Source organism: Streptomyces sp. M41 (genome assembly GCF_043673425.1).
Classification (GTDB): Bacteria; Actinomycetota; Actinomycetes; order Streptomycetales; family Streptomycetaceae; genus Streptomyces.
The window spans coordinates 1-105,980 of sequence record NZ_JBIMKE010000028.1; the positions used below are offsets into that span (position 1 = coordinate 1).

Genomic DNA, 105,980 nt, shown 5'->3' on the forward strand with positions numbered 1-105,980 from the left:
CCCAGCAGATGCTGGAGACGGGGTATCAACATATCTGGCGTTGACTTTTGGCACGCTGTTGAGTTCTCAAGGAACGGACGCTTCCTTTGTACTCACCCTCTCGGGCTTTCCTCCGGGCGCTTCCCTTCGGTCTTGCGTTTCCGACTCTATCAGATCTTTCCGATCCGATTTCCTCGGTGCTTTCCAGGTTCCCGCTCTCGCGTTTCCCTTTCCGGCGGTTCCGACTTTATCAGATCCTTTCGGGCCTGACTCCCAGTCAGCGGGGCTTGTCTTCCCGGCCGTTGGGCCGTTCCGACGAGTGAGACTTTAGCGGATTCCTTGCTCCCGACCTAATCGGGGGCTGCGTCCATTCGAACGCGGATTCCTCATTACGCGAATACGCATGCCAATGAGACGACGGCAGACAGATCGACTGTCGTCGAATAGAGGTTGGTACCTGCGGAATGGCTGTCCGGGGACGACCGGAGTCGGCGCTCACGTCGGACAACTCGGAGAACACTACGGATGGGCTCCGGGCGTGTCAACTTCACGGCGCGCGACACCCTGGGGGCGTAGTCTGGGTCGCATGACGACGCGTACGTGCACCCAGCTGTGGTGGGCCGCCTGACGGCGGCCGTACGCACGTATGCACTCAACGGCCGCCGCCTCGGCGGCCGTTTTCGTATCTCCCTCCAGAGCTCCTGAGGGCGGCCGGCCGAGGCGGCGGCATCGACCGGGAGAGGGAGAAGAGATGACTCGGGTCTTCAGTGGGGTCAAGCCCACGGGGCATCTGACGCTGGGTAACTACCTGGGGGCCATGCAGCGGTGGGCTGCCGCGGATCAGCACCAGGCCGACGCGTTGTTCTGTGTCGTCGATCTGCACGCGCTGACCGTCGACCACGATCCGGCACGGGTGCGCAGGCTCAGTCGGCAGGCGGCGACGTTGCTGCTGGCCTCGGGGCTGGATCCGGAGCTGTGCACCGTTTTCGTCCAGAGCCATGTGGATGAGCATGCGCGGCTGTCGTATGTGCTGGAGTGCGTGGCCACGGACGGTGAGATGCGGCGGATGATCCAGTACAAGGAGAAGGCGGCGCGGGAGCGGGTGCGGGGCGGGAGCGTGCGGCTGTCGCTGCTGACGTATCCGGTGCTGATGGCGGCGGACATCCTGGCGTACGGAGCCGATCAGGTGCCGGTCGGGGAGGACCAGAGGCAGCATGTGGAGCTCGCCAGGGATCTGGCGGTGCGGTTCAACCAGCGCTACGGGCATGCGTTCGTGGTGCCTCGGGCCACTGCGCCGCAGGTCGCGGCCCGGGTCATGAATCTGCAGGATCCGGCGTCGAAGATGGGCAAGAGTGATGACTCCGGGCCCGGGATCGTCTATCTGCTCGATGAGCCGGACGTGGTGCGGAAGAAGGTCATGCGGGCCGTGACCGACAGCGGGCGGGAGGTCGTGTACGACCGGGACGCCCGGCCGGGGCTGGCGAACCTGCTGGAGATCCTCGCGGCGTGCACGGGCGGGAACCCGTCGGAGCTGAGCGGTGCGTACACGTCGTACGGCGCCTTGAAGAAGGACACCGCCGAGGCCGTGGTCGAGCTGCTCAGGCCCGTGCAGGACCGGCACAGGGAGCTGTGTGCGGATCCTGGCTATGTGGAGGGGGTGCTGCGGGATGGTGCGCGGAAGGCTCGGGCGATGGCCCGGCCGACCGTGGATGCCGCGTACCGGGCGATCGGGTTGCTGCCGGCGGGTGCCGGTGCGGAGGTTCCGGTGACCGTTTAGGGCGCCTGGTCGCGGGTGTGCCGGGCCGCCCCCCCTGGGCGGGGGCGGCCGGGTGTCAGCTGTTGTTGCCGGAGGCCAGCTGGCGGCTGCGGTCGCGGGCGGCTTCGAGGGCGGCGATGAGGGCTGCTCGTACGCCGTGGTTCTCGAGTTCGCGGATGGCGTTGATGGTGGTGCCGGCGGGGGATGTCACGTTCTCGCGGAGCTTGACGGGGTGTTCGCCGCTGTCCCTGAGCATCGTCGCGGCGCCGATCGCGGACTGGACGATGAGGTCGTGGGCCTTGTCGCGGGGCAGGCCGAGCAGGATGCCGGCGTCCGTCATGGCTTCGACCAGGTAGAAGAAGTACGCCGGGCCGGAGCCGGAGAGGGCGGTGCAGGCGTCCTGCTGGGACTCGGGGACGCGGAGCGTCTTGCCGACGGAGCCGAAGATCTCCTCGGCGTGGGTGAGGTCGGCTTCGCTCGCGTGGCTGCCCGCGGAGATGACGGACATCGCCTCGTCGACGAGGGCGGGGGTATTGGTCATGACCCGGACGACCGGGGTACCGGCGGCGAGCCGGGCCTCGAAGAAGGCGGTGGGGATGCCGGCGGCTCCGCTGATGACCAGGCGGTCGGTGGGGACGTGCGGGGCGAGTTCGTCGAGGAGGGTGCCCATGTCCTGCGGCTTGACCGTGAGGATCAGCGTGTCGGCGGTCTTGGCCGCTTCCGCGTTGGTGACCGGGGTGACTCCGTAGCGGGTGCGGAGTTCCTCGGCTCGTTCCGCGCGGCGGGCCGTCACCAGCAGGTCGGCCGGGGCCCAGCCGCCGCGGATCATTCCGCTGAGCAGGGCTTCGCCGATCTTGCCGGTGCCGAGGACTGCGACTTTCTGCGTCATGGCTGGGGGCCCTCCGGGGGTTGCGTCGTCCGGGTTCATCCTCGCACCGGGGGCGCCTTCCGAGGTGGCGTGTCCGGTGGGCGGGACGAAAAGGGCATCGGGGCGGTCAGGTCGTCCTGCGTCGCAGGGTCGCCGCGCCGAGGCACAGGACCAGCAGGGCGCAGCCGGCCACGATCAGGGCGTCGCGGACGAAGGTGGCGGTCATGTCGGTGTGCTTGAGGACCTCGTTCATGCCGTCGACCGCGTAGGACATGGGGAGGACGTCGGAGACCGCCTCGAGGGCGGGGTGCATGTTGTCGCGGGGCGTGAACAGGCCGCAGAGCAGGAGCTGGGGGAAGATCACGGCCGGCATGAACTGGACGGCCTGGAATTCGGAGGCCGCGAAGGCGGAGACGAAGAGGCCGAGGGCGGTGCCCAGGAGCGCGTCGAGCAGGGCCACGAGCAGGAGCAGCCAGGGGCTGCCGGTGACGTCCAGGCCGAGGAGCCACAGGGCGAGTCCGGTGGCCAGGGCGGACTGGACGATCGCGAGCGCGCCGAAGGCGAGGGCGTAGCCGGCGATGAGGTCGCCCTTGCCGAGGGGCATGGCGAGGAGGCGTTCGAGGGTGCCCGAGGTGCGTTCGCGCAGGGTGGCGATGGAGGTGACCAGGAACATCGTGATCAGCGGGAAGATCCCGAGGAGGGAGGCGCCGATGTTGTCGAAGGTGCGCGGGCTGCCGTCGAAGACGTAGCGCAGCAGGAAGAGCATCACGCAGGGGACGAGGAGCATCAGCGCGATGGTGCGCGGGTCGTGGCGGAGCTGGCGCAGGACCCGGGACGCGGTGGCGGTCGTGCGGGCGAGGTTCAGGGCGCCGGTGGGGGCGGGCCTGAGTGCGGTGGTCGTGCTCGTCGTGCTCGTCGTGGTGGTCATCGCGTGGTCTCCTTCGCGCGGTCGTGCGCGGTCGCCTCGTCGACCAGGCGCAGGAAGGCTGCCTCGACCGTCTCGGAGTGCGTACGGGTGCGCAGGGCGTCCGGGGTGTCGTCGGCGAGGATCCGGCCCTCGCGCATGAGGAGGAGGCGGTGGCAGCGCTCGGCCTCGTCCATGACGTGGGAGGAGATGAGGAGGGTGGCGCCGCGCGTGGTGGTGAGGTCATGGAAGAGGGCCCAGAGGTCGCGGCGCAGGACGGGGTCCAGGCCGACGGTCGGTTCGTCCAGGACGAGGAGTTCGGGGGTGCCGAGGAGGGCGACGGCCAGGGAGACGCGGCTGCGCTGACCGCCGGAGAGGTTGCCGGCCAGGGCGTCGGTGTGGCTGGTGAGGTCGACGTCGGCGATGGCGCGGGTGACGTTCTCGTGGCGCCGGTCGGCGGCCGTGCGGCCGGGGTCGAGGATCGCGGCGAAGTAGGCGAGGTTCTGGCGGATGGTCAGGTCGTCGTAGACGGAGGGGGCTTGGGTGACGTAGCCGAGGCGGGTGCGCAGGGTGGGGTGGCCGGCCGGGCGGCCGAGGACGTCGAGGGTGCCGGTGACCTTGGCCTGGGTGCCGACGATCGCTCGCATGAGGGTCGACTTGCCACAGCCCGACGGGCCGAGGAGGCCGGTGATCTGGCCCCGCGGGACGGTGAAGTCGAGGCCGCGGAGTACGGGGCGGGTGCCGCGTACGACGTTGAGGGCTTCGGCTCGGACGGCGGGGGTGTCGGGGGGATCGTCAGGGTGGCCGGGAGAGTAATTCATCATGTGATGAATAATGCGCCTGGCGAGGCTGGGGCGTCAAGCGTCGGCGGGCCGGGAGGAAACGGGGATGCGCCCGCAGGGAAGGCGGGCGGGAGGGTGGTGGCACGAGGGTGGTGGGCGCGAGGCGGGAGGGTTGTGGGCGCGAAGGTGGTGGGCGGGAAGCGGCGGATGGTCGGGGGCCCGCGCGGGGGTGAGGGAGGGGGTGCGGGAGGAGGTCAGGAGGTGGTGGCGACCAGCAGGTCCACGTCGTAGGTCTCTTCGACGATCCCGTCCGGGAAGGCGGTGAGGAGGAGTTGCCTCTCCTCCGTGAGGAAGGCGGTGCTCGCCTCCTTGCCGTGGACCAGGAAGAGCGAGTGGCTGCCGATGTTCGCCAGGTGTGTGTCGATGGGGACGCGGCGGCTCCAGCGGACCTTTCGGCCGGCGAAGGCGAGGCGGCCGGCGGGGGCGGCGGCCTGGGCGGCTCGGGCGCCGCTGCCGTTCTGCTCGACGACCGGGTGGGCGCCGAAGCGACGCTCGATCCTGCGCGCCTGTGCCATGTGCCAGGGGATGTCGAGAGGCGTGGTGTTCCACCACAGGGCCAGTGCGCCGCCGGGGCGCAGTACGCGGAGGGCCTCGGGTGCCGAGTGGGCCGGGTCGGTCCAGTGCCAGGCCTGGGCGTAGGTGATGAAGTCGGCGCAGGCGGTGGCGACGGGGAGGGCGTTGCCGTTGCCGCGGACGATCGGGATGTCGGGGTGGGTGCGGCGGAACTGGGCTGCCATGCCGTCGCCGGGTTCCACGGCGAGGACGTCGGCGCCGCGGGCGTGGAGGAGGGCGGTGGCTATGCCCGTGCCGGCGCCCACGTCGATGACCCGTGCGCCGGTGAGGGGGCGGCCGGCGAGTTCCTCGATCGCGTCGAGGAGGGCGGGCGGGTAGGAGGGGCGGTTCGCGGCGTACTGGGCTGCGGCGGCGTCGAAGGAACGGGCTCGGTGGGCTCGGTCGGTGCGGGAAGGGACCGTCATACGGCCATGGTGGCCGGGGTGGCCGGGGTGCGCACCGGGCTTTTGGGGACGTGGGGCGCGTGCGGCCGGCGGGATGGGGTGTCTGACGCTTCCCGTCGTCCGCCCGTGGGCAGGCAGGTGGGAATCGTCAGAAGCCCCCTACGTACGGCGGCGCTTCTTGGCCGGGTTGCCTGAGCGGCGGGTGGTGCGGGTGTTGTGCTTCTTGCCGGCGGCCTCGTACTCCTCGCGGTGGAGTTTCTCGCCGGGGGCCTCGATGAGGGAGCGGAGGAAGTAGGCGAGGAGGGAGCCGACGAAGCCGATGGCCAGGAGTCCGCGGAGTGAGGCGTGGCGCTCGGGGTCGGGGCGTTTGGTGAAGGCGTCCCAGGTGTGGCGGAAGGCGAGGGCGCTGCACACCGCGAACATCACGACCAGCAGGACGGTGACGAAACCGCCGACGGCGGCGATCTCGATGCCCTGGTAGGCGAAGCGCAGGACCACGCAGGAGGCGGCTGCGGCGGCGAGGGAGCCGACGGAGACCGCGATACGGCGGGCTGTGTAGCCGTGGTCGTGGTCGACCCAGGTCGTGCCGAAGAAGCGCAGGGGCTCGGGGCGGGGACCCGAGGAGCCCGCGGGGGTGGCCGGCGTGCCGTTCTTCTCGCTCACCAGTCGATTATGGCTCCGGCAGGCCGCGGGCTCCTTATGGGTCCCGGCGAACGGTGGACCGGGACCGGCTGAACTGGGACCGGTGCACCGGGACCGGCGAACCGGGACCGGCGAACCGGGATCGGTGAACACCGGGATCGGTGAACACCGGGATCGGTGAACACCGGGATCGGCTTGGATCAGGAGCAGCGCGGACGGACGTAGCCGTCGCTGCCCGTCCGGACGAAGGCGTCCGCGACGTACTCGCCGTCGCCGATGTTGTCCCAGATGTTCGACGTGCCGTACGGACCGGCCACGGTCGTGCCCGGTGTCTGGCAGTGGATCGGGATCCTGGCGCCCTCGGGCAGGATCCGGACGAGGGCGTAGCCGATGCCCGGGCCCCGGCGGACGTTCAGACGGACGCCCGGTGCGACCGAGTAGTAGCGCACTGCCCTGGCCGTGGCCGCCGTCGTGACGGCCTCTGCCGCGACGCCCCCGACTTCCTCGGCTTGCTCGACCGCCCCGGCTCGTGTGGCCTCTTCGACGCGTTCCACGGACATGATCGTTCCTCCCCCGTTGATCCCCATGACTGCCATGGGGTCCCGTTGATTCCCCCAAATCACGCCACGCACACATGTGCGCATGGGGAACACGGAGGCTAGCAAGCCGCCTCTGTCTCGTACGAGTCATCGACTAGGCTCCGTGCGTCGCGCGCGCGGACGAACAGCACGGGGGTGGTCCCATGGCGCCACAGCAGAACGCCGGAGCGGGCGCGGAAGCGGAACTTCCCGAATACGCCGGTCACTACCGCCTGGAGGAGCGTCTGGGCTCCGGCGGCATGGGCGTCGTCCATCTGGCGCGCAGCACCTCGGGCATGCAGCTCGCAGTGAAGGTCGTGCATGCCGAATTCGCCAGGGACCCCGAGTTCAGGGGGCGTTTCCGGCAGGAGGTGGGGGCCGCTCGCAAGGTCAGCGGGGCTTTCACCGCACCTGTGGTGGACGCCGATCCCGAGGCCGAACGCCCCTGGATGGCCACGCTGTTCATTCCCGGCCCGACCCTCTCCGAGCATGTGAAGCGGAACGGCCCGATGGAACCGCCGCAGCTGCGGCGGTTGATGGCCGGACTGGCCGAGGCACTGCGCGACATACACCGGGTCGGCGTGGTGCACCGGGACCTGAAGCCGAGCAATGTGCTGCTCGCCGAGGACGGGCCGAAAGTCATCGACTTCGGTATCTCTCGGCCGAAGGACAGCGAACTGCGGACCGAGACGGGGAAGTTGATCGGCACACCGCCGTTCATGGCGCCGGAGCAGTTCCGGCGGCCCCGGGAGGTCGGTCCGGCCGCCGACATCTTCGCGCTCGGGTCGGTGCTGGTGCATGCGGCGACAGGGCGGGGGCCGTTCGACTCGGACAGCCCCTATGTCGTGGCCTACCAGGTCGTCCATGACGAGCCGGACCTGACCGGACTGCCGCCGAGTCTCGCGCCGCTGGTGCTGCGCTGTCTCGCCAAGGAGCCCGAGGACCGGCCGACTCCGGACGAGATGATGCGCGAGCTGCGCTCGGTGGCGGCGTCGTACGACACGCAGGCGTTCATTCCGGCGCAGCGGACCACGGACGGGGCGGGCAGTCCGGTGTCTACGGCGGACCCGGAGGGTGAGGCTCACCCGGCGGCGGGGACGGGGGCGGGGCAAGGAGCACGGCCGGGGCCGGAATCGGGGTCGGCATCGGAATCGAGATCGGTTCCGGAGTCGCGTTCGGGTCGGCCGGGTGCCGTAGGGAAGTCCGCGGAGCCGTCCCGGCGGCCCCGGTTCCGGCCCAGGCGTCGTCGGCCGGCGGCCCTCGTGGCCGGGGTCGTCGCCCTCGCCGGGGTCGCCGTGCTGGCATCGGTGCAGCTTCTCGGCGGTGACGAACCGGCGCCGAAGGGCCGGGACGCGCGGATCGCGTCGGCCGGTTTCGACGCGTGGACGGCGGCACCGGCTCCCGACAAGGGCACGCCTCAGTGCACCCACGGCGCCGGGAAGGTGCTGTGCACGCAGAACGGGCTCCTCTTCGCGCTCGACCCGGGAAACGGCCGCCTGCTGTGGCGCCACCCCATGACCCCGTCGGACGTGAGCGCGGCGCCGCTCGTGGCGGGCGGCCTGGTGCACCCGGCGTCGGTGCCGGCGAACGGCCGGCTGGAGGCGCTCGACCCCGCCACCGGCAAGTCGGCCTGGCGGCACAGCGGGCCCCCGTACGGCGCGGTGTCGGCCGCCGGCGGCATGCTGCTGATCAGCGGCACCGACGGCACGGTCACCGGCGTGGACGGGGGCTCGGGCGAGCAGAAGTGGAGCCGTTCGCTGCCGGGACACCAGGCGCCGTACCTCGTCTCCTTCGCCGGGGATCCGCTGGCGTACACGGCGACCGCGGCCGAGGACGGTTCGAGCACCCGGGTCACGGCGGTGGAACCGGCCACGGGTGAGGTGCGCTGGGACGCCCGGTTGGAGGGAAGGCTGGAGCTCGCCGGTACCTCGGACGGATCGGTCTTCCTGCTCTCCGTCGACGGGGTCTACAGCGACACGAGGGCCGTGATCCGCTACTCCCCCGCCGACCGGACTGCACAGCGCGTTCCGCTGGCCCGTCCGGTGCAGCAGGCGCACGGCACGACGCGTGGGAACGTCCTCTACCTCATGGGCGACGGCGGCTCGCTGGTCGCTGTCGACGTGAAGACGCGCAAGCAGCTGTGGAGCCTGGAGACGTCCGTGGTCCGTACGTCGTCGCCCGTCGTCGACGGCCGGCATGTGTACGTCAGCGCTCCGGACGGCAGGCTGCTCGCCGTGGACGCCCGCGACGGCAGGCTCGTGGGCCAGACGCCGCCCAGGCTCGGCACCGACTCGGACCGAGTGGCGGCCAACCTGCCGGAGCCGGTCCTCGCCGACGGCCGTGTCTACTCCGCCGCCCCCGACGGCACCGTCTTCGGCGTGGACGGCCGCGATCCGTCCCAGTGGTGACGTCCCAGTGGTGACGTCCCAGTGGTGACTTACCAGTGGTGACTTACCAGTGGTGACTTACCAGTGGTGACTTGCCAGTGTGGCAGTGGTGACGGAGGGAGCCGTGGGCCCGGTGGCGTGACCCGTCCGTGCCCGGCGACGGCCCGCCCGCGACAGCGCGAAGGGCCGCCCCGGAGGGACGGCCCCTTACGAACGCTCGTGGGCGTCAGCCCAGCTTCGTCACGTCCCGCACCGCGCCCTTGTCGGCGCTGGTCGCCATCGCCGCGTAGGCCCGCAGCGCCGCGGAGACCTTGCGCTCGCGGTTCTTCGGGGCGTACGCACCGTTCAACGCCTGCTCGCGGCGCGTGAGTTCCGCCTCGTCGACGAGCAACTCGATCGAGCGGTTCGGGATGTCGATGCGGATGCGGTCGCCGTCCTCGACGAGGGCGATCGTGCCGCCGGAGGCCGCCTCGGGCGAGGCGTGGCCGATGGACAGACCGGAAGTGCCGCCGGAGAAACGGCCGTCGGTGATCAGGGCGCAGCTCTTGCCGAGGCCACGGCCCTTGAGGAAGGACGTGGGGTAGAGCATCTCCTGCATGCCGGGGCCGCCCTTGGGGCCCTCGTAGCGGATGACGACGACGTCGCCGTCGGTCACCTGCTTGTTGAGGATCTTCTCGACGGCCTCTTCCTGCGACTCGCAGACGACCGCGGGGCCCTCGAAGGTCCAGATGGACTCGTCGACGCCGGCCGTCTTCACCACGCAGCCGTCCACGGCGAGGTTGCCCTTGAGGACCGCGAGGCCGCCGTCCTTGGAGTAGGCGTGTTCGACGCTGCGGATGCAGCCGCCCTCGGCGTCCTCGTCGAGCGCCTCCCAGCGCTCGGACTGCGAGAAGGCCTCCGCCGACCGGACGCAGCCCGGGGCCGCGTGCCACATCTCGACCGCCTCGGGCGAGGGCGAGCCCCCGCGCACGTCCCAGGTCTTCAGCCAGTCCGACAGGGACGAGCTGTGGACGGCGTGCACGTCCTCGTTGAGCAGGCCACCGCGGTGCAGCTCGCCCAGGAGGGCCGGGATGCCGCCGGCGCGGTGCACGTCCTCCATGTAGTACGTGCGGTCCTTGGCGACATTGGGCGCGACCTTCGCGAGGCACGGCACGCGGCGGCTGACCGCGTCGATCTGCTCCAGCCCGAACGGGACGCCCGCCTCCTGGGCGGCGGCCAGCAGGTGCAGGATCGTGTTGGTGGAGCCGCCCATGGCGATGTCGAGGGCCATGGCGTTCTCGAAGGCGGCGAAGGTGGCGACGTTGCGCGGCAGGACCGTGTCGTCGTCCTGCTCGTAGTAGCGGCGGGTGATGTCCATCACCGTGCGGGCCGCGTTCTCGTACAGGGCCTTGCGGGCCGTGTGCGTGGCGAGGACCGAGCCGTTGCCCGGCAGGGAGAGGCCGATGGCCTCGGTCAGGCAGTTCATCGAGTTGGCGGTGAACATGCCGGAACAGGAGCCGCAGGTCGGACAGGCGTTCTCCTCGATACGGAGGATGTCCTCGTCCGAGATCTTGTCGTTCACGGCGTCGGAGATCGCGTCGACCAGGTCGAGGGTGCGGACCGTGCCGTCGACCAGCGTGGCGCGGCCGGACTCCATGGGGCCGCCGGAGACGAAGACTGTGGGGATGTTGAGGCGGAGGGCCGCGTTCAGCATGCCCGGGGTGATCTTGTCGCAGTTGGAGATGCAGATCAGGGCATCGGCGCAGTGGGCCTCGGCCATGTATTCGACCGAGTCCGCGATGAGGTCGCGGGAGGGCAGGGAGTACAGCATGCCGCCGTGGCCCATCGCGATGCCGTCGTCCACGGCGATGGTGTTGAACTCACGGGGGATGCCGCCGGCCTCCCTGATCGCCTCGCTGACGATCCGGCCGACGGGCTGGAGGTGGGTGTGGCCCGGCACGAACTCGGTGAAGGAGTTCGCCACCGCGATGATCGGCTTCCGGCCGATGTCCGCACCGGGTACACCGGAGGCGCGCATAAGGGCGCGGGCGCCCGCCATGTTGCGGCCGTGGGTGACTGTGCGGGACCTCAGCTCGGGCATCGTCGCTCGCTCCTTCAGGGACTGCATCGACTGCAGGGACTGCGATCAGAGACTTCTGACTGCTAACGAGCGTACGCCGGTCATCCAGAGGGCGGGACAAGGTGTCCGAAATACGGGACGCATGTCTCGGGGAGCAGGCACGAGAAGAGCACGGGGACTAAGGGGCCTAAGGGGTCTAAGGGGACTAGACGGGAACTGAACGGAGGCTGAGGGGGACTAAGGGGGACTAGGGGGACGACTCACGCCTCGGCGGCGTACCGCCCCGTGAGGTGTCCCTGCACGACGGGGGCCACCCGCGCGATGATCTGCTCCACGTCGGCCGACGCGACCGGCTCGATCTTGATGACGTAGCGCATCATCGCTACGCCAACGAGCTGTGCGGCGGCCAGCTCGGCGCGCAGTTCCGCGTCCGGGGCGTCGATCTCGCCGGCGATGCGGCGCAGCAGCTGGGCGGAGACCAGGCGCCGGAAGACGGCGGCTGCGGCGTCGTTGTTCACCGCGGAACGCACGATCGCGAGCAGCGGCTTGCGGGTCACCGGGTTCTCCCAGAGCCCGAAGATCGTGCGGGTCATGCGCTCGCCGACGACCTCGAGGGGGCCTTCCAGCACCACGTCCCGCACCTTCAGGGCGGGGGCGAAGGCGACCTCGACCGCCGCCTCGAAGACCTGTTCCTTGGTGCCGAAGTAGTGGTGCACGAGGGCCGAGTCCACGCCGGCCGCCTTGGCGATGCCGCGCACGGACGTCGTTTCGTAGCCGCGCTCGGAGAACTCCTCGCGGGCGGCGTTCAGGATGCGGTCGCGGGTGTCGGCGGATTCCGTACGAGGGGGCCGGCCCCGGCGTCGGGAGGTCACCCCGCCTCCACCCGAGGTCACCCCGCCCCCGCCCGAGGTGGCGCCGGTCATGGCCGGGGCACCTTCGCGGCCGAGGCCAGATGCAGCCGGGTGAAGGCGAGGGCCTCGGCCAGGTCGGCCTCGCGTTCGGCGCTGGACATCGCGCGGCGGGTGTTGACCTCGATGACGACATGGCCGTCGAAGCCGCCCAGGGCGAGGCGCTCCAGCACCTCGGCGCAGGGCTGGTTGCCGCGGCCGGGGACGAGGTGCTCGTCCTTGGCCGAGCCGCGGCCGTCCGCGAGGTGGACATGGCCCAGCCGGTCCCCCATGCGGTCGACCATCTGCAGGGCGTCGGTCCGGGCGGTCGCCGTATGGCTGAGATCGATCGTGAAGTGACGGTAGTCGTCGTTCGTCACGTCCCAGTCGGGGGCGTACGCGAGCATCTCGCGGTCGCGGTAGCGCCAGGGGTACATGTTCTCTACGGCGAACCGCACATCCGTCTCGTTCGCCATCCGCCAGATGCCGTCGACGAAGTCACGGGCGTACTGGCGCTGCCAGCGAAACGGCGGGTGCACGACGACCGTGGAGGCGCCCAGCTTCTCGGCGGCGGCCTGGGCGCGCTGGAGTTTGGTCCAGGGGTCGGTGGACCACACGCGCTGGGTGATCAGCAGGCAGGGGGCGTGCACGGCGAGGATCGGGACGCCGTGGTAGTCGCTGAGCCGGCGCAGGGCCTCCATGTCCTGGCTCACGGGGTCGGTCCACACCATGACCTCGACGCCGTCGTACCCGAGGCGCGCAGCGATCTCGAAGGCCGTCGCCGTCGACTCCGGATAGACGGAGGCCGTCGACAGGGCGACCTTCGCATCCGGGATGCGCACCACTGGTTCTGCCACGGGGACAGAGTACGGGGCGGCACGGGAGGCCGGGGAACCGATGGTCGGGCGCCCGCCGGGAGGAGCGGGAACCGGTCAGGGGTGCGAACTGGGCATATGCGGTGCGGGCGGATGGAAGGGGCGGGACCGGGGTGTGGTGGGCTTCACGCACGTGGGGCCCACCGGCGCCGTCCGTCGGAGCCGGGCGCTCACTCCACCGGTCGGTCCCCTGATCAGTCAGCGATCAGTCCCGACCAGTCGCGACCAGTCCGACTGGCCGACCTGTCTGGTCGGTCCCCGCCCGTCCGGTCAGTCCGCCGGTCCGGTCGGTCCGATGCGTCGGTCAGCCGGGTCGGTCCAGTGGCTCCGACGCGTCGGTCAGCCGGGCCGGTCCCCTCGGTCCGACGCGTCCAGTCAGCCGCCGGTCCCGTAGGCCCGACACGTCCAGTCAGCCGGGCCGGTCCCGTCGTCCGGTCAGTCCACCGACATATGGTCCAGCTTCCGCAGGATCACGCCCTCGCGCAGCGCCCACGGGCAGATCTCCAGGGTCTCCACGCCGAAGAGGTCCATGGCGCCCTCGGCCACCAGCGCCCCCGCGAGCAGCTGGGCCGCGCGGCCCTCCGAGACGCCCGGGAGTTCGGCCCGCTGGTCGATGGTCATGCCGGCGAGGCGGGGGACCCAGCCCTCCAGGGACTCCCGCTTCAGGTCGCGCTGGACGTAGAGGCCGTCCGCGGAGCGGGCCGCGCCGGCCAGGCGGGCCAGCTGCTTGAAGGTCTTGGACGTGGCGACCACATGGTCGGGCGCCCCGAAGCGGCTGAACTCACCGACCGTCCGGGCGATCTCCGCGCGCACATGCCGTCGCAGGGCCCGTATGTCGTCCGGCTCCGGCGGATCACCCGGCAGCCATCCCGCCGTGAGGCGTCCCGCGCCCAGCGGCAGGGACACGGCGGCGTCCGGCTCCTCGTCGATGCCGTACGCGATCTCCAGGGAGCCGCCCCCGATGTCCAGCACCAGCAGCTTGCCGGCCGACCATCCGAACCAGCGCCGGGCGGCGAGGAAGGTCAGCCGGGCCTCCTCGGCGCCGCTGAGAACCTGGAGCTCGACGCCGGTCTCCTCCTTCACGCGCGCGAGGACGTCGTCGGCGTTACGGGCCTCCCGGACCGCGGACGTGGCGAACGGCAGGACTTCCTCGACACCCTTGTCCTCGGCGGCCTGCAACGCCTCGTGGACGACGCCGACGAGTTTGTCGACCCCCTCGGGGCCGATGGCCCCGCTGTCGTCGAGGAGTTGGGCAAGGCGCAGCTCCACCTTGTGCGAGTGCGCGGGCAGCGGGCGCGCGCCGGGGTGGGCATCCACGACCAGTAGATGCACCGTGTTCGAACCCACGTCGAGGACACCGAGTCTCATGTACGGAACGCTACTGCCACCTGGGCGCTGCTCCGCCCTCGAAGCCGCTGGTACGGACGCCGTACCCTGGACCCGTGCCAAAGACGAAAAAGGCGAAGAACGACAAGGCGGCCAAATTGCCCGAGGGTTCTTCGCAGGCGAAGGCGGCGACCAAGCCGAAGAAGTCGAAGAGCGGCTCCGCGGCACCCGACGAGAAGGGACTCGACTTCGCGCGGGCGTGGGTGGAGTTCCCTGATCCGGCGGACGACGAGCAGGTGTTCCGCTGTGATCTGACATGGCTGACCTCCCGTTGGAACTGCATCTTCGGCAGCGGCTGCCAGGGCATCCAGGCGGGTCGCGCGGCCGACGGCTGTTGCACGCTGGGCGCGCATTTCTCGGACGAGGACGACGAGAAGCGCGTGGCCGAGCATGTGGCGAGACTCACGCCGGACATCTGGCAGCACCATGACGAGGGCATGGCGCACGGCTGGGTCTCGGAGGACGAGGACGGCGACCGTCAGACCCGCCCGTTCAACGGCTCGTGCATCTTCCAGAACCGCCCCGGTTTCCCGGGCGGCGCGGGCTGCTCGCTGCACATCCTCGCCCTGAAGGAGGGCCGGGAGCCGCTGGAGACCAAGCCGGACGTCTGCTGGCAGCTGCCGGTCCGGCGGACGTACGACTGGATCGACCGTCCCGACGACACCCGGGTGCTTCAGATCTCGATCGGTGAGTACGACCGCCGCGGCTGGGGCCCGGGCGGCCACGACCTGCACTGGTGGTGCACCTCGGCGACCTCGGCGCACGGCGCCGGAGATCCGGTGTACGTGTCCTACCGGCCCGAGCTGATCGAGCTGATGGGCAAGGCGGGCTACGACCGCCTGGTCGAGCTGTGCGAGGAGCGGCTGGCGTCGCAGCTGCCGCTGCTGGCACCGCATCCGGCGGATCCCGTCGAGTAGACCGGGCGCGGCGGCCGTCACGGCGGTCCTTCTACGGGGCCGCCGGGCTCGGTGCGTCGCTCCCGCTGTGCGGCGGTGCCGAGTCCGCCGGGCCGGACGAGCCGGACGAGCCGGATGGTGACGGGTCGCCGTCCGACGGGGACGGATCGGACGAGGAGGGCGGCGGGTCGCCGGGGGTGGGCTCGGACGGCGCCGGGGTCGTCGGCGTCGGGTCGGGCCCGGAGGAGGACGGCGGCGGGTCGGTGGGTGTCCCTGGGTCGGTGGGTTCGCCGGGATGTGTGGGGCCGGTGGGATCGGTGGGGTGCGGATCCGAGCCGTGACCCGGGGCGGACGGGCTGGGGGCGGTGCCGTAGCCCTCGATGGTGACGACGGCACCGGCGGGTGAGATCGCCACCCGTGCGCTCCAATATCCGGACGGCTCGCGCAGCTGGTCGACATGCACCTTGATCGTCAACGTCTCGCCGGGCGCGAGCGTTCCCGACGACTGGCTGAGGTAGAGCCAGTGCGCACCGGTGGTCGCCGACCAGCGCACCGGCGCGCGTCCCGTGGCCGTCAGGGTGACGAGCGTGGTGTCGCCGCTGCTGCTCGCGGACACCTCCAGCTGCCCGGCGCCCTTCGTGCCCGCGCCGCTGACGCTGACGACCTCCACCGAGACATCCGCCTCGCCGCGGCTGCCGAAACGGTCCCCCTGGCGGGGGCTCGCGTTGCCGGCGTTCTCGTAGCCGCCGTCCGCCGACTCGCCGTCGAGGCTGCCGGGGCCGTGCGCCTCGCTCGCGCTCGCCGAGTGCCCGTCGGCCTCGCCGGTCTGGGTGCCCCGGTAGGCAGCCCACAGGGCGAGCACCGGGGCGGCGACGACGGTGGCGACGACGGTCGTGGTGACGGCACGCGCGCGTAGCCGGTCCCTGCGGGCGGCACGATCCTTGGGGTCCATCGGGAAGCCACGCCGGTCGAAGCGCGGTACGGCGGCGCCCCGCGCGCGCGAGTGGTGCGCCAGGGCCATGTGCACGGCCGCGCGGGGTGCCTGAAGGACGGGCAACTCGGCGGGGGCGACGCTCGCGCCGGGCCAGCGGCCGGGGATCGCGCGCTCGGCGGTGCGGCGGCAGCGGGGGCAGTCGTCGACATGCCGGACGAGCTCGCGGCGCAGGGCCGTGCTGAGGACGAACTGGTTGTCGCCGGTGAGCCGGAGGACGCCCGGACAGACGCCGGTCTCGACGACGGCGAGCGCCGCGCGGGTGCGCTCGACCTCGCATGCGGCGGAGGCGAGCAGTTCGCGGGTCGCGGCCAGGTCCGTGCCGAGGACGGCGGCGACCTCGTGGGCGGCGAGATGGTGGCGTACGGCGAGTTCGAGGGCCTCGCGCTGCTCCGGGGTGGTGCCGGCGGCCTCCGGCCAGGCGAGCAGGGCGAGTTCGCGGCGCCGCTGCTCCTGGACTTCCTCGGAGACGGCCGGACCAGCCTTCGCCGCCGGCTGCCGATGGGTGCCGTGCCGGCCCGCCGCATGGCTGCTCTGACGTTTCTGCTTGGCCTCGGCCAGCTTGCGCAGGCACGCCCAGCGGGCCAGCGCGTACAGCCAGGGGCGCCGGTCCGCGGCCGTCTCCGGTCCCCGCTGCCCGCGCCGCTCGGCGAGCGCGAGGGCGTCGCCGAGGGCGGCGGTCGCGCCGTCGTGGTCGCACAGCACGGACAGACAGTAGGTGAACAGCCCGTCCAGATACGGCTCGTAGCGCGCGGGCGGTCGCTGCGCGACGGTGTGCGCCGCGGCACGATCACGCGCCTCCCGGTGCGCCCGGTGGGCGCCGGTGGTGCGGGTCGAGGTCTCCGGGCTCCTGCTCATCATTGGTGGACCGTAGGGGGCGTGGAGTGGCGCCTTCTCCCTGCTTGAGCTCTTTTAATCCATACGGGTGAAACGATCCCTCAATAGGGGACAGGAACGTCGGATTCCCTGGCTTGTGCATGACGAACAGGGCGGCGGACACTCCCGTCGAGGCAGGTGGGCGGCACCCCGGAGCGACCCTGTCCGCGCAGCCGTACGGCGTTGTCAGTGCCCTCGGCTACGGTTCTTCGCATGGCTGCCCGTACCAAGTCCACCAAGGACCGCCCGTCCTACCGCTGCACGGAGTGCGGCTGGCAGACGGCCAAGTGGCTCGGCCGCTGCCCCGAGTGCCAGGCGTGGGGGACGGTCGAGGAGTACGGCGCGCCCGCGGTCCGTACGACGGCCCCGGGGCGGGTGACGAGTTCCGCGCTGCCGATCGGGGAGGTCGACGGACGGCAGGCGACCGCGCGGTCCACCGGTGTGCCCGAGCTGGACCGGGTGCTCGGCGGCGGGCTGGTGCCCGGCGCCGTCGTCCTGCTCGCGGGCGAGCCCGGCGTCGGCAAGTCCACGCTGCTGCTGGACGTGGCCGCCAAGTCGGCGAGCGACGAGCACCGCACGCTCTATGTCACCGGTGAGGAGTCGGCGAGCCAGGTGCGGCTGCGCGCCGACCGCATCGGCGCCCTCGACGACCATCTCTACCTCGCGGCCGAGACCGATCTGTCCGCCGTCCTCGGCCACTTGGACGCGGTGAAGCCGTCCCTGCTCATCCTCGACTCCGTGCAGACCGTGGCCTCCCCGGAGATCGACGGGGCGCCCGGCGGCATGGCGCAGGTCCGGGAGGTGGCCGGCGCTCTCATCCGGGCGTCCAAGGATCGCGGCATGTCCACGCTGCTCGTGGGCCACGTCACCAAGGACGGCGCCATCGCGGGGCCCCGCCTCCTGGAGCACCTGGTGGACGTGGTGCTGCACTTCGAGGGCGACCGGCACGCCCGCCTGCGTCTCGTACGAGGCGTCAAGAACCGCTACGGCGCGACCGACGAGGTCGGCTGCTTCGAACTGCACGACGAGGGCATCACGGGCCTTGCGGACCCGAGCGGACTTTTCCTGACCCGTCGTGACGAACCGGTCCCCGGCACTTGCCTGACGGTCACCCTGGAGGGCCGCCGCCCCTTGGTCGCCGAGGTGCAGGCGCTGACGGTCGACTCACAGATTCCCTCCCCGCGTCGCACGACCTCCGGTCTGGAGACCTCGCGCGTCTCGATGATGCTGGCCGTGCTGGAGCAGCGGGGCCGGATCAGCGCGCTCGGCAAGCGGGACATCTATTCCGCGACGGTCGGCGGAGTGAAGCTCTCCGAGCCCGCGGCCGACCTCGCGGTCGCGCTCGCGCTGGCCTCCGCCGCAAGTGACACACCTCTCCCCAAGAACCTGGTCGCGATCGGCGAGGTGGGCCTCGCGGGCGAGGTCAGACGGGTCACCGGCGTACAGCGCAGGCTGGCCGAGGCGCACCGGCTGGGCTTCACGCACGCCCTCGTACCGGGCGACCCGGGCAAGATCCCTGCGGGCATGAAGGTGCTGGAAGTGGCCGACATGACAGACGCCCTCCGAGTCCTTCCGCGCTCGCGTCGCCGAGAGGCCCCACGGGACGAGGAGGACCGCCGGTAGACTTTGCCCAGGTCTCGCCCGTCCGTACGAACAGAGTGTGCGAAACGGGAGCGCCCCAGAACCTGCGACCGGAGGAGTGCAGTGGCAGCCAACGACCGGGCAGCAGCTCCCGGAAAGTCCGGTGGGAGCTCCGGTGCCGATGGCCTGATGCGCGCCTCACTGAGCGCCGTGGCACCCGGCACGGCACTGCGCGACGGCTTGGAGCGGATCCTCCGCGGCAACACCGGCGGACTCATCGTGCTCGGCTCCGACAAGACCGTCGAGGTGATGTGCACGGGCGGGTTCGTCCTGGATGTCGAGTTCACGGCGACCCGGCTGCGTGAGCTGTGCAAGCTCGACGGCGGCATCGTGCTCTCGTCCGACATGTCCAAGATCCTGCGCGCCGGCGTCCAGCTGGTCCCGGACCCGACGATCCCCACGGAGGAGACCGGCACCCGGCACCGCACCGCGGACCGGGTCAGCAAGCAGGTCGGCTTCCCGGTCGTCTCGGTCTCCCAGTCGATGCGGCTGATCGCGCTGTACGTCGACGGCCAGCGCCGTGTCCTGGAGGACTCCGCGGCGATCCTCTCCCGAGCCAACCAGGCCCTGGCGACCCTGGAGCGCTACAAGCTCCGTCTCGACGAGGTCGCGGGCACGCTGTCGGCACTGGAGATCGAGGACCTGGTGACGGTCCGGGACGTCTCGGCGGTCGCCCAGCGCCTGGAGATGGTCCGGCGTATCGCGACCGAGATCGCCGAGTACGTGGTGGAGCTCGGCACCGACGGCCGTCTGCTGGCGCTCCAGCTGGACGAGTTGATCGCCGGCGTCGAGCCCGAGCGTGAGCTCGTGGTGCGCGACTACGTCCCCGAGCCGACGGCCAAGCGCTCCCGCACGGTCGACGAGGCGCTCTACGAGCTGGACGCGCTCACCCACGCCGAACTCCTGGAACTGCCCACGGTGGCCCGGGCGTTGGGCTACACCGGCTCCCCGGAGGCACTGGACTCGGCGGTCTCCCCGCGGGGCTTCCGCCTCCTCGCCAAGGTGCCGAGGCTGCCCGGCGCGATCATCGACCGCCTGGTGGAGCACTTCGGCGGCCTCCAGAAGCTGCTCGCCGCCAGCGTCGACGACCTCCAGACGGTGGACGGCGTCGGCGAGGCCCGGGCGCGCAGTGTGCGCGAGGGGCTGTCGCGGCTGGCGGAGAGCTCGATCCTGGAGCGGTACGTCTGAGCCGTCGGCCGGCGGCCACGGCAGCCCCGCCCCCCGGCCCCGGCGACCGCGCCCATCCAGCGGCGCGGCGACGCACCTGGCGCAGCGGCGATGCAGCGCGAGGAGCTGAGCCGTAGCGGCTGGTCGTAGGGGCGCCGCGGCGCAGCGCCCCCGGTCGGCGCCGTACCGCGGCTAGGCCCTTTCTGATGGCTCTTGGTCGGCTGGGGGGATCTCGTGGTTGGCCGGGCAGGACGCCGGTATGGTGCGGCGACACGAACTCACGGACGCGCAGTGGCAGAAGATTGAGCCTCTCCTCCCCGGGAACGGCAAACCGGGTGGGCAATGGGCGGATCACCGCAGGGTGATCAACGGGGTGCTGTTCCGGGCCCGGACCGGCACGCTGACCATCACCGCAATCGTCATCTGGCTCCGCGTCACCGTCCAAGAGCCATCAGAAGGGCCCTAGTCGTTCTCCAGCACGAACGACGTCTGCGCCGTCGCGAACCCCGGTGCCTTCGCCTCCACCAGGTACGTCCCGGCCGCGGCCGACCCCGCGGACTGTGTCCCGCACTGCGGGGCGCTCGCGCTGCGGTCCCACTTCACCGTGTAGGTGATGCTGGACTTGGCGGGCACCCGGTAGACCAGGCTGCCGGAGCCGTCGGGGCAGTCGGCTGAGGACCAGAAGTCGTCCTCGGCGCCCGCCTGAGTGACCGTCACCACCGCGTTCCTCGGGCCGAGATCGATCTTGCAGTCGTAGGCGGAGGAGTTCGCCGCGGTCAGCAGCAGGGCGGGGGTCCGGCCGGGCTCGTACGCGTTGTGCCGGCTCTTCACCGTCAACTTTACCTGGCCGGAGATGCAGTTGGGCAGAGAAGAATCGGCCGCGAGCGTGTCGCCCGCTCCGACATCGCCGCCGGAGCCGCCGCCCGCGGAGCCGCTGCCCTCGCCGTCCGACCCGCCCGAATCCCCGGTCCCACCACTGTCGCCGGAGCCGTCACCCGAGCCGCCGGAGTCCCCGCCGGCGGTCGACTCGTCCCGTCCGCCCGGCGCCTGACTGATCGCCGGCCCCGAGCCGGACGGGCCGGGGGTGATGGTCGAGGGTGCGGGATTCTTGCCGTCGGATCCGTCGGCGCCGTTCTTGCCACCACCGCCGCCCGATGCGAGCACCCAGGTGGCGAGCAACGCCAACAGGGCGACCACGGACAGCAGTACGGCCCTCCGTCGCCAGTAGATGGAGGAGGGAAGCGGCCCGACCGGATTGCGCAGAGATCCCACGGCGCAAACTGTACGAGAGATCAGCGCGTCAGCAGGCTCCACCCGCCGCCATGAGCCACAACTTTTCCGGATCATCATCCCGGAAACAGTCCGTCAGCGACCGCGGCACCCCTGTCTTCCGTCAGGTGCGGCACCTTTCGATCGCAGGATGTGACGGTATCGGCCCGCCGCCTACGGTCCGTGACCATGCACTTCGAGGACGACGAGCTCTACCGCGCCATCACCGACCACGCCCATCGCACCCCAACGTGGGTACAGCACACCGCTGAGACATGGACGGAGGCCGGACTGCTGCTGTTCGGCGCGCTGTTCATCACCACCTGGTGGCGCGCCAGACGGCGCACGCCCCGCGCATTCGCGATAGCGGCCCTTGCACCTCTGGCCACGGCCATGGCGTATCTGTGCAGTGAACTCCTCAAGTCGGCTGTCACGCAGGAGCGTCCGTGCCGGGCCGTGCCGGGAGCGACCGCACTGAGCAGCTGCCCGCCACCCGGCGACTGGTCCTTCCCCAGCAACCACGCCACCATCGCGGGAGCGGCAGCCGTCACCCTGGCCCTGACCGCGCGCGCACTGCTCTGGCTGACGGCCCCGCTGGCGCTCCTCATGGCCTTCTCCCGCGTCTTCGTCGGCGTCCACTACCCGCACGACGTCGTCGCCGGCCTCGTCCTCGGCGCGCTGGCCGCGCCACTGGTCGTACGACTGGCCACCGGCCCGGCGGTCCGGCTGACGGAGGCGATGCGTACGGCTTCGGCACCGGGGTTCGCTAGGTGGCTGACCGGGCGGGGCGAGCCCCGGCCGCCGTACCGGGGCTGAACGGGCGCCGGAGCGCGCGGCTACTTCACCAGCCCCGCCTCGTAGGCGACGATCGCCGCCTGCACACGATTGCGCACCGCCAACCGGTCGAGCACCGCGCTCACATAGGCCTTCACCGTGCCCTCGACGAGGTGCAGTCGGGCGGCGATCTCCGGGTTGGACAGACCTGCGCCGACCAGCCCGAGCACCTCGCGCTCACGCGGGCTGAGTTCGGCCACGCGCGCGCGTGCGGCGGCCTCGCGGCCGAGTCGCCCGTCGCTGCCGCCCAGTCCGTCGATGACGTACCGGGCCACCTTCGGGGACAGGAAGGCCGCGCCTCCCGCCACCGCCCGTACGCCCGCGATCAGTTCATAGGGGTCGCCGGACTTCAGCAGGAAGCCGGTGGCGCCACCGCCGAGCGCGCGGGCCACGTACGCCTGTTCGGAGAAGGTGGTGAGCATCGCCACCGCCGTGCCGGGGAGGGTCCGTACGATCTCCTCGGCCGCGGCGAGTCCGTCCAGGCGGGGCATGCGGATGTCCAGCACGGCCACGTCCGGCCGGTGCGCGCGGGCCAGCTCGACCGCCTCGCGCCCGTCGCCGGCCTCGGCGACGACCTCGGTGTCACCGTCGCTCGCCAGGATGGCCCGCACACCGGCCCGCACCATCGCCTCGTCGTCGGCCAGCAGAACGCGGATCACGACACGAACTCCTTATCTCGGTGGGGTTGCTGAGACCGACCGGCTCCGGGGATCACGTCCTTGGCGACCAGCCGCCCCTCGTCGTCGAAGCAGAGCCTGAAGTGATCGACGGAGACGAGGAGTTCACCGCCCGCCCGGTAGTAGCGGCAGTCACTCCCCGCCGGGGGCGGGACGGGCGCGCGCTCCACGGGCGCGTCACGCACGGTGCGGTCCGGCAGCAGGTGCGCGATCTCCCCCACCGTGTCCCCGAGCCGCAGCTCGTCGTATGCCGCGGGTGGCAGCACCGAGTGGGTCTCGGTGTACGCGTACCAGGCGAATCCTCCCCCGACGAGCACGCCGCCGGCACAGGCGGCCAGTACGAAGGCGCGGGCCACCCGGCGGCGGGCGCGGGTGAAGGGGGCGTAGGGCGCGGGGGCGGGCCGCACCGCCATGGTGGTGGCCTGCTCAGGCACATGGGCCCGGACCCGGAACCCTTCCCCGCACGGCCCGGCCTCGAAGCCCCCACCGACCGCGGTGACGGCGGCCCGCAGGGACCGAAGCCCGGTTCCGCCGGAGGCCGGTGCGCAATTCGCGGCCGGAGCGAAGTCCGAGGCCGGGGCGAAGGAAATGGGGGCGGACGCAGGGGCCAGGGACGCAGGGGCCGGTGCGGACGCAGAGGAAGGTGCCGACGCAGGGCCCGGTGCCGACGCAGGGGCCGGTGCCGACGCAGGGGCCGGTGCGGACTTGGACACCGATGTGGATCCCGCGACCGCTGCGGCAGACGCAGCGCCCCAGCCCGCGCCCCCGCCCACGGCTGCCACCCCCGCTGCCGTCACCCCTGCCGTCTCCACCCCGGACTCCGAGCGTCGCCCTTCCGTGACCGTGTCCTCTGCGGCCGGCACGTCGGTGACCGTGCCCCCCGTACCCCGCCCGCTCGTGACCGTGACCCCCGCCGCCCCGTCGACCCTGGACGCCGCCACCGTGACCTCGGCGCCCGGCGCGTGTCGGGCCGCGTTGGTCAGGGCCTCGCGGACCACCCGGTACAGGACCCGTTCGGCGATCTCGCCGCCCGGCCACCGCACCGCCGCGGTGTCCACGCCCGGCTCCCAGCGCACCGGCAACCCCGACTCGGCGGCCCGTGCCACGAGTTGCTCCACACTCTCGCCCGGCGGGGTCAGCGAGAGCGGCTCGTCCTCCTCGCGCAGGACGCCGATGATGCGCTGGAGCCGTTCGGTGGCGTCGGCGGCAGCCGCACGCAGGGCGGCGGCGGCCTCCCGGTGGTGGCCGGGGAGGTCGGGGGCCATCTGGAGGGCGCCCGCGCGCAGGGCGATCAGGCTCAGCTCGTGCCCCAGGGAGTCGTGCATGTCCTGTGCGATCCTGGCCCGCTCGCGCAGCCGGGCACGTTCCTCGCCGAGGTGCCGCTCGCCCTCCAGTCGCGCGGCCCGCGTCCAGCCGGCCTCGGCGAGCCGGCGGCTCTGCCGCCAGTAGCGGCCACCGAGCCAGGGGAAGACGCAGCCGAAGAGGACCGTGCCCGTCAGCACCACCCATTCCGGCGCCGGATCGACTCCGAAGAGCGCGATCCGTGCCGTACCGACACAGCCGACGGCGCCGAACGTGACGGCCGCCGGGCGCGCCCGTTGCGCGCGCAGGCCGAGCAGCAGCGCGAAGACGCCGAGCGCCGGGCCGTAGGAGACGGTGAACAGTGCGGGGGCGGCGGCCAGGCTCAGTCCGGCCGTCAGGGCGAACGCGGTCAACGGCCCCCGCCGGGCCACGGCCACCGCGGCGGCGAGCACGGCCGCCCCGGCGACCTGCTGCCACATGGCACGAGGCTCGTTCATCCCGAGCCGGTCGGCCGTGACGGCGGGCAGCGCGAGGACGGCCCACAGGAGGCAGGCCCGCCGGATGCGAGGACGTTCCATCCGCCCGACGCTACAAGCGTTCGCCGGCACACCGCTGCTGTCGATCGTCAGGTACGGCACGCCCGTCGACCAGCCTCCCGGCCAAGGCGACCCGCCGCGATCGGCGCCCACAACGCACCGGCGCCCGCACCTACCCACCCGACCGCCCCCCGCATGGCAGGATCGGATAGCCATGACTGCGCCAACGAAGCCCCCGCACAGCCACTCAGCCCACGTCGACACCGACGGCGCCACCGGCACCACCGGCGTCGGCTCCGACGGCACCCATGCCGGGCCGCTGCAGGAAACGGTCATCGACTGGTTCGACGAGAACGCCCGCGACCTCCCCTGGCGGCGCCCCGAAGCCGGTCCCTGGGGGGTGATGGTCAGCGAGTTCATGCTCCAGCAGACGCCCGTGAACCGTGTCCTGCCCGTCTACGAACAGTGGCTGTCCCGCTGGCCCCGTCCCGCCGACCTGGCCAAGGACGCCCCCGGCGAAGCCGTCCGCGCCTGGGGCCGGCTCGGCTACCCGCGCCGCGCGCTGCGGCTGCACGGCGCCGCCGTCGCCATAGCGGAACGGCACGGCGGGGACGTACCGACCGACCACGCCCAGCTCCTGGCGCTGCCCGGCATCGGCGAGTACACGGCCGCCGCGGTCGCCTCCTTCGCCTACGGTCAGCGGCACCCCGTGCTGGACACCAATGTCCGCCGGGTCCTGGCCCGTGCCGTCACCGGTGTCCAGTACCCGCCGAACGCCACCACGGCCGCCGAGCGCAAGCTCGCCCGCACCCTGCTCCCCGACGACGAGCGCACCGCGGCGCGCTGGGCGGCGGCCTCGATGGAGCTCGGCGCGCTGGTGTGCACCGCGAAGAACGAGTCCTGCCACCGCTGCCCGATCGTGGCGCGGTGCGCCTGGCAGCTGGCCGGGAAGCCGGAGCACGACGGGCCGCCGCGCCGCGGCCAGACGTACGCCGGGACCGACCGTCAGGTGCGCGGCAAGCTGCTCGCCGTGCTCCGCGAGGCCCACGCGCCCGTGCCGCAGGCGGCCCTCGACCGGGTGTGGCACGAGCCGGTGCAGCGCGCCCGTGCCCTGGACGGTCTGGTCGCGGACGGACTGGTGGAGCCGCTGCCGGGCGGGATGTACCGGCTGCCGCTGACCTGACGCTCGGTCACATCACAGCTCTGGAGCCTCTGCAACACGGAGCCCACAGCCGCCACACAGCCGCCACCGGGTCAAATCGCCCCGTACACAGACCAATCACTCGGGCGATTTGTCCCTTTCCTTCTTCCGTTACACAACCGACGGACAGCCGAGCGCTAGCCGCAGGCTGCTTCGGACAGCCCCGTGACAACGCCTCCGTAGCTTCATTTCCGTACCCGACAGGCGGGGACGACTTCGAAGCACAGGCAGTGGAACCGACGGCGAACGAGCCGGCCGGCAACGGGGAATCGGGAGGCGGTCAACATGGCGCAGGGAGAGGTGCTCGAGTTCGAGGAGTACGTCCGCACCCGGCAGGACGCGCTGCTGCGCAGCGCCCGCCGACTGGTCCCGGACCCGGTGGACGCCCAGGACCTCCTCCAGACGGCGCTGGTGCGGACGTACCACCGCTGGGACGGTATCGCCGACAAGCGGCTCGCGGACGCCTACCTGCGCCGGGTGATGATCAACACCCGCACCGAGTGGTGGCGGGCCCGCAAGCTGGAGGAAGTGCCCACCGAGCAGCTCCCGGACGCCTCCGTCGACGACGCCACCGAGCAGCACGCCGACCGCGCCCTGCTGATGGACATCATGAAGGTGCTGGCTCCGAAGCAACGCAGCGTCGTGGTGCTGCGACACTGGGAGCAGATGTCCACGGAGGAGACGGCCGCCGCCCTCGGCATGTCGGCCGGAACCGTCAAGAGCACGCTGCACCGGGCGCTCGCCCGGCTCCGCGAGGAGCTGGAGTCCCGCGATCTGGACGCACGCGCGCTGGAGCGTGAGGAGCGGGAGCGTTGCGCGGCCTAGGCACGACGGCGGGCGGCACCGGGCACACGAACAGCGGTGACAGCGGCACGGACAGGCACAGCGGCAGGCACAGGGGCGGGATTCCGGGCTCGCACACGGCGGCCGGCGGCGGTGACGCGGGCGCCGACGAGTTCGACCCGTACCCACCAAGCGCGGCATCCGTCCGGGGGCCCATCCAGGCGGCGTTCACGGCGATGGCTGTGGTCGTCGCCCTCGCCCTTTTCGTCTCCGGATGCGGCACCGGCGGCACCGGCGCACGCGACGAGGGACCGGCGCACGCCGACGCGGTGGGCGGCTCGGCCGCCTCGTCCCCCTTCGCCCCCGCGCCCGCGGCGTCGGTCACCCCCACGCCCGTCCCGGACACCAAGGAGGCCGTACGTCTGGTCAAGACGGACCCCGAGGTCTCGACTCAGGTCAAGCGGGATCTGCAGCCCTGTGTGTCCGACGAGTACCCCGTCGACGTCTCGTACGGCGATCTGACGGGCGGGCCTGCGGATGACATCGTGGTCAACGTCCTGTCCTGCGGCGACGCGGTGAGCGTGGCCTCGTACGTGTACCGCGAGCAGAGCGGCGCGTACCGCAATGTGTTCAAGGCCGAGGAACCGCCGGTCTACGCGGAGATCGACCGCGGCTATCTGGTCGTGACCAAGCAGGTGTACGCCAAGGACGACGCGCTGTCGAACCCGTCCAGCGAGAACGTGGTCTCATACGAGTGGGCGTCCACCCGCTTCGTCGCGAAGTACCGCACGCGCACCGACTACGGCACTCTCGGCGGCGGGGACGAGTCGGCCTCGCCGGACGGCTGAGGGGCGCCGGCGGCGGCAGTGAACGCAGCGCGCGATTCACACGTCCCTGAAGTGGACGGGCACGACGCAACCCACGCAGGCACACGGCAACACGAGGACTGAGAGCACCGGGATGGCAGACCAGACCCACGTCCTGTTCGTCGAGGACGACGACGTCATCCGCGAAGCCACCCAGCTCGCCCTGGAGCGGGACGGCTTCGCGGTCACCGCCATGCCCGACGGGCTGTCGGGTCTTCAGGCGTTCCGGACGGACCGGCCCGACATCGCCTTGCTGGACGTGATGGTGCCGGGGCTGGACGGGGTCAGCCTGTGCCGCCGTATCCGCGACGAGTCGACCGTGCCGGTGATCATGCTGTCGGCGCGCGCGGACTCCATCGACGTGGTGCTGGGCCTGGAGGCGGGGGCGGACGACTACGTCACCAAGCCGTTCGACGGCGCCGTGCTGGTCGCGCGGATCCGGGCGGTGCTGCGCCGGTTCGGGCACGCGAGCGGCGGTGACCGGACGGAGGAGGCGCAGACCGCGGCCACCGGGGGCCCGCTGTCCTTCGGCGACCTGGAGGTCGACACCGAGGGCATGGAGGTGCGCCGGGGCGGTGCGCCCGTCGCGCTCACGCCGACCGAGATGCGGCTGCTGCTGGAGTTCTCCTCGGCGCCGGGCACCGTACTGTCGCGGGACAAGCTGCTGGAGCGCGTGTGGGACTACGGCTGGGGCGGGGACACCCGGGTCGTCGACGTCCATGTGCAGCGGCTGCGGCAGAAGATCGGCCAGGACCGCATCGAGACGGTCCGTGGCTTCGGCTACAAGTTGAAGGCCTGAGCGGGGCGGCCATGCGGGGGATGTTCAGACGTCCGGCACCGTCCGGCGCGGCGGGTGCCGGGATCACCGAGCCGGCGAGCATCGCGGGTGATCGGGTCAGCGAGCGTGCGGGCCTCGGGGCGAGCGGGCGCACGGGCAGCCGCACAGGCAGCCGCACGCGCGATCGCATGGGCAGGGCGGTGAGGGGCGCGAACAGCCGGGTGGCCATTCGTACGGGCCTGAGGTGGAAGCTGAGTGCGGCGATCGCGCTGGTCGGCGCCCTCGTGGCGATCGTGCTGAGCCTGGTCGTGCACAACCAGGCCCGGGTCTCGATGCTGGACGGCGCGCGCGACCTCGCGGACGAGCGCGTCCAGATCGCCCAGCGCAGCTTCGAGCAGTCCAAGCGGCTGAACTTCCCCAACGCCACGATCGACGACCCCGAACTGCCCGCGGAACTGCGGGTGAAGGTCGCGGAGGGGCGGCGGGCGACGTATGTGACCGAGACACCGAGTGGCGCCCCCGACATCTGGGCGGCCGTACCGCTCAACAACGGCCATGTCCTGTCGCTGCGCACCGGCTGGACCGACCGCAGCGAACAGATCCTCAAGCGCCTCGACCAGGCCATGGTCATCGGCTCGATCTCGGTCGTCCTCGGCGGCAGCGCGCTCGGCGTGCTCATCGGCGGACAGCTGTCGCGGCGGCTGCGCAAGGCAGCGGCGGCGGCCAACCAGGTCGCGAGCGGGGAGCCGGACGTCCGAGTGCGGGACGCCATCGGGGGTGTCGTACGGGACGAGACCGACGACCTCGCGAGCGCGGTGGACGCCATGGCGGACGCGCTTCAGCAGCGGCTGGAGGCGGAGCGCCGGGTCACCGCGGACATCGCGCACGAGCTGCGCACACCGGTGACCGGGCTGCTGACGGCGGCCGAGCTGCTGCCGCCCGGCCGGCCCACGGAGCTGGTGCTGGACCGGGCGAAGGCCATGCGCACCCTCGTCGAGGACGTCCTGGAGGTGGCCCGCCTGGACAGCGCCTCGGAGCGGGCCGAGCTTCAGGACATCATGCTGGGCGAGTTCGTCGGCCGACGGGTCGCGGCGAAGGACCCCGCGATCGAGGTGCGGGTCGTCCATGAGTCGGAGGTGACGACGGACCCGCGGCGCCTGGAGCGGGTGCTGTTCAACCTGCTGGCGAACGCTGCCAGGCACGGTCGGCCGCCCATCGAGGTCACGGTCGAGGGCCGGGTCATCCGGGTCCGCGACCACGGTCCCGGCTTTCCGGAGGACCTGCTCGCGGAGGGCCCCAGCCGCTTCCGCACCGGCAGCAGCGACCGCGCGGGCTACGGCCATGGCCTCGGCCTGACGATCGCGGCAGGCCAGGCCCGGGTCCTCGGCGCGCGGCTGACCTTCCGCAACATCCGCCCGGCGGGCGCCCCGGACCATGTGCCGGCGGAGGGCGCGGTGGCCGTGCTCTGGCTCCCGGAACACGCACCGACGAACACGGGGAGCCACCCGATGCTGCCGTGAACGGCCAGACCTGCCGGACCAGTTAGGACAGCTGGAACGGCTGGACCGGCTGGAACGGCTAGAACGGCTTGGAGAAGTCCAGCTCCTCGCTGCGCTCGGTCAGTGAGTACCAGTTGCCGTTGTCGTCGCGGAAGATCGCCTCGATGCCGTACGGCCGCTCCTGCGGCTCCTGGATGAACTCCACGCCGCGCGCCTTGAAGGTCTCGTAGTCCCCCCGGCAGTCGTCCGTGCGCAGCGCGCCCGCCCCGATGACCCCCTTGCCGACCAGCGTCTTCAGCGCCTCCGACGACTCCGGGTCGAGGCCGGGGCCGTCCAGGCTCATCAGGGCCAGCTCCACGTCGGGCTGGTCCTTGGCGCCGACGGTGACCCAGCGCATGTCTCCCATGGAGAGGTCGTCGCGGACCTCGAAGTCGAGCTTCTCGGTGAAGAAGGCCTTCGTGCGCTGCTGGTCGAAGGTCCATACGGTGGTGATGCCCAGGCCCTTGATCATGGCTCTGCTCTCCCGTCGGAGGGTGTCGGTTCCTGCTCGCCACCGTAGGCAGGGCCGGGCTCGGCGCGCTTCTTCAAAGTTGCGGTGGGGAAGCCGCCGGCCCAGAGCATCGCGTAGCAGCCGGGGATGAGGGCTGCCCCGCGGCCGACGTGCTTGCCCCGGTACTCGCTCGGTGTCAGGCCGGTGCGTGCCTTGAAGCGGGCGGAGAAGGTGCCGAGGCTGCTGAAGCCGACCAGATGGCAGATCTCGGTCACGGACAGATCGGCGCTGCGCAGGAGCTCCTCGGCGCGCTCGATGCGGCGGTGGGTCAGATACTGGCCGGGGGTCTCGCCGTACGCCTCCTTGAAGACCCGGATGAAGTGATGGCGTGAGTACCCGGCATGGGCGGCCACCGCCTCCAGGTCGAGCTCGGGGTCGGCCCAGTCACGGTCCATGGCGTCCTTCGCCAGCCGCAACAGCCGCGTCCTGTCCATGCTGCCGATGGTGGCACGCGGCACTGACAATGGCGCACGGCGAAGCCCCCACGCGGACAGCGGCGTACGGCGAAGCCCCCGGTGTGGACAGCGCCGGGGGCTTCTGTTCGGGCAGGGCTCAGTGCGGGGTCACGGCGTCAGACGGCCTCGGCCACCGGCGTCGGAGCCGGGGCGTCGTCGTTCGGCCCCGCGTCGGGTCCCGCACCCTTCAGCGGGACCTCCTTCACGAAGACGGCCGCCACCAGCGACAGGACCGCGATCACGGCCCCGAGCAGGAACGCCGAGTGCGTGCCGGCCGACACCGCGTGCTGGTACGCCTCGCGGGCCAGCTCCGGCAGCTTCTCCAGGCCCTTCGCGTCCAGCTGCGCCGACTGCTCGGTGATCTTCGAGCCCAGCGCCCCGGCCCGCTCGGCCATGACGTCCTGCACCCGGTTGTTGAAGAGGGCGCCCATGACCGCGACGCCGAACGAGGAGCCGAGGGTGCGGAAGAGGGTGGTGGAGGAGGACGCGACGCCCATGTCTTTCATCTCGACGCTGTTCTGGGCCACCAGCATGGTGATCTGCATCAGGCAGCCCATGCCGAGGCCGACGACGGCCATGTACACACCGGAGGTGAAGGGGCTGGTGTCCGTGTCCATCAGCGACAGCAGATACAGGCCGACGGCCATCAGCACGGTGCCGACGATCGGGAACAGCTTGTAGCGCCCGGTGTTCGTGGTCACGCGCCCCGCCACCATCGATGTGACGAGCATCGCGCCGAGCATCGGCAGGAGCAGCAGCCCTGAGTTGGTCGCGGACGCGCCCTGCACGGACTGCTGGTACAGCGGCAGGAAGAGCGTCGCGCCGAACATCACGAAGCCGGTGATGAAGCCGATGAGGGACATCAGGGTGAAGTTGCGGCTGCGGAAGATGTGCAGCGGCAGGATCGGCTCGGCGGCCCTGGCCTGCCAGAACACGAACCCGACCAGCGCGGCCACGCCGATGCCGATCAACTCCATGATGCGCGCGGACGTCCAGGCGTACTCCGTGCCGCCCCATGTGGTGACCAGCACGATCGCGGTGATGCCTACGGTCAGCAGCGCGGCGCCGAGATAGTCGATCCGCGCCTGTGCGCGCTTCTTCGGCAGTTGCAGGACGGCACTGATCGCGGCGAGGGCCACGACACCCAGCGGCAGGTTGATGTAGAAGGCCCAGCGCCAGCCCCAGTGGTCGGTGATGGTGCCGCCGACCAGTGGCCCGCCGATCATCGCCAGCGCCATGACGCCGGCCATCATGCCCTGGTACTTGCCCCGCTCCCGGGGCGGGATCAGATCGCCGATGATCGCCATGACGCCGACCATCAGACCGCCGGCGCCCAGCCCCTGCACGGCCCGGAACGCGATCAGCTGCCCCATGTCCTGGGCCATGCCGCTCAGCGCGGAGCCGATCAGGAAGAGCACGATCGACGACATGAAGACGCCCTTGCGCCCGTACATGTCACCGAGCTTGCCCCACAGCGGGGTGGAGGCCGCGGTCGCCAGGGTGTACGACGTCACGACCCATGACAGATGCGCCAGTCCGCCCAGCTCGCCCACGATCGTCGGCATCGCGGTGCCCACGATCATGTTGTCGAGCATCGCCAGCATCATGGTGATCATGAGTGCGAGCAGGACGACCCTGACGCTTCTGGGTTGCTGTCCGCTCTGCTCGGCCCGCGATGTGCCGGCTGTCCTGGTGTCCGCCATGCTTCCCACTCCCCCGGCTACTTACTTGCCGCCCGGCTAGTTCACTACACTCGGGGAAGGTAGGCGGTTAACTAGCCGGGCGTCAAGTAAGTTTTCCGGAAAGCCGGGGAGCGACGAGGATGGGTGACACCATGGACGGCACCAAGCAGCGGCGCCGCGGGAACACCCGCCAGCGCATCCAGGACGTGGCCCTCGAACTCTTCGCGGAGCAGGGCTACGAGAAGACCTCCCTGCGCGAGATCGCCGAGCGCCTGGAGGTCACGAAAGCGGCCCTGTACTACCACTTCAAGACCAAGGAAGAGATCATCGTCAGCCTCTTCGAGGACCTGACGCAGCCGATCGAGGAGCTCATCGAGTGGGGCCGGCAGCAGCCGCAGTCCCTCGAGACGAAGCAGGAGATCGTACGGCGCTACGGCCAGGCCCTGCACGACGCGGCACCGCTGTTCCGGTTCATGCAGGAGAACCAGGCGACGGTCCGCGAGCTGAGCATCGGCGAGATGTTCAGGAATCGCATGCTCGGCATGCGGGACATCGTGGTCGACCCGGACGCCGACCTCGTCGACCAGGTCCGCTGCGTCAGTGCCCTGTTCACGATGCACGCCGGGATGTTCGTGCTGAAGGACCTCGAAGGCGACCCCGAGGACAAGCGCAAGGCTGTTCTCGAGGTCGCCACGGACCTGATCACCCAGGCGCACAAGGGCGCCTGACTATTCGACGGCTCAGTCTTCGAGGACTCGGTCTTCGAGGACTCGGTCTTCGAAGGCTCGGTCTTCGAGGTTTCGGTCTTCGAGGGCTCAGACCTTCAGGCCCTTGGCCCGCAGGAAGGCCACCGGGTCGACGGCGGAGCCGTAGCTGGCGGTCGTACGGATCTCGAAGTGCAGGTGCGGACCGCTGGAGTTACCGGTGTTGCCGGACTTGGCTATGTTCTGGCCGGTCTTGACGACCTGGCCGGCCTTCACGTCGATGCGCGACAGGTGGGCGTACTGGGAGAACGTGCCGTTGCCGTGCTTGATGACGATGGCGTTGCCGTACGCGGGACCGTCACCGGCGCCGTTGCCGCCGGCCTTGACGACGGTGCCGCCGTGCGCGGCCACGACCTGGGTGCCGCTCGGGACGGCGAAGTCCTGACCGCTGTGGGTGGACTGCCAGCGGGCGCCGTTCTGCGCGAAGCTGGCGGTCTTCGTGTACTTCTTCACCGGGCTGACCCAGGAGGCGGCGGCCTTCTTGGCGGCTGCCTTCTTGGCCGCGGCGGTCTGCGCCTGTACGGCGGTGGAGACGCCGGTGGCGGAGTTCATCTCGGCGGCGACCGCGCCTCCGGCGCCCAGCACGACCGAGGCGCCCAGGCCGGCGGCCAGGACAGCAGCACGGGTGCGGAACGACGACGTGCGGGACGAACGGAAAGAGAAGCGCGGGGACATGCGAAACCTCATGGGGGAAGACGACAAGGGAAACCACCCGACGCATCTGCGCTCGCCGGATGGCCATCCCTTGGTAACCCCCACAGCCCCGAACCCCAAAACCCCTTATCTACGACGGACGCTAGTACTCCGGCACAAAAATCACTGCATCTTGACAGAGCACCTAATCCGGACGAACCAGCACTGATGCCGAAATCAACAGTCAGTTTTGGCAATCTACGTCCGTTTTGTCCGTGAGCCTGTTTCCACTATTCCCGCTAGTAACGGACAAATCGCCTGTGCGGCATGTCACCGCCCAGCGCAATCGAGAGACCTCGGAATGTGACGGGCACTACGCCGCCCGCCCCGCCCTTCGGTAACAAATCCCGGCCCAACTATGTGAGCCAAGCCTCAAGTTGAGCTACCGTCCGGTAACCCGCTGGTTCCCCACGGGTCATCCCTGCGCACGAACATGCACGCGACAACACAGCGCACGTGACGTGAGAGGACCCCCCACATGACGCTTCGCCCCTGGGCGCGCAGAATCGCGGCCGGCACGGTCTCTACGACCGCTCTCGTGGCCCTCGCGGCCCCCGCCGAAGCCGCGACGTCCACGACGGACACGGCGAGCACGACGAGTAGGGCAGGTACGGCGAGTCCGGCGAGCGCATCCACGGCCGGGACGGCCACCAGAGCCGCCGCCGAGGCCGCCGCACAGGACGTCGACTACAACACCTGGCAGAGGGACTGTCAGGCGGTGATGGACCAGGCGCTGCCCTATCTGAAGCAGCGAATCGCCAACACCCGGCCCGGCGAGAAGCAGGCGATCGTCTTCGACATCGACAACACCACCCTGGAGACGGACTTCGGCTTCAGCTACCCGCAGCCGGCCAACGCGCCGGTCCTGGAGGTCGCCGAATACGCCCAGGAACGCGGTGTCTCGCTGTTCTTCGTGACCGCCCGCCCGGGCATCGTCTACCCGTTCACCGACTTCAACCTCGAGCACTCCGGCTACGAGGTCTCCGGGCTGTACGTGCGCGGCTTCCTCGATCTCTTCAAGAACGTCGCCGACTACAAGACGGCGCAGCGCGTCGACATCGAGAGGAAGGGCTACACGATCATCGCGAACATCGGCAACAACACCACCGACCTCTCGGGCGGCCACGCCGAGAAGACGTACAAGCTGCCCGACTACGACGGGCAGTTGTCGTAGGCCGGGCGCCTTCGCGGCATCGACAAGGGGCCGGTGCTCTTCAGCACCGGCCCCTTGTCTTCGGCTCAACCCGCTGAGGGTCAGGCCTCCTTGCTCAGGTTCGGCCCGCCCGGGCCGGCCGCCTGCTCGATCGGCGGGACGTCCGGCAGGGCCGACTTCTCCTCGCCGCGGAAGGTGAAGGTCTTGGTCTCACCCTCGCCCTCGGTGTCCACGACCACGATGTGACCGGGACGCAGCTCGCCGAAGAGGATCTTCTCCGACAGCGAGTCCTCGATCTCGCGCTGGATGGTCCGGCGCAGCGGCCGGGCGCCCAGCACGGGGTCGTAACCCTTCTTGGACAGCAGCTCCTTGGCGGACTGGGAGAGCTCGATGCCCATGTCCCGGTCCTTCAGGCGCTCGTCCACCTTGCCGATCATCAGGTCGACGATCCGCAGGATGTCGTTCGGCGTCAGCTGCGGGAAGACGACCACGTCGTCGACGCGGTTGAGGAACTCGGGGCGGAAGTGCTGCTTGAGCTCGTCCGACACCTTGTTCTTCATGCGCTCGTAGTTGGTCTTCGTGTCACCCGAGGCCGCGAAGCCCAGGTTGAAGCCCTTGGAGATGTCCCGGGTGCCGAGGTTGGTCGTCATGATGATGACCGTGTTCTTGAAGTCCACGACCCGGCCCTGGGAGTCGGTCAGACGACCGTCCTCCAGGATCTGCAGCAGCGAGTTGAAGATGTCCGGGTGGGCCTTCTCGACCTCGTCGAACAGGACGACGGAGAACGGCTTGCGGCGGACCTTCTCGGTCAGCTGGCCGCCCTCTTCGTAGCCCACGTAGCCGGGGGGCGAACCGAACAGACGCGAGACCGTGTGCTTCTCGCTGAACTCCGACATGTCGAGGGAGATCAGCGCGTCCTCGTCGCCGAAGAGGAACTCGGCGAGGGCCTTGCTGAGCTCGGTCTTACCGACACCGGACGGACCGGCGAAGATGAACGAGCCACCCGGGCGCTTCGGGTCCTTCAGGCCGGCACGCGTACGGCGGATCGCCTTCGACAGCGCCTTGACGGCGTCGTCCTGGCCGATGACCCGCTTGTGGAGCTCGTCCTCCATGCGGAGCAGGCGGCTGGACTCCTCCTCGGTCAGCTTGAAGACCGGGATGCCGGTGGCGGTCGCGAGGACCTCGGCGATCAGCTCGCCGTCGACCTCGGCGACGACGTCCATGTCGCCGGCCTTCCACTCCTTCTCGCGCTTGGCCTTGGCGGCCAGGAGCTGCTTCTCCTTGTCGCGCAGGGAGGCGGCCTTCTCGAAGTCCTGCGAGTCGATCGCGGACTCCTTGTCGCGGCGGACACCGGCGATCTTCTCGTCGAACTCGCGCAGGTCCGGCGGCGCGGTCATCCGGCGGATGCGCATCCGCGAGCCCGCCTCGTCGATCAGGTCGATCGCCTTGTCGGGAAGGAAGCGGTCCGAGATGTACCGGTCGGCCAGGGTGGCGGCCTGGACCAGCGCCTCGTCGGTGATGGAGACCCGGTGGTGGGCCTCGTACCGGTCGCGCAGGCCCTTGAGGATCTCGATCGTGTGCGGCAGCGACGGCTCCGCGACCTGGATGGGCTGGAAGCGGCGCTCGAGGGCCGCGTCCTTCTCCAGGTGCTTGCGGTACTCGTCCAGCGTGGTCGCACCGATGGTCTGGAGCTCACCGCGGGCCAGCATCGGCTTCAGGATGGAGGCCGCGTCGATGGCGCCCTCGGCGGCACCCGCACCGACCAGCGTGTGCAGCTCGTCGATGAAGAGGATGATGTCGCCGCGGGTGCGGATCTCCTTGAGGACCTTCTTCAGGCGCTCCTCGAAGTCACCGCGGTAGCGGGAGCCGGCGACCAGCGCGCCGAGGTCGAGCGTGTAGAGGTGCTTGTCCTTCAGCGTCTCGGGCACCTCGCCCTTGACGATCGCCTGGGCCAGTCCCTCGACGACCGCCGTCTTGCCGACGCCGGGCTCACCGATCAGGACCGGGTTGTTCTTGGTACGGCGGGACAGCACCTGCATGACCCGCTCGATCTCCTTCTCGCGCCCGATGACCGGGTCGAGCTTGGACTCACGAGCGGCCTGGGTGAGGTTCCGGCCGAACTGGTCGAGGACCAGGGACGTCGAGGGCGTGCCCTCGGCAGGCCCGCCGGCGGCGGCGGTCTCCTTGCCCTGGTAGCCGGAGAGCAGCTGGATGACCTGCTGCCGCACCCGGTTCAGATCTGCGCCCAGCTTGACCAGGACCTGGGCGGCGACGCCCTCGCCCTCACGGATCAGGCCGAGCAGGATGTGCTCCGTGCCGATGTAGTTGTGGCCCAGCTGAAGGGCCTCGCGGAGCGACAGCTCCAGGACCTTCTTGGCACGGGGGGTGAAGGGGATGTGCCCGGACGGGGCCTGCTGGCCCTGGCCGATGATCTCCTCCACCTGCTGGCGGACCGCCTCGAGCGAAATCCCGAGGCTCTCAAGGGCCTTGGCGGCGACACCCTCACCCTCATGGATCAGGCCCAGGAGGATGTGCTCGGTGCCGATGTAGTTGTGGTTGAGCATCCGGGCTTCTTCCTGAGCCAGGACGACAACCCGCCGCGCGCGGTCGGTGAACCTCTCGAACATCGTTAATCGCTCCTCAGAGCGGTCAGGCAGTGGGGGGAACTTCCCCTCCCTGTCCTTCCGCAGCTTAGTCCCGCAAGCGGGGACCGCTCATTCCAACTGCCGACACCGTCGATGGCCTCCTGACCCGTGACGCCGACATCTGCTCCAACCCGATGGTGCGAGACGATGTTCCCGCAGGCCAGGCAGTTACCCTCACCATCAGTACGCCGATGGCGAACGTGAGACTCACTGTCCTGCGTGTCGCCCCCTCCCACTAGGGATGTCTTACCCGCTGGGACAGACACTCCATGCCGCGCCCCCCGGTTCCCTCCGCTACGGGCGAACAACCTTGCGCCCCTCCACACCCCCGCGCGCCCCCACTTTCGGCACTCCATGTATCCGTGAGGACACCCAGCGTAACCCGCACGCTCTTTCGGCGGTTTCACCTGGCATGGCCGGCACCCGCCCCGCGGTCACCGCGGATCTCGCCACGATTCCCCTCCCCCGTCGGCCGCTCGATCCGAGCGATCAGGTCCGTCAGTGGTACGAGAACGAACTGGGCTGGCCAGTGGTGCCCGGGCCACCGGGGTTGCCGGTGTGCCTTCGCGCCGGGGTGCGCTTCGACGTCCTGGACGTCCCGGCCGAGGCGGGCCGTGCGGCCCTGCGCCATCTGAGGCACGACTCCCCGGTGGCCGTCCACGGGGATCGGATGCGCCTGCTCGTGGCCGCGGGCAGCGCCCCGGAGGTGCCCGGGGTGCTGGACTGGCTGGAGTGGGGGACGCTGCCCCTGGATCTGACGGCGCTGGGCGAGGGCGACCTCGTCCAGGCGCCGCTGCCGCCCGACCGGGGGACGGTCATGGCCGTACGGCCACCGGACGGACCTCAGGGGGCGGCGCACGGGCCGCGGGGGCTCGTACCGCACGGCGTCGGTCGGCCGCCGGGATGCGGTGTGGTGCGACCGCTCCGGCCGGGGCGCCCCGACGCTGTGCAGGGGGCCGCCGTGTGGCTGCGGCCCCCCGAGCCCGGGGGCGAGGCCGACGCCTCGCTGCCGACGCTGTCGGCTCTTGGGGGCGGTGGGGGCGCCCCCGATCTCGTACGGGTTCTGGACACGGTGGCGACGCACTGCCACCGTCTGCGGCTGCGACGCGGGTGTGCCCGGCCGTCGACCTGTCCATAGCGCCGGCATTGCCTTAATCCTGGCTATGGCCTGGTCTTGGGTGTCAGGCATTCACCCTGATCAGGGCTTTGCCCTGAGGCCGGGCTTTGGCCGTGGATCCGGCTTTGGCCCCGACTCAGGCGTTGGCCTTGGCCTTGATCAGGCGTTGGCCTTCTCGTATGCCTCACGAATGGACGCCGGAACGCGACCGCGGTCGTTGACCTCGTATCCGTTCTCCTTGGCCCACGCACGGATCTGCGCGGTGTCCTGGCTGCCACCGGAAGCGGCGCGCGCCTTTCCGCGGCCACCCGAAGCGCGGCCTCCGGTACGACGACCGCCCTTCACGTAAGGGTCGAGAAGGCCACGGAGCTTGTCCGCATTGGCAGTCGTGAGATCGATCTCGTACGTCTTGCCGTCCAGCGCGAACGTCACGGTCTCGTCCGCCTCGCCGCCGTCGAGGTCGTCGACAAGAAGGACCTGAACCTTCTGTGCCACCGGATTTCCTTTCATCGATAACTTGAGGGCCGGGGGTCTGCGGCGTCCGCCGTTTCGCCGTCCCCTGTTATATGCAGTACTGCAGTACGTCGGAAAGCAAACCGCTTTTGCTGGAAAAACACAAACCCTCGGGAGAGACCCACACGCCGGACCCGGTCCGGAAACATGCGCGTTTCGGACATAGGGCACCCGGGCAGGGCCGTCCTGCGGAATAGGGGCTGACGATCACAGATGCAGAAGCATCCGGCTGTTGCCCAAGGTGTTCGGTTTCACTCGTTCGAGACCGAGGAACTCCGCGACGCCCTCGTCATAGGAACGCAGCAGCTCCGCGTAGACATCGGTGTCAACGGGTGTCTCGCCGATCTCGACGAAGCCGTGCTTGCTGAAGAAGTCGACTTCGAAGGTCAGACAGAAAACGCGGCGTACGCCGAGCCAGCGTGCGGTGTGCAGCAACTTCTCCAGCAACTGATGACCGACGCCGACGCCCTTCAGACCGGGCTTCACGGCGAGAGTGCGGACTTCCGCCAGATCTTCCCACATCACGTGCAGGGCGCCGCAGCCGACGACCTCGCCGTTGTCGTCGCGTTCCGCGACCCAGAACTCCTGGATGTCCTCGTAAAGCGTCACCGTGGCTTTGTCGAGCAGGATGCGTCGCTGGACGTACGCGTCAAGGAGACCGCGCACCGCGTCGACATCGCTGGTGCGGGCCCGTCGGACGGTGATGGCTTTCGAGGTGACTTCTGGGCTCTCCACCGAGGGGGACTCGGCGGAGTGGCTCTCTGCTGACATGAGCGGACGCTATCGCCCACCGGGCTCCTGGGCGGAGCCGGGGTTCTGGGGGCGGGTATCGGGGCGGGTATCCGGGGGCGTATCGGCGACGCCGGTATCCGCGCCCTCGGTATCTGCGGCTTCGGTATCCGTGCCGTCGGTATCGGGGCCGTCGGTATCGGGGCCGTCGGTATCGGGGCCGTCGGTATCGCGGCCTGTTACACGGCCGGTATCGGGCGGTTCTGCGGGTTCGGGGGTTTCCGGGCCCTGGACGATGCGTACGGCGTCGCTCAGCGCCTGGCGTTGTTCCTCGCTCATCATGCCGAAGAACGCGACGAGTGCGGCGGCGGGGTTGTCGCTCTGTGACCAGGCGTCATTCATCAGCGCGGCTGCGTAGGCGGCCCTGGTGGAGACCGCCTCATATCGATAGGCGCGGCCCTCCGCTTCGCGGCGTACCCAGCCCTTCTGATGGAGATTGTCCAAAACAGTCATCACGGTGGTGTAGGCGATGGACCGTTCCTGCTGAAGATCTTCCAGGACTTCCCGAACGGTCACCGGGCGGTTCCACTTCCACACCCGCGTCATGACCGCGTCTTCGAGTTCTCCCAATGGGCGAGGCACAGTTCAGCACAATAGTGGGAGATAGCGGGGTTGGCGTGGCGGACGTGCACTTTCTCGGGCGAACGGGACAAAAGGGGCGTTCGGCTGAGAGAGCGCCGGCTGCCGGGGGCGCGGGCGACGGGGGCGCGGGCGGGAGGGAGCGCCAGGGGCGTCGGCCCGGGCGTCGGTGAGGTGAGCGGTGGGCTCAGGCGTCCGGGGTCGCGGGGGCCTGGCGAGGGCTCTCCACGCGCGCGAGGGCGGCGTCCACGGCCGCGTCCTCCTTGGCCTTGTTGGCCCCGCCCTGGGTCTTCACGATCACCCTGATCACGCCGACGAAGAACACGGCCATGACGGCCGGCGGGAGGAGCGCGGAGACGTAGTCCATGCGTCCAGGGTAGCCAGGGGGCGGTGGCGCCGGGCCTTCGGGGGCGGGGCGGCGGGCACCCGGCCGGTGGGGGCGGCCGGGTGCGCGGTGCCTGGTTCTGCCGTTGCCGTCAGCCTGCCGCGAGCTGTTGGGGCGGGTTCGCGGGGGGCGGGGTCGGCTTGCGGCGGGGGAAGACCTCGCCGGGGGTGGGGATGGGGCGGGCGGGCTTCGGGGCGGCCGGGGTGGGCTCGGGGCCGGGGGCGGGCTTGGGCGTGGCCGGCCGCTCCGCGGGCTTCTTGCGGGGCGGCTTCGCGGGTTCCTCGCCGGCGTCCTGGGCGGGGAGCACGACCGGGGTGCCGGGCGAGCCGGCGGAGAGGCCCCCAGGGAGGGCGTGGAGGTGGGTACGGGAGGCCGGGACGGTCGGTGTGGCGCGAGGGGCCGGGCGGGCTGTGCCGCGCGCCTGGCGGGCGCGTACGGCGTGTCCGGCGTGTTCGGCGTGTTCGGCGAGGGTCCGGCAGCGGCTGAGGAGGGCGGCGGCGGTGGGATTGCCGCGCAGGGCCCGCAGGGCGGCCAGATCGTCGGAGTTCGGGGTGTACCCGGCGGTCAGGGCCTCTTCGAGGAGCGTGAGGTAGCCGGCCGCGGTGCCGGGGAGGGCGGCGCGGTAGCGGGCGAGGTCGGCCACCAGGAAAGCGCGCAGCCGGGCGCCCTCGCGCATTGCCTCGTCGAGGGACTCGGCGAGACGGCGACAGTCCTGGACGTCCTCGGCCGTGGCGGGGCTGGGGTGAAGGGCAAGAGCGAGAGCGCGGCGGAGCACACGCAGCTCCTCCGCGCCGAACGCCATGCCGCCGCGGGATCCGTGTGGCGTGGGCATGCGCCGACGATACGCGCTAATCAGACAAACGCGGCATAGGGAGGGGGCGTGGCGCGGGGAGCCACTCGGGTGGGGGGTGGGGTGGGGGTTCGCGTCGATTCCTGCGGCGGCCCGTGGCTCTTCGGTGGGGGTGCGCGTAGCGCCTGCGGGCGCATTGTGGGTCGGGGCCGCGCCGGGGGGTGTCCGTCCTCGGACCGGCGGTCGGGCGGCGACGAGAGGTGCCGCTCCTTGACGCCGGCCACTGCGGGCGGACACCCCCCGGCACGCCCCCTTCCCGCCATCGGCGGCTGACCCGAGTACGTGGGGAACTGCAACGCCCTAGGGACGCGGGGAACTGCGCAACCAGCCACAACGCGCCCGCAGCGAACCGACGGCCGCAACACCCCCACGGACGCAGGGAACTGCAACGCCCTAGGGGCGCGGGGAACTGCGCGACCAGCCACAACGCGCCCGCAGCGAACCGACGGCCGCAACACCCCCACGGACGCAGGGAACTGCAACGCCCTAGGGGCGCGGGGAACTGCGCGACCGGCCACGACGGGCCCGCACCGGACCTACGACCGTGACGTGGGCCCCCTCAGCCGACGGAGTCACATGCGGGAGACGTTGCGTTCGTACACCAGGCGGAGGCCGATCAGCGTCAGCCACGGTTCGTGTTCGTCGATGACCGAGGATTCGCCGAGGACCATGGGCGCCAGCCCACCCGTGGCGATGACGGTGACGTCCTCGGGGTCCTCCGCGAGTTCTCGGGCCATGCGGTTGACCACGCCGTCGACCTGGCCCGCGAAGCCGTAGATGATGCCGGACTGCATGGCCTCGACCGTGTTCTTGCCGATGACGCTGCGGGGGCGGGCCACCTCGATCTTGCGGAGCTGGGCGCCGCGCACTCCGAGGGCCTCGACGGAGATCTCGATGCCGGGGGCGATGACGCCGCCGACGTACTCGCCTCGCGCGCTCACCGCGTCGAACGTCGTCGCCGTACCGAAGTCGACGACGATCGCCGGGCCGCCGTAGAGGTCCACGGCCGCCACCGCGTTGATGATGCGGTCGGCGCCCACCTCCTTGGGGTTGTCCGTGAGGATCGGGACGCCCGTCTTCACGCCCGGTTCGACGAGGACCGCGGGGACGTCGCCGTAGTAGCGGCGGGTGACTTCGCGCAGTTCATGCAGGACGGAGGGGACCGTCGCGCAGATGGCGATTCCGTCGATGCCGTCGCCCAGTTCGTCGCCGAGCAGCGGGTGCATGCCCATCAGGCCCTGGAGGAGGACCGCGAGTTCGTCGGCGGTGCGGCGGGCGTCCGTCGAGATGCGCCAGTGCTCGACGATGTCCTCGCCGTCGAACAAGCCGAGGACGGTGTGCGTGTTTCCTACGTCGATCGTGAGGAGCATGCCCGTCCTACTCCGCCGCTCGCAGGTCCAGGCCGATGTCCAGGATCGGCGAGGAGTGGGTGAGGGCCCCGACGGCCAGGTAGTCGACGCCCGTGTCGGCGTACGCCCTGGCGTTGTCCAGGGTCAGGCGGCCCGATGCCTCGAGCGCGGCCCGGCCGTGGACGATGGCCACCGCCTCCTCGCACTCGCCCGGCGTGAAGTTGTCCAGGAGGATCAGGTCCGCGCCCGCGTCCACCACTTCGCGCAGCTGGTGGAGCGTGTCCACCTCGACCTCGATCGGGAGGTCCGGGAAGGTCTCGCGGACCGCCTTGAAAGCCTGCGCCACGCCGCCGGCCGCGACCACGTGGTTGTCCTTGACCAGGGCCGCGTCCGAGAGCGACATGCGGTGGTTCACGCCGCCTCCGCAGCGGACCGCGTACTTCTCCAGGGCGCGCAGGCCCGGGGTCGTCTTGCGGGTGTCGCGGACCTTGGCCGTGGTGCCGTCCAGTACGTCCGCCCACGCGCGCGTGGCCGTCGCGATGCCCGACAGGCGGCACAGGATGTTCAGCGCGCTGCGTTCGGCGGTGAGCAGGTCACGGGTGCGGGTGGTGATCGAGAGGAGCTTCTGGCCCGCCGGGACGCGGTCGCCGTCCTCCACGTGGCGCTCGACCTCGAACTCGTCCTCGCAGACGATCGAGACGACCGCTTCGGCGATCCTGAGGCCCGCGACCACGCCCGCCTCGCGCGCGACGAAGTCGGCGGTGGCGACGGCGTCTTCGGGGATGGTCGCGACCGTCGTCACGTCCTCCCCGTGGGCCAGGTCCTCCTGGATGGCCACATTGGCGATGTCCTCGACCTCGACGGGGTCGAGGCCCGCGTCGGCGAGGAGCTGGGCGAGCGCGGGGTCCAGACCGCACTCCAGGTACGCCTCGCCGTCGGTGTCCGCACCGCAGGCGCAGCCGTCGCCGCAGCCTCCGGTCGAGGCGAGGGGAAGGTCGGGGGTGGTCACTTCTGTCACTGCTCCTGGGGCCGGGTCGGGGGGAAGTCGGCGGTGTCGGTGGTGTGCACGGCCAGTGTGCGGTCGGGGTTCAGGCGTACGACGATGTGGCGGCGCCAGGTCGTGTCGTCGCGGTCGGGGCGATCTTCGCGCCAGTGGCAGCCGCGCGTCTCGTGGCGGATCTCCGCGGCGGCCACCAGGACGCGGGCCACGCACAGGAGGTTGGTGGTCTCCCAGGTGTCGACGCCGGGCTCGGCGGTCTTGCCGTTCTCGGCGAGGGCGTCGCGGGCGTCGGTGTGCAGCCGCTGGAGCTGTTCGGCGGCCTTGGCGAGGGAGTCGGCGGAGCGCAGCACGCCGGCGCCGTCCGTCATGACCCGCTGGATCGCGAACCGTGCCTCGGGCGCGAGCAGCGGGTGCTCAGGTGTCTCGGGGTAGGGCACCGGGTGCGGCACGCGCGCGTGGAGGCCGTTCGCCGTCCGGGACGCCGCGATGTCCGCGACGATGCGCTCGGCGTAGACCAGGCCCTCGAGGAGCGAGTTGGAGGCGAGACGGTTGGCGCCGTGCACGCCCGTGCAGGCCACTTCGCCGCATGCGTACAGGCCGGGGACGGTCGTCCGGCCCCGGGCGTCGGTGCGTACGCCGCCGGAGGCGTAGTGGGCGGCGGGGGCGATCGGGATGGGGGCGGTGACCGGGTCGATGCCGTTCGCGCGGCAGGCCGCGAGGATGGTCGGGAAGCGGTGCTCCCACATGTCGGCGCCGAAGTGCCGCGCGTCGAGGAACATGTGCTCGGCGTCCTGCTCCTGCATGCGCCGCATGATGCCCTTGGCGACGATGTCCCGGGGCGCGAGCTCGGCAAGTTCGTGCTGTCCCACCATGAAGCGCACGCCGTCGGCGTCGACCAGATGGGCGCCCTCGCCGCGGACCGCCTCGGAGACCAGGGGCTGCTGGCCCTCGGCGTCCGGGCCGAGGAAGAGGACGGTCGGGTGGAACTGGACGAACTCCAGGTCGCTCACCTCGGCGCCCGCGCGCAGGGCGAGGGCCACGCCGTCGCCCGTGGAGACGGACGGGTTCGTCGTCGCCGAGAAGACCTGGCCCATGCCGCCGGTCGCGAGGACGACCGCGGGGGCGTGGACGGCGCCCACGCCGTCGTGCTGCCCCTCACCCATGACGTGCAGGGTGACGCCCGCGGTACGGCCCTCGGCGTCGGTCAGCAGGTCCAGGACGAGGGCGTTCTCGACCGTGCGCACGCCACGCGCGCGTACCGCCTCGACGAGGGCGCGGGAGATCTCCGCGCCGGTCGCGTCGCCGCCCGCGTGGGCGATACGGCGACGGTGGTGGCCGCCCTCGCGGGTGAGTTCCAGGCCGCCTTCCTCGGACTCGTCGAAGTGGGCGCCGGTCTCGATGAGCCGGCGTACGGCGTCGGGGCCCTCGGTGACGAGGATGCGGACCGCTTCCTCGTCGCACAGGCCCGCGCCCGCCACGAGCGTGTCGTCCAGGTGCTGTTCGGGGGTGTCGCCCTCACCGAGGGCCGCGGCGATGCCGCCCTGGGCCCAGCGGGTGGAGCCGTCGTCGAGGCGGGCCTTGGTGACCACGACGGTCGTCAGGCCGGCCGCCTCGCAGCGCAGGGCGGCGGTGAGGCCGGCGACGCCGGAGCCGACGACGACGACGTCCGCGTCGATGGACCACCCGGGGGCGGGCGCGTGCAGTCGTATGCCTGTGCTGGTCACGAGGCGGCTCCGAAGGTGAGGGTGACGTTGTCGATCAGCCGGGTCGTCCCGACCCGGGCGGCGACGGCGAGGACGGCCTCGCCGGTGAACTCGTCCGCGAGCTCGGTGATCTCCGTGAAGTCCGAGGGGTCGACGAGGGCGAGGTAGTCCAGTTCGAGCGGCGGGTCGAGGCGTGCGGCCTCGTCGAGGACGAGGCGGGCGGCTGCCCGGACGGCCGCCGCGGCGCCGGGGACGGCCTTGGCGACGGCGTGGGTGTCGGCCGCCGCGCGGGACTCCCCTATGGCGCTGAGCGCCTCGGCACGCGCGCGTGTGGCGGGCACTTCGCGGGCCCGTGCGCGCAGCGCTTCCTGCGCCGCGTGCCGGTCCCGGCCGGCGAACAGGGCCTGGGACAGCGCGAGCGCGGTGCGCCGCTCCTTGGGCGAGAGGTAGCGGTTGCGGCTGGAGAGCGCGAGGCCGTCCTCCTCGCGCACGGTGGGGACGCCGACGATCTCTACGCCGAAGTTCAGGTCGCGCACCATCCGCCGGATCAGGGCGAGTTGCTGGGCGTCCTTCTGGCCGTACAGGGCGACGTCGGGGCGGGTGAGGTGGAGCAGCTTGGCGACGACGGTGAGCATGCCGTCGAAGTGGCCGGGGCGGGAGGCGCCCTCCAGGCGTTCGCCCATGGGCCCGGCGCTGATGCGGACCTGGGGCTCGCCGCCCGGGTAGACCTCGTCCACGGCCGGGGCGAACACGACGTCCGCGCCCGCCTGTTCGGCGATCTTGAGGTCGGCCTCCAGGGTGCGCGGGTAGCGGTCGAGGTCCTCGCCCTTGCCGAACTGGAGCGGGTTCACGAAGACGGTGACGACGACCTCGCCGTCCGGTCCGGCGATCCCGCGGGCGGTGCGGACGAGGGTGGCGTGGCCCTCGTGCAGGGCGCCCATGGTCATCACGACGACGCGGGGGCCGTGGCGCACGCGCGCGTGGAGCTCGTCGGCGGTGCGCAACAGGGTGGTGGTCATCGGGCGTCTCCCTCGGCGCCGTCGGTCCCGGCGGTTCCCCCGTCGGCGAGTACCCCGAGGAGGTCCTCGGCGAGTTCCGGCTTGAGCAGTCCATGGGCGAGCGCACGGTCGGCGGTCGCACGGGCCATCGCCAGATAGCCGGCGACGGTCTGCGGGGCGTGCCGGCGCAGCTCAGTGACGTGCGCCGCGACGGTGCCGGCGTCGCCGCGCGCGACGGGGCCGGTGAGCGCGGCGTCACCGGAGCGCAGGGCGTTGTCCAGGGCGGCGCCGAGCAGCGGGCCCAGCATGCGGTCGGGGGCCGTCACGCCCGCCTCGCGCAGCAGCTCCATGGACTGGGCGACCAGCGTCACCAGGTGGTTGGCGCCCAGCGCGAGGGCAGCGTGGTAGAGCGGGCGCATCTGCTCGGCGATCCACTCGGGTTCACCGCCCATCTCGATGACGAGGGCCTCGGCGGCCAGCCGCAGCTCCTCGGGCGCGGTGACCCCGAAGGAACAGCCGGCCAGCCGCTGGACGTCCACCGGGGTGCCGGTGAACGTCATCGCCGGGTGCAGGGCCAAGGGCAGCGCGCCCGCGCGCAGGGCGGGGTCCAGGACCTTCGCGCCGTACCGCCCGGAGGTGTGCACCAGCAGCTGCCCCGGCCGTACGGCACCGGTCTCGGCGAGGCCCTCGACCAGGCCGGGCAGCGCGTCGTCGGGGACGGTCAGGAGCACCAGCTCGGAGCGCCGGAGGACTTCGGCGGGCGGCACGACCGGCACGTCGGGGAGCAGCTGTGCGGCCCGGCGGCGGGAGGCGTCGGAGACCCCGGAGACGGCCACCGGGCGGTGCCCGGCGAGCTGGAGCGACGCGGCGAGCGCGGGGCCGACGCGACCGGCGCCGACCACGCCGACGGCGAGCCGCGCGGGGCGGTCCTTGGGATCTGGCTGTTGGCTTGTACTCACGCGACGGAGGCCTTCCCGTTCCAGTCCGCTCTGGGTACCGGACGATTTCTCGTCATGTTAACGCGATCGGTTCCACGGGGGTTCGGTTGTCCACAGGCTGTGGGTTATCGCACGCCGCCCGGGAAAGCGATACGCGCGACCGGAAAACGCACCCGGGAACGGACCGGAAAAGCGCGTGCCCGCAAAAGCGCGTGCCCGCGCGCGTGGGCGCACGGCATGATCCCGGGCATGAGCGATACGGCGGATCAGGGCGGGGAGCGGTCGGCGCGCGAGCGGCTCGGCGAGCGGCGGGCGGTCGCCCAGCGGGAGGCCCGGCGCATCCTGTCACGCCCGGGTGCCAGGGGCACGCTCCGCGAACGGCTCGCGCTCCTCCAGGAGACGGCACCGCAGGTGTACGACCTGGACGAACCCGCCGACCTGTACGGGAACGGCGTCGTCGAAGCCCTGGAAGCCAAGGTCGCCGGGCTGCTCGGCATGGATGCCGCCGCGTTCTTCCCGACCGGCACGATGGCCCAGCAGGTCGCCCTGCGCTGCTGGGCGGGCCGCACCGGCAGCCCCACCGTGGCCGTGCATCCGCTGGCCCATCCCGAGATGTACGAACGGCACGCGTTCAGCCAGGTCAGCGGATTGCGCCCGGTGCACCCGACCAGCGAGCCCCGGCTGCCGACCGCCGACGAGGTACGCGACCTCGACGAGCCCTTCGGGGCGCTGATGCTGGAACTGCCCCTGCGGGACGCCGGCTTCGTCCTGCCCACGTGGGAGGAGCTCACGGCGGTCGTGGAGGCGGCACGGGAGCGCGACGCGGTGGTGCACTTCGACGGCGCGCGCCTGTGGGAGTCCACCGTCGCGCTCGGCCGCCCCCTGGACGAGATCGCGGGCCTCGCGGACAGCGTGTACGTCTCGTTCTACAAGTCCCTCGACGGCTTCGGCGGCGCCGCGCTCGCCGGACCGAGGACGCTGGTGGAGGAGGCCAGGGCCTGGCGCCACCGGTACGGCGGCACGGTCTTCCAGCAGTTCCCGACCGTCCTGTCGGCCCTCGCCGGGCTGGAGCGCGAGCTGCCCCGGTTGCCGGAGTACGTGGCCCACGCGCGCGTGGTCGCCGCCGCACTGCGTGAGGGGTTCGCCGAGGCGGGGGTGGCGTGGGCGCGGGTGCACCCCGGGGTACCGCACACCCACGAGTTCCAGGTCTGGCTGCCGTACGACGCGCCGACGCTGTCCGAGGCGGCGGTGCGCCAGGCGGAGGAGACGGGGACCCTGCTCTTCGCCTCCGGCTGGGACGCGCGAGGGCCGGGCCTGGCCTGCACCGAGGTCTCCGTGCGCGCCGCCGGCCTCGAGTGGACCGACGGCGACGTCAAGGAGGCTCTCGCCGAGTTCGTGGCCCGGCTCATCGGCACGGTCAGCGCGTAGCACCCGGCCGCGGGTGCGGCAGCCACCGGCTCAGGGCGCGCCGTATCCGCCCCTGGGCGGGCCGCCCGGCGACGACTGCCCGGAACCGCCGGTCGGCGCGCCATTCCCGCACGACCTGCCGGTCGTGGGCGCCCGGCGCCGGCGGGGCGATCTCACCGAGCCGCAGGGCACGGTAGGTGTCGAGGAGATGCTGCTGCGTGATGCTCATGACGTACACGGCCTTTACGGGACGTAGGGAGATGTGACGTGGGATCGGGCTCCGCGGCTGCCCCGGTGCTCCCAGGCTGCGTCGGGTGGGCGGCCCGCGTCGCGTCGATTGACGGCTGCCGTCAATCGACGGCCGCGTTGTCAGTGGCGGGGTGCACCATGAGGGCATGAGCGTGAGCATCGACATCGCGGGGCTGCGGCCGGAGAGGCTCGCCGTCGTGCCCTCGCCCCTGGCCGAGCTCGGCATGGCGCTGCACGCCATGTCGGAGCCTGGGCACCACCCGGGCCTCCAGGGCTGGGTGACGGGCGTGACGGCCCGGCTGGACCCGCATCTGGCCGACCGGATGTGCGAGGCCGACTTCCTGTGGCGGACGACGTTCTCGGACCTGTTCCTGCCGTACGCGGGCATCCCGGGCGGAGTGCTGCCCGGCGCGACGCTCGCCGAGGAACTGGACCTGCTGGACAAGCTCACGGACGAACAGTTCGTGAACGCGGCGCTCGAGTTCACCTGCGCACTGCCGTACGCCACGCAGGCGCCCGACGTGCTGGCCGACGAGGAGCTGCGCCGACGTGCGCTCGAGCTGGCCGCCGCGCGCGGACCGCAGCAACTGCGCTTCAGCCAGCGTCTGCTGGAGGACCCGCCGCGCATCCGGGCCTGGCTGCGGCAGTTCCTGGAGGACTGCGACGAGACGTTCTTCGCGGACGCCTGGTCCCGGCTGAGCCATCAACTCGCGGCTGATGCCCGCCACAAAACCGACCTGCTGCGACACAAGGGGCTGAGCGAGGCGCTGACCGCGGTGTCCCCGGCGGTGAGCGTCGACGAGAGCGCGGGCCGGATCACCATCGACAAGCTGCGGCAGGGCCACACCGTCATCAAGAACAGCAGTCTCCTGCTGGTGCCGACGAGCCTGGGCTGGCCGCATCTGATGGTGCTGCACCGGCACGGCTGGCAGCCGGTGGTGCACTATCCGGCCGGCTCGCCCGGGATCGCCGCGCCGCCTCCGGTCGACCAACTGACGCTGCGGATGACCGCGTTGTCCCACCCGGTGCGGATGCAGCTCTGCCGCAACCTCGCCCGCAGCACGTACACCACGAGCGAGCTCGTCCAGATCCACGGCATGACCGCGCCCGAGATATCCCGGCACCTGGGCGTCCTGAAGAAGGCGGGCCTGATCACCACCCGCCGCCGGGGGCGGTACGTCCTGCACCAGCTGGACGTCGCCGCGGTGGCACGCCTGGGCAGCGACTTCCTGGAGGCCCTGCTGCGGTGACGGACCGCCTCGGCATCACCAGACCGTCAGCGTCACCCTGCATGCGCCCTCAGCCGTGCCCGCCCGCCCGCACCAGACCCGTCTCGTAGGCCAGGACCACGACCTGTACCCGGTCGCGGAGCCCGAGCTTGGTCAGGATGCGGCCGACATGGGTCTTCACCGTGGCCTCGGACAGCACCAGCCGGGCCGCGATCTCGCCGTTGGACAGGCCCTGCGCGACCAGCACCATGACCTCGCGCTCGCGGTCGGTGAGCCGTTCCAGCTCCTTGTGCTGGGGCTCCTTGCCGCCGGAGGGCAGCATCGGCGCGAACCGGTCCAGCAGACGCCGGGTCGTCGAGGGGGCCACCACGGCGTCCCCGCTGTGCACCGAGCGGATGGCGGCGAGGAGTTCGCCGGGCGGCACGTCCTTGAGCATGAAGCCGGAGGCGCCCGCCTTCAGCCCGGAGAAGGCGTACTCGTCGAGGTCGAAGGTGGTCAGGATCAGCACCTTGGGCGGCTCGGGCTCCGAGCAGATCCGGCGGGTGGTCTCCACGCCGTCCAGCTTCGGCATGCGCACATCCATCAGCACCACGTCGACGGGGGTCGAGCGCAGCACCTGGAGGGCCTCGACGCCGTCGCCCGCCTCCGCGACGACCTCCATGTCCGGCTGGGCGGCAAGCACCATCCGGAACCCGGTGCGCAGCAGCACCTGGTCGTCGACGAGCATCACGCGGATCGTCATCGAGGTCCTCTTCCGTGTCTTCCGTGTCCGTGTACAGGAGCGTTACAGGTGTCAACCGTGAGCATGGTCCGGCGTCAGGTCGCCGGCTTGAGCGGCAGCAGGGCACTGATGCGGAATCCTCCGCCCGGGCGCGGGCCCGCGTCCAGAGTGCCGCCGACCATGCCGACCCGCTCGCGCATGCCGATCAGGCCGTGCCCGCTGCCGTCGGCGCCGCCGTCCTCGTACAACTCGTGCGGGGCGCCCTTGCCGTCGTCCTCGACGAGCAGGCCGAGGCCGTCGTCGAAGTAGACCAGGCGCACGCTCGCGCCCGCGTTGGGGCCGCCGTGCTTGCGGGTGTTGGTGAGCGCCTCCTGCACGATGCGGTAGGCGGTCAGCTCGACGCCGCTGGGCAGCGGGCGCGGGGTGCCCTCGATCTTGAAGTCGACGGGCAGGCCGGAGCCGCGGCACTGCTCGACCAGGTCCTCGATCTGCTCGACATCGGGCTGCGGGACGTACTCGCCGCTCTCCTGGTGCTCGCCGGTGCGCAGCACCCCAAGCAGGCGGCGCATCTCGGCGAGGGCCTGGCGGCCGGTGGAGGAGATCGTCTCCAGGGCCTGCTTGGCCTGGTCGGGCGCGGCGTCGAGGACATAGGCGGCGCCGTCGGCCTGTACCACCATGACCGAGACGTTGTGGGCGACGACGTCGTGCAGCTCACGCGCGATCCGGGCGCGTTCGGCGGCGACCGCGACCTTGGCCTGCGCCTCGCGCTCCTTCTCGAGCCGGGTCGCGCGCTCCTCGAGCTGCTCGTAGTAGGCGCGCCGGGTGCGGATCGAGTCGCCGAGCACCCAGGCGAGCGCGAACGGCACCGTCATGAAGACCATCAGGGCCACGGTGCCCAGGGCGCTCGCGTCCTGCTCCGGCCAGCGCAGCTGCGCCAGCGGCGCCGCGCACAGTCCCATGGCCAGCGCGAGCCGGGAGGCCCAGCGGGCGCCGGTCGCGGCGACGGTGTAGGTGATCACCAGGAAGGCGAAGTTGGCGGGCGTCGTCGCCACGTCCAGCACCAGCTGAGCCACGCCCAGGCCGATGGCCAGCAGCAGCATCTTCTCCGGCATGCGCCGACGCAGCGCGATCACCAGGCACAGCAGCAGGACGACCGGGAAGACGACCGCCGTGGTCTCCGTGCCCGGGGGCTCCTGCCCGCTCCCCTCCTGGACGGCCGTGCCCAGCGCCGAGATCCCGAACAGGAGGACGGCCCAGAAGCCGTCGACCCATGTCGGGTGCCTGCGGATGAAGTCATAGAGGCGCTGCACGTAACCCAGCGTAGGGAAGCGAGATGCGTGCAGGGGTCAACCGGAGGGCCGATCCCCGTCACACACACGTACTCCCCAAGGTGGAGGTCGCGTTCCCCTGTGCGCTTAGCCTGGCCCGGTGACAGCGGAATCGGCAGGTGAGTGGCGCGGGTGGCGTGCGGCGGCGCAGGCCGCCCTCTACGGGCCGGACGGCTTCTACCACCGCCCGGAGGGACCGGCCGGCCACTTCCGTACGTCCGTGCTCGCCTCGCCGCTCTTCGCGGACGCCGTGGCCCGGCTGCTGTGCCGGGTCGACGAGACGCTGGGCCGGCCCGAGACGCTCGACTTCGTGGACATGGCCGCGGGGCGGGGCGAGCTGATCACCCGCGTCCTGACCGTGCTGCCCGCCGAGGTGGCGGCACGCACGCGTGCGTACGCCGTCGAGGTCGCCGGCCGCCCGGAAGCCCTGGATCACCGGATCGAGTGGCTGCCCGAGCCGCCGGAGCGGATCACGGGCCTGTTGTTCGCCAACGAGTGGCTGGACAACGTCCCCCTGGAGGTCGTCGAGGTGGACCCCGCGGGGGTACCGCGCCTGGTCCTCGTACGACGGGACGGCGCCGAGCGCCTGGGAGAGCCGGTCGGCGGGGCGGAGGCGCGCTGGCTGGCGCGGTGGTGGCCGTTGGGGGAGGCGCAGGGGGCGCGGGCCGAGATCGGGCTGCCCAGGGACGAGGCGTGGGCCCGCGCGGTCGCGGCACTGGAGCGGGGGCTCGCGATCGCCGCGGACTACGCGCACACCGCGCGGACACGGCCGCCCTTCGGGACGCTCACCGGCTTTCGGGAGGGGCGCGAGACGGCGCCCGTGCCGGACGGGTCGTGCGACATCACCGCGCATGTCGCGCTGGACGCGTGCGCGACGGCGTGCGCCCTGCCGGGCACGCTGTTGCTGACGCAGCGCGCCGCGTTGCGCGCCCTGGGCATCACCGGCGCCCGTCCCCCGCTCGCACTGGCCTCCACGCGCCCGGCCGAGTACGTGCGCGCCCTCGCGAGTGCGGGCGAGGCCGCCGAGCTGACGGCGAAGGGCGGGCTGGGCGACTTCGGTTGGCTGGTCCAGCCGGTTGGAATTCCCAACCCGCTCGACGGGAACCCGCTCGACGGGAACCCGCTCGACGAGCCGGGCTGACCGGCCGAGGTCCCGCTCCCGGAACCCTCGGCTCGTCGGCGCCCCCTACTTGTCGATGTCTCCCACCACGAAGAACATCGACCCCAGGATCGCCACCATGTCCGCGACCAGCGTCCCCGGCAGCAGCTCGACCAGTGCCTGGATGTTGTTGTACGAGGCGGACCGCAGCTTCAGCCGGTACGGGGTCTTCTCGCCCTTGCTGACCAGGTAGTAGCCGTTGATGCCGAGCGGATTCTCGGTCCAGGCGTAGGTGTGGCCCTCGGGAGCCTTGAGGACCTTGGGGAGCCGCTGGTTGATCGGCCCGGGCGGCAGATCGGCGAGCCGGTCGAGGCAGGCGTCGGCGAGGTCCAGGGAGTTGTGCGTCTGCTCCAGAAGGCACTCGAACCGGGCGAGGCAGTCGCCCTCCTCACGGGTCACCACCTTCAGGACGTCGCCCAGCTCGCCGTACCCGAGATACGGCTCGTCGCGGCGCAGATCGAAGTCCACGCCCGAGGCCCGGGCGATCGGCCCGCTCACGCCGTAGGCGTGCACGGCCTGAGGGGTGAGGGTTCCCACGCCGCGGGTGCGCCCCCGGAAGATCTCGTTGCCGAGGACCAGGTCGTCGAACCGGTCCATACGGGAGCGCACATCGGCGACGGCGGTACGCGCGCGTGCCGTCCACCCGGCCGGCAGGTCCTCCTTCAGGCCGCCGACCCGGTTGAACATGTAGTGCATACGCCCACCGGAGACCTCCTCCATGACGTGCTGGAGTTCCTCGCGCTCGGAGAAGGCGTAGAAGATCGGAGTGATCCCGCCGAGCTCCAGCGGGTACGAGCCCAGGAACATCAGGTGGTTCAGCACCCGGTTGAGCTCCGCGAGCAGCGTCCTGGTCCACACCGCCCGCTCGGGCACCTCCATGCCGAGCATGCGCTCCACGCCGAGGACGACGCCGAGCTCGTTGGAGAACGCAGACAGCCAGTCGTGGCGGTTGGCCAGCATGATGATCTGGCGGTAGTCGCGGGCCTCGAACAGCTTCTCGGCGCCACGGTGCATGTAGCCGATCACGGGCTCCGCGCGCGTGATGCGCTCGCCGTCCAGAACCAGCTTCAGGCGCAGCACGCCGTGCGTGGACGGGTGCTGGGGGCCGATGTTGAGCACCATGTCGGTGCTCTCCGCGGCGCCGCCGATACCGACCATGGTCTCCGTCGTAGGAGTCATGGACACAGTCTCCCCTACGTACGCTGGCCCCATGGAGACGGGGAGCCCGGAGAACACGGGGACTGCGGGAGACGAGCGGGCGGCGCGCGGGGCGGCCGAGCGCCCGGACCGGCCCGGCGTGGCCGAGCCAGGGCCCGAGCCCGAGCCCGACTGGACCGGGCTGCCGCCGGGCCTGCTCCGTATGCGCAGGTTGTTGCTGGTGGTGTGGCTGGGGCTGCTGACGATCGGCCTGGGGCTGCTGCTCGGGCTGCTCGCCGGGCCCGCCTGGGCGGCGTTCGCGGCGCTGCCGCCGGCGCTGATCGTGTGGGGCTGGGTGATGCTCGGCCGCAACTGGCGTTCCTGGCGCTACGCCGAGCGCGCCGACGACCTGCTGATCAGCCGGGGCGTGCTGTGGCGCGCGGAGACGGTCGTGCCGTACGGCCGGATGCAGCTGGTCGAGGTCACCTCGGGCCCTGTCGAGCGGCACTTCGGGCTGGCCAGCGTCCAGCTGCACACGGCCGCCGCCGCGACCGACGCCACGATCCCCGGCCTCGACCCGGCCGAGGCGGAACGACTGCGCGACCGGCTCACCGAGCTCGGCGAGGCCCGATCGGCGGGACTGTGACGGCGCCCGGCGTCGACGACGCCATCGGCGAGCAGCGCGCCGTGAGCGAGCGGCGGCTGCACCCCGTGACGCCGCTGAGGCGGGCGTGGGCGCCCGTCGCCGTGCTCATCGGGTGGGCGGCGCACGATCCGGACCAGGCGCAGCGCCAGCTGACCAGGCTGACGACCACCACGCTGCTGATCGCGCTCGCCGTGATCGTCCCCCTGGCCGCCCTGTACGGCTTCCTCACCTGGTGGTTCACCCACTTCGCGGTGACCGACAGCGAACTGCGCATCCGTACCGGTCTGCTGTTCAGGCGCACTGCGCACATCCGGCTGGAACGCATCCAGGCCGTCGACGTCACCCAGCCGCTGCTCGCGCGCATGGCCGGCGTCGCGAAGCTCAAACTCGACGTCATAGGCGCCGACAAGAAGGACGAACTCGCCTTCCTGGGCGCCGAGGAAGCGCGCTCGCTGCGCGCGGAACTCCTCGCGCGTGCCGCCGGTTTCGCGCCCGAGACGGCGCACGAGGTGGGCGAGGCGCCCGCGCAGCAACTGCTCCGCGTGCCACCGGGCGTGCTGGCCGTCTCGCTCGTCCTGACCGGCGCCACCTGGGGGACGCTGGCCGCCGCGGTGACCGTCCCGACGATTCTCTGGCTGGTCACGGAGAGCGTGTGGACGGTTCTCGCGACGGCGGTGCCGCTGTTCGGCGCCGCGGGGGCGAACAGCGTGGGGCGGTTCGTCACCGAGTACGACTGGACGGTGGGCGAGTCCCAGGACGGGCTGCGCCTCGACCACGGTCTGCTCGACCGCGCGCACGAGACGGTGCCGCCGGGCCGCGTGCAGACCGTACGGATCGTCGAGCCGCTGCTGTGGCGGCGGCGCGGCTGGGTCCGGGTGGAGCTGGACGTGGCCGGATCGTCCAACTCGGTGCTGCTGCCGGTCGCCCCGCGCGAGGTCGCCGAATCGGTCGTCGCGCGCGTGCTGCCCGGCGTGACCGTGCCACCGCCCGCGTCCCTGTCCCGCCCTCCCCGGCGGGCGGGCCGCTGCGTGCCGCTGTGGTGGCGTGGACACGGCCTGGCCGTCACGGACGCGGTGTTCGCCGCCCGGAGCGGACTCCTGCGGCGCAGCCTGGCGCTCGTACCGCATGCGAAGGTGCAGAGCGTACGGCTGGATCAGGGGCCCTGGGAGCGGCGGTGCGGCGTTGCCGACGTCCACGTGGACACGGGGGCCGACAAGACGGTCACCGCGCGTCTGAGGGCCGCTGGAGAGGCGGCGGAGCTGCTGCGGACGCAGGCGGAGAGATCGCGCACGGGCCGCAGGGACGCCCGGCCGGACCGGTGGATGGCGGGACGCGACGAGGCCGCCGCGCAGCACGGCGGCTGAGCCGAGCCCGAGGTGGCCGGCCCGGCCACCGGCCGCAAGGCGTCAGTCAAGCGGCAACCACTCAGGAGTGCGGCAAGGGTTCAGGAATGCGGCACGCGTCAGGAAACCGCGCTCCGCAGCCCCTGCACGTCGATCTGTTCCGTCTCGTCGTGTGCCGTCAGGTCGATGACCTGCCCGATGCCCCGGGACTCCTCGTCCGCCGGCTTGAACTCGGCCTCGGACTCGGCCTTGTGCAGGGCGAGGGCCTCCTGGCCGACGACGTCGGCGAGGTCCTCGTTCTGGACGGACTCGATCGCGGACGCCTCCGGGCCCGTCTTCGTACCGAAGAAGTCGAAGCCGCCCTCGACCGACGGACGCCGGGCGGGCGTCGCCGGTACGACGGCCACGGCGGTCGGCGCGATGAAGTGCCCTGTGCGCGGCTGGGACGCAGGCAGGGCCGGCTCGGTCTTGGCGAGCGCGCCCGCCGTGGTGGTGGCGGTCGCGCGCTCATGCCCGTCGACCGCCTCGGGCTTCCCCCGCGCCTCGTCCTCCAGCGCGGGTTCGCTTCCGGCTCCGCCGGTCGCGCCCGCCTCCATGACACCGGCCTCGGCGGCCACCGACCCGCCGGCCACGCCGGTGGACGACTCGACGACCTCGGACGCACCGACGGTCGACCTGCCGGCCGTCACGCCGGTGGCGCTGTACCCCTCCGCTCCGTCCATGGCCGGCTCGCCCTTGGAGGGGCCGTCACCCTTCGGGGACAGGTTCGTCGGCGGCTCGTCCGCCGGGGGCTCGCTCTGCGCGGACTCGCTCTGCGCAGGGACGTTCGGGGAGGTGGCGTTCGCAGCGGAGTCGTTCTCGCGAGAGCCGTACTCGGGGGAGCCGACTTCACGAGAGCTGTCTTCGCGAGAGACGTCTTCGGAAGAGGCGTACTCAGAAGAGACGTTCCCAGCAGCGTCGCCGCCGGCAGAGACGTTCTTGCCCGAGTCGCCCTTCAGGGTCTCGGCGTCCTCCGCCGGCCCCTCCCCGGCCTCGGCCGAGCCGCCCGCGCCCAGGGCCTCCGTGGAGGCGTCCCGCTCGGACTCCCCGGCCTCTTCCTCCCCGTCGAACCGCGCCAACGCCGCCTGGGCCCGCAGGAACAGGCGGGACCCCTCCGGCGAGAACACCGCCGTAGCGCTCTCGGCGGGCTCCTCCTGGGCGTCCTCGGCCCGCGCGGCCTCCGGGTTCGCCCGGCCGGCCTGCGCACCCTCGCTCCGCGCGTCGTCCGCCTTCGTCCCCTCGGCCTCGACGGAAGCAGCCACAGCCTCCGCGTCCGCCGCGGCGGCGACCGGCACCGGCGGCAGCGCACGCGCGGGCGTGGCCGCCTCTATCTCCAGAACCCGGCGTTCCTCCAGGACCGTGGCCCGGTCCGCCTCCGCCGTGGCGTACCGCCGCAGCAGCGCCGCGTGTTCGTTGCGCAGCCCCGCGAGCTCCGCCCGCTTGGCCCGCAGCCGCTGCTCCAGCTTCACCCGCAGCTCGCGCGACTCCTCGAGATCGGTCTCCAGCTCGGCGACCCGCTCCTCGTGGCGCCACTCGTCGCTCGCACGCGCGCGCGTGAGGTCGGCGACCTGTTTGCCCGCCTGTGCGTCCCAGCGGCGCATGACGACCGCGCCGACGACCGCCGTCGCCGCGGCGGCTGCGGCGAGGCCGCGCAACACCATGGGTTCGGTGAACACCCAGGGCGCAAGGGCGCAGACGACGGAGACGCCTGCGATCGCCGACGGGGGCAGCAGCCTGTGCAAGGGCGGGGAATGACGGTGACGTCCACGTGGCATGGCCAGAAACTTACCGCGCGTAGGCGAATCTTGGTGCCCCGCCCCGTAAAAACACAGCCATCCCGAGTCGTTCGCGCGGCATCAGGAATCAGATCCGTACCGAATACACCAACAACCAAGATCACAAGCCCCGGTCGGTCATGCGATCGGCCAAGTCACCTGCCGCTCAACCGGTCGCTCATCCACTCCAGCGTTCCGGGAATCTCCCGCCGCCAGGTGTTGAAGTTGTGCCCGCCGCTTTCGAGGATGATCGACGAGATCCGCGTCCGCTTGGTGGCCTTGACACGGTCAATGAGCTTCAAGGTGTCGCGGTAGTTGGATTCTCCAACCTTGCTGCTGCTGACAAGCAGTGAAGTGTCCGGAGCCGGCATGTGCTTGAGGTACCACCACAGGTCCGCGCGATTGCGCAGTTCCTCGTCGCCCTGGAAGAGATCACCCGTCGTGGCGTCGATCGGCGCCTTGTAGTAGGCGGAAAGTCCGGCTCCGGCGGCGTACACCTCGGGATGGTGCATGGCGAGCTTCAGCGCGCAGTAACCGCCCGTGGAGTTGCCGATGATGCCCCAGCCGCCGGGATTCCCCGCGATTCTGTAGTGGCCGCTCACGGCCTCGGGCAGGTCCTTGGCGAAGAACGTCTCGGTCTGCGGCCCGCCGGGGATGTCCACGCACTCCGTGTCCCGCGGCGGCGCCACGGTCGGCCGCATCATCACCAGGATCGTCGGCTTCATACGGCCCTCCTCGACGAGCCTCGCGGCCGTGCGCGGATAGTGCAGCTTGTCCATCAGGGCCTGCGCCGTACCGGGATATCCGGTCAGCACCACGGAAGCGGGAAACGTACGCGTGCGGTACTCCGGCTGAAAATACTCGGGCGGGAGATAGACGAACGCGGGTGTGGCGATGTGCGTCGTACGGCCCACGATGTCGACCTTCTGGATCCGGCCGACCGACTGCGGCCCGCCGCTCGCCACCCCGGGCACACGCCGGGTCTCCACCACCCGCAGCGGCCCGCCCTGCGGCGTGTGGTCCACGACGACGCCCTGCTCCTTCTCCTGCCCCAGCAGATCGGCCCAGCTGGCGTAGAACCCGAAAGCCTGGTTGGCGGCGAGGCCGACCGCCGCGAACAGCGCCAACTGCGTGGAGAACAGCAGGCCGACCCGTCCGCTCACGGCCCGCCAGCCGGGCCGCGCCAACCGCGGCCACAGCCACACCGTGCCGACGAACAGCAGTAGGGCGGCCAGCACCGCCGACGCCAGCAGCTTGTCGCTCGTGAGACCCATCGATGGTTACCTGTCCGCGCTTTCCGTCCGGACGCGCGGACACCTGCCCCCCGCACCGCCTCCCCCGCTCTTTCGCAAGGGCTTGCCCCGGACTTTCCATGGCCGTTGAAACGGTTTTGGGGAGCCGAGTGAACCTCTCCCCTCGAGACACCGTCCTAGAGGGCGCAATGTCGCCGGATGCCCGAATCGGCACCGGATCCAAGGTCTCTCGCAGCACTAATGGGATGCGATGTCTGTCAGGACAGATGTGGAAATGTCGGGCGGGGTTCCGCAACGAGCAGGCCGGATACGGCATCTGTCGGGCCGGGTGCGGACTCTGCTCCGGGGCCCGCGCCCCGAGGCCGTTCCGGTTCTCGTCGGCCGGGCCTGCGCCCTGGTCGGCCTGCTGAACATCGCGGCAGGCGTCTTCCCACGCTTCCGGCACAGCCGCATGCACGCCCTCGCCGAGGTGCTGCCCGGCGCGTTCGGCCCGTTCGCGGCGGCACTGTCGCTCAGCGCGGGCGTGCTGTTGCTGCTGCTCGCCCACGGGCTCAAACGCGGCAAGCGACGGGCCTGGCGGGCCGCCGTGGTCCTGCTGCCCGCCGGAGCCATGGCGCAGTTCATGTACCGCCACTCCGTGCTGGGCGTCCTCATCTCCGTCGTACTGCTCGTGGCCCTGCTGCGCCACCGCGACCAGTTCGCGGCGCTGCCCGACCCGCGCAGCAGGTGGCGGGCGCTGGCCAACTTCGTCCTCATGGGCGCGAGTTCCCTCGCCCTCGGGCTGATCATCGTCAGCGCCCACCCGAGCACCCTGCTCGGCGATCCGAGCCTGGCCGACCGCATCAGCCACGTCCTGTACGGCCTGTTCGGCTTCGAGGGCCCGGTCGACTACCGGGGCAACACCTCCTGGACGGTGGCGTTCTCCCTGGGCGCCCTCGGCTGGATCACCGCGGTCACCACGATCTACCTCGCCTTCCGCCCCGAACACCCCGCCGCCCGCCTCACCGAGGACGACGAGGCCCGCCTGCGCGCCCTGCTGGACAGACACGGCGGTCGCGACTCCCTCGGCCACTTCGCGCTGCGCCGCGACAAGGCCGTCGTCTTCTCCCCCAGCGGCAAGGCCGCGGTGACCTACCGGGTCGTCTCCGGCGTGATGCTCGCCAGCGGCGACCCCATCGGAGACGTCGAGGCCTGGCCCGGCGCCATCGAGCGCTTCATGGACGAGGCCAAGGCCCACTCCTGGACGCCCGCCGTCATGGGCTGCTCCGAGACCGGCGCCGAGGTGTGGACCCGCGAGACCGGGCTGGACGCCCTCGAACTGGGCGACGAGGCGGTGGTGGACGTCCCGGATTTCTCGCTCGCCGGCCGCGCGATGCGCAATGTGCGCCAGATGGTCAAGCGCATCGAGCGCGCCGGTTACGAGACCCGGGTACGTCGTGTCCGTGACCTCGGTGAGGGCGAACTGGAGCGCATCCGCCGCGCCGCCGAAGACTGGCGGGGCACCGACACCGAGCGCGGCTTCTCCATGGCGCTCGGCCGGGTCGGCGACCCCGCCGACGGCGACTGCCTCATCGCCACCGCCCACAAGGCCGACGAGGAACCCGGTCCCTACGGCGACCTCAAGGCGATCCTGCACTTCGTGCCGTGGGGCACGGACGGGGTCTCCCTGGACCTGATGCGCCGTGACCGCGCGGCCGACCCCGGCATGAACGAGCTGCTGATCGTGGCCGCCCTCCAGGCCGCCCCGAAGCTCGGCATCGCGCGCGTGTCGCTGAACTTCGCCATGTTCCGCTCGGCCCTGGCACGCGGCGAGAAGATCGGCGCTGGCCCGGTGCTGCGCGCCTGGCGCGGACTGCTGGTGTTCCTCTCCCGCTGGTTCCAGATCGAGTCCCTGTACAAGTTCAACGCCAAGTTCCGGCCACGCTGGGAGCCCCGCTTCGTCGTCTACCGGGCCTCCGCGGACCTGCCCCGCCTCGGCTTCGCCGCGATGCAGGCCGAGGGCTTCGTGAACCTGGCCCTGCCGCTGCCCCGCTTCCTGCGCCGGCGTACGACCGCCCCGCGCCCCTGCCCGCACGCGGTGGCCGAACGCAGCGTCCGCGCCGCCTGACGGCCCCGGGACCGTCCCGAGCGAGAGCCCCGGGCCCCGTGCCCCACGGGCTCCCGCTCGGGCCACGGCACGTCACGCGACTGCCATGGGCCTAGGCTGAACGTATGAGCAAGCAGAGCGGACGCGGGCGCGTCACGGGCCTTCCGCAGTGGGGGCGGTGCGCGGTCATGGGGGTCGTCAACGTGACCCCCGATTCCTTCTCCGACGGGGGCCGCTGGTTCGACACCGCGTCCGCCGTGAAGCACGGTCTGGCCCTGGCCGAGGAGGGCGCCGACCTCGTCGACGTCGGCGGCGAGTCCACCCGCCCCGGCGCCACCCGGGTCGACGAGGACGAGGAACTGCGCCGGGTCGTCCCCGTCGTCCGCGGCCTCGCCTCCGAGGGCGTCACCGTCTCCGTAGACACCATGCGCGCCTCCGTCGCCGAGCAGGCCCTCGCCGCCGGCGCCGCCCTCGTCAACGACGTCAGCGGCGGCCTCGCCGACCCCGCGATGATCCCGGTCGTCGCCGACGCCGGCGCTCCCTTCGTCGTCATGCACTGGCGCGGCTTCCTTGAAGGCGGCAACGTCCGGGGCGTGTACGACGATGTCGTCACCGAGGTCGTCGACGAGCTCCACGCGCGCGTGGAGGCCGTTCTGGCGGGCGGCATCGCCCCCGACCGTGTCGTCGTCGACCCCGGCCTCGGCTTCTCCAAGGACGCCGAACACGATCTCGTGCTCCTCGCCCACCTCGACCGCCTGCTCGCCCTCGGCCGGCCCCTGCTCGTCGCCGCCTCCCGCAAGCGGTTCCTCGGCCGTGTCCTCGCCGGCCCCCAGGCCGCACCGCCGCCCGCCCGTGAGCGCGACGCGGCCACGGCCGCCGTATCGGCGCTCGCGGCGCACGCGGGGGCGTGGGCTGTGCGGGTGCACGAGGTACGCGCCACTGCGGACGCGGTACGGGTCGTGCACGCCGTCGACGAGGCGCGCGGCGGCGGACACGCGCCCGGCTCGCATGCCGAGCGCCCTGGCGGGCACGGCACCGAGGGAGCCCGGTGAGCGCCCCCCACACCGACGTGGAACAAGTGGAAGCCGCCAACACCGCCTTCTACGAGGCGATGGAACGCGGCGACTTCGAAGAGCTGTCCTCGCTCTGGCTCACCCCGTCCGACCTGGGCGTCGACGAGACCTACCACGACCCGGCCGACACCGGCGTGATCTCCTGTGTGCACCCCGGGTGGCCGGTGCTCACCGGACGCGGCGAGGTCCTCAGGTCGTACGCCCTGATCATGGCGAACACCGACTACATCCAGTTCTTCCTCACCGACGTGCATGTCTCCGTGACCGGCGACACCGCCCTGGTGACCTGCACCGAGAACATCCTCAGCGGCGGGCCGGCCCCCGAGGGCGACGACGAGCTCGGCCCGCTCGTCGGCCAGCTCGTGGTCGCCACGAACGTGTTCCGGCGCACACCCGAGGGCTGGAAGATGTGGTCGCACCACGCCTCACCGGTTCTGGCCGAAAACGACGAGGAAGAGGGCGACAGCACCCCCTCCTGAGTGGGTACGCGCCCCGGTGGGCCTGCTCACGGGAGCCACCCGCACGAGGGGACCGCACGGCCCCGCCGGGACCAAGGAGTGGTTGGAATCACGCCTGGCCGGGTAGGGGCGGCTACCAACCCGTGAGCCGCCGGGTTCCCCAGGGGAGGAAACACGCCATGAATCCTCCTGGGCCCGGACCGGACCCACGCCCCCGTGGCCCGGCCCTGTCAGTGCCCGCAGGTAGATTCGTTCGAGGCCGGTGTGCCGCCCGCACGCGGCACCGACCGGCCGTCACCGACGATTGCAGGAGTGATTCGCGTGGATCGTGTCGCGCTGCGCGGCCTCAAGGCCCGCGGGCACCACGGTGTGTTCCCCGAGGAACGTGAGAAGGGCCAGACCTTCGTCGTGGACCTCGTCCTGGGCCTGGACACCCGACCGGCCGCCGCCGACGACGACCTGGCGAAGACCGTGCACTACGGCATCGTGGCGGAGGAGGTCGTGGCCGTCGTCCAGGGCGAGCCCGTCGACCTCATCGAGACACTCGCCGAGCGCATCGCCCAGGCCTGTCTGAAGCACGAGGCGGTCAAGGAGGTCGAGGTCACCGTCCACAAACCGAACGCGCCGATCACGGTCCCCTTCGACGACGTGACCGTCACCATCACCCGGAGCCGAGTATGACTGCACCGTTCATCAAGGGCCCCAGCGACCCGACCGTACAGCCGGTACCCGCCTCCGTCGTCGACAAGGTCGACGCCGCCGACACCACCCTGCACAACCCCAAACGGGCCGTGATCTCCCTCGGCTCCAATCTGGGCAACCGCCTGGAGACCCTCCAGGGCGCCGTCGACGCGCTGGCGGACACCCCGGGCCTGCGCATCAAGGGCGTCTCCCCCGTCTACGAGACCGAGCCCTGGGGCGTCGAGCCGGGCACCCAGCCCTCCTACTTCAACGCGGTCGTGGTCCTCAAGACCACCCTCCCCCCTTCCTCGCTGCTGGAGCGGGCGCAGGCGGTCGAGGAAGCCTTCCACCGGGTACGGGACGAGCGCTGGGGGGCCCGCACCCTCGACGTCGACATCGTTTCCTACGCCGATGTGATCTCCGACGACCCGGTCCTCACCCTCCCCCACCCGCGCGCCCACGAGCGGGCGTTCGTCCTCGCCCCCTGGCACGACCTGGAGCCAGAGGCCCAGTTGCCGGGTCACGGCGCGGTCGCCGAACTGCTCGGCGCCCTCACCCGCGAGGGCGTGGAACCGCGGGCGGACCTGGAACTCCGGCTGCCCGAGTAGTCGTTAAGGTCAGGACGACACCGTCCGTCGGACCGGGGGAGCTGAAGGGGCACCGTGAGAGAGCTGCGCATCAGGATGCTGGCCGGCGTGTTCATCATCGCCGGAGTCCTGTCCTGGGCAGGCGCCCGCCTGTGGAACGCCGTCGGGACCCTGCCCAGCGTCCCCTTGGCCGCCCCCATCGTCCTCGCCCTGATCGCCGTGGTGCTGCTCGCCACGGCGATCTCGATCCGCGCCCGCCTCAAGGCCCAGCGCGAACGCCGCCCGGAGGCCAAGGGCGTCGACCCTCTGATGGCCGCCCGCGCGGTGGTCTTCGGCCATGCCAGCGCCCTGGTCGCCGCCCTCGTCGCCGGCATGTACGGCGGCACCGGCGTCTTCCTCCTGGAGTCCTTGGAGATCCCCGCCCGCCGCGACCAGGCCATCTACGCCGGCTTCTCGGTCCTGGCCGGCATCGCCGTCATAGCGGCAGCCATCTTCCTGGAGCGCGTCTGCAAGCTCCCTGAGGACGACGAGCACAACGGCGCGGGGGCGGCGCCGACGGCCTGACACCCGCCTAATTCGCGGTCCGCCCGGGTCAGCGCGCCAGTATCAGGCTCATCGCCTCGGCCCGGGTCGTGGCGTCCCGAAGCTGTCCACGCACCGCGGACGTGGTGGTCTTGGCGCCGGGCTTACGGATACCGCGCACCGACATGCACATGTGCTCGGCCTCGACGACGACGATCACGCCCCGGGCCTCAAGGATCTTCATCAGGGAGTCGGCGACCTGCGTGGTGAGTCGTTCCTGCACCTGAAGACGACGGGCGAACACCTCCACCAGCCGCGCAAGCTTGGAAAGACCCGTGATCTTTCCGCTTTCGGCCGGAATGTACCCGATATGAGCCACACCATGGAACGGCAGCATGTGGTGTTCGCACAGGCTCACGATCTCGATGTCCTTCACCAGGACCATCTCGTCGTGACCGATGTCGAACGTCGTCGTCAGGACGTCCTCGGGCTGCTGCGTATGCCCGGCGAGCAGCTCGCGATACGCCCGCGCCACCCGCGCCGGAGTCTCCCTGAGCCCCTCCCGGTCCGGGTCCTCGCCAACCGCGATCAGCAGCTCGCGTACGGCGTTCTCGGCGCGCTTCTCGTCGAACTCACCGATGCGGCCCTCGCCGTCCAGCGTCACGGGGTCGGTCATGTGGTGCCTCGTTCCTTTGCGGGTGGCGCGTATGGGTCACGCGTCTGAACTGCGGGCATGCGGAAATGCCGTGCCCCCCAGGCTAGAACCATGGGGGGCACGGCATCCATTCCGGGCCCGGTGAAGTCACCGGGCGGGGGCGTCAGCCCTCGGGACGCTCCTCGGGAGCGGGCTCGGTGGCCGGGGCGGGCTCCGCCACCGTCGACTTGGCGGTGGAGATCGCCGGAGTCGCGCCGTTGGCTCCGTTCGTCAGTGCGAGCTCCTTCGGGGAGAGCACCGGCGGACGGGTGGACGGCGTGCGGCGGGAGGAACCCGTCCAGGCGGGTCGCGGCGGGCGCTTGACGATGGGGGCGAAGACCTCGGCGATCTCCTCCTTGCCCAGCGTCTCCTTCTCCAGCAGCGCGAGGACGAGGTTGTCGAGGACGTCGCGGTTCTCGACCAGGATCTCCCAGGCCTCGTTGTGCGCGGTCTCGATGAGCTTCTTGACTTCCTCGTCCACCAGCGCGGCGACCTCTTCCGAGTAGTCACGCTGGTGAGCCATCTCACGTCCGAGGAACGGCTCGGTGTTGTCGCCGCCGAACTTGATGGCGCCCAGCCGCTCGGTCATGCCGTACTGGGTGACCATCGCCCGGGCCGTGGCCGTGGCCTTCTCGATGTCGTTCGCCGCGCCCGTGGTCGGGTCGTGGAAGACAAGCTCTTCGGCCGCGCGGCCGCCCAGCATGTAGGCCAGCTGGTCCAGCATCTCGTTGCGGGTCGTGGAGTACTTGTCCTCGTCCGGCAGGACCATCGTGTAGCCGAGGGCGCGGCCTCTCGACAGAATCGTGATCTTGTGGACCGGGTCGGAGTTCGGAGAGGCCGCCGCGACCAGGGCGTGTCCGCCCTCGTGGTACGCGGTGATCTTCTTTTCCTTGTCCGACATGATCCGGGTCCGCTTCTGCGGGCCCGCCACGACGCGGTCGATGGCCTCGTCCAGCATCTGGTTGTCGATCAGCTTCTTGTCGGAGCGCGCGGTGAGCAGGGCGGCCTCGTTGAGGACGTTGCTCAGGTCCGCGCCGGTGAAGCCGGGCGTGCGACGGGCGACCGCCGACAGATCGACGTCCGGGGCGACCGGCTTGCCCTTCTGGTGGACCTTGAGGATCTCCAGACGGCCCTGCATGTCCGGGCGGTCGACCGCGATCTGGCGGTCGAAGCGGCCGGGGCGCAGCAGAGCCGGGTCGAGGATGTCGGGCCGGTTCGTCGCGGCGATGAGGATCACGCCGCCCTTGACGTCGAAGCCGTCCATCTCGACGAGCAGCTGGTTGAGCGTCTGCTCACGCTCGTCGTGACCGCCGCCGAGGCCGGCGCCGCGGTGGCGGCCGACCGCGTCGATCTCGTCGACGAAGACGATCGCCGGGGCGTTCGCCTTGGCCTGCTCGAAGAGGTCACGGACTCGGGAGGCACCGACACCGACGAACATCTCGACGAAGTCGGAACCGGAGATCGAGTAGAAGGGGACGCCCGCCTCGCCGGCGACGGCGCGCGCGAGGAGCGTCTTACCGGTGCCGGGAGGCCCATAGAGCAGTACGCCCTTGGGGATCTTGGCGCCGACGGCCTGGAACTTGGCCGGCTCCTGGAGGAACTCCTTGATCTCGTGGAGCTCTTCGACGGCCTCGTCGGATCCGGCGACGTCGGAGAACGTCGTCTTCGGGGTGTCCTTGGTGATGAGCTTCGCCTTGGACTTGCCGAAGTTCATGACCCGGGAGCCGCCGCCCTGCATCTGATTCATCAGGAACAGGAACACGACCACGATGAGAACGAAGGGGAGCAGGGAGAGCAGGATGCCGACGAACGGGTTCTGCTTCGACGGCGAGACGGTGTAGCCGTCCGGGATCTGCTCCTGCTGGTACTTGTTCTGCAGCGTGTTGGCGATGTCGACGCCCTGGTCGCCGATGTAGCTCGCCTGGATCTTGGTGCTGCCCTCGACCTTTTGGCCGTCCTTGAGCTGGACCTTGATGATCGACTCATCGCCGGTGGTGAGTTTGGCCGACTCGACCTTGTTCTCGTTGATCGCCTGGACGACCTGGCCGGTGTCCACCGTCTTGTAGCCGCCGGACGAGCCGACGACCTGCATCAACACGACCACGGCAAGGACGGCCAGCACGATCCACATGACCGGCCCACGGAAGTATCGCTTCACGTCCATCCATACGGAGCGGTGCCGCCCCGTCCCTCCTGCCATAGTGAGTTTGATAAGACAGTTCTTCTGACGGTACCCCAGCTTCGACGCCCGTAGCCGCACGGGCGGGCCGCCAAGCCCGTCTGCATGCTCCAACGCCGCGGGCCCCGCCGGGGTTCCCGATCTTCGTACGGGCTTGGGCCCTTCGGGTCCGGTTGCCCCGGACCGTCGGGATCAGCCGCCGTACTCAGCCGCCGTTCACGCCCGGACTCAGCCGCCGTACACGTGGGGCGCGAGCGTACCGACGAACGGGAGGTTGCGGTATTTCTCGGCGTAGTCGAGGCCGTAGCCGACGACGAACTCATTGGGGATGTCGAAGCCGACCCACTCGACGTCGATGGCGACCTTGGCGGCGTCCGGCTTGCGCAGCAGTGTGCACACCTTCAGCGACTCGGGCTCGCGCGAGCCGAGGTTGGACAGCAGCCAGGACAGCGTCAGACCGGAGTCGATGATGTCCTCGACGATGAGGACGTGCTTGCCCTTGATGTCGGTGTCGAGGTCCTTCAGGATCCGGACGACACCGGAGGACTGGGTGCCCGCGCCGTAGGAGGACACGGCCATCCAGTCCATGGTGACGGGGGTGGACAGCGACCGGGCGAGGTCGGCCATGACCATCACCGCGCCCTTGAGGACGCCGACGATGAGCAGGTCCTTGCCCTCGTACTCCGCGTCGATCTTCGCGGCCAGCTCGGCCAGCTTCGCGTCGATCTCTTCCTTGGTGATGAGCACCTGCTTGAGGTCGGCACCCATGTCTTTCGCGTCCACCCGCATCACTTTCGGTCGGTCGTCCCGCACTGATCGGCTCGCCGGCCCCTCCCTCAGGTCTTCGGAGGGGTCGGGAATCAGCCTTGCCGAATCACCAGTCTGCCACCCTGACGCCGGGCGACGACTTTGCCCGGGAGATTGATGGCTCCCTGGCCGCGCCAGCCGGTGATCAGGCGGTCGACTTCCTCGATGTGACGGGCGAAGAGCGCGCCGGCCGGCGCCCCGGCCTCGATGGCGGCGCGGCGCAGGACACGGCGGCGCACGGCGGGCGGCAGCGCGTACAGCTTGGCGCACTCCAGGAGGCCGGTCGCGTCGCGTACGGCGGCCTCGGCCTGGCCGGCCCAGGCGTCGAGGGCGTCGGCGTCGTCGCGGGAGAGCTGGGCGGTGCGGGCCAGGGCCTCCACGACGCCCTTGCCGAGCGCCTTCTCCAGCGCGGGCAGGCCCTCGTGGCGCAGGCGGGAGCGGGTGTAGGCGGGGTCCGCGTTGTGAGGGTCGTCCCAGACCGGCAGGGACTGGACCATGCAGGCCTTGCGGGCGGTCTGCCGGTCGAGCCCGAGGAAGGGCCGGCGGTAACGGCCGGCGGCCCCCGAGGCCGCGGCCATTCCGGACAGGGAGCGGATGCCCGAGCCGCGGGCGAGGCCGAGGAGGACGGTCTCGGCCTGGTCGTCGCGGGTGTGGCCGAGGAGGACGGCGAGGGCGCCGTGGCGTTCGGCGGCGGCGTCGAGGGCGGCGTAGCGGGCGTCGCGGGCGGCGGCTTCGGGTCCGCCCGCGCGGCCGACGGTGACGGCGATGGACTCGGCCGGGTCGAGGCCGAGTTCGCGCAGCCGCAGGACGACTTCCTCGGCGCGCAGGTCGGAGCCGGCCTGGAGACCGTGGTCGACGGTGATGCCGCCGGCGCGGATGCCGAGTTTGGGGGCTTCGAAGGCGAGCGCCGAGGCGAGGGCCATGGAGTCGGCGCCGCCTGAGCATGCGACGAGCACGAGCGGGGAGGGGGTTCGCTCGTGCGGTGCGGTGCTCGGGGGCTGCTGCGCGGTGGCGCGGCGGGGGGTGTGCGACGGCTCGCGCGCCGCGCTGTCGTGCGCGGCCGGGGCGCGGGCGGGGTCGTACGTTGCCGGGGTGGTCAGGCCGATGCCCGGGGTGGCGTACGAGGCCGCGCGGGGGTTGCCGGGCGCGGTGGCCTCGGTGATGCGGCTGTGTTGATTGAGGATGTCATGGAGGACGCGGCGTACCGCCAGGCGTATCGCCGCGACCGCAGGATGGGGACCCATGTCCGGTTCCCTTCATGAAATTGTCGGGGGGTGAGCCCGAGCTCGGTCACTCAGAGTGTGTAGATGGTGACAGAACCGGGCCGTTCCCCGAGCATTGCACGCCTACCCATGGCTCACGGTCCCTCGGACGGGTGATTGGAGGGGCGTTCGCCTGCCGTCGGCCGGAATCGGTTCACGACCGTCGTATGAGATGCACAACTCCCGGCGGGTTTCACGACTCCGCCTTGCGGTGCACCCGCGCGATCCAGTCCGCCGGTTTGGCGATCTCCGCCTTGGTGGGGAGGGTGTTGGGAGACGTCCACACGCGGTTGAAGCCGTCCATACCGACCTGGTCCACGACGGCTCGTACGAAGCGTTCGCCGTCGCGGTACTGGCGGAGTTTGGCGTCCAGGCCGAGCAGCTTGCGCAGGGCCATGTCCAGTCGGGAGGCGCCTTTGGCGCGGCGCTGCTGGAACTTCTCGCGGATCTCCGCGACGGTCGGCACGACCTGGGGGCCGACGCCGTCCATGACGTAGTCGGCGTGGCCCTCCAGGAGGGACATCACCGCGGTGAGGCGGCCGAGGATCTCGCGCTGGGCCGGGGTCTGCACCAGTTCGACGAAGGAGCGACCGCCGTCGTCCTCCTCGGCCTCGGGGCGACCGCCGGCGAGGGACTGGGCGGCTTCGCGGATGCGTTCGAGGAAGGTCGCGGGGTCGACGTCGGTCTCCCCCAAGAAAGACTGGATTTCGCCCTCGAGGTGGTCACGCAGCCAGGGCACCGAGCTGAACTGCGTGCGGTGGGTCTCCTCGTGCAGACAGACCCACAGCCGGAAGTCGTGCGGCTGTACGTCGAGTTCGCGCTCGACGTGGACGATGTTCGGCGCGACCAGCAGGAGTCGGCCGCCGCCGTGCTCGCCCGCCGGGAGCTCACGGGTGGCGGGGGCGAAGGTCTCGTACTGGCCGAGGACCCGGGAGGCGAGGAAGGACAGCAGCATGCCGAGCTCGACACCGGTGACCTTGCCGCCGACGGCGCCGAGGACCGCGCCGCCGGTGCTGCCGCTGCGTCGTTCCTGCATCTTCTCGAGCAGAGGCTTGAGGATCTCGCGGAACCCGGCGACGTTCGCCCGCACCCAGCCGGGGCGGTCGACGACGAGGACGGGGGTGTCGTGGATGTCCTCCGTGCCCATACGAGTGAAGCCCCGGACGTGTTCCTCCGAGGCCTTCGCGTGTCGGCGCAGCTCGGCGACGACGGCCCGGGCCTCGTCGCGGCTCACCTCCGGGCCCGGCCGCACGAGCCGGGTCGCGGTCGCCACCGCGAGATTCCAGTCGACCATCTCGGCACCACCGATGCTCGTCATGTGTCAACCGTACGTGAGCGGTCCCACTTGGGGCAGGCCATGGGGGTTGGCGGGGCTGACGGACGGTTTGGGGCGGAACGGCTGGCCGCGGCGGCGCGGGTGAGGCTAGGTCAGCGGCAGCCGCAGGACGCCAGTGCCGCCACGGCCTTGTCCAGGGCCGACTGGGCCGCCCCGGGGTCGGTCGTGTCGGTGGCCAGGAAGGCGAAGGACAGCAGGTGGCCGTCCTGGTCGACGAGGGTGCCGGCCAGCGAGTTCACGCCGGTCAGGGTGCCGGTCTTGGCGCGTACGACGCCTGCGGGGCCGTCGGAGTAGCGCCCGCTCAGGGTGCCGGTGAAGCCGGCCACGGGGAGACCGGTGAGGGTGGGGCGGAGTTCGGGGTGGGCGGGATCGGCGGCCTTGGCCAGGAGGGTGGCGAGCAGGCTCGCGGTGAGCTTGTCGGAGCGGTCGAGGCCGCTGCCGTCCTTGATGTCGACGCCGGACACGGGCAGTCCGAGCTTCTTCAGCCGGGCCTCGATCGCCGCTGAGGCGCCACGGAAGTCGGGGCGCTTGCCGCTCGCCACGGCTGTATGGCGGGCCAGAGCCTCGGCGATGTCGTTGTCGCTGTTGGTGAGCATGCGCTCGACCAGGGTGGAGAGCGGGGGCGAGGAGACCTCGGCGAGGGCCTCGGCGCGGTCCGTGGCCTTGGAGGGGCCGGGGGATGTCGTCTTGATGCCGTGGTCGGCGAGGAAGGACGCGAACCGGATCGCCGCGTCCTTCGCCGGGTCCGCGACGCGGGGGGCCGGCCCCCGCGTGGAGTCGTCCGTGCGGGCTTCGTCGGCCATCAGGGCGGTGACCGGGGCGAGGTTGTCGTTCACCCCGATGGGGTGCCGTCCGGGGCCCGCGTAGAGCGTGGTGTCGTAGGAGAGGGTGACCTCGCGCATGTCGCGCTTCTTCAGCGCCTCGGCGGTGTCGTCGGCCAGTTCGCGCAGGCTCGCCCAGCCCTTGGCCTCCTCGCGTGCGGTCAGGGTGGGGTCGCCGCCGCCGACTAGGACCAGTTCGTCCGTGTCGGGTTCCAGGGCGGTGCGGGTCGTGAGGCGGTGGTCGGGGCCGAGGGCGGTCAGGGCCGCCGCGGCGGTGGCGATCTTGGTGGTGGAGGCGGGGGTGAGGGATTCGGTGGCTCCGACGCCGTACAGGCGCCGGCCGGTGGACACGTCCACGACCGCCGCCGCACCGCGGGTGCCGAGCTGCGGGACGTCCAGGAGCGGATCCAGGACGTCGGCGAGTGCTTTGCGGTCGGGGAGCGACCGCACGGTGCCGACGCCGCCGCCGAGGCCGGTGAGGACGGAGGGTGCGCTGGGGGCGGGGCGGGGGCCCTCGGCCGTGTCGGGTGCGCGACCGTGATCTGTGCCACCCGTGCGCTCCTTGGCGGCCACCCAGTCCCGCTCGGCCGTACGCTGACCGGTGGAGTCCCAGGGGCCGGCGGCGGTCACCACCCCGGCGGCCAGCGCCAGTCCGGCGGTGGCGGCGCCCGCGGTGTACTGCCAGGTCGTCGGCCTGCCGGTCCGCGCGGCCTGCGGGGTGACGGCTCGCGCGAGCCGGGCGACCCGCGGTTTCGCGGCCGTCGCGGCACGTGCGAGACGGGGGCGTGCGGCGTCCGCGGCCTGTGCCAGACGCGGTCGTACCGCGCTCGCGGCCCGCGTCACCTGCGCTCTCGCGGCTTGCCAAGACCTCAGCTTGGGCACGGCCACCAGCCCCTTTCGCGATCACACACCTGCGTGAGGGACACTTAACCACCAGAACTATGTGTTGATCATGGAGGAGCCACCGGTGGAGTTCGACGTCACGATCGAGATTCCGAAGGGTTCGCGGAACAAGTACGAGGTGGACCACGAGACCGGCCGGATCCGCCTGGACCGTCGACTCTTCACCTCGACCGCCTACCCGACCGACTACGGCTTCGTCGAGAACACCCTCGGCGAGGACGGCGACCCGCTGGACGCGCTGGTCATCCTGGACGAGCCGACCTTCCCGGGCTGCCTCATCAAGTGCCGCGCGATCGGCATGTTCCGGATGACGGACGAGGCCGGCGGCGACGACAAGCTGCTGTGCGTGCCGGCGACGGACCCGCGCCAGGAGCACCTGCGTGACATCCACCACGTGTCCGAGTTCGACCGCCTGGAGATCCAGCACTTCTTCGAGGTGTACAAGGACCTGGAGCCCGGCAAGTCCGTCGAAGGCGCCGACTGGGTGGGCCGCACGGAGGCCGAGGCCGAGATCGAGCGGTCCTACAAGCGTTTCAAGGACCAGGGCGGCCACTGAGGCACCAGTTGCTTTCAGCATGTGAACGGGCTGCACGCGTGCGCGTGCGGCCCGTTCGTGTGTCTGTGCGCATACTGAGTGCGGCAGGAGGTGTCGTACAAGGAGTGCTACGCACGTGACGGACGCGGAGGACCGCAAACCGCAGTCGGACGAGGCAAGGATGGCGTTCACCCCGCCGGCCGGCATCGAGGTGGTGGACAGCGAGTCGGAGACCACGTCGGAGTTCGCCCTCCCCCGGGGGCTCGACGTATTGCAGCCGCCGGTCCAGGAACCGGAGGGGTCGGCGTTCAGCGCGCCGCGCGGATACGGGGTGGAGGACGCGCCACCGGCCTTCACACCCGCCGGTGGCATACCGCGGATAAGTCTGACCAAGGACCTGCCGTGGCAGGACCGGATGCGCACGATGCTGCGGATGCCGGTGACCGAGCGGCCGGCGCCGGAGCGGGTGCCGAAGGCCGAGGAGGAGGAAGGCCCGGCCGTCCCGCGCGTGCTCGACCTGACGCTGCGTATCGGCGAGCTGCTGCTGGCGGGCGGTGAGGGCGCGGAGGACGTGGAGGCGGCGATGTTCGCGGTCTGCCGCTCCTACGGGCTGGACCGCTGCGAGCCGAACGTCACCTTCACCCTGCTGTCCATCTCGTATCAGCCGTCGCTGGTGGACGACCCCGTGACAGCCTCGCGTACGGTGCGGCGGCGGGGCACCGACTACACGCGGCTGGCCGCCGTGTACCAGCTCGTGGACGACCTCAGCGAGTCGGAGAGCCACATCTCCCTGGAGGAGGCCTACCGGCGGCTCGCGGAGATCCGCCGTAACCGGCACCCGTACCCGACATGGGTGCTGACCGGGGCGAGCGGGCTGCTCGCGGGGGCGGCCTCCGTGCTGGTCGGCGGTGATCTGGTCGTGTTCGTCGCGGCCATGCTGGGCGCGATGCTGGGCGACCGGCTGGCGTGGCTGTGCGCGGGCCGGGGGCTGCCGGAGTTCTACCAGTTCACGGTGGCCGCGATGCCCCCGGCCGCGATAGGGGTGGCGCTGACGCTCGCGCACGTCGATGTGAAGGCGTCCGCGGTCATCACCGGTGGGCTGTTCGCGCTGCTGCCGGGGCGGGCGCTGGTGGCGGGGGTGCAGGACGGGCTGACCGGCTTCTACATCACCGCGTCCGCTCGTCTGCTGGAGGTCATGTACTTCTTCGTCGGCATCGTCGTCGGTGTGCTGGTGATCCTGTACTTCGGGGTGAACCTGGGCGCCAAGCTCAGCCCGGACGCGGCACTGCACATCTCCGAGCGGCCGTACTGGCAGATCGGCGCGTCGATGCTGCTGTCGCTGACGTTCGCGGTGCTGTTGCAGCAGGAACGATCCACCGTGCTCGCCGTGACCCTCAACGGGGGCGTCGCCTGGGTGGTGTACGGCGCGATGCACTATGCCGGGGAGTTCTCGCCCGTTGCCTCCACGGCTGTCGCGGCGGGGCTGGTGGGTCTGTTCGGGCAGCTGATGGCGCGCTACCGGTTCGCTTCGGCGCTGCCGTACACGACCGCCGCGATCGGCCCGCTTCTGCCGGGTTCGGCCACGTACTTCGGGCTGTTGTCGATCGCGCAGAACAAGGTCGACGCCGGGCTGGTCTCCCTGGCCACGGCGGCTTCCCTGGCCATGGCCATCGCCATCGGCGTGAACCTCGGGGCGGAGATCTCCCGGATGTTCCTGCACATCGGGTCGCCGGAGAAGCGGCGGGCCGCCAAGCGGACGCGGGGTTTCTGACGCGGGATCTTCCGGCGCCGGCTGCCCACGGGCTCGGGGCCCGCCCCTGGGGTGGTCAGTAACCCTGGTTCGGCGGGTACTGCTGGTTCTGGTGGCTCTGCTGGTGCTGCTGGTGCTGCCCGCCGTAGCCCTGCGGGTACTGCTGCGCGTACGGCTCCTGCGGGGGCTGCTGGCCGTAGTGCTGCTGGTCGTAGCCGTACTGCTGGTCGTAACCGTACTGCTGTCCGCCGCCCTGGTCGCCGTAGTGATGGGCCTGGTTGCCGTGCTGCTGGGGCTGGTCGTCGGAGGGGATGCGGCGCAGCTGGGTCGTCGCATCGTCCATGCGCGGGGCCTGCTGGGTCCGGGCCGCCTGGGCCTCGGCCGCCGGGGACTCGGCCGCCGCGCGCTTCTTCTTGGCGCGCTCGCGCAGGTACTCGACGATGATCGGGACCACGGAGACGAAGACGATCAGGACGAGGATCGCCTCGACGTTCTTCTTGATGAACCCGATCTGGCCGAGCCAGTAACCGGCCAGGGTGACGCCGCAGCCCCAGGCGATGCCGCCGATGACGTTGTACGTGAGAAAGGTGCGGTACTTCATGCGGCCGGCGCCCGCCACGATGGGGGCGAAGGTGCGCACGATCGGCACGAAGCGGGCCAGCACGATCGCCTTGGGCCCGTACTTCTCCATGAACTCGTGTGCTTTCTCCAGGTTCTCCTGTTTGAAGAGCTTGGAGTTGGGGCGGTTGAACAGCTTCGGGCCGAAGAACTTGCCGATCATGTAGCCGACCTGGTCACCGATGACGGCGGCCAGGACGATCAGCGTGCAGACCAGCCACAGGGGCTGGGTGATGTAGTTCCCCTCGGCCACGAACAGGCCCGCGGTGAAGAGCAGGGAGTCACCGGGCAGGAACGCGAAGAGGCCGGACTCGGCGAAGACGATCAGCAGGATGCCGGGCAGGCTGAAGGTCTCGATCAGATAGTCCGGGCTGAGCCACTCGGGGCCGAGCGCAAGCGTGGTCACGGGATGTGGCTCCTGCTGGTGGGGGCGGACGGGGTGCAGCTGGCTGCTCAATTATCAACGCTGCACCGGCCGCCCAGGTTCCATGGACCCCCTCAGGATGCACTGTGCCCCCGCTGCGACAAAGCTGTGATTCATGGGCATCGAAGAGTACGGCGGCGGGCAGGGGCCCCAGCCCGACGTCCTTGTAGTGACCACGAACGACGTGCCCGGCTACCGCGTCAGCGAAGTCCTCGGTGAGGTCTTCGGACTGACGGTGCGGTCCCGGCACGTCGGCAGTCAGATCGGCGCCGGTCTGAAGTCGCTGGTCGGCGGTGAGCTCAAGGGGCTCACCAAGACCCTGGTGGAGACCCGCACCCAGGCCATGGACCGGCTTGTCGAGCAGGCACGCGCGCGTGGCGCGAATGCCGTGCTGATGTTCCGGTTCGATGTGACGGAGGCCGCCGACGTGGGCACCGAGGTGTGCGCCTACGGGACCGCGGTGGTCCTGGCCCGGGAGTGACCCGTACGGGGTCCCGGGCCAGGTGTCAGGAGGTGTGCCGGGCGGCGTTGGCGAGAATCGCTTCCTTCATGTAGGCCGCGAGGCCCGGCTTGGCCTGGTCGATGTTGCGGGTGAAACGCTCGTCGGCGACGTACATCTCGCCGAGACAGGTGTGCATCTCGTACCCGCAGTCATAGTGGTTGCGGGAGATCCCCTGGCGGTGCTCCTCGGCGGCGTCCATCGCCGCTTCGCAGTCCGCCGGCTCGCCCGCCTCCATGAGGGCGACGAAACGCCGGCCGAGCTCGTCGGCCTCGCGCTGGATCCGCAGCCAGTCCTCCTTGGTGTAGGAGGCGGCGCGCTCCTGTGACTGGCGGTAGGCGTCGGAGCCGCCCCAGCGCTCGTTCACCTCCTCCTCGTACTGGTCCGGGTCGAAGTCCCCGAACACCTCGAACTTCTCCTCCGGCGTGAGGTTGATCCCCATCTTGCGTGCCTCCATGGCGTTCTCCACGGCCGCCGCCATCTTCTGGAGCTTCTCGATCCGGGCGGTCAGCAGCTGGTGCTGCCGGCGCAGATGCGCGCGCGGGTCCGCGTCCGGGTCGTCGAGCAGGGCTGCGACCTCTTCGAGCGGGAAGCCGAGCTCACGGTAGAACAGGATCTGCTGAAGCCGGTCGAGGTCGCCGTCGCTGTAGCGCCGGTGCCCCGCGTGGCTGCGCGCGCTGGGCGCGAGCAGGCCGATGTCGTCGTAGTGGTGCAGCGTGCGCACCGTCACACCGGCAAAGCCCGCGACCTGTCCCACGGAGTAGCTCACTTCCGCTCCCTTCTCGGTACGCCCTCCACGGTGGGCCCTCACGTGGCGTGAGGTGCAAGTCGGGCGGGACGGATCTACCGTCGTATGCATGCCACTGCATCGCGGCGACAGCAAAGCGCCGGACGACGAGGGCGACCGGGGCAGGCTCGCCGTCAACCCCTTCTACGGCGAGGCGAACCCGGCCGTCAGCATGACCAAGGCCCCTCCCCGGCACCGGATGCCCCGCGCTCCCCTGCCACCGTCGACGGCGTACCAGCTGGTCCACGACGAGCTGATGCTGGACGGCAACTCCCGGCTGAACCTGGCCACCTTCGTCACCACCTGGATGGAACCACAGGCCCGGGTGCTGATGGCGGAGTGCCGGGACAAGAACATGATCGACAAGGACGAGTACCCGCGCACCGCGGAGCTGGAACGGCGCTGTGTGTCGATGCTCGCCAACCTGTGGAACGCGCCCGACCCCTCGGTGGCCGTGGGCTGCTCCACCACCGGCTCCAGCGAGGCGTGCATGCTCGCCGGGATGGCGCTCAAGCGCCGGTGGGCGCAGCGCAACGCGGACCGGTACCCCGGTGCGCGCCCCAATCTGGTGATGGGCGTCAATGTTCAGGTCTGCTGGGAGAAGTTCTGCAACTTCTGGGAGGTGGAGGCCCGGCAGGTGCCCATGGAGGGCGAGCGGTTCCATCTCGACCCGCAGGCGGCGGCCGAGCTGTGCGACGAGAACACCATCGGGGTCGTCGCGATCCTCGGCTCCACCTTCGACGGGTCCTACGAGCCGGTCGAGGAGCTGTGCGCCGCCCTCGACGCCCTCCAGGAGCGGACCGGACTCGACGTCCCGGTGCACGTCGACGGGGCGTCCGGCGCCATGGTCGCGCCCTTCCTGGACGAGGACCTGGTGTGGGACTTCAGGCTGCCCAGGGTGGCCTCCATCAACACCTCGGGGCACAAGTACGGGCTCGTCTACCCGGGGGTCGGCTGGGCGCTGTGGCGGGATCAGGAGGCCCTGCCCGAGGAGCTGGTGTTCCGCGTGAACTATCTGGGCGGGGACATGCCCACCTTCGCGCTGAACTTCTCCCGTCCGGGCGCACAGGTCGTGGCGCAGTACTACACCTTCCTGCGGCTGGGCCGGGAGGGGTACCGGGCGGTGCAGCAGGCGGCCCGGGACGTGGCGGGCAAGGCCGCCAAGGCGGTGGCGGAGTTCGGTGACTTCCGGCTGCTGACCCAGGGCGACGAGCTGCCGGTCTTCGCGTTCACGACCGCGCCGGACGTGCGGGCGTTCGATGTGTTCGACGTCTCGCGGCGGATGCGCGAGAGGGGCTGGCTGGTCCCGGCGTACACCTTTCCGGAGAACCGTCAGGACCTGTCCGTGCTGAGGGTGGTCTGCCGCAACGGGTTCTCCGAGGACCTCGCCGAGCTGTTCGTGGAGGACCTGGGCGGGCTGCTGCCGGAGCTGCGCCGGCAGCCGCACCCCCTGACCCAGGACAAGGGCGCGGCCACCGGCTTCCATCACTGAGCGGTGCTGCGGTCCGTCAGCGGCTCAGGCGCGCGAACCGCCGTACCGCGAGCGGGAAGAAGACGGCCAGGAGCAGCAGTGGCCATACGATCGCGGCGGTGACCTGGTCCGTCCCCGTGCCGCCGAACAGATCCCGCACGGCCGTCGCCGTCCGCGACATCGGGTTCCACTCGACGACGGTGGCCAGCCAGCCCGGCATGGTCTCGGGCTGGGCGATGGCGTTGGACAGGAAGCCGATCGGCCAGACCAGGATCTGCACCGCCTGCACCAGCTCCGGCTTCCCGGCGATCAGGGCCAGGTGGATGCCGATCCACAGCATGGCGAAGCGGAAGAGCAGCAGCAGTCCCACGGCACCCAGAAAGCCCACGGCACTGCCGTCCGCCCGCCAGCCGAGGGCGTAGCCGACGCCCATGAGGGCGAACAGGGCGAGCGCCGACTGCAGCATGTCGGCGGCGGAACGGCCCACCAGGACCGCGCCGTTGGCCATCGGCATCGACCTGAAGCGGTCGACGACGCCCTTGTTGAGGTCCTGGGTGACGGCGATCATCGTGCCCTCCAGGCCGAAGGCCATGGTGAGCGCGAGCATGCCGGGGACCAGATAGTCGATGTAGGAGCCCTGGACGCCCCGGCCGCCGCCGATGAGGTAGCCGAACATCAGCAGCAGCATCACGGGGAAGACCAGGTTGACCACGACCTGCACGGGCTGGCGTGCCCAGTGGGCGAGTTCGCGGCGGGTCATGGTCCAGGAGTCGGTCAGGGCGTGGGCGCTCATGCTCATGCGGGCTCCTTCACTCGGCGGTCGTCTCCCGTGAGGTGCAGGAACACCTCGTCCAGCGTCGGCCGGCGCAAGGCGACGTCCTCCGCCTCGATCCCGGCCTCCTGAAGGGCCCTCAGGACACCGGACAGCGCCGCCATCCGGTCGATGACGGGTGCGCTGAGCAGCCGGCGGTCGGCGTCCACGCGTACGTCGTCCTTCGGTACCGGCAACAGGGCCACGGCGGCGCCCAGTTGCCCGGCGTCGCGCAGCACGACGTCGATGCGGTCGCCGCCGGTCAGCGCCTTGAGCTGGTCCGCCGTGCCCTCGGCGACGACGCGGCCGGCGTCGACGACCGATATGCGGTCGGCGAGCTGGTCGGCCTCCTCCAGGTACTGGGTGGTGAGCAGGACCGTGGTGCCGCCGCCGACCAGGGAGCGGACGGCGGACCAGACCTCGGCGCGGCCCCGCGGGTCGAGGCCGGTGGTGGGTTCGTCCAGGAAGAGCACCTCCGGGTCGGTGATGAGTGAGGCCGCCAGGTCCAGGCGGCGTCGCATGCCTCCGCTGTACTGCTTGACCGGCTTGCGGCCGGTGTCGGCGAGACCGAAGCGCTCCAGGAGCTCCCCGGCCCGTACGCGCGCGTGCCGGGCGCCCAGGTGGTAGAGGCGGCCGAACATCTCCAGGTTCTGATGGCCGCCCAGCTCCTCGTCCACGGCCGCGTGCTGGCCGAGGAGGCCGATGCGCAGGCGCACCTCGTACGCCTGCCGGAGCACGTCGTGCCCGGCCACCTCGATACGGCCGCTGTCCGGCCGCAGGAGGGTGGCGAGGACGCGGACCAGGGTCGTCTTGCCGGCGCCGTTCGAGCCGAGCACCGAGTGCACCGTGCCGCGCGCGACCGTGAGGTCGAGGCCGTCCAGTGCGTGTTTGCCGTTCTTGCCGTCGTACTTCTTGCGTGCCCCTTCGACGGTGATCGCCGCGTCGGCCACTGAGTCTCCCTCGCTAGTCAAACTTGACTACCAGCTCGACGCTAATACCCCGGGCTCGATTGGTCAAACTTGATTAATGGCCTCGTTGCCGGCTCAGCGGTCGTCGCCGGGGTGCCGCTCCCCCGTGGCGTACGGGTTCTCCTGGTTCTCGGCGAGCACGCCGACGAACGGCTCGCCCTCCCCGGAGAAGGTGTAGGCGCCGTCCCGGATGCGTGCGATCAGGCCGCGGGTCCACTCGGCGCCGCTGTCGGCGGAGTGCACCCAGAAGTTCATGATCTCGCCGATGTGACCGAGCTGGCCGGGGCCCTCCTCGGGCGTGTAGTACTCGGTGACGCCCTTGCGCCACTCCTCGATGCGGCGCACCCGCTCCTGAAGGAGGGCGAGGACCTCCTGCCGGTCCAGGTCCACCATGAAGCCGAGGGCGGCGGTGAGCACGTCCGGCCGCTGGTCGTAGGCGGTGAGGTACTCGCGCACCAGCCCCAGATACTCGGCGGTGCCCTGCTCGGTGATCTCGTACTCCGTGCGCGGCGGCCCGCCGGCCGTGGACGGCGCGATCTCGTGGGCGAGCAGCAGCCCCTGCTTCGCCATCTGCTTCAGGGCGTGGTAGATCGAGCCGGGCTTGGCGTTGGACCACTCGTGCGCGCCCCAGTACTCGAGGTCGTTGCGCACCTGGTACCCATGGGCCCGCCCGTGCTGCCGGACGGCGCCGAGCACGAGGAGACGGATCGCTGACATGCGGTCCAGACTAGGACCGGGGCCGGGCGGGGCCGAGGTCAGCCCCGCGACGGTGGCCCGTCCTGCTCTTCCCGCGAGGGATCGGTCAGAACGGGAACCCGCTCCTGCCGTGCTGGACCGAGATCCACTTGATCGTCGTGAAGGCGTCCAGCATCGTCTCGCCGTTCAGCCGGCCGAGGCCGGAGTGCTTCTCACCGCCGAAGGGGACGATCGGCTCGTCGTGGACCGTGCCGTCGTTCACATGGAACATGCCGGTGTCGATCTGCTTGGCGAAGGCCACGCCCCGCTCGACGTCGCCCGTGTGCACGGCACCGCTCAGGCCGTACGGAGTGTCGTTGACGAGACGGACGGCCTCCTCCTCGCCGTCGAACGTCACGAGGAAGGCGACCGGCCCGAAGACCTCCTGCTGGAGCAGGGCCGAGTCAGCCGGGACGCCGGTGAGGACCGTCGGCTCGACCAGGTTGTCCCTCGTGGTGCCGCGCACCAGGGCCGTGGCGCCCTCGGCGACCGCCTGCTCGACGACGGCCGAGATCGCGTCCGCCTGGGAAGAGTTGATGACCGGGCCGATGACCGTCTGCGGGTCGCGTGGGTCACCCGTCTTCAGCGACCTCACCTTGGCGACGAACTTCTCGGTGAACTCGTCCGCCACCGAACGGTCCACCAGGACCCGGTTCGCGGCCATGCAGACCTGGCCCTGATGGACGTACCGGCTGAAGACCGCCGCGTCGACCGCGTAGTCGACGTCGGCGTCGTCGAGGACCACCAGCGCGCTGTTGCCGCCGAGTTCGAGGACCGAGCGCTTGAACTGGGCGGCGCAGACGGTGGCCACATGGCGGCCGACCTTGTCGGAACCGGTGAAGGAGATGACCTTCGGGACCGGGTGCTCGATGAAGGCGTCGCCTATCTCGGCGATGTCCGTGATCACGACGTTGAGCAGACCGGCGGGCAGGCCCGCGTCCTCGAAGATCTTCGCCACCAGGGAGCCACCGCAGATCGGCGTGTTCTGGTGGGGCTTGAGGACCACGGCGTTGCCCAGCGCGAGGGCCGGGGCGACCGACTTGAGGGACAGCAGGAAGGGGAAGTTGAAGGGGCTGATGACGCCCACGACGCCGACCGGTACGCGGTAGACGCGGTTCTCCTTGCCGTCCGTCGGCGACGGGACGATCTTGCCCTCGGGGCGCAGCGCCAGATGGGTCGCCTCGCGCAGGAACTCCTTGGCGAGGTGGAGTTCGAAGGCCGCCTTCAGCCGGGTGCCGCCGAGCTCGGCGATGATCGCCTCGGCGATCTCCTGCTCACGGTCCTCGATCAGCCGCAGCGCCTTGTCGAACACGGACCGCCGGGCATAGGGATTGGTCGCGCCCCACTGCTTCTGGGCGCGGGCCGCCGCCCGGTACGCCTGGTCCACCTCGTCGACCGTGGCTATCGTGATCGACGCGAGCTTCTCACCGTCGTACGGGTTGAAGTCGATGATGTCCCAGGAGCCGGTACCCGGGCGCCACTCACCGTCGATGTACTGCTGAGCCAGGTCGGTGAAGTAGGACGACATGTGATCCCCAAATCCCTAGCAGACACCCGATCGACTGATCACGGAAGTTGATCACCCTTGATCGTCTCCACGGCCTGATCACACGTCATCGTACTTGTGTTTCAAGAGAGTTGAAGGAGACCCCGGAGAAGATCCCGGCTCTCGTCCGGGCCCGGACTGTCCTGCTGAAGCTCCTTCAGCGCCGTCTCGTACTGGGCGACGTCCTCGCGTTTGTCCAGGTACAGCGCGCTGGTGAGCTGCTCCAGGTAGACGACGTCCGAGAGGTCGGACTCGGGGAAGCTGAGGATCGTGAAGGCGCCGGACTCGCCGGAGTGACCGCCGAAGCCGAACGGCATGACCTGGAGCCGTACGTTCGGGTGCTCGGAGATCTCGATCAGGTGCTGGAGCTGGCCGCGCATGACCTCGCGGTCGCCATAGGGGCGGCGCAGGGCGGCCTCGTCCAGGACGATGTGGAACTCGGGGGCGTTCTCGGAGACGAGGTACTTCTGCCGCTCCAGGCGCAGGGCCACCCGCCGCTCGACGTCCGCCTCGCTCGCGCCCTTCATACCGCGCCGCACGACCGCGCGCGCGTACTGCTCGGTCTGCAACAGGCCGTGCACGAACTGCACTTCGTACGCGCGGATGAGACTGGCCGCGCCTTCCAGGCCGACGTAGGTGGGGAACCAGCTGGGCAGGACGTCGGAGTAGCTGTGCCACCAGCCGGCGACATTGGCCTCCCGGGCGAGGGACAGCAGGGAGTTGCGCTCCGCCTCGTCGGTGATGCCGTACAGGGTCAACAGGTCTTCGACGTCACGCGTTTTGAAGCTCACCCGGCCCAACTCCATCCGGCTGATCTTCGACTCGGAGGCGCGGATCGAGTAACCCGCAGCCTCGCGCGTGATCCCGCGCGCTTCCCGCAGTCGCCTCAGTTGCGAGCCGAGCAGCATGCGCCGCACCACCGATCCGGGCTCTCCCGCGCTCACGTTCGCCAGCCTCCCCAACCGTCTTCAGGGCGTGCAGTCTGCCACTAAATCACTTCGAGCAGTACTCGCCCGATTACAGAGATGGAAAGAAGCCAAGGATTCCACTCAGGAAGGAGACGACGTACGACCAAGAGGCGACGTGAAGTTGGCGGAAAAAATGGCCAACAAGTAGTACGGGAGCGGCCAATTCGGTCACGTGCACGTGCATCTGCCCTTGCATCTGCTGTGCGCATCCGAAACCATGGTCCCGCGCAACCGCTGCATCGCAACGACCGCGAACTCCCGGGAGTGCCTCGCATGGGGACGAATGGATCGACCATGCTCGAGCCGTTACGGCAGGGCCTTCCGCCGCTTGACCCCGCAGCCGTCTCCAGCGCCGCCTCCTGCGCCCTGCCCGCCCGCTATGAAGCGGTGCGCGAGGCACGGAAGTTCACCCGGCGAACCCTGGACCAGTGGGAACTCGGCTATCGATTCGACGATGTGTGTCTCGTGGTCTCCGAGCTGGTGACCAACGCGCTGCGGCACGCACTGCCGGCCGGTGCCCAGCGGATGCCGGAACAGACGCCACCGCCCGTGCGGCTGCATCTGATGCGGTGGACCGAACGGCTGGTGTGCGCGGTGCGCGATCCCAGCCACGCCAGCCCGGTCGCGCGGGACTCCGACGACTTCTCCGCCGAGTCCGGGCGCGGGCTGTTCCTCGTGGACTCCTTCAGCGACGGCTGGGGATGGCATCCGATGGCGGGGACGCTGAGCGGCAAGGTGGTGTGGGCGCTGTTCCGGCTCCAGCCCGCACCGTCGGGGCCCTGCGCGTCGGGGACGTCCGAATGAGGAACCGCGGTGTTCGCTGACGCCGCGGTTCTACGCGCGTTGCACGCCGTGCGCCCGCGAAGCCTCCGCGCTCCGGCCGGTCAGCCCGCGATCAGGTGATCGAACTCGCCGTCCTTGATGCCGAGGAGCATGGCCTCGATCTCGGCCCGGGTGTAGACGAGGGCGGGGCCGTCGGGGAAGCGGGAGTTGCGTACGGCCACGTCCCCGCCCGGCAGGCGGGCGAACTCCACGCAGGAGCCCTGGGAGTTGCTGTGCCTGCTCTTCTGCCAGGCCACCCCGTTCAGATCCGTGGCCGCCATGCCGTTGTACACGTCGTGGTCCACAGGTCGCTCCCCGGTGGTGCGGTGGTATCGAAGCCATTGATGCCAGAGGTGGTGCAGTGGTGGCAGTGGCGGTGCACTGGTCAACTGCTCCGGATCATAGCTCTGATTCACGTGCAAGTGCATGAGCAGATGCACGTGCACGCGGGGTGCTGCTGTGGTTACTCCGGTTCTCCGGTTACTGCTGTGACGTACGCGGGGCTGAACGCGTTCCGTCGTATACCGCCGCGGGATCCGTCGCCCTTATGAAGGACGCGTTGCGCGGCCTTCTTGTTCCATGGCCCGAGTTCCTGTCAGCGGGTGCCGTACGGGAGCAGGGCCATTTCCCGGGCGTTCTTGATGGCCCTGGACAGTTGGCGTTGCTGTCGGACCGTCACCCGGGTGACCCGGCGGCTGCGGATCTTGCCGCGGTCGGAGATGAACTTCCGGAGCAGCTCGGTGTCCTTGTAATCGACATAGGTGACGCCCGCCTGGTCCAGGGGGTTGGGGCGGTTCTTCGCGGGCTTGCGGTCGGGCTTGCGGGGCATCGGGTCAGACCTCCAGGAGGGTGTCGAAGGCGGATGGGAGCCGCTTCCAGGCATCGCGGCCGGCGGCGTACTCGGCGTCGGTGAGGAGGCAGGATTCGAGGAGCTGTTCCAGGCCGTCGCGGTCGAGAGCGGGGGACGTGAAGACCAGGTGCTGGCAGCGGTCGCCGTGCTCGGCGTGCCAGTCCAGCGCGGCGGCGGCCCGGCGGACCGGCGGGACCATGTCCCATGCCGCGTCGGGCAGGGAGGCGAGCCAGGGGCCCGCGCTCTCCACGCACAGCGCGCCGCCCGCCGCGTCCCAGTGGAGGAGGACATCCGGTTTGTCGGCCAGCCAGAAACGGCCCCGACTGCGGGCCGCCGCACAGGTCAGGTCCTCCAGCGCCGCGTAGAGCCGCTCGGGGTGGAAGGGGCGGCGGCGGTGCCAGACCAGGGTGGCGACGCCGTGCGCGTCCGCCTCCGCGGGGAGCAGTGCGCACGCCGGGTGCTGGGCCGCCTCCGCCGCCTCGACGTCGAAGCCACAGAGGGCCGCCCGGGCGAGAGGCGACAGCGGGCGGTCACGAGGTAGCGGCACCGTCAGGTGGTCCGGGGCGGCGCCCTGGCCGATCGGGACGCGGCGGGCCGTCGGGTGGAGCTGGGCCAGCAGTTCGCCGTCCTCCTCGTCGGCCTCCGGGGAGTCGGCCACGGCGAGGACGGGGGCGTACTCCAGCTGACGGGCGAAGGTGTCGGCCACCGTGCGCTGGTCGGTCGCCGCTGCCGCGAGGCCGCGCTCGGCCAGGTCGTCGCCGTTGCCCAGGTACGGCAGGACCAGGGCCGGGTCGACCGCGGTGATCACGCCGGTGACCGTGAGACCGCCGGCCGTGACCACCTCGGCCATGGCCTTCGGCTCCACCGAGTCCCAGAGTTCCACGATCGCCATGCGGGTGGCGCCCGCGTCCCGGATCCTCAGCAGTTCCGGCACCAGGTCCTCGCGCAGGGCGCAGCAGGCGCAGTCGTTGACGAGGGGGGCCTCGCCGGCGCTGACGACGCCGGCGGTGTCACGGATGGTCCGTACGACGGTTCCGGCGGCTGCGGTGGCCAGGTCGTGGTGGAGTACGAGGCTGTCGGGGACGTCGGCGAGCAGCCGCGCCACGGCCGCCTTGCGGGCGTCGGCGTGCAGGCCGCCGACGATCACGACGGAGAGCTCGGGCACCGGTTCAGCCCTGCTTTCCGTACCGGCGCTCGAAGCGCTCCACGCGTCCTGCCGTGTCCAGGACCCGGGCGGTGCCCGTGTAGAAGGGGTGGCTGACGTCGGAGATCTCGACGTCGACCACGGGATAGGTGTTGCCGTCCGACCACTCGATCGTCTTGTCCGTCGGGACGGCGGCGAGCGTCGAGCGGGTGAGGAAGGCGTGGTTCGCGGCCCGGTCGCGGAAGACGACGGGACCGTAGGCCGGGTGGATGCCGTTGCGCATGGGTCAGCGCTCCTCTCGGAAGTCGACATGACGGCCGGCGACCGGGTCGTACTTGCGCAGGGTCAGGCGGTCCGGGTCGTTGCGGCGGTTCTTGCGGGTCACATAGGTGAAGCCGGTGCCGGCGGTGGACCGGAGCTTGATGACCGGGCGGAGTTCGTTGCGTGCCATGCTGCTATCTTACTGAAAATGAATTCCATTAACAGTCAGACCGGAGGAGAGGTACATCACCCATGTCCGCCCACTGCATGCTGACCGGCGCCCGGCCCGGCTTCGGCAACACGATCTCCCACTCCCACCGGCGGACCTCCCGCCGTTTCGACCCCAACATCCAGACCAAGCGCTACTGGCTGGCGAGCGAGGGCCGACAGGTCCGGCTGCGGCTGAGCGCCAAGGGGATCAAGACCGTCGACGTCATCGGCGTCGAGGCCGCCGTCGCCCGGATCCGCGCCCGGGGGGTGAAGGTCTGATGGCCAAGAAGAGCAAGATCGCGAAGAACGAGCAGCGGCGGGCCGTGGTCGCCCGGTACGCGGCGCGGCGGGCCGAGCTGAAGGAGATCGTCCGACGGCCGTCGACCTCCGAGAGCGAACGGCTGGCCGCGCAGCGGGAGTTGCGGCGGCAGCCGCGCGACGCGAGCGCCACGCGCGTACGCAATCGCGACCAGGTGGACGGGCGCCCTCGCGGCTACCTCCGCACCTTCGGGCTGTCCCGGGTGAGCCTGCGGGAACAGGCGCACGCCGGGCATCTGCCGGGGGTGCGCAAGGCGTCCTGGTAGGTGGCGTCCTGGTGAGTGGGGCGAGGGCGGGTGGAGGCGTGGGGCGGGTGGAGGCGTGGGGCGGGTGGGGGCGTGAGGCGGATGGGGGCGTGAGGCGGATGGGGGCGTGAGGCGGGTGGAGGCGTGGGGCGGGGGCGGATTCCGGGACCGGTTTGCGACTCCCTGGTAACTTGCTGCGGTCGTGACCGTCCGGTGGGCCGGCGCGGCCCTGTGCCGACCGCTACAGCTTGGGAGCTACCAGTGACCTCGGCGACTTATCCGCGTACGCGCACGCTGTCGGGCCGTCGGATGCGGGTCGCGGCCGTGACCGCGTCCCTGGCGGGCGCGCTCGCGCTGACGGCGTGCAGCGGCGACTCCGACTCCAAGAACGACTCCTCGCCCGAGCCCAGCGCCTCCGCGACCGGCGGTGCAGGCACGGGCGGCGGCAGCGGAGGTCCCGGATCGGCGGGCGGCGGCCTGGAGGGCAGCTGGCTCGCCACGACCGACGGCAAGGCCGTGGTGCTCATGGTCAACGGCAAGGAGGAGGCCGCGCTCTTCGCGACCGGCGGCACCGTGTGCAGCGGGACCGCCGGCGAGAAGGACGGGAGCCGGGTGATCCGCCTGAAGTGCTCCGGCGGCGGCAAGGACCGGACGGTCGGCACGGTCGACTCCGTCGGGAAGTCCCAGCTGAAGGTCACCTGGGAGAAGGGCCCCGGCACCGAGACGTACACCAGGGCGGAGGGCGGCAAGCTCCCGACGGGCCTGCCCACCGCCGGTCTGGGATCGTGATGTCGGATCGGTGCACCGCCCGATCAGAGATGCGTCCCGTCGGATCGGCGGCGCACCTCGCCCGGCCCTGACATCACCTCCGAGGTCTCCATGCGCGCCACTCCCCTCACCGTCGCCGCCCTCGCCGCGGCCCTCCTGCTGACCGCCTGCGACAACGGCGGGGACGAGGACGCCGCCAAGGACGGCAAGGCCGGTTCCGCCTGCCAGGTGGGTGAGGTGGCCGTCGAGGTCGGCCCCGCCAACGCCGCTCCCGCCGCCGGGGACACCGGCAATGTGCCCGTCACCGTCACCAACCGCGGCGGCGCGGCGTGCACCCTGGACGGGCTGCCCGGCGTCGACCTCCTCGCGGGCGACACCGCGACCGCCGTCGCGCCCGACAAGGTGGCCGTGGCCCGGAAGACCATCCTCGCGAAGGACGCCTCCACCTCCTTCACGCTCACCTACGTCCGGGGCGCGGAAGGCGGCGGCCAGAGCCTCGCCGTGACGAAGGGGACGATCCGGCTGCCGGGGTCGGACAGGACGCAGTGCTTCACCTGGTCGTACGGGGCCGTCGCTCTGAAGAGTGACGGGAAGACGCCGGACGCCTCCGTGAGCGGGTTCCAGCAGAGCGGGGAGTGACGGGGTTCAGCTCAGCGGCCGGCGAGGGTTCACCTGGGCCCGGTCGGCCGCCTCGGAGCCCTCGACCCAGCCCGCCTCGTCGCTGACACCGCGCAGCCGGGTGGTGGTCGTCTCCGGGAACATGCGGTCCACGCGGTCGGTGACTGCCACCTCGCGGGAGGCGAGGACCGGGAGCAGATCGCGGGTCACCGGAGTGCGCGCCGCGGTGGCCAGATGGGTTCCGACGCGATGGGCGTACGCCGCCAGGAACGACTGCCGGAAGGTCTTGGTCCGCCTGCGACCGCCGGCCCGTTGGGCCGCCTCCGCCTTGGCCATCGCGGTCTGCGCCTGCACCAGGAGCGAGGTGTAGAGGAGTTCGACCACCTCCAGATCGGCCTCGAAGCCGACGACGGTGGAGAAGCCGAACGGTTCGTTCCACACGGCACGGCAGTGGTTGGCTGTCGCCACCGCGTCCAGCAGGACCGCCTTCGCCTGCTCGTACGGCGGCTCCACGCCGATCCGGCAGGCGCCGGGGGCGTCCTTGCGTATGTGATCGCGGGCCGCGAGCAGCGCCTCGTCGATGCTGTGCCGGGCCATCAGCTCCTGCGCCTTCGCCGTGAGCGCCTCCGCCTCCTGCGGGAACCCGGTCGCCTCCGCCTTCGCCAGCAGCGCGCGGATGCGGGTGAGCATGCGGGACTCCGGGCCGGAGTGCCGGGTGGGCGGCTCGGCCGGGTCGTCCAGGGGCTCCAGCGCGGGCAGCCGCAGCAGCAGGCGGTACAGCTCCAGGACGGCGGTCGCGTGGGTGAAGCGGTCGGTGCGGGGCGCGTCCTGGGCGGGCAGGTCGTCCAGCTGGGCGTTCCAGCGGCGACCGCGGGGGCGGTCGTGCGGCTGCTGCTCGCGGATCAGCGCCGCGAGCAGACGTACGTGTACGTCGTCCAGGTCGCGCCGCACGAGCCGGACCACGTCAGCCGGCTGCCAGCCCCGCCGCCAGGCCGCCGCGAGGAACTCCCCGCCGCGCCGGGCGAGTTCGGTGTCCGCCCCGGCATCGGCGGCGAGGAGGGAGGCGCCGGTGTCGAGGGAGGTGTGGTCGGTGTCGTAGAGGGCGGCCTCGAAGGCGCGGTCGACGGTGCTGGGCGTGCTCACCTGGGGATCGTAGATGGGTTGTGGGGTCATGGCTCGGGGCGTCGCCTGGCGTGCGCGCGTGCTCACGACGGGCACACCGCCCTGCGTCAACCGCGGGTTGACGCAGGGCGGACTGTCAACCTACGGTTGACACATGTCGACGAACCCGAGCATCACGTCATCCGTACGGCTCGACGAACTCATCGCGGCCATCAAGAAGGTCCACGACGAGCCCCTCGAACAGCTTCAGGACGCGGTGATCGCCGCCGATCACCTCGGTGAAGTGGCCGACCATCTGATCGGTCACTTCGTGGACCAGGCCCGGCGGTCGGGCGCCTCCTGGACCGACATCGGCAAGAGCATGGGAGTCACCCGGCAGGCCGCCCAGAAGCGGTTCGTGCCGAAGGAGTCGATCGACCTCGACCCCCAGCAGGGCTTCGGCCGCTACACGCCGCGTGCCCGCAGCGCGGTGATGGCCGCCCACAACGAGGCCGTCGCCGCCCGCAACCCCGAGGGCCGCCCCGAGCACCTGGTCCTCGGCCTGCTCGCCGAGCCGGACGGCCTGGCCGCCAAGGCGATCACGGCCCAGGGCCTGCTGCTGGACTCCGTACGCCAGGCGGCCACCGCGGCACTCCCGCCCGCCTCCGACGAGGTCCCCGAGCTCATCCCCTACGGCTCCGCCGCCAAGAAGGCCCTGGAACTCACCTTCCGCGAAGCCCTGCGCCTGGGCCACAACTACATCGGCACCGAGCACATCCTGCTGGCCCTGCTGGAGTTCGAGCACGGCGAGGGCGTCCTGTCCGGCCTCGGACTCACCAAGGAGGCGGTGGAGGAGTACGTCGTCGAGGCGCTCGCCCGGTTCCTCGAGAGCGGGGAGCGGACCGCACAGGAGGCGGCCGGCGAGGAGGGCGGGGCGCAGGGCTGAAGGCGTTGTCAGACCCGGGTGCCACACTCGCGGCATGACCGACCGGTGGGCACTGGCTCCGGCCGAGGACGGTGGCGTGGAGATCGCCCCCCTCGGTGCGGACGGGCTGCTCGCCGGACCCGTGCGGCGGGAGGCCGACCTGGCCGAGGCCGTGCGGCTGCGGCCCGAGGTCGCGCGCTGGGTGTGGCGGTCCACGGCCGAGGTCTATCCACGCCTGCTCGCCGCGGGGGTGCGGGTGGAGCGGTGCTACGACATCGAGGACGCCGAGACCCTCCTCCTCGGCCACGAGGGGCGCTACGGCGAACCGCGGTCGGCCGCCGCCGCCCTCGCCCGCCTGCGCGGCACCCCGGTACCGCCCGATCCGCCCCAGCGTTCGGCCGAGCCCGGCTCCCAGTCCTCCCTCTTCGAACCGCAGTCGGTCCATCTGCCCCTCGCCGACCTGGTCGAGGTGTACGCCGAGCAGCAGCGCCGACACGACAAGAGCGCGCACCCCGAGCGGATGCGGCTGCTCACGGCAGCGGAGTCGGCGGGCATGCTGGTCGCCGCCGAGATGAACCGGGCGGGGCTGCCGTGGAGCGCCCAGGTGCACCGCCAGGTGCTGCACGAACTGCTCGGCGAGCGGTATGCCGGCGGCGGCGAGCCGCGACGGCTGGCCGAGCTGGCGGACGAGGTGTCGGCCGCGTTCGGGCGCCGGGTGCGGCCCGATCTTCCGGCCGATGTGATCAAGGCTTTCGCACAGGCCGGCATCAAGGTCGGATCGACCCGTCGCTGGGAGCTCGAGTCCCTCGCCCATCCGGCGGTGAAGCCGCTGATCGAATACAAGAAGCTGTACCGCATCTGGGTGGCGCACGGCTGGTCGTGGCTCCAGGACTGGGTGCGGGACGGCCGGTTCAGACCGGAGTTCCTCGCGGGCGGGACGGTCACCGGGCGGTGGGTGACCAACGGCGGGGGCGGGTTGCAGATCCCCAAGGTCATCCGGCGTGCCGTGGTCGCCGACCCCGGCTGGCGGCTGGTCGTGGCCGACGCCGACCAGATGGAGCCCCGGGTGCTGGCGGCCATCTCCCGTGACCCCGGGTTGATGGAGGTGGCAGGCCGGGAGACCGACCTCTACCAGTCCGTCTCCGACCGTGCCTTCTCCGGCGACCGCGACCAGGCCAAGATCGCCGTGCTGGGTGCGGTCTACGGGCAGACGTCCGGCGACGGACTCAAGAACCTCGCCGCGCTCAGACGCCGCTTCCCCAAGGCGGTGGCATACGTCGACGAGGCGGCGCGGGCCGGTGAGGAGGGGCGGCTCGTACGGACCTGGCTGGGGCGGACCTGCCCGCCGGCGGCGCGGGCGACGGAGGACGCCGCCGAGGAGGCCGGGATCCCCATGGCGGACGCACCGGACGAAGCGGCGGCAGGCGGCGGGCCCCAGGAGTGGGGGCGCGGCCATGCCTCCACCAATGCCCGTGCCCGGGGCCGCTTCGCCCGCAATTTCGTCGTCCAGGGCAGCGCCGCGGACTGGACGCTGCTGCTGCTCGCGGCGCTGCGTCGGACCTGCGCGGACATGGCTGCGGAACTCGTGTTCTTCCAGCACGACGAGGTGATCGTGCACTGCCCCGAGGAGGAGGCCGAGACGATCGTGACGGCGATCCGCGAGGCGGCCGAGCTGGCCGGGCAGCTGACGTTCGGACGGACGCCGGTGCGGTTTCCGTTCACGACGGCGGTGGTGGAGTGCTACGCCGACGCGAAGTGATCAACCCGCGTCGACCACGTCCAGCAACCGCCTCAGCTCCTGGACGACCTCCTTCTCGTCCGTACCGTCCAGCGCTTCGAGGGCGGTGCGCCACGCGTCGCGAGCCTCCTGCACACGGCCGTCCTCGCCGAGCAGCATGCCGTGCTGATGACGGGCCAGGCCGCCCATGAAGCGGTCGGCACGGGCGTCGGCACGGGCCAGGAGCTCGGCGCACTCCTGGGCGGCGCGAGCGTGCTCCCCCAGCAGGCGCAGGGCGCGGACCAGGCCGAGGCGGGTCTGGGACTCCCCGTGCCAGTCACCGTGGCCGCCGAGGATGCGCAGACTCTCCTCGAAGTGCGTGGCCGCTTCGGCCGGTTCGCCGAGGGTGAGATGGGCGTAGCCGATGTTGCAATGGGCGGAGTGCTGCACGATGACATGGCCGATCTCGTCCCCGATGGTGAGCGAGCGGCGGTGCTGCTCGATGGCGGCCCGGGGGTCGGTGTGCTCGTACAGGTTGCCGAGATGGCTGTAGGTCACGGCCTCGCCGAACGGGTCGTTCAGCTGTCGTGAGTACTCCAGGCTCCGGCGCAGCGCCTGACCGGACTCGGCGTGACGCCCGAGCCCTTGGAGCAGCAGGCCCCGGTTGTTCAGGCAGCGGCGCATCCAGGAGACCACGCCGAGCCGCCGCCAGATCGTCAGCGCCCGGTCGTTGAGGCTGAGCGCCTCGGACTGGCGTCCGGTCAGGAAGTGCAGACCGGCGAGGTCACCCAGCGCGTAGGCCTCGGCCGCCTCGTCGCCCAGCCGACGGGAGAGCCGGAGGGCGGCCCGGCCCAACGTCTCCATCTCGGCCACACGGCCGCTGCGTTGGAGGTAGGGGAAGAAGAGGCGGATGAGGGTGGTGAGGTGGGGGGCGGTGAGGTAGTCCTCGGCCACGGCTCCGGTGGCGACTTTCGCTTCGGACTCGGCTCCGGTGGCGGCTTCCGCTTCGGGCTCGGCGCCGTGTCGCTTCGCCAGCGCGACTACGTTCTCCAGCTCCAAGTCGCCCCAGGCGAAGGCGGACTCAGGGCTGCCGAAGGGGGGTACGGCGGCGACGGCCGCGGCGTGGTCCGGTGACTGGGTGGAGGTCGGACGGCGGCGGTCGTCCTGGTCGAGGCCGGGCTCGACGATGGCCGTCAGGGTGCGCTCGGCCACGGCGGCGTACCAGCGCAGTGCGGTGCCGGTGAAGTCCCCCTCGCTTTCGGAGAGTTCACGGGCGAAGTCGCGGACCAGGTCGTGCGGGGCGTAGCGGCCGTATGCCGTCTCCTCCAGGAGGGCCACGTCGACGAGACGGTCGAGCGCCGCCTCGGCTCGGCGCTCGTCGGTGCCGGTGAGGGTGGCCAGCAAAGGGACACCGTACGCGGGCAGGTCGAGCGCGCCGATGCGGCGGAAGGCGACGGCGGCGTCCTGGTCGACCTCGCGGTCCGAGGCGGCGAGGGCGTCGTGGGCGACCGCGAGGGAGCGGCGGACACTGAGGTCGTCGTACTCCAGGTGGTGCAACCTGCTCTCGGTGGCGGTGAGTTGCCGGGCGAGCGTCTCCGGGGTGAGGGCGCTGCGGGCGGCCAGTCGAGCGGCGACGACGCGGAGGGCGAGCGGGAGGCCGCCGGTGAGCCGGACGAGGGGGTGAACGCCGTCGATGCCGTGGGCGGCCCCGCCCGCATGCCCGTTGCGGCCGTCCTGTAGGCCGTCGCGACCGGAGGCGGCGCGCAGGAGCGCCGCGCTGTCCTCGGCCGACAGGGGTGTGAGGGGGAAACGGCGGGCGCCGTCCAATGCCGTGAGCGGGGAGCGGCTCGTGACGATCACGGCACAGCCCGGGCCGGCCGGGAGCAGCGGCCGTACCTGGGCGGCGTTCGCGGCGTCGTCCAGGACCATGAGCGTGCGGGTCGGGGCGAGCAGCGAGCGCAGCAGTGCCGCGGCGGCGTCGGGGTGTTCGGGGATCGAGCGCGGGTCGGCGCCGAGGTCGCGGAGGAGGGCGGTGAGTGCCTGGCCAGGGGTGAGCGGGGGCATGCCGGGGGTGGCGCCGTGCAGGTTGACATAGAGCTGGCCGTCGGGGAAACGATTCGCCAGATCGTGGGCGGCATGCAGGGCGAGGGCGCTTTTGCCGACACCGGCCATGCCGCTGAGCACGGCTATCGCGGTGGAGGGGCGGGGGGTGGGAGTGAGGGTGGGGGCGGGTGCGGGGGCGAGGGTGCGGCGCAGGGCGTGCAGGGTGGTGGTACGGCCGGTGAAGTAGGCGGGAGGTGGCGGCAGTTGGGCAGGGCGAGGTGGGCCGGGGGACGCCGAGGCAGCGGGCGCCTCCGCACCTCGGCGGGACCCCGGTGCCTGTGCCGCCGTCCCCTCCACGCCACCGTCCGTCGAAGCGGCAGGCGCGGCCATGTCGCTGGACTCCCGGGACGGCGAGGACGCCGACGATTCCGCGCCTCGGAGGGCAGGCGAGGGCACAGGTCGCACAGCGGCGTCGTCCCCGCGCACGGCCTCGGCGCTCGCCGCGCCGTGGCGCTCGAAGTCCTCGGGCGAGACGGCACCGCTCCCAGCAACTCCGTCCTCGTCACGCCATGCGCCACCGCGGACGGCACCGCCCCCGGCGCCGCCCACCCGCCCTGCCGACCGCAGTGCCGCCCCCCTCGGCTCACGGTCGGCCGCGTACTCCCGCACCCTCCGCGAGGCGCGGCCGACCTCTCCCTCAGCAGCTCCCCGCGACCCGCGCTCCCCGGCGCGTTCGCCGCCCCCCGCGCCTCGCAGCACCGCCACATGCGCCTCCCGCACCCCCGCACCCGGCTCCACACCGAGTTCCTCGATCAGGCGGGTGCGCAGATCGCGGTGGACGGCCAGGGCCTCCGCACGGCGGCCGGTGCGGTGCAGGGCGAGCATCAGCTGGCGGTGGAAGGACTCACGCAGGGGGTACTCGGCGGCCAGCTCCGCCAACTCCGGTACCAGGGCGTCCAGTCGCGGCCCACCCACGCTCAGCTCCGCGTCGAAACGCCACTCCAGGAGCAGCAGCCGCGCCTCCGCCAGCCGCTGGACCAGCGCGTAGCCGCCCACCTCGGCGGGCAGGCCGGACAGCGGCGCACCCCGCCACAGCGCGAGAGCCGCGGTGCACTCGCCGACCGTGCGCTCCCAGTCCCGTGCGGCGTGCGCGACCCGGGCCGCGGCGACGCGGCTGACGAAGACATCGACGTCCAGCTCACCGTCGTCGACGCGCAGCATGTAGCCGGGCGGCACCGCCCGCAGCCGGTCGGGGTCGTCCAGCAGCCGCCGCAGCCGGGCCACGTGGTTGTGCAGCGAGGCACGCGCGGACGCGGGCGGCGCCCCGCCCCACAGCACGTCCATGAGGGACTCCACGGACACGACCCGGCCGCCTTCGAGCAGCAGCGCGGCGAGCAGGGCCCGCACCTTGGGGCTGCTGATGCTCCGGACCGCGCAGTCGGGCACGCCGACGGAGTCGACGGAGTCGACGGCCGTCCCCGCCCGCACCTCATAGAGAACCGGCGGTCCCAGCAGTCCGAACCGCAGCCCGCACCGCTTCACGCCGCCCACTGCCTTCCCATGCGACCTTGTACGACCGCGCACGACGAGAACACCGTACGTGGCGCAGATCCGCCCCTTGTCCGACGGTTTCCCGCCACCTCATCATGATGCTCATCGGGCGGAAACCGTTCCCGTACGGGCGGTCTTCCGGTACCGTGCGTCGACTTCGCGCCAACTGAACGCAGCCGAAGCGGAACACCGTTGGCCATATGTTAGCGATCCGTTGGTGCCGCCTGATGTGATCACTGCATCGGATCTGGCCCGACGGTGCGCGCGTAGAACGCGTAACTCGGGGGAGTGTCGCCGCCGCGGCCGGGTCCGGGGACGCATGTGGGTCCCGGTCGGCGGAGGTGAACGACCGGGGCCCGCGTCCCCTTCCTCCGCGGCCAACCTCCCGCGCCCCTGCCCCGTGACCCGTTCCCGGTCCCTGCCCCGTGATCTGTTCCCGGGCCCCTGCCCCGTGACCCGTTCCCGGGCCCCGTCCCCCGCCCGGCTCGGTCAGATGACCGGCGGTCGGCCCAGCCGGCACAGCCGCCACACCGTGCGCCATCGCATGGGCCGCCGCTCACCGGCCGGCTCCCGAAGCCCCTCCAGGAACCCTCCGAACCAGGCACGCAGTCCGGCCGACGACGAGCGGTTCCGTACGAGGGTGAGGAGCACCCACACGCCGAGGTGCACGGGGATGAGCGCGAGCGGCAGTCGCCGGCGGGTCAGCCAGACCCGGTTGCGGGCGTTGACCCGGTAGTAGATGGCGTGCCGGGCGGGTGAGGTCTTGGGATGCCGGAGGAGGAGTTCGGGGGCGTAGAGGATCCGCCAGCCGGCATCCGCGGCCCGCCAGGCCAGATCCGTCTCCTCGTGGGCGAAGAAGAACTCCGCGGGCCAGTCCCCGGTCTCGGCGAGCATCGTCATGCGCAGCGCGTGCCCGCCGCCGAGGAAGCCGGTGACGTACCCGCCCCGCAGCGGATCAGACCTGCCGACCCTCGGCACATGCCGCTGCTGTGTCTCGCCGTGCTCGTCGGCGATGCGGAACCCGACGATGCCGAGCCGGTCGTCAGCGGCGTACAGGTCGCGTACACGGCGCAGTACGTCGGCGTCGACGAGGAGGCCGTCGTCGTCGAGTTCCACCACGACGTCGACGTCCCCGAACTCCCGGAGCCGGGCGAGGGCGACGTTCCGCCCGCCCGGGCAGCCCAGGTTCTCCTCCTGCTCGATCGCCGTGACCTCGCCGGGCAGGCCCAGCCGTTCGGCGAACTCGGGCAGCGGGCAGCCGTTGCCGACGACGACGATCCGGGCGGGGGCGAGATCCTGCTCGGCCACGGAGCGGAGCAGCGCGTCCACCTCGTCCGGACGGTTGCCCATGGTCACCACGGCGACGGCGATCCTCGGTTCCGCCATGCCTTGCCTCACTTCGTCCCGGCTGCAACTACCGGCGGATGCTAGTCGTTCACGGTGAGGACGTCTCAAGTACGCGGATCTATAGGGTGAGTCGGCCGCTCAGCCCCGCTGGTTCGCCTTGCGCCGTACGAACTTCAGGCCCGACCAGTCCTCCCCCAGCGCCGCGACCTTCACATCGACGACACCGAGGGGAAGGAACAGTTCCCGGAGCCCGCTCTCCGTGATGTCGCCGGCATGACCGGCGGCCCGTCGGGGCCAGGCGATCCACAGCATGGCGTCGTCGGCGAGCTCGCCGACCAGCCCGGGACCCTCGGCGAGGACATCGCCGTACGCCCGGTAGAACGCGACGACGACGTCCGCGCCCCGCGGGCGGCCCGCCGCCACGTCACACCCGTCCGGCAGGCCGGGGATGTCCCACCGGGCGGGCCCGTGGCGAAGCCGCACCCGATGGCCGGGCTTGATGCCGCTCTTCTTCGCGAGCGGGGTGGCGGGATCACTCATGACGACGGACCATCTCCCCATCTCCTGCCCGGCGTACCGAGGGGCTCCTTCCCTTCCAGTGCATCGGCTTCCGCGGATCCCGCACGCCGACGGGCGGGCATGCGCGTGCGGCCGGTGGGGAGCGGGGGGCGTGCGGCCGGTGGGGGGCATGCGGCCGGTGGGGGCGGGCGGTTCAGACGCGCAGAGGGTTGTGGCGTGCCGCGGCCATCAGGTACCAGGCCGTCGCTCCCACATGCCGGTACGGGTAGTACCCGAACCCGAAACCGGTGTCGAGCGGGCTGCTCGCCGCCACTACCCCGGCTCGCTCGGGGAGAGCGCGCCCGCCCATGGTCTGGGCGCCGCCGAGCCGGTCCTGCGCCCGCTCGACGGAGTCGATCAACCGCCGGGCGCGGGCGGCGTCACCACGCCGGTTGCGCCGGCGCAGACAGAGCGCGAGATGGGCGGTCCCCTCGAACCACACGCCGTTGCGGTCGGGCTTGGGCCGGCCGTCGGCGATCGGGGCGTCCTCGTTCGCGAGGAGAGCGGCCGAGCTGAAGGTGACACCTTCGTACGACTGCCCCGCCGGCACCGTGCTGTTGCGCCGGCCGGCGTGGTCGAGGACGGCCAGCTCGCGCGCGGCCCAGTCCAGCGACCGGGTGCGGGCGCGGGAGTCGAGGGCGAGATACGTCCAGGTCTGGGTGTCCTCGGGAATCGGTGAGGTGTTGACGGTCACCCCGTCATTGGTCCCGGTGTAGAAGAACCCGCCGTCCGCCTCCCACATCCTCTCGACGAAGGCACGGGCGCGAGCCCGCCGCTCCAGCCACACCCGGTCCCCGGTGAGCCGGGCGAGCCGCCCGAACAGGCAGACGAGGTCGGTGTTGTGCTCGGTGGAGGTGAAGGGCAGCTTCGCGCCGGTCCCGTCGACGCCGAACTTGTACCCGCCGAGCGGCTCGTCGGTACGGCCGTTGCGCTCGATCCACTCCCCGATCCGCACGGCGCCGACGAGGAACCGCCGCTCCCCCGTCCGCCCGGCAAGCGCACCGAGCGCGATCCCGGCCCAGGCCATGTCACCGACGGCGGTGCCCGTGAACCCGAACTGCGTCCCCACATTGGCGGTGCCGTCGGCCCGCACGAACCCGTCCGGCTGCCGGGAGCCGTCGTAGAAGGTGTAAGGCCCCACGTTGTAGGCCTGCCGCAACCGGCCGTCGTCGTGGACGGGGTCGTGCCGTTGGGCGTACAGCAGCGCGTCACCGAGCGAGACGGCCCTGCTGCGCCCGTCGCTGGTCCGGGTGGCGAGAAGGGCGAGGATCGCGAGGCCGTTGTCGTAGGTGAAGGCGGTGCTGAACAGGCCGGCCTGGTCGGTGTAGCTCTGGGCGAGGCGGACGGGGCCGCGGTCGGGATAAGCCTCCATGGCGGCGGCGAGGAAGGCTTGGCCGCGGCGGGGTGCGGAGGGGAAGGGGGAGGAGGAGGGGGAGGGGGACAGGGCGGTGCGGCGGGTGTCGTGGGGTGCGCCGGAGGGCACGGTACGCGTCCCGGCATGGGCCACGCCCGCACCCATGCCCATCCCGGTCGCGGAGAGCAGTGCGGAGCCGAGGCCGGCACCGATGAGGGTGCGGCGGCTGGGCGCCGGGTTCCGTCTGTCGGTCGTGCCGGTCGTGCCGGTCGTATCGGTGGTGCTGGTCATGCTGGTCGTGCCGGTCATGGGTCTCCCTCGGACGATGCGGACCTTGGCACACGCTGGATCTCGATCCGTGTCGACGCCGTGGCGACGCCGCGTCGACCTTTTTGAGAGCGCTCTCAATACGCGCGCTCATTCTGCTGGCGACGCCCGGGCGGGTCAACGCCCTTGCATTGCGACTGCGTTGAGGGTGATCGACTAACCTTGCCGGGCTTCCGGGCTTTCCGGGATGTCGAAGAGCACGACGAATACGGGGATTGGGTGCGCGGGATGTCGAGGCGCAGGACGAAGACCTTCTGGGGCGTCACCGGCGGCGCGGGCGCGCTGCTCCTGGGCGGGCTCGGTTTCGTCGGCTACGAGGCCGTGTCCGCCGACGACGAGGTGTGCTGCGCGCTCCCGGAGCCGCTGTACAACGTGCCGCGCGGCCCGGACGGGGAGATCGATGTCGCCTCCCAGTCGGTGGAGACCTCCGTGCTGACGGGGCACGACTTCTCCCTTCACGTCCGCCCGGGCGGCGACGCCGCGGACTGGGAGATCGCCGACACCGGTGAGTCGGGCGGCGTGCTGCGTGCCAAGGGCGAGAAGACCGTAGAGGGCACGCGTTACTTCAAGTTCCGGGCGCTGAAGACCGGCTCGGCACGCGTCGTGCTGCGCGAGAGGGACGGCGACCGCACGATGACGTACCCGATCGAGGTCAAGGACAACATCCAGGGCAATGTGGTGCTGTCGGACCCCGAAGCGGGATACAGCGACCTGCCCCAGCCGGAGGGGTCCCACCGTCTCGCCGACGACTTCGAGGGCACGGTCACCGTGGCGCCCGGCCGGCAGTTCTCGATCGCCAACCGCTACTCCAACCAGCCGGGCTACACCTGGAGGATCGTCCGGCAGCCGGACGGCACGGTGGCCGGGCTGGAGTCCGAGCGACCGTACGTGGCCGGCGACCCGGCCGCCGCCCGCCAGGACTGGTACGGCTTCATCGCCCGAGCGAAGGGCACGACCACGATCGAGCTCTTCGGCTGCTACCGCTGCGGGTACCACGACCGCCCCGTGTCGGCCGAGAGCAGGAGGTTCTCGGTGACGAAGACGCTGACGGTGGTGGTCCGCTGAAGCGGGCCTGCGTGCTCGTCGAATTCGTCCGTCGCACGTAGGCAGGCCGGTCACCCGGCTGGGTTCGCCCAGATCGCGTGTTGCGCTGCGCACCGCTCTGCTGGTGTTCATGAGCGACAGCGGTGACGAACAGCTCTCCGGCCCGGAGCGGGGCGAGTTGGATGAGCTGCGCCGACGGGTGCACGCCCTGGAGAGTGCCGGGCCGCCCCGGACGGGGCGTCACCACCCGTTCCGCTCCCTCGGCTCGGTCCTGCTGATCCTCCTCGCCGCGCTGCTGTCGCTGCTGTCCGTCGTCGCGGTGTGGGCGAACAGCATCGTGCAGGACACGGACCGCTACGTCGACACCGTCGGGCCGCTTGCGAGCGACCCCGATGTGCAGAAGGCGGTCACCAACCGGGTCACCACCGCCGTGCTGGCGCAGATCGACGTGGACGCACTGGTCAAGGAGCTGACCGACGCGGCTGCGCAGCGGGGCGTCCCGCCGAGGGTGACCGAGTTGCTGGGCGACCTGGACGGCCCGATCGAGAGCGGGCTCGAGCAGCTGGTCAGCAGCACGGTGACGCGGGTGGTCGCCGGCAGTGCGTTCGAGACGGTGTGGGTCGACGCCAACCGCCGGGCGCACTCCGCGTTGGACAAGGCCCTGACCGGCCAGTCCGACAGCACGGTGAAGCTGGAGAACAACCAGGTCGTCATCGACCTGGGGCCGATCGTCGCCGACGTCAAGGACCGATTGGTCGAGGCCGGTCTCTCGGTCGCCGCGAAGATCCCGGCCGTGCACACAAACTTCGTGGTGTTCGCGTCGGAGGACATCGGCAAGATCAAGACGTACGTGAGAGTGCTGGAGATCCTCGGCGGCTGGATGCCCGTCATCACCCTGCTGGTCGCGGCTGCCGCGGTGTACGTGGCCTTCAACCGCCGGCACGCGTTGATCGGGGCCGCACTGGCCGTCTTCGTCGCCATGCTGGTCCTCGGCATCGGCCTCACCGTCGCCCGTGACGTCTACCTCGACCATCTGCCGCCGGGCGCGTCCCAGGCCGCCGCGGGCTCGGTGTACGACGCGCTGGTCAAGTTCCTGCGGGCCGGCGTGCGGGCGCTCGCCGCGGTCGCCCTCTTCACCGCCGCCGGCGCCTTCCTCGCCGGTCCGTCCCGGATCGCCGTACTCACGCGCACCGGCTGCCAGAGAGGCATCGGCGGTCTGCGCGACGTGGCGACGTCGGCGGGACTTCGTCTCGGTGCGGTCGGGCGGTTCGTCCATCGGTTCAAGCGCTGGATCGGCGCGGCCATCCTGCTGATCGCGGCCGTCGTCCTGTTCACCTGGGACTACCCGACGACGGCGGTCGTGGTGTGGACCGCGGTGATCACGCTGGTGGGCTTCGCGATCCGTGAATTCCTGGACGCTCCCTCCGCGCCGCCCGCCGATGCACACGGTGAAGCGGCAGCCGGCTGAAGCCACCGCACGCGGAAGCCACCGCACGCTGACACCTGCTTCTGGGGACGAGAAGGGGCTGGACAGGAAGCGGACGGACAGAGAGCGGACGGACAGGAAGCGGACGGACAGAGAGCGGCCGGACAGGAAGCGGACGGACAGGAAGCGGACGGACAGAGAGCGGCCGGACAGGAAGCGGACGGACAGGAAGCGGCCGGACGAGAAGCGAAGGCGACGCTCAGCCGCCGACCTTTCCGGCGTCGATGCGCCACCCACGCGAGGCATCCACCACGACGGGGATGCCGTCCGGGATCCGTCCCTCGAGCCGGTCGAGGAGGGACTGCACCGGCGGGAGCTCTCCAGGAGTACGAACGTGGACGTACATCGTCCGGGAATTCGCGTCGACACTCGTGACGGACGCGTCCGGCTCGTCGGCGAGCCACTGTTCCGCCGCCTCCTTGGTTCGGCCGGTCCACGCGTTGAGCAGCAACGTGGCGACCGTGTTGGCCGTCAGCGGAACGAGCACGACGACGAAGAGCAGGGCCATCGCGGCATACGCCGAGCGGGCGGGGCGCCCGGCCGTCCTGTCGGCCTCCGTGCCGTAGCCGAGCGAGGCGAAGACCACCATGCCCGCGAAGACCAGGGCGAAGAGGTTCGACACGAACAGAGCCAGCGCGCCCAGCGCCGGCCACCCCGACAGCTTGCCCAGGCACACCCCCGCCACCACCAGGGGCGGGACGAGGGAGATGGCGATCGCGACTCCGGGCAGCACGGCGGCGACGTCCCGGCGGGCCAGCGCGACGGCGCCGGCCAAGCCGGTCGCCAGGGCGGCGATCAGGTCCATCAGGCCCGGCGACGTCCGCGAAGAGATCTGGCTGTTGGACAGCAGGTCGTAGTTCTTGGGCAGAGCCACCGACATGACCATCCCGATCACGATCACCAACAGGCAGGCGAGGAGGACGACCATGGCCGATCCGGTGCGGCGGCGCTGCACCGACCCGAGGGCGATGCCCATGATCGGTGTGGAGAGCGGAGCGATGATCATGGCGCCGATCACGGTCGCCGTCGAGTCCGTGAGCACTCCGCCGGCCGCGATGATCGACGCCAGCGTCAGCATCGTCCAGAAGGCCGAACGCTTGGACGTGGTGTCCCCGGAGGACAAGATCAGATCCTGGGTCAGTTCGTGCAGCGGGCGGCGCTGAGAAGCCGGCAGGACACGGGCACGAACCTTGCTGATCATGCCTCCAAACAACCATGATCAGGGCGTCAGGGAGGAGCAGGACACGGCACACGACTTCCGGCTCCGGCCCGGAGTCGCCGCCGCCGATGCGCGGGTGGCTGCCTTCCCACCGTGGCCACGCACGACTCGCCCTACCTCACCCTCGCCCTGCCTCACCCGTTGCGGGTGACACCGCTCCCGGCGCGGCGGCACGCCGGGCTCGCGCCGGTCGTCGTTCGACGTCACCGCGTGGTGGTACGCCGCGGCCGGCCGGCCTCGGGGACGGGCGCCGTCTCGCGCAGCTTCCGTCCCGTGGCCGCGGCCTCCTCGTACCAGCGGCCGTACCGGTCGGCGAGGGCGATGGCCGAGACGCCGTGCAGGAGGACGCTCATGCCGACGGTGACCGCGACCACCCTGCCCATCAGGCCCACCCCGTGAACATGCTCCTCCACGACGAGCAGCCCCAGCACGATGGACGCCAGCCCCCGTGGCCCGAACCATCCGATGTACGCCACGGTGGGCGCCCGGAGCCCGCTGCCGACGAGCGCGACAGCCACCGGCAGCATCCGCACGACGGTGAGGCTGAGCACCGAGTAGCCCACGATCCGCCAGCTCAGGTGCTCCAGCGTCGGCCCCAGCAGCACGGCCCCGAAGATCAGCAGGCTGACCGAGGCCAGCAGCCCGCCGAGGTGCTCGGCGAAGTCCGCGGTACGTTCGGGCCCCGCCTGCGGAGCGGTGGCCGCACCCGTGGCCCCGAAGCGGCGCAGAGCGAAACCGAACGCGAACCCGGCGACCCAGGCGGCGATGAAGCCGCTGCCCCCCACCACGACGCCCGAGCCGTACGACGCCGTGGCGACGGCCAGGGGGTAGAGCTGTGCCCACTCCCGAGTGACCCACCCCCGCGCCCGCGCCGCCCCCAGCAGCCGGCCACCGACCGCTCCGACCAGCAGACCCAGCACCGTGCTCAGGACGAGCGCCCGCCAGAAGACGCCCGCGTTCCCTTCCTCAGCGGCGGACGTGCCGGGAATGCCGGCCAGGAAGAGGACGAAGAACGGCAGCACCATGCCGTCGTTCAGGCCGCTCTCCACGTTGAGTCCCTGCCGTACGAGCGGCGGAACCCGTGGACTGGTCATGGCGGTCTTGCCGAGGGCCGCGTCCGTCGGAGCGAGGACCGCACCGACCAGTGCGAGCTCCCAGACGGTCAGTCCGGGCAGCAGGGGCCAGGCCAGCAGCCAGCCGGCCCCGATACTCAGCAGCAGTCCGATGCCGAGCAGCCGGCCCGGCAGGAAGCCGCCGGATCGCAGGTCCCGTCGGCGCACGGTCATGGCGTCGGTGAACAGGACCAGGGCGAGGGCGGCTTCGAGCAACGTGAGGAGCTGCCCGGCGTTACGCTCCAGATCGACGACATCGAGCACGGCGGGCCCCAGAAGCACCCCGCACCCGGTGAACACCATCGCCGACGACACCGGCGTCGACGCCAGCCGACGGGAGCCCAGCGCATACGCGGCGATGACACCCGCCACCGCCACGCCGGTCCAGGCTTCGCTGCTCATCCGCAGCCCCTCAGCTCCTCGGACCTTCAGCGCACCACCGATCCACCCCCTGAGCCTCACCCGCTACGGGTGCTCACCCCATTACCTTCTTGGTGGCCCCGCAATGGGGCGCCCGGCCTCCGGAGTTGGCATGACTTTCTCCCCCTGTCGATC

At 71.2% G+C, this 105,980-nt stretch carries 98 protein-coding genes and 1 pseudogene; 39 read left to right on the forward strand and 60 right to left on the reverse strand.

The window, feature by feature from the left end:
- The first annotated feature begins 730 nt into the window (after positions 1-730).
- Entirely contained in the window at positions 731-1,756 is a 1,026-nt protein-coding gene (gene trpS / locus ACHBTE_RS27855; RefSeq protein ID WP_394726961.1) for a tryptophan--tRNA ligase, read from the forward strand.
- A gap of 55 nt (positions 1,757-1,811) precedes the next feature.
- Here trpS and proC read toward each other — a convergent pair whose 3' ends face one another.
- The 6 genes from proC to ACHBTE_RS27885 form a co-directional block, all read right to left on the reverse strand.
- The gene (proC, locus tag ACHBTE_RS27860) at positions 1,812-2,624 is read right to left on the reverse strand and encodes a pyrroline-5-carboxylate reductase (protein WP_394726963.1); all 813 of its coding nucleotides are present in this window, start codon (positions 2,622-2,624) and stop codon (positions 1,812-1,814) included.
- A gap of 106 nt (positions 2,625-2,730) precedes the next feature.
- A complete protein-coding gene (locus ACHBTE_RS27865; protein WP_394726965.1) occupies positions 2,731-3,531 on the reverse strand; it encodes an ABC transporter permease in 801 nt (266 codons plus the stop codon).
- Positions 3,528-4,331 carry an ABC transporter ATP-binding protein gene (locus ACHBTE_RS27870; RefSeq protein ID WP_394726967.1) on the reverse strand — a complete coding sequence of 268 codons (804 nt, stop codon included), beginning with the start codon at positions 4,329-4,331 and terminating at the stop codon, positions 3,528-3,530. The genes ACHBTE_RS27865 and ACHBTE_RS27870 overlap by 4 nt, the downstream gene beginning before the upstream one ends.
- Positions 4,332-4,543: 212 nt before the next feature.
- Positions 4,544-5,326: a class I SAM-dependent methyltransferase gene (locus tag ACHBTE_RS27875; RefSeq protein WP_394726969.1), complete on the reverse strand. Its 783-nt coding sequence runs from the start codon at positions 5,324-5,326 to the stop codon at positions 4,544-4,546.
- A 138-nt stretch (positions 5,327-5,464) separates the two neighbouring features.
- Positions 5,465-5,968 carry an EamA/RhaT family transporter gene (locus ACHBTE_RS27880; protein WP_394726971.1) on the reverse strand — a complete coding sequence of 168 codons (504 nt, stop codon included), beginning with the start codon at positions 5,966-5,968 and terminating at the stop codon, positions 5,465-5,467.
- A 179-nt stretch (positions 5,969-6,147) separates the two neighbouring features.
- The gene (locus ACHBTE_RS27885; protein WP_394726973.1) at positions 6,148-6,507 is read right to left on the reverse strand and encodes an SH3 domain-containing protein; all 360 of its coding nucleotides are present in this window, start codon (positions 6,505-6,507) and stop codon (positions 6,148-6,150) included.
- 182 nt (positions 6,508-6,689) lie between these two features.
- Here ACHBTE_RS27885 and ACHBTE_RS27890 point away from each other — a divergent pair, with 182 nt between their 5' ends.
- The gene (locus ACHBTE_RS27890) at positions 6,690-8,933 is read left to right on the forward strand and encodes a serine/threonine-protein kinase (protein ID WP_394726975.1); all 2,244 of its coding nucleotides are present in this window, start codon (positions 6,690-6,692) and stop codon (positions 8,931-8,933) included.
- Between the two features lie 205 nt (positions 8,934-9,138).
- On the opposite strand, the gene ilvD is transcribed toward ACHBTE_RS27890, so the two are convergent.
- The 4 genes from ilvD to ACHBTE_RS27910 all read right to left on the reverse strand — a co-directional run bounded on the left by ilvD (position 9,139) and on the right by ACHBTE_RS27910 (position 14,101).
- The gene (gene ilvD / locus ACHBTE_RS27895) at positions 9,139-10,992 is read right to left on the reverse strand and encodes a dihydroxy-acid dehydratase (protein ID WP_394726977.1); all 1,854 of its coding nucleotides are present in this window, start codon (positions 10,990-10,992) and stop codon (positions 9,139-9,141) included.
- Between the two features lie 239 nt (positions 10,993-11,231).
- Positions 11,232-11,894, reverse strand: coding sequence for a TetR family transcriptional regulator (locus tag ACHBTE_RS27900; protein WP_394726979.1), 663 nt, complete (start codon positions 11,892-11,894; stop codon positions 11,232-11,234).
- Complete coding sequence (locus ACHBTE_RS27905; RefSeq protein WP_394726981.1) at positions 11,891-12,715, reverse strand: sugar phosphate isomerase/epimerase family protein; 825 nt, start codon at positions 12,713-12,715, stop codon at positions 11,891-11,893. The genes ACHBTE_RS27900 and ACHBTE_RS27905 overlap by 4 nt, the downstream gene beginning before the upstream one ends.
- A gap of 453 nt (positions 12,716-13,168) precedes the next feature.
- Positions 13,169-14,101, reverse strand: a complete 933-nt coding sequence (locus tag ACHBTE_RS27910; RefSeq protein ID WP_394726983.1) for a Ppx/GppA family phosphatase — start codon at positions 14,099-14,101, stop codon at positions 13,169-13,171.
- A 74-nt stretch (positions 14,102-14,175) separates the two neighbouring features.
- On the opposite strand from ACHBTE_RS27910, the gene ACHBTE_RS27915 reads away from it, so the two are divergent.
- Complete coding sequence (locus ACHBTE_RS27915; RefSeq protein WP_394726985.1) at positions 14,176-15,036, forward strand: hypothetical protein; 861 nt, start codon at positions 14,176-14,178, stop codon at positions 15,034-15,036.
- Between the two features lie 31 nt (positions 15,037-15,067).
- On the opposite strand, the gene ACHBTE_RS27920 is transcribed toward ACHBTE_RS27915, so the two are convergent.
- On the reverse strand, positions 15,068-16,867 hold the full coding sequence (locus ACHBTE_RS27920; protein ID WP_394726987.1) for a hypothetical protein: 1,800 nt from the start codon (positions 16,865-16,867) through the stop codon (positions 15,068-15,070).
- A gap of 228 nt (positions 16,868-17,095) precedes the next feature.
- Here ACHBTE_RS27920 and radA point away from each other — a divergent pair, with 228 nt between their 5' ends.
- From radA to ACHBTE_RS27935, 3 genes and pseudogenes are all read left to right on the forward strand, one after another.
- Positions 17,096-18,505 (forward strand): DNA repair protein RadA, encoded by a 1,410-nt coding sequence (gene radA, locus ACHBTE_RS27925; RefSeq protein ID WP_394726988.1) that lies wholly within the window; start codon positions 17,096-17,098, stop codon positions 18,503-18,505.
- A gap of 81 nt (positions 18,506-18,586) precedes the next feature.
- Positions 18,587-19,711 carry a DNA integrity scanning diadenylate cyclase DisA gene (gene disA, locus ACHBTE_RS27930; RefSeq protein ID WP_394726990.1) on the forward strand — a complete coding sequence of 375 codons (1,125 nt, stop codon included), beginning with the start codon at positions 18,587-18,589 and terminating at the stop codon, positions 19,709-19,711.
- A 238-nt stretch (positions 19,712-19,949) separates the two neighbouring features.
- Positions 19,950-20,087 (forward strand): annotated as a pseudogene (locus tag ACHBTE_RS27935) (transposase); the annotation flags it as partial.
- A 65-nt stretch (positions 20,088-20,152) separates the two neighbouring features.
- On the opposite strand, the gene ACHBTE_RS27940 reads toward ACHBTE_RS27935, so the two are convergent.
- Positions 20,153-20,962, reverse strand: a complete 810-nt coding sequence (locus ACHBTE_RS27940; protein WP_394726992.1) for a hypothetical protein — start codon at positions 20,960-20,962, stop codon at positions 20,153-20,155.
- Positions 20,963-21,148: 186 nt separating this feature from the next.
- Here ACHBTE_RS27940 and ACHBTE_RS27945 point away from each other — a divergent pair, with 186 nt between their 5' ends.
- On the forward strand, positions 21,149-21,775 hold the full coding sequence (locus tag ACHBTE_RS27945) for a phosphatase PAP2 family protein (protein ID WP_394726994.1): 627 nt from the start codon (positions 21,149-21,151) through the stop codon (positions 21,773-21,775).
- Between the two features lie 20 nt (positions 21,776-21,795).
- Here ACHBTE_RS27945 and ACHBTE_RS27950 read toward each other — a convergent pair whose 3' ends face one another.
- Positions 21,796-22,452, reverse strand: coding sequence for a response regulator (locus ACHBTE_RS27950; protein WP_394726996.1), 657 nt, complete (start codon positions 22,450-22,452; stop codon positions 21,796-21,798).
- The gene (locus ACHBTE_RS27955; protein ID WP_394726997.1) at positions 22,449-24,350 is read right to left on the reverse strand and encodes a histidine kinase; all 1,902 of its coding nucleotides are present in this window, start codon (positions 24,348-24,350) and stop codon (positions 22,449-22,451) included. Before ACHBTE_RS27955 ends, ACHBTE_RS27950 begins: the two co-directional genes overlap by 4 nt.
- Before the next feature lie 172 nt (positions 24,351-24,522).
- On the opposite strand from ACHBTE_RS27955, the gene ACHBTE_RS27960 reads away from it, so the two are divergent.
- From ACHBTE_RS27960 to cseC, 5 genes are all read left to right on the forward strand, one after another.
- Positions 24,523-25,491, forward strand: coding sequence for an A/G-specific adenine glycosylase (locus tag ACHBTE_RS27960; protein WP_394726999.1), 969 nt, complete (start codon positions 24,523-24,525; stop codon positions 25,489-25,491).
- Positions 25,492-25,794: 303 nt separating this feature from the next.
- On the forward strand, positions 25,795-26,334 hold the full coding sequence (locus ACHBTE_RS27965) for a SigE family RNA polymerase sigma factor (protein WP_019756474.1): 540 nt from the start codon (positions 25,795-25,797) through the stop codon (positions 26,332-26,334).
- A 194-nt stretch (positions 26,335-26,528) separates the two neighbouring features.
- A complete protein-coding gene (locus tag ACHBTE_RS27970) occupies positions 26,529-27,140 on the forward strand; it encodes a hypothetical protein (protein WP_394727100.1) in 612 nt (203 codons plus the stop codon).
- A gap of 112 nt (positions 27,141-27,252) precedes the next feature.
- On the forward strand, positions 27,253-27,957 hold the full coding sequence (gene cseB, locus ACHBTE_RS27975; RefSeq protein ID WP_394727000.1) for a two-component system response regulator CseB: 705 nt from the start codon (positions 27,253-27,255) through the stop codon (positions 27,955-27,957).
- A gap of 11 nt (positions 27,958-27,968) precedes the next feature.
- On the forward strand, positions 27,969-29,456 hold the full coding sequence (cseC, locus tag ACHBTE_RS27980; RefSeq protein ID WP_394727001.1) for a two-component system sensor histidine kinase CseC: 1,488 nt from the start codon (positions 27,969-27,971) through the stop codon (positions 29,454-29,456).
- 58 nt (positions 29,457-29,514) lie between these two features.
- Here cseC and ACHBTE_RS27985 read toward each other — a convergent pair whose 3' ends face one another.
- The 3 genes from ACHBTE_RS27985 to ACHBTE_RS27995 form a co-directional block, all read right to left on the reverse strand.
- Positions 29,515-29,946, reverse strand: coding sequence for a VOC family protein (locus ACHBTE_RS27985; protein ID WP_394727002.1), 432 nt, complete (start codon positions 29,944-29,946; stop codon positions 29,515-29,517).
- Positions 29,943-30,419, reverse strand: coding sequence for a helix-turn-helix transcriptional regulator (locus ACHBTE_RS27990; RefSeq protein WP_394727003.1), 477 nt, complete (start codon positions 30,417-30,419; stop codon positions 29,943-29,945). Before ACHBTE_RS27990 ends, ACHBTE_RS27985 begins: the two co-directional genes overlap by 4 nt.
- A gap of 137 nt (positions 30,420-30,556) precedes the next feature.
- Complete coding sequence (locus ACHBTE_RS27995) at positions 30,557-32,143, reverse strand: MDR family MFS transporter (RefSeq protein ID WP_394727004.1); 1,587 nt, start codon at positions 32,141-32,143, stop codon at positions 30,557-30,559.
- Between the two features lie 119 nt (positions 32,144-32,262).
- On the opposite strand from ACHBTE_RS27995, the gene ACHBTE_RS28000 reads away from it, so the two are divergent.
- Positions 32,263-32,850, forward strand: coding sequence for a TetR/AcrR family transcriptional regulator (locus ACHBTE_RS28000; protein WP_394727005.1), 588 nt, complete (start codon positions 32,263-32,265; stop codon positions 32,848-32,850).
- Between the two features lie 87 nt (positions 32,851-32,937).
- Here ACHBTE_RS28000 and ACHBTE_RS28005 read toward each other — a convergent pair whose 3' ends face one another.
- Entirely contained in the window at positions 32,938-33,561 is a 624-nt protein-coding gene (locus tag ACHBTE_RS28005) for a M23 family metallopeptidase (protein ID WP_394727006.1), read from the reverse strand.
- Positions 33,562-34,057: 496 nt separating this feature from the next.
- Here ACHBTE_RS28005 and ACHBTE_RS28010 point away from each other — a divergent pair, with 496 nt between their 5' ends.
- Positions 34,058-34,753 (forward strand): HAD family acid phosphatase, encoded by a 696-nt coding sequence (locus tag ACHBTE_RS28010; RefSeq protein WP_394727007.1) that lies wholly within the window; start codon positions 34,058-34,060, stop codon positions 34,751-34,753.
- 80 nt (positions 34,754-34,833) lie between these two features.
- On the opposite strand, the gene ACHBTE_RS28015 is transcribed toward ACHBTE_RS28010, so the two are convergent.
- Positions 34,834-37,359, reverse strand: a complete 2,526-nt coding sequence (locus ACHBTE_RS28015; RefSeq protein WP_394727008.1) for an ATP-dependent Clp protease ATP-binding subunit — start codon at positions 37,357-37,359, stop codon at positions 34,834-34,836.
- A gap of 430 nt (positions 37,360-37,789) precedes the next feature.
- Here ACHBTE_RS28015 and ACHBTE_RS28020 point away from each other — a divergent pair, with 430 nt between their 5' ends.
- On the forward strand, positions 37,790-38,515 hold the full coding sequence (locus ACHBTE_RS28020) for an SCO3374 family protein (protein ID WP_394727009.1): 726 nt from the start codon (positions 37,790-37,792) through the stop codon (positions 38,513-38,515).
- 138 nt (positions 38,516-38,653) lie between these two features.
- Here ACHBTE_RS28020 and ACHBTE_RS28025 read toward each other — a convergent pair whose 3' ends face one another.
- From ACHBTE_RS28025 to ACHBTE_RS28070, 10 genes are all read right to left on the reverse strand, one after another.
- The gene (locus ACHBTE_RS28025) at positions 38,654-38,989 is read right to left on the reverse strand and encodes an Lsr2 family protein (protein WP_030959275.1); all 336 of its coding nucleotides are present in this window, start codon (positions 38,987-38,989) and stop codon (positions 38,654-38,656) included.
- Positions 38,990-39,214: 225 nt separating this feature from the next.
- Positions 39,215-39,778, reverse strand: coding sequence for an amino-acid N-acetyltransferase (locus ACHBTE_RS28030; protein WP_394727010.1), 564 nt, complete (start codon positions 39,776-39,778; stop codon positions 39,215-39,217).
- Between the two features lie 9 nt (positions 39,779-39,787).
- Positions 39,788-40,342 carry a BlaI/MecI/CopY family transcriptional regulator gene (locus ACHBTE_RS28035; protein WP_394727102.1) on the reverse strand — a complete coding sequence of 185 codons (555 nt, stop codon included), beginning with the start codon at positions 40,340-40,342 and terminating at the stop codon, positions 39,788-39,790.
- 220 nt (positions 40,343-40,562) lie between these two features.
- Positions 40,563-40,742 (reverse strand): hypothetical protein, encoded by a 180-nt coding sequence (locus tag ACHBTE_RS28040; RefSeq protein WP_394727011.1) that lies wholly within the window; start codon positions 40,740-40,742, stop codon positions 40,563-40,565.
- Positions 40,743-40,851: 109 nt separating this feature from the next.
- On the reverse strand, positions 40,852-41,562 hold the full coding sequence (locus ACHBTE_RS28045; RefSeq protein ID WP_394727104.1) for a hypothetical protein: 711 nt from the start codon (positions 41,560-41,562) through the stop codon (positions 40,852-40,854).
- A 620-nt stretch (positions 41,563-42,182) separates the two neighbouring features.
- The gene (locus tag ACHBTE_RS28050; protein WP_394727012.1) at positions 42,183-42,980 is read right to left on the reverse strand and encodes a type III pantothenate kinase; all 798 of its coding nucleotides are present in this window, start codon (positions 42,978-42,980) and stop codon (positions 42,183-42,185) included.
- A 7-nt stretch (positions 42,981-42,987) separates the two neighbouring features.
- Positions 42,988-43,968 (reverse strand): carboxylating nicotinate-nucleotide diphosphorylase, encoded by a 981-nt coding sequence (gene nadC / locus ACHBTE_RS28055; protein ID WP_394727013.1) that lies wholly within the window; start codon positions 43,966-43,968, stop codon positions 42,988-42,990.
- Positions 43,969-43,973: 5 nt separating this feature from the next.
- A complete protein-coding gene (locus ACHBTE_RS28060; RefSeq protein ID WP_394727014.1) occupies positions 43,974-45,683 on the reverse strand; it encodes an L-aspartate oxidase in 1,710 nt (569 codons plus the stop codon).
- Positions 45,680-46,681 (reverse strand): pantoate--beta-alanine ligase, encoded by a 1,002-nt coding sequence (gene panC, locus ACHBTE_RS28065; RefSeq protein WP_394727016.1) that lies wholly within the window; start codon positions 46,679-46,681, stop codon positions 45,680-45,682. Before panC ends, ACHBTE_RS28060 begins: the two co-directional genes overlap by 4 nt.
- Positions 46,678-47,619 (reverse strand): Rossmann-like and DUF2520 domain-containing protein, encoded by a 942-nt coding sequence (locus tag ACHBTE_RS28070; protein ID WP_394727017.1) that lies wholly within the window; start codon positions 47,617-47,619, stop codon positions 46,678-46,680. Before ACHBTE_RS28070 ends, panC begins: the two co-directional genes overlap by 4 nt.
- A gap of 228 nt (positions 47,620-47,847) precedes the next feature.
- Between ACHBTE_RS28070 and ACHBTE_RS28075 the strand changes: the two genes are divergently transcribed.
- Complete coding sequence (locus tag ACHBTE_RS28075; RefSeq protein ID WP_394727018.1) at positions 47,848-49,026, forward strand: threonine aldolase family protein; 1,179 nt, start codon at positions 47,848-47,850, stop codon at positions 49,024-49,026.
- Here the strand turns inward: ACHBTE_RS28075 and ACHBTE_RS28080 are convergent.
- Complete coding sequence (locus ACHBTE_RS28080) at positions 49,016-49,234, reverse strand: hypothetical protein (RefSeq protein WP_394727019.1); 219 nt, start codon at positions 49,232-49,234, stop codon at positions 49,016-49,018. The genes ACHBTE_RS28075 and ACHBTE_RS28080 overlap by 11 nt on opposite strands.
- A gap of 166 nt (positions 49,235-49,400) precedes the next feature.
- Between ACHBTE_RS28080 and ACHBTE_RS28085 the strand changes: the two genes are divergently transcribed.
- Positions 49,401-50,504 (forward strand): DUF5937 family protein, encoded by a 1,104-nt coding sequence (locus tag ACHBTE_RS28085; protein ID WP_394727020.1) that lies wholly within the window; start codon positions 49,401-49,403, stop codon positions 50,502-50,504.
- A gap of 49 nt (positions 50,505-50,553) precedes the next feature.
- On the opposite strand, the gene ACHBTE_RS28090 is transcribed toward ACHBTE_RS28085, so the two are convergent.
- Together ACHBTE_RS28090 and ACHBTE_RS28095 are read right to left on the reverse strand one after the other, a co-directional pair.
- A complete protein-coding gene (locus ACHBTE_RS28090; protein ID WP_394727021.1) occupies positions 50,554-51,225 on the reverse strand; it encodes a response regulator in 672 nt (223 codons plus the stop codon).
- 74 nt (positions 51,226-51,299) lie between these two features.
- Positions 51,300-52,514, reverse strand: a complete 1,215-nt coding sequence (locus tag ACHBTE_RS28095; protein ID WP_394727022.1) for a histidine kinase — start codon at positions 52,512-52,514, stop codon at positions 51,300-51,302.
- 118 nt (positions 52,515-52,632) lie between these two features.
- On the opposite strand from ACHBTE_RS28095, the gene ACHBTE_RS28100 reads away from it, so the two are divergent.
- Positions 52,633-53,673, forward strand: coding sequence for an SAM-dependent methyltransferase (locus ACHBTE_RS28100; RefSeq protein WP_394727023.1), 1,041 nt, complete (start codon positions 52,633-52,635; stop codon positions 53,671-53,673).
- Between the two features lie 45 nt (positions 53,674-53,718).
- Here ACHBTE_RS28100 and ACHBTE_RS28105 read toward each other — a convergent pair whose 3' ends face one another.
- Positions 53,719-54,870 (reverse strand): NADH-quinone oxidoreductase subunit D, encoded by a 1,152-nt coding sequence (locus tag ACHBTE_RS28105; protein WP_394727024.1) that lies wholly within the window; start codon positions 54,868-54,870, stop codon positions 53,719-53,721.
- A gap of 31 nt (positions 54,871-54,901) precedes the next feature.
- On the opposite strand from ACHBTE_RS28105, the gene ACHBTE_RS28110 reads away from it, so the two are divergent.
- Positions 54,902-55,474, forward strand: a complete 573-nt coding sequence (locus ACHBTE_RS28110; RefSeq protein ID WP_394727025.1) for a PH domain-containing protein — start codon at positions 54,902-54,904, stop codon at positions 55,472-55,474.
- Complete coding sequence (locus tag ACHBTE_RS28115; RefSeq protein WP_394727027.1) at positions 55,471-56,838, forward strand: PH domain-containing protein; 1,368 nt, start codon at positions 55,471-55,473, stop codon at positions 56,836-56,838. The genes ACHBTE_RS28110 and ACHBTE_RS28115 overlap by 4 nt, the downstream gene beginning before the upstream one ends.
- A 98-nt stretch (positions 56,839-56,936) precedes the next feature.
- Here the strand turns inward: ACHBTE_RS28115 and ACHBTE_RS28120 are convergent, their stop codons facing one another.
- Together ACHBTE_RS28120 and ACHBTE_RS28125 are read right to left on the reverse strand one after the other, a co-directional pair.
- A complete protein-coding gene (locus ACHBTE_RS28120) occupies positions 56,937-58,631 on the reverse strand; it encodes a hypothetical protein (RefSeq protein ID WP_394727029.1) in 1,695 nt (564 codons plus the stop codon).
- 155 nt (positions 58,632-58,786) lie between these two features.
- Entirely contained in the window at positions 58,787-59,905 is a 1,119-nt protein-coding gene (locus ACHBTE_RS28125; protein WP_394727031.1) for an alpha/beta hydrolase, read from the reverse strand.
- Positions 59,906-60,158: 253 nt separating this feature from the next.
- Between ACHBTE_RS28125 and ACHBTE_RS28130 the strand changes: the two genes are divergently transcribed.
- The 6 genes from ACHBTE_RS28130 (at position 60,159) to ACHBTE_RS28155 (ending at position 65,333) form a co-directional block, all read left to right on the forward strand.
- Positions 60,159-61,991: a phosphatidylglycerol lysyltransferase domain-containing protein gene (locus tag ACHBTE_RS28130; protein ID WP_394727106.1), complete on the forward strand. Its 1,833-nt coding sequence runs from the start codon at positions 60,159-60,161 to the stop codon at positions 61,989-61,991.
- Positions 61,992-62,095: 104 nt separating this feature from the next.
- Positions 62,096-63,022, forward strand: a complete 927-nt coding sequence (folP, locus tag ACHBTE_RS28135) for a dihydropteroate synthase (protein WP_394727034.1) — start codon at positions 62,096-62,098, stop codon at positions 63,020-63,022.
- Entirely contained in the window at positions 63,019-63,522 is a 504-nt protein-coding gene (locus ACHBTE_RS28140) for a nuclear transport factor 2 family protein (protein WP_394727036.1), read from the forward strand. The genes folP and ACHBTE_RS28140 overlap by 4 nt, the downstream gene beginning before the upstream one ends.
- 300 nt (positions 63,523-63,822) lie before the next feature.
- Entirely contained in the window at positions 63,823-64,182 is a 360-nt protein-coding gene (folB, locus tag ACHBTE_RS28145; RefSeq protein WP_394727038.1) for a dihydroneopterin aldolase, read from the forward strand.
- Positions 64,179-64,790, forward strand: a complete 612-nt coding sequence (folK, locus tag ACHBTE_RS28150) for a 2-amino-4-hydroxy-6-hydroxymethyldihydropteridine diphosphokinase (RefSeq protein ID WP_394727040.1) — start codon at positions 64,179-64,181, stop codon at positions 64,788-64,790. The genes folB and folK overlap by 4 nt, the downstream gene beginning before the upstream one ends.
- A gap of 54 nt (positions 64,791-64,844) precedes the next feature.
- Positions 64,845-65,333 carry a DUF3180 domain-containing protein gene (locus ACHBTE_RS28155; protein ID WP_394727042.1) on the forward strand — a complete coding sequence of 163 codons (489 nt, stop codon included), beginning with the start codon at positions 64,845-64,847 and terminating at the stop codon, positions 65,331-65,333.
- A 28-nt stretch (positions 65,334-65,361) separates the two neighbouring features.
- On the opposite strand, the gene folE is transcribed toward ACHBTE_RS28155, so the two are convergent.
- The 6 genes from folE to dacB all read right to left on the reverse strand — a co-directional run bounded on the left by folE (position 65,362) and on the right by dacB (position 73,278).
- Positions 65,362-65,967 carry a GTP cyclohydrolase I FolE gene (gene folE, locus ACHBTE_RS28160; protein WP_269641216.1) on the reverse strand — a complete coding sequence of 202 codons (606 nt, stop codon included), beginning with the start codon at positions 65,965-65,967 and terminating at the stop codon, positions 65,362-65,364.
- Positions 65,968-66,109: 142 nt separating this feature from the next.
- Positions 66,110-68,149 carry an ATP-dependent zinc metalloprotease FtsH gene (ftsH, locus tag ACHBTE_RS28165; RefSeq protein ID WP_394727108.1) on the reverse strand — a complete coding sequence of 680 codons (2,040 nt, stop codon included), beginning with the start codon at positions 68,147-68,149 and terminating at the stop codon, positions 66,110-66,112.
- A gap of 243 nt (positions 68,150-68,392) precedes the next feature.
- Positions 68,393-68,953, reverse strand: a complete 561-nt coding sequence (hpt, locus tag ACHBTE_RS28170; RefSeq protein WP_394727110.1) for a hypoxanthine phosphoribosyltransferase — start codon at positions 68,951-68,953, stop codon at positions 68,393-68,395.
- A gap of 71 nt (positions 68,954-69,024) precedes the next feature.
- Positions 69,025-70,215 (reverse strand): tRNA lysidine(34) synthetase TilS, encoded by a 1,191-nt coding sequence (gene tilS / locus ACHBTE_RS28175; protein WP_394727045.1) that lies wholly within the window; start codon positions 70,213-70,215, stop codon positions 69,025-69,027.
- Positions 70,216-70,426: 211 nt separating this feature from the next.
- Entirely contained in the window at positions 70,427-71,551 is a 1,125-nt protein-coding gene (locus tag ACHBTE_RS28180) for a zinc-dependent metalloprotease (RefSeq protein WP_394727047.1), read from the reverse strand.
- Between the two features lie 110 nt (positions 71,552-71,661).
- Positions 71,662-73,278, reverse strand: coding sequence for a D-alanyl-D-alanine carboxypeptidase/D-alanyl-D-alanine-endopeptidase (gene dacB, locus ACHBTE_RS28185; protein ID WP_394727049.1), 1,617 nt, complete (start codon positions 73,276-73,278; stop codon positions 71,662-71,664).
- 79 nt (positions 73,279-73,357) lie between these two features.
- On the opposite strand from dacB, the gene ACHBTE_RS28190 reads away from it, so the two are divergent.
- Entirely contained in the window at positions 73,358-73,849 is a 492-nt protein-coding gene (locus ACHBTE_RS28190; protein WP_015658794.1) for an inorganic diphosphatase, read from the forward strand.
- 115 nt (positions 73,850-73,964) lie between these two features.
- Complete coding sequence (locus ACHBTE_RS28195) at positions 73,965-75,599, forward strand: threonine/serine exporter ThrE family protein (RefSeq protein ID WP_394727052.1); 1,635 nt, start codon at positions 73,965-73,967, stop codon at positions 75,597-75,599.
- Positions 75,600-75,654: 55 nt separating this feature from the next.
- Here the strand turns inward: ACHBTE_RS28195 and ACHBTE_RS28200 are convergent, their stop codons facing one another.
- Positions 75,655-76,602: a DedA family protein gene (locus ACHBTE_RS28200; protein WP_394727054.1), complete on the reverse strand. Its 948-nt coding sequence runs from the start codon at positions 76,600-76,602 to the stop codon at positions 75,655-75,657.
- 133 nt (positions 76,603-76,735) lie between these two features.
- Between ACHBTE_RS28200 and ACHBTE_RS28205 the strand changes: the two genes are divergently transcribed.
- Positions 76,736-77,101, forward strand: a complete 366-nt coding sequence (locus ACHBTE_RS28205; protein ID WP_394727056.1) for a YbjQ family protein — start codon at positions 76,736-76,738, stop codon at positions 77,099-77,101.
- Between the two features lie 25 nt (positions 77,102-77,126).
- Here ACHBTE_RS28205 and ACHBTE_RS28210 read toward each other — a convergent pair whose 3' ends face one another.
- On the reverse strand, positions 77,127-77,888 hold the full coding sequence (locus ACHBTE_RS28210) for a MerR family transcriptional regulator (protein ID WP_394727058.1): 762 nt from the start codon (positions 77,886-77,888) through the stop codon (positions 77,127-77,129).
- Positions 77,889-77,976: 88 nt separating this feature from the next.
- Between ACHBTE_RS28210 and ACHBTE_RS28215 the strand changes: the two genes are divergently transcribed.
- Positions 77,977-79,398: a glutamate decarboxylase gene (locus ACHBTE_RS28215; RefSeq protein ID WP_394727060.1), complete on the forward strand. Its 1,422-nt coding sequence runs from the start codon at positions 77,977-77,979 to the stop codon at positions 79,396-79,398.
- Between the two features lie 16 nt (positions 79,399-79,414).
- Here the strand turns inward: ACHBTE_RS28215 and ACHBTE_RS28220 are convergent, their stop codons facing one another.
- The 5 genes from ACHBTE_RS28220 to ACHBTE_RS28240 all read right to left on the reverse strand — a co-directional run bounded on the left by ACHBTE_RS28220 (position 79,415) and on the right by ACHBTE_RS28240 (position 84,345).
- Positions 79,415-80,170 carry an ABC transporter permease gene (locus ACHBTE_RS28220; RefSeq protein ID WP_394727112.1) on the reverse strand — a complete coding sequence of 252 codons (756 nt, stop codon included), beginning with the start codon at positions 80,168-80,170 and terminating at the stop codon, positions 79,415-79,417.
- Between the two features lie 2 nt (positions 80,171-80,172).
- The gene (locus ACHBTE_RS28225) at positions 80,173-81,138 is read right to left on the reverse strand and encodes an ATP-binding cassette domain-containing protein (protein ID WP_394727062.1); all 966 of its coding nucleotides are present in this window, start codon (positions 81,136-81,138) and stop codon (positions 80,173-80,175) included.
- 93 nt (positions 81,139-81,231) lie between these two features.
- Positions 81,232-81,873: a PadR family transcriptional regulator gene (locus ACHBTE_RS28230; RefSeq protein WP_394727064.1), complete on the reverse strand. Its 642-nt coding sequence runs from the start codon at positions 81,871-81,873 to the stop codon at positions 81,232-81,234.
- A gap of 85 nt (positions 81,874-81,958) precedes the next feature.
- Entirely contained in the window at positions 81,959-83,419 is a 1,461-nt protein-coding gene (locus ACHBTE_RS28235) for an aldehyde dehydrogenase family protein (RefSeq protein WP_394727066.1), read from the reverse strand.
- A gap of 101 nt (positions 83,420-83,520) precedes the next feature.
- The gene (locus ACHBTE_RS28240) at positions 83,521-84,345 is read right to left on the reverse strand and encodes a helix-turn-helix domain-containing protein (RefSeq protein WP_394727114.1); all 825 of its coding nucleotides are present in this window, start codon (positions 84,343-84,345) and stop codon (positions 83,521-83,523) included.
- Positions 84,346-84,678: 333 nt separating this feature from the next.
- Between ACHBTE_RS28240 and ACHBTE_RS28245 the strand changes: the two genes are divergently transcribed.
- A complete protein-coding gene (locus ACHBTE_RS28245) occupies positions 84,679-85,209 on the forward strand; it encodes an ATP-binding protein (protein ID WP_394727068.1) in 531 nt (176 codons plus the stop codon).
- A gap of 80 nt (positions 85,210-85,289) precedes the next feature.
- Here ACHBTE_RS28245 and ACHBTE_RS28250 read toward each other — a convergent pair whose 3' ends face one another.
- The 5 genes from ACHBTE_RS28250 to rpmG all read right to left on the reverse strand — a co-directional run bounded on the left by ACHBTE_RS28250 (position 85,290) and on the right by rpmG (position 87,672).
- A complete protein-coding gene (locus ACHBTE_RS28250) occupies positions 85,290-85,508 on the reverse strand; it encodes a DUF397 domain-containing protein (RefSeq protein WP_394727116.1) in 219 nt (72 codons plus the stop codon).
- Positions 85,509-85,822: 314 nt separating this feature from the next.
- Complete coding sequence (rpsR, locus tag ACHBTE_RS28255) at positions 85,823-86,056, reverse strand: 30S ribosomal protein S18 (protein WP_394727070.1); 234 nt, start codon at positions 86,054-86,056, stop codon at positions 85,823-85,825.
- A gap of 4 nt (positions 86,057-86,060) precedes the next feature.
- Positions 86,061-87,242 (reverse strand): CobW family GTP-binding protein, encoded by a 1,182-nt coding sequence (locus tag ACHBTE_RS28260; protein WP_394727072.1) that lies wholly within the window; start codon positions 87,240-87,242, stop codon positions 86,061-86,063.
- 4 nt (positions 87,243-87,246) lie between these two features.
- On the reverse strand, positions 87,247-87,504 hold the full coding sequence (locus tag ACHBTE_RS28265; RefSeq protein WP_394727074.1) for a type B 50S ribosomal protein L31: 258 nt from the start codon (positions 87,502-87,504) through the stop codon (positions 87,247-87,249).
- Positions 87,505-87,507: 3 nt separating this feature from the next.
- Positions 87,508-87,672, reverse strand: a complete 165-nt coding sequence (gene rpmG / locus ACHBTE_RS28270; protein WP_044382365.1) for a 50S ribosomal protein L33 — start codon at positions 87,670-87,672, stop codon at positions 87,508-87,510.
- A gap of 62 nt (positions 87,673-87,734) precedes the next feature.
- On the opposite strand from rpmG, the gene rpmB reads away from it, so the two are divergent.
- The 4 genes from rpmB to ACHBTE_RS28290 all read left to right on the forward strand — a co-directional run bounded on the left by rpmB (position 87,735) and on the right by ACHBTE_RS28290 (position 89,662).
- Positions 87,735-87,971 (forward strand): 50S ribosomal protein L28, encoded by a 237-nt coding sequence (rpmB, locus tag ACHBTE_RS28275; RefSeq protein ID WP_394727076.1) that lies wholly within the window; start codon positions 87,735-87,737, stop codon positions 87,969-87,971.
- Positions 87,971-88,276: a 30S ribosomal protein S14 gene (gene rpsN, locus ACHBTE_RS28280; RefSeq protein ID WP_394727078.1), complete on the forward strand. Its 306-nt coding sequence runs from the start codon at positions 87,971-87,973 to the stop codon at positions 88,274-88,276. The genes rpmB and rpsN overlap by 1 nt, the downstream gene beginning before the upstream one ends.
- 288 nt (positions 88,277-88,564) lie before the next feature.
- Complete coding sequence (locus tag ACHBTE_RS28285) at positions 88,565-89,044, forward strand: hypothetical protein (RefSeq protein ID WP_394727118.1); 480 nt, start codon at positions 88,565-88,567, stop codon at positions 89,042-89,044.
- Between the two features lie 90 nt (positions 89,045-89,134).
- A complete protein-coding gene (locus ACHBTE_RS28290; RefSeq protein ID WP_394727080.1) occupies positions 89,135-89,662 on the forward strand; it encodes a DUF4232 domain-containing protein in 528 nt (175 codons plus the stop codon).
- A gap of 6 nt (positions 89,663-89,668) precedes the next feature.
- Here the strand turns inward: ACHBTE_RS28290 and ACHBTE_RS28295 are convergent, their stop codons facing one another.
- Positions 89,669-90,814 (reverse strand): DUF2786 domain-containing protein, encoded by a 1,146-nt coding sequence (locus tag ACHBTE_RS28295; RefSeq protein WP_394727082.1) that lies wholly within the window; start codon positions 90,812-90,814, stop codon positions 89,669-89,671.
- 103 nt (positions 90,815-90,917) lie between these two features.
- Between ACHBTE_RS28295 and ACHBTE_RS28300 the strand changes: the two genes are divergently transcribed.
- Both ACHBTE_RS28300 and ACHBTE_RS28305 read left to right on the forward strand, forming a co-directional pair.
- Positions 90,918-91,688, forward strand: a complete 771-nt coding sequence (locus ACHBTE_RS28300; protein ID WP_394727084.1) for a Clp protease N-terminal domain-containing protein — start codon at positions 90,918-90,920, stop codon at positions 91,686-91,688.
- Positions 91,689-91,722: 34 nt separating this feature from the next.
- Entirely contained in the window at positions 91,723-93,426 is a 1,704-nt protein-coding gene (locus ACHBTE_RS28305; protein WP_394727086.1) for a bifunctional 3'-5' exonuclease/DNA polymerase, read from the forward strand.
- On the opposite strand, the gene ACHBTE_RS28310 is transcribed toward ACHBTE_RS28305, so the two are convergent.
- The 4 genes from ACHBTE_RS28310 to ACHBTE_RS28325 form a co-directional block, all read right to left on the reverse strand.
- On the reverse strand, positions 93,427-96,969 hold the full coding sequence (locus ACHBTE_RS28310) for a BTAD domain-containing putative transcriptional regulator (RefSeq protein WP_394727088.1): 3,543 nt from the start codon (positions 96,967-96,969) through the stop codon (positions 93,427-93,429).
- 498 nt (positions 96,970-97,467) lie between these two features.
- Complete coding sequence (locus ACHBTE_RS28315; RefSeq protein WP_394727090.1) at positions 97,468-98,364, reverse strand: glycosyltransferase family 2 protein; 897 nt, start codon at positions 98,362-98,364, stop codon at positions 97,468-97,470.
- Between the two features lie 99 nt (positions 98,365-98,463).
- Positions 98,464-98,865, reverse strand: coding sequence for a DUF3052 domain-containing protein (locus tag ACHBTE_RS28320; protein WP_394727092.1), 402 nt, complete (start codon positions 98,863-98,865; stop codon positions 98,464-98,466).
- Positions 98,866-99,037: 172 nt separating this feature from the next.
- Positions 99,038-100,528 (reverse strand): Tat pathway signal sequence domain protein, encoded by a 1,491-nt coding sequence (locus ACHBTE_RS28325; protein WP_394727120.1) that lies wholly within the window; start codon positions 100,526-100,528, stop codon positions 99,038-99,040.
- A gap of 264 nt (positions 100,529-100,792) precedes the next feature.
- Here ACHBTE_RS28325 and ACHBTE_RS28330 point away from each other — a divergent pair, with 264 nt between their 5' ends.
- The gene (locus ACHBTE_RS28330; RefSeq protein WP_394727094.1) at positions 100,793-101,629 is read left to right on the forward strand and encodes a hypothetical protein; all 837 of its coding nucleotides are present in this window, start codon (positions 100,793-100,795) and stop codon (positions 101,627-101,629) included.
- 178 nt (positions 101,630-101,807) lie between these two features.
- A complete protein-coding gene (locus ACHBTE_RS28335; RefSeq protein WP_394727122.1) occupies positions 101,808-103,076 on the forward strand; it encodes a hypothetical protein in 1,269 nt (422 codons plus the stop codon).
- Positions 103,077-103,293: 217 nt separating this feature from the next.
- Here ACHBTE_RS28335 and ACHBTE_RS28340 read toward each other — a convergent pair whose 3' ends face one another.
- The gene (locus ACHBTE_RS28340) at positions 103,294-104,295 is read right to left on the reverse strand and encodes a TIGR00341 family protein (protein ID WP_394727096.1); all 1,002 of its coding nucleotides are present in this window, start codon (positions 104,293-104,295) and stop codon (positions 103,294-103,296) included.
- A gap of 221 nt (positions 104,296-104,516) precedes the next feature.
- Positions 104,517-105,827, reverse strand: a complete 1,311-nt coding sequence (locus tag ACHBTE_RS28345; RefSeq protein ID WP_394727098.1) for a cation:proton antiporter — start codon at positions 105,825-105,827, stop codon at positions 104,517-104,519.
- Between the last annotated feature and the right edge of the window lie 153 nt (positions 105,828-105,980).

Bases quoted from the DNA above. Each gene is read 5' to 3' on its own strand.
- ACHBTE_RS28300 (WP_394727084.1), top strand. From the start codon at position 90,918: ATGTCGACGAACCCGAGCATCACGTCATCCGTACGGCTCGACGAACTC.
- ACHBTE_RS28265 (WP_394727074.1), bottom strand. From the start codon at position 87,504: ATGCGCAACGGCATCCACCCGGCCTACGGTCCCGTCGTCTTCCGCGAC.
- ACHBTE_RS28110 (WP_394727025.1), top strand. From the start codon at position 54,902: ATGGAGACGGGGAGCCCGGAGAACACGGGGACTGCGGGAGACGAGCGG.
- ACHBTE_RS28215 (WP_394727060.1), top strand. From the start codon at position 77,977: ATGCCACTGCATCGCGGCGACAGCAAAGCGCCGGACGACGAGGGCGAC.
- ACHBTE_RS28040 (WP_394727011.1), bottom strand. From the start codon at position 40,742: ATGGACTACGTCTCCGCGCTCCTCCCGCCGGCCGTCATGGCCGTGTTC.
- ACHBTE_RS27870 (WP_394726967.1), bottom strand. From the start codon at position 4,331: ATGATGAATTACTCTCCCGGCCACCCTGACGATCCCCCCGACACCCCC.
- tilS (WP_394727045.1), bottom strand. From the start codon at position 70,215: ATGGGTCCCCATCCTGCGGTCGCGGCGATACGCCTGGCGGTACGCCGC.
- ACHBTE_RS28320 (WP_394727092.1), bottom strand. From the start codon at position 98,865: ATGAGTGATCCCGCCACCCCGCTCGCGAAGAAGAGCGGCATCAAGCCC.
- ACHBTE_RS27910 (WP_394726983.1), bottom strand. From the start codon at position 14,101: ATGAGACTCGGTGTCCTCGACGTGGGTTCGAACACGGTGCATCTACTG.
- ACHBTE_RS28005 (WP_394727006.1), bottom strand. From the start codon at position 33,561: ATGTCCCCGCGCTTCTCTTTCCGTTCGTCCCGCACGTCGTCGTTCCGC.
- rpmG (WP_044382365.1), bottom strand. From the start codon at position 87,672: ATGGCACGCAACGAACTCCGCCCGGTCATCAAGCTCCGGTCCACCGCC.
- folK (WP_394727040.1), top strand. From the start codon at position 64,179: ATGACTGCACCGTTCATCAAGGGCCCCAGCGACCCGACCGTACAGCCG.
- ACHBTE_RS27920 (WP_394726987.1), bottom strand. From the start codon at position 16,867: ATGATGAGCAGGAGCCCGGAGACCTCGACCCGCACCACCGGCGCCCAC.
- ACHBTE_RS28020 (WP_394727009.1), top strand. From the start codon at position 37,790: ATGGCCGGCACCCGCCCCGCGGTCACCGCGGATCTCGCCACGATTCCC.
- ACHBTE_RS28290 (WP_394727080.1), top strand. From the start codon at position 89,135: ATGCGCGCCACTCCCCTCACCGTCGCCGCCCTCGCCGCGGCCCTCCTG.
- ACHBTE_RS28325 (WP_394727120.1), bottom strand. From the start codon at position 100,528: ATGACCAGCACCACCGATACGACCGGCACGACCGGCACGACCGACAGA.
- ACHBTE_RS28120 (WP_394727029.1), bottom strand. From the start codon at position 58,631: ATGCCACGTGGACGTCACCGTCATTCCCCGCCCTTGCACAGGCTGCTG.
- ACHBTE_RS28315 (WP_394727090.1), bottom strand. From the start codon at position 98,364: ATGGCGGAACCGAGGATCGCCGTCGCCGTGGTGACCATGGGCAACCGT.
- ACHBTE_RS28180 (WP_394727047.1), bottom strand. From the start codon at position 71,551: ATGACGAGCATCGGTGGTGCCGAGATGGTCGACTGGAATCTCGCGGTG.
- ACHBTE_RS28010 (WP_394727007.1), top strand. From the start codon at position 34,058: ATGACGCTTCGCCCCTGGGCGCGCAGAATCGCGGCCGGCACGGTCTCT.
- ACHBTE_RS28285 (WP_394727118.1), top strand. From the start codon at position 88,565: ATGCGGGTCGCGGCCGTGACCGCGTCCCTGGCGGGCGCGCTCGCGCTG.
- ACHBTE_RS28250 (WP_394727116.1), bottom strand. From the start codon at position 85,508: ATGGCGGCCACGGATCTGAACGGGGTGGCCTGGCAGAAGAGCAGGCAC.
- ACHBTE_RS27995 (WP_394727004.1), bottom strand. From the start codon at position 32,143: ATGGCGGACACCAGGACAGCCGGCACATCGCGGGCCGAGCAGAGCGGA.
- ACHBTE_RS27875 (WP_394726969.1), bottom strand. From the start codon at position 5,326: ATGACGGTCCCTTCCCGCACCGACCGAGCCCACCGAGCCCGTTCCTTC.
- ACHBTE_RS28090 (WP_394727021.1), bottom strand. From the start codon at position 51,225: ATGACGATCCGCGTGATGCTCGTCGACGACCAGGTGCTGCTGCGCACC.
- ACHBTE_RS28125 (WP_394727031.1), bottom strand. From the start codon at position 59,905: ATGGGTCTCACGAGCGACAAGCTGCTGGCGTCGGCGGTGCTGGCCGCC.
- ACHBTE_RS27890 (WP_394726975.1), top strand. From the start codon at position 6,690: ATGGCGCCACAGCAGAACGCCGGAGCGGGCGCGGAAGCGGAACTTCCC.
- ilvD (WP_394726977.1), bottom strand. From the start codon at position 10,992: ATGCCCGAGCTGAGGTCCCGCACAGTCACCCACGGCCGCAACATGGCG.
- ftsH (WP_394727108.1), bottom strand. From the start codon at position 68,149: ATGGACGTGAAGCGATACTTCCGTGGGCCGGTCATGTGGATCGTGCTG.
- ACHBTE_RS28220 (WP_394727112.1), bottom strand. From the start codon at position 80,170: ATGAGCGCCCACGCCCTGACCGACTCCTGGACCATGACCCGCCGCGAA.
- rpsN (WP_394727078.1), top strand. From the start codon at position 87,971: ATGGCCAAGAAGAGCAAGATCGCGAAGAACGAGCAGCGGCGGGCCGTG.
- ACHBTE_RS28230 (WP_394727064.1), bottom strand. From the start codon at position 81,873: ATGTCAGCGATCCGTCTCCTCGTGCTCGGCGCCGTCCGGCAGCACGGG.
- ACHBTE_RS28240 (WP_394727114.1), bottom strand. From the start codon at position 84,345: ATGCTGCTCGGCTCGCAACTGAGGCGACTGCGGGAAGCGCGCGGGATC.
- ACHBTE_RS27985 (WP_394727002.1), bottom strand. From the start codon at position 29,946: ATGATCAAGGGCCTGGGCATCACCACCGTATGGACCTTCGACCAGCAG.
- folP (WP_394727034.1), top strand. From the start codon at position 62,096: ATGAGCAAGCAGAGCGGACGCGGGCGCGTCACGGGCCTTCCGCAGTGG.
- trpS (WP_394726961.1), top strand. From the start codon at position 731: ATGACTCGGGTCTTCAGTGGGGTCAAGCCCACGGGGCATCTGACGCTG.
- ACHBTE_RS28245 (WP_394727068.1), top strand. From the start codon at position 84,679: ATGGGGACGAATGGATCGACCATGCTCGAGCCGTTACGGCAGGGCCTT.
- ACHBTE_RS27900 (WP_394726979.1), bottom strand. From the start codon at position 11,894: ATGACCGGCGCCACCTCGGGCGGGGGCGGGGTGACCTCGGGTGGAGGC.
- ACHBTE_RS27965 (WP_019756474.1), top strand. From the start codon at position 25,795: ATGGCGCAGGGAGAGGTGCTCGAGTTCGAGGAGTACGTCCGCACCCGG.
- ACHBTE_RS27885 (WP_394726973.1), bottom strand. From the start codon at position 6,507: ATGTCCGTGGAACGCGTCGAAGAGGCCACACGAGCCGGGGCGGTCGAG.
- ACHBTE_RS28075 (WP_394727018.1), top strand. From the start codon at position 47,848: ATGAGCGATACGGCGGATCAGGGCGGGGAGCGGTCGGCGCGCGAGCGG.
- cseB (WP_394727000.1), top strand. From the start codon at position 27,253: ATGGCAGACCAGACCCACGTCCTGTTCGTCGAGGACGACGACGTCATC.
- ACHBTE_RS28050 (WP_394727012.1), bottom strand. From the start codon at position 42,980: ATGCTCCTCACGATCGACGTAGGAAACACGCACACCGTCCTCGGCTTG.
- ACHBTE_RS27990 (WP_394727003.1), bottom strand. From the start codon at position 30,419: ATGGACAGGACGCGGCTGTTGCGGCTGGCGAAGGACGCCATGGACCGT.
- panC (WP_394727016.1), bottom strand. From the start codon at position 46,681: ATGACCACCACCCTGTTGCGCACCGCCGACGAGCTCCACGCGCGCGTG.
- ACHBTE_RS28000 (WP_394727005.1), top strand. From the start codon at position 32,263: ATGGGTGACACCATGGACGGCACCAAGCAGCGGCGCCGCGGGAACACC.
- ACHBTE_RS28305 (WP_394727086.1), top strand. From the start codon at position 91,723: ATGACCGACCGGTGGGCACTGGCTCCGGCCGAGGACGGTGGCGTGGAG.
- ACHBTE_RS28045 (WP_394727104.1), bottom strand. From the start codon at position 41,562: ATGGCGTTCGGCGCGGAGGAGCTGCGTGTGCTCCGCCGCGCTCTCGCT.
- ACHBTE_RS28015 (WP_394727008.1), bottom strand. From the start codon at position 37,359: ATGTTCGAGAGGTTCACCGACCGCGCGCGGCGGGTTGTCGTCCTGGCT.
- ACHBTE_RS27955 (WP_394726997.1), bottom strand. From the start codon at position 24,350: ATGGAACGTCCTCGCATCCGGCGGGCCTGCCTCCTGTGGGCCGTCCTC.
- ACHBTE_RS28295 (WP_394727082.1), bottom strand. From the start codon at position 90,814: ATGACCCCACAACCCATCTACGATCCCCAGGTGAGCACGCCCAGCACC.
- ACHBTE_RS28235 (WP_394727066.1), bottom strand. From the start codon at position 83,419: ATGTCGTCCTACTTCACCGACCTGGCTCAGCAGTACATCGACGGTGAG.
- ACHBTE_RS27960 (WP_394726999.1), top strand. From the start codon at position 24,523: ATGACTGCGCCAACGAAGCCCCCGCACAGCCACTCAGCCCACGTCGAC.
- ACHBTE_RS28080 (WP_394727019.1), bottom strand. From the start codon at position 49,234: ATGAGCATCACGCAGCAGCATCTCCTCGACACCTACCGTGCCCTGCGG.
- rpmB (WP_394727076.1), top strand. From the start codon at position 87,735: ATGTCCGCCCACTGCATGCTGACCGGCGCCCGGCCCGGCTTCGGCAAC.
- ACHBTE_RS28035 (WP_394727102.1), bottom strand. From the start codon at position 40,342: ATGACGCGGGTGTGGAAGTGGAACCGCCCGGTGACCGTTCGGGAAGTC.
- ACHBTE_RS27865 (WP_394726965.1), bottom strand. From the start codon at position 3,531: ATGACCACCACGACGAGCACGACGAGCACGACCACCGCACTCAGGCCC.
- ACHBTE_RS28345 (WP_394727098.1), bottom strand. From the start codon at position 105,827: ATGAGCAGCGAAGCCTGGACCGGCGTGGCGGTGGCGGGTGTCATCGCC.
- ACHBTE_RS27945 (WP_394726994.1), top strand. From the start codon at position 21,149: ATGCACTTCGAGGACGACGAGCTCTACCGCGCCATCACCGACCACGCC.
- rpsR (WP_394727070.1), bottom strand. From the start codon at position 86,056: ATGCCCCGCAAGCCCGACCGCAAGCCCGCGAAGAACCGCCCCAACCCC.
- proC (WP_394726963.1), bottom strand. From the start codon at position 2,624: ATGACGCAGAAAGTCGCAGTCCTCGGCACCGGCAAGATCGGCGAAGCC.
- ACHBTE_RS28340 (WP_394727096.1), bottom strand. From the start codon at position 104,295: ATGATCAGCAAGGTTCGTGCCCGTGTCCTGCCGGCTTCTCAGCGCCGC.
- folE (WP_269641216.1), bottom strand. From the start codon at position 65,967: ATGACCGACCCCGTGACGCTGGACGGCGAGGGCCGCATCGGTGAGTTC.
- ACHBTE_RS27970 (WP_394727100.1), top strand. From the start codon at position 26,529: ATGGCTGTGGTCGTCGCCCTCGCCCTTTTCGTCTCCGGATGCGGCACC.
- ACHBTE_RS28085 (WP_394727020.1), top strand. From the start codon at position 49,401: ATGAGCGTGAGCATCGACATCGCGGGGCTGCGGCCGGAGAGGCTCGCC.
- cseC (WP_394727001.1), top strand. From the start codon at position 27,969: ATGCGGGGGATGTTCAGACGTCCGGCACCGTCCGGCGCGGCGGGTGCC.
- ACHBTE_RS28330 (WP_394727094.1), top strand. From the start codon at position 100,793: ATGTCGAGGCGCAGGACGAAGACCTTCTGGGGCGTCACCGGCGGCGCG.
- ACHBTE_RS28030 (WP_394727010.1), bottom strand. From the start codon at position 39,778: ATGTCAGCAGAGAGCCACTCCGCCGAGTCCCCCTCGGTGGAGAGCCCA.
- ACHBTE_RS28130 (WP_394727106.1), top strand. From the start codon at position 60,159: ATGTCGGGCGGGGTTCCGCAACGAGCAGGCCGGATACGGCATCTGTCG.
- radA (WP_394726988.1), top strand. From the start codon at position 17,096: ATGGCTGCCCGTACCAAGTCCACCAAGGACCGCCCGTCCTACCGCTGC.
- ACHBTE_RS28105 (WP_394727024.1), bottom strand. From the start codon at position 54,870: ATGACTCCTACGACGGAGACCATGGTCGGTATCGGCGGCGCCGCGGAG.
- hpt (WP_394727110.1), bottom strand. From the start codon at position 68,953: ATGCGGGTGGACGCGAAAGACATGGGTGCCGACCTCAAGCAGGTGCTC.
- ACHBTE_RS28205 (WP_394727056.1), top strand. From the start codon at position 76,736: ATGGGCATCGAAGAGTACGGCGGCGGGCAGGGGCCCCAGCCCGACGTC.